Annotated in this window: 99 protein-coding genes and 1 riboswitch (1 of these 100 only partly in view); of the genes, 63 read left to right on the top strand and 36 right to left on the bottom strand. The window is 64.9% G+C overall.

The features are described from left to right. The 3 genes from ACXJKC_RS10495 to ACXJKC_RS10485 all read left to right on the top strand — a co-directional run. Positions 1-534: hypothetical protein (locus ACXJKC_RS10495; RefSeq protein WP_456696644.1), on the top strand; the 534-nt coding region annotated here is incomplete at its 5' end. A gap of 5 nt (positions 535-539) precedes the next feature. Beyond that, positions 540-947 carry a DUF7878 domain-containing protein gene (locus ACXJKC_RS10490; RefSeq protein ID WP_456696643.1) on the top strand — a complete coding sequence of 136 codons (408 nt, stop codon included), beginning with the start codon at positions 540-542 and terminating at the stop codon, positions 945-947. Positions 948-1,346: 399 nt separating this feature from the next. After that, positions 1,347-1,478 (top strand): hypothetical protein, encoded by a 132-nt coding sequence (locus ACXJKC_RS10485; protein ID WP_456696642.1) that lies wholly within the window; start codon positions 1,347-1,349, stop codon positions 1,476-1,478. 97 nt (positions 1,479-1,575) lie between these two features. Here ACXJKC_RS10485 and ACXJKC_RS10480 read toward each other — a convergent pair whose 3' ends face one another. Continuing rightward, the gene (locus ACXJKC_RS10480) at positions 1,576-1,812 is read right to left on the bottom strand and encodes a heavy-metal-associated domain-containing protein (protein WP_456696641.1); all 237 of its coding nucleotides are present in this window, start codon (positions 1,810-1,812) and stop codon (positions 1,576-1,578) included. An 83-nt stretch (positions 1,813-1,895) separates the two neighbouring features. Here ACXJKC_RS10480 and ACXJKC_RS10475 point away from each other — a divergent pair, with 83 nt between their 5' ends. Then, on the top strand, positions 1,896-2,315 hold the full coding sequence (locus ACXJKC_RS10475; RefSeq protein ID WP_456696640.1) for a PaaI family thioesterase: 420 nt from the start codon (positions 1,896-1,898) through the stop codon (positions 2,313-2,315). A 28-nt stretch (positions 2,316-2,343) separates the two neighbouring features. After that, positions 2,344-2,433: riboswitch (ZMP/ZTP riboswitch) on the top strand. A gap of 45 nt (positions 2,434-2,478) precedes the next feature. After that, on the top strand, positions 2,479-3,723 hold the full coding sequence (serA, locus tag ACXJKC_RS10470) for a phosphoglycerate dehydrogenase (protein WP_456696639.1): 1,245 nt from the start codon (positions 2,479-2,481) through the stop codon (positions 3,721-3,723). Between the two features lie 66 nt (positions 3,724-3,789). On the opposite strand, the gene ACXJKC_RS10465 is transcribed toward serA, so the two are convergent. Beyond that, a complete protein-coding gene (locus tag ACXJKC_RS10465; RefSeq protein WP_456696638.1) occupies positions 3,790-4,461 on the bottom strand; it encodes a DUF4389 domain-containing protein in 672 nt (223 codons plus the stop codon). 148 nt (positions 4,462-4,609) lie between these two features. After that, a complete protein-coding gene (locus tag ACXJKC_RS10460) occupies positions 4,610-5,443 on the bottom strand; it encodes an NAD-dependent protein deacetylase (protein WP_456696637.1) in 834 nt (277 codons plus the stop codon). A 154-nt stretch (positions 5,444-5,597) separates the two neighbouring features. Between ACXJKC_RS10460 and ACXJKC_RS10455 the strand changes: the two genes are divergently transcribed. Together ACXJKC_RS10455 and ACXJKC_RS10450 are read left to right on the top strand one after the other, a co-directional pair. Beyond that, entirely contained in the window at positions 5,598-5,852 is a 255-nt protein-coding gene (locus tag ACXJKC_RS10455) for a type II toxin-antitoxin system Phd/YefM family antitoxin (RefSeq protein WP_456696636.1), read from the top strand. Next, positions 5,849-6,274, top strand: coding sequence for a type II toxin-antitoxin system VapC family toxin (locus tag ACXJKC_RS10450; RefSeq protein WP_456696635.1), 426 nt, complete (start codon positions 5,849-5,851; stop codon positions 6,272-6,274). The genes ACXJKC_RS10455 and ACXJKC_RS10450 overlap by 4 nt, the downstream gene beginning before the upstream one ends. A gap of 7 nt (positions 6,275-6,281) precedes the next feature. On the opposite strand, the gene ACXJKC_RS10445 is transcribed toward ACXJKC_RS10450, so the two are convergent. Genes ACXJKC_RS10445 through ACXJKC_RS10435 form a run of 3 tightly spaced genes read right to left on the bottom strand, consistent with a single transcriptional unit; the run spans position 6,282 to position 9,274 of the window. Continuing rightward, positions 6,282-6,806: a DUF1697 domain-containing protein gene (locus ACXJKC_RS10445; RefSeq protein ID WP_456696634.1), complete on the bottom strand. Its 525-nt coding sequence runs from the start codon at positions 6,804-6,806 to the stop codon at positions 6,282-6,284. 33 nt (positions 6,807-6,839) lie between these two features. After that, a complete protein-coding gene (locus tag ACXJKC_RS10440) occupies positions 6,840-8,864 on the bottom strand; it encodes an oxidoreductase (protein ID WP_456696657.1) in 2,025 nt (674 codons plus the stop codon). A gap of 5 nt (positions 8,865-8,869) precedes the next feature. After that, a complete protein-coding gene (locus tag ACXJKC_RS10435; RefSeq protein ID WP_456696633.1) occupies positions 8,870-9,274 on the bottom strand; it encodes a nuclear transport factor 2 family protein in 405 nt (134 codons plus the stop codon). A 26-nt stretch (positions 9,275-9,300) separates the two neighbouring features. On the opposite strand from ACXJKC_RS10435, the gene ACXJKC_RS10430 reads away from it, so the two are divergent. Further along, a complete protein-coding gene (locus tag ACXJKC_RS10430) occupies positions 9,301-9,543 on the top strand; it encodes an SCO4848 family membrane protein (protein WP_456696632.1) in 243 nt (80 codons plus the stop codon). On the opposite strand, the gene ACXJKC_RS10425 is transcribed toward ACXJKC_RS10430, so the two are convergent. Then, positions 9,516-10,058: a PadR family transcriptional regulator gene (locus tag ACXJKC_RS10425; protein WP_456696631.1), complete on the bottom strand. Its 543-nt coding sequence runs from the start codon at positions 10,056-10,058 to the stop codon at positions 9,516-9,518. The two genes, ACXJKC_RS10430 and ACXJKC_RS10425, sit on opposite strands and share 28 nt — an antisense overlap. Before the next feature lie 45 nt (positions 10,059-10,103). After that, the gene (locus ACXJKC_RS10420) at positions 10,104-10,907 is read right to left on the bottom strand and encodes a helix-turn-helix transcriptional regulator (RefSeq protein ID WP_456696630.1); all 804 of its coding nucleotides are present in this window, start codon (positions 10,905-10,907) and stop codon (positions 10,104-10,106) included. A 108-nt stretch (positions 10,908-11,015) separates the two neighbouring features. Between ACXJKC_RS10420 and ACXJKC_RS10415 the strand changes: the two genes are divergently transcribed. Genes ACXJKC_RS10415 through ACXJKC_RS10390 form a run of 6 tightly spaced genes read left to right on the top strand, consistent with a single transcriptional unit; the run spans position 11,016 to position 16,638 of the window. Beyond that, on the top strand, positions 11,016-12,008 hold the full coding sequence (locus ACXJKC_RS10415) for an ABC transporter substrate-binding protein (RefSeq protein WP_456696629.1): 993 nt from the start codon (positions 11,016-11,018) through the stop codon (positions 12,006-12,008). Between the two features lie 10 nt (positions 12,009-12,018). Next, a complete protein-coding gene (locus ACXJKC_RS10410) occupies positions 12,019-12,813 on the top strand; it encodes a siderophore-interacting protein (protein WP_456696628.1) in 795 nt (264 codons plus the stop codon). Further along, a complete protein-coding gene (locus ACXJKC_RS10405) occupies positions 12,803-13,789 on the top strand; it encodes a FecCD family ABC transporter permease (protein ID WP_456696627.1) in 987 nt (328 codons plus the stop codon). The genes ACXJKC_RS10410 and ACXJKC_RS10405 overlap by 11 nt, the downstream gene beginning before the upstream one ends. Beyond that, entirely contained in the window at positions 13,786-14,817 is a 1,032-nt protein-coding gene (locus ACXJKC_RS10400) for a FecCD family ABC transporter permease (RefSeq protein ID WP_456696626.1), read from the top strand. The genes ACXJKC_RS10405 and ACXJKC_RS10400 overlap by 4 nt, the downstream gene beginning before the upstream one ends. Continuing rightward, positions 14,814-15,590, top strand: a complete 777-nt coding sequence (locus ACXJKC_RS10395; RefSeq protein WP_456696625.1) for an ABC transporter ATP-binding protein — start codon at positions 14,814-14,816, stop codon at positions 15,588-15,590. Before ACXJKC_RS10400 ends, ACXJKC_RS10395 begins: the two co-directional genes overlap by 4 nt. 13 nt (positions 15,591-15,603) lie before the next feature. Continuing rightward, positions 15,604-16,638, top strand: coding sequence for an alpha-hydroxy acid oxidase (locus ACXJKC_RS10390; protein ID WP_456696624.1), 1,035 nt, complete (start codon positions 15,604-15,606; stop codon positions 16,636-16,638). Here ACXJKC_RS10390 and ACXJKC_RS10385 read toward each other — a convergent pair. Both ACXJKC_RS10385 and ACXJKC_RS10380 read right to left on the bottom strand, forming a co-directional pair. Further along, positions 16,603-17,697, bottom strand: a complete 1,095-nt coding sequence (locus tag ACXJKC_RS10385; RefSeq protein ID WP_456696623.1) for an NAD(P)-binding domain-containing protein — start codon at positions 17,695-17,697, stop codon at positions 16,603-16,605. The genes ACXJKC_RS10390 and ACXJKC_RS10385 overlap by 36 nt on opposite strands. 30 nt (positions 17,698-17,727) lie before the next feature. Then, positions 17,728-18,510 carry an alpha/beta fold hydrolase gene (locus ACXJKC_RS10380; protein WP_456696622.1) on the bottom strand — a complete coding sequence of 261 codons (783 nt, stop codon included), beginning with the start codon at positions 18,508-18,510 and terminating at the stop codon, positions 17,728-17,730. A gap of 120 nt (positions 18,511-18,630) precedes the next feature. Between ACXJKC_RS10380 and ACXJKC_RS10375 the strand changes: the two genes are divergently transcribed. The 3 genes from ACXJKC_RS10375 (at position 18,631) to ACXJKC_RS10365 (ending at position 21,502) form a co-directional block, all read left to right on the top strand. Continuing rightward, complete coding sequence (locus tag ACXJKC_RS10375; protein ID WP_456696621.1) at positions 18,631-19,794, top strand: CaiB/BaiF CoA transferase family protein; 1,164 nt, start codon at positions 18,631-18,633, stop codon at positions 19,792-19,794. Positions 19,795-19,825: 31 nt separating this feature from the next. Next, entirely contained in the window at positions 19,826-20,968 is a 1,143-nt protein-coding gene (locus ACXJKC_RS10370) for an acyl-CoA dehydrogenase family protein (RefSeq protein WP_456696620.1), read from the top strand. Positions 20,969-21,031: 63 nt separating this feature from the next. Continuing rightward, complete coding sequence (locus tag ACXJKC_RS10365; protein ID WP_456696619.1) at positions 21,032-21,502, top strand: hypothetical protein; 471 nt, start codon at positions 21,032-21,034, stop codon at positions 21,500-21,502. Between the two features lie 16 nt (positions 21,503-21,518). On the opposite strand, the gene ACXJKC_RS10360 is transcribed toward ACXJKC_RS10365, so the two are convergent. Further along, entirely contained in the window at positions 21,519-22,589 is a 1,071-nt protein-coding gene (locus tag ACXJKC_RS10360; protein WP_456696618.1) for a LacI family DNA-binding transcriptional regulator, read from the bottom strand. A 165-nt stretch (positions 22,590-22,754) separates the two neighbouring features. On the opposite strand from ACXJKC_RS10360, the gene ACXJKC_RS10355 reads away from it, so the two are divergent. From ACXJKC_RS10355 to ACXJKC_RS10330, 6 genes are read left to right on the top strand one after another with little or no spacing between them, the layout of a single operon-like run. Beyond that, positions 22,755-23,969, top strand: coding sequence for a CaiB/BaiF CoA transferase family protein (locus tag ACXJKC_RS10355; protein ID WP_456696617.1), 1,215 nt, complete (start codon positions 22,755-22,757; stop codon positions 23,967-23,969). Between the two features lie 44 nt (positions 23,970-24,013). Further along, a complete protein-coding gene (locus ACXJKC_RS10350) occupies positions 24,014-25,384 on the top strand; it encodes an MFS transporter (RefSeq protein ID WP_456696616.1) in 1,371 nt (456 codons plus the stop codon). Beyond that, positions 25,384-25,863 (top strand): MaoC family dehydratase, encoded by a 480-nt coding sequence (locus ACXJKC_RS10345; protein ID WP_456696615.1) that lies wholly within the window; start codon positions 25,384-25,386, stop codon positions 25,861-25,863. Before ACXJKC_RS10350 ends, ACXJKC_RS10345 begins: the two co-directional genes overlap by 1 nt. Beyond that, positions 25,860-27,260: an aldehyde dehydrogenase (NADP(+)) gene (locus tag ACXJKC_RS10340; protein ID WP_456696614.1), complete on the top strand. Its 1,401-nt coding sequence runs from the start codon at positions 25,860-25,862 to the stop codon at positions 27,258-27,260. Before ACXJKC_RS10345 ends, ACXJKC_RS10340 begins: the two co-directional genes overlap by 4 nt. Then, positions 27,257-28,378, top strand: coding sequence for an extracellular solute-binding protein (locus tag ACXJKC_RS10335; RefSeq protein ID WP_456696613.1), 1,122 nt, complete (start codon positions 27,257-27,259; stop codon positions 28,376-28,378). The genes ACXJKC_RS10340 and ACXJKC_RS10335 overlap by 4 nt, the downstream gene beginning before the upstream one ends. Before the next feature lie 25 nt (positions 28,379-28,403). Next, entirely contained in the window at positions 28,404-29,606 is a 1,203-nt protein-coding gene (locus tag ACXJKC_RS10330; protein WP_456696612.1) for a fumarylacetoacetate hydrolase family protein, read from the top strand. 12 nt (positions 29,607-29,618) lie between these two features. Here the strand turns inward: ACXJKC_RS10330 and ACXJKC_RS10325 are convergent, their stop codons facing one another. Further along, positions 29,619-30,335 carry a MerR family transcriptional regulator gene (locus tag ACXJKC_RS10325; protein ID WP_456696611.1) on the bottom strand — a complete coding sequence of 239 codons (717 nt, stop codon included), beginning with the start codon at positions 30,333-30,335 and terminating at the stop codon, positions 29,619-29,621. A gap of 69 nt (positions 30,336-30,404) precedes the next feature. Between ACXJKC_RS10325 and ACXJKC_RS10320 the strand changes: the two genes are divergently transcribed. The 9 genes from ACXJKC_RS10320 (at position 30,405) to ACXJKC_RS10280 (ending at position 41,708) form a co-directional block, all read left to right on the top strand. Continuing rightward, positions 30,405-32,372: an MSCRAMM family protein gene (locus ACXJKC_RS10320; protein ID WP_456696610.1), complete on the top strand. Its 1,968-nt coding sequence runs from the start codon at positions 30,405-30,407 to the stop codon at positions 32,370-32,372. A 121-nt stretch (positions 32,373-32,493) separates the two neighbouring features. Then, the gene (locus ACXJKC_RS10315) at positions 32,494-33,711 is read left to right on the top strand and encodes an acetyl-CoA C-acetyltransferase (protein WP_456696609.1); all 1,218 of its coding nucleotides are present in this window, start codon (positions 32,494-32,496) and stop codon (positions 33,709-33,711) included. A 35-nt stretch (positions 33,712-33,746) separates the two neighbouring features. Further along, on the top strand, positions 33,747-35,933 hold the full coding sequence (locus tag ACXJKC_RS10310) for a 3-hydroxyacyl-CoA dehydrogenase NAD-binding domain-containing protein (RefSeq protein WP_456696608.1): 2,187 nt from the start codon (positions 33,747-33,749) through the stop codon (positions 35,931-35,933). Positions 35,934-36,105: 172 nt separating this feature from the next. Continuing rightward, positions 36,106-37,086 (top strand): ABC transporter substrate-binding protein, encoded by a 981-nt coding sequence (locus tag ACXJKC_RS10305; protein WP_456696656.1) that lies wholly within the window; start codon positions 36,106-36,108, stop codon positions 37,084-37,086. Beyond that, positions 37,083-38,135 (top strand): FecCD family ABC transporter permease, encoded by a 1,053-nt coding sequence (locus ACXJKC_RS10300; RefSeq protein ID WP_456696607.1) that lies wholly within the window; start codon positions 37,083-37,085, stop codon positions 38,133-38,135. Before ACXJKC_RS10305 ends, ACXJKC_RS10300 begins: the two co-directional genes overlap by 4 nt. 5 nt (positions 38,136-38,140) lie before the next feature. Beyond that, positions 38,141-39,178 carry a FecCD family ABC transporter permease gene (locus ACXJKC_RS10295; RefSeq protein ID WP_456696606.1) on the top strand — a complete coding sequence of 346 codons (1,038 nt, stop codon included), beginning with the start codon at positions 38,141-38,143 and terminating at the stop codon, positions 39,176-39,178. Beyond that, on the top strand, positions 39,175-39,984 hold the full coding sequence (locus ACXJKC_RS10290; RefSeq protein WP_456696605.1) for an ABC transporter ATP-binding protein: 810 nt from the start codon (positions 39,175-39,177) through the stop codon (positions 39,982-39,984). The genes ACXJKC_RS10295 and ACXJKC_RS10290 overlap by 4 nt, the downstream gene beginning before the upstream one ends. Positions 39,985-39,988: 4 nt before the next feature. Continuing rightward, positions 39,989-40,609 (top strand): LON peptidase substrate-binding domain-containing protein, encoded by a 621-nt coding sequence (locus ACXJKC_RS10285; RefSeq protein ID WP_456696604.1) that lies wholly within the window; start codon positions 39,989-39,991, stop codon positions 40,607-40,609. Then, the gene (locus ACXJKC_RS10280; protein ID WP_456696603.1) at positions 40,593-41,708 is read left to right on the top strand and encodes a sialidase family protein; all 1,116 of its coding nucleotides are present in this window, start codon (positions 40,593-40,595) and stop codon (positions 41,706-41,708) included. The genes ACXJKC_RS10285 and ACXJKC_RS10280 overlap by 17 nt, the downstream gene beginning before the upstream one ends. A 1-nt stretch (position 41,709) precedes the next feature. On the opposite strand, the gene ACXJKC_RS10275 is transcribed toward ACXJKC_RS10280, so the two are convergent. From ACXJKC_RS10275 to ACXJKC_RS10265, 3 genes are read right to left on the bottom strand one after another with little or no spacing between them, the layout of a single operon-like run. Beyond that, a complete protein-coding gene (locus ACXJKC_RS10275) occupies positions 41,710-42,546 on the bottom strand; it encodes a DUF1206 domain-containing protein (RefSeq protein ID WP_456696602.1) in 837 nt (278 codons plus the stop codon). Then, entirely contained in the window at positions 42,539-44,032 is a 1,494-nt protein-coding gene (locus ACXJKC_RS10270) for an amino acid permease (RefSeq protein ID WP_456696601.1), read from the bottom strand. Before ACXJKC_RS10270 ends, ACXJKC_RS10275 begins: the two co-directional genes overlap by 8 nt. A 50-nt stretch (positions 44,033-44,082) precedes the next feature. Further along, positions 44,083-45,567: an SDR family oxidoreductase gene (locus tag ACXJKC_RS10265; RefSeq protein ID WP_456696600.1), complete on the bottom strand. Its 1,485-nt coding sequence runs from the start codon at positions 45,565-45,567 to the stop codon at positions 44,083-44,085. A gap of 65 nt (positions 45,568-45,632) precedes the next feature. Here ACXJKC_RS10265 and ACXJKC_RS10260 point away from each other — a divergent pair, with 65 nt between their 5' ends. Together ACXJKC_RS10260 and ACXJKC_RS10255 are read left to right on the top strand one after the other, a co-directional pair. Beyond that, on the top strand, positions 45,633-45,932 hold the full coding sequence (locus ACXJKC_RS10260) for a DUF2470 domain-containing protein (protein ID WP_456696599.1): 300 nt from the start codon (positions 45,633-45,635) through the stop codon (positions 45,930-45,932). Between the two features lie 2 nt (positions 45,933-45,934). After that, a complete protein-coding gene (locus tag ACXJKC_RS10255) occupies positions 45,935-46,363 on the top strand; it encodes an OsmC family protein (protein ID WP_456696598.1) in 429 nt (142 codons plus the stop codon). Between the two features lie 7 nt (positions 46,364-46,370). Here ACXJKC_RS10255 and ACXJKC_RS10250 read toward each other — a convergent pair whose 3' ends face one another. The 4 genes from ACXJKC_RS10250 to ACXJKC_RS10235 all read right to left on the bottom strand — a co-directional run bounded on the left by ACXJKC_RS10250 (position 46,371) and on the right by ACXJKC_RS10235 (position 48,908). Continuing rightward, complete coding sequence (locus ACXJKC_RS10250; RefSeq protein WP_456696597.1) at positions 46,371-46,655, bottom strand: hypothetical protein; 285 nt, start codon at positions 46,653-46,655, stop codon at positions 46,371-46,373. 25 nt (positions 46,656-46,680) lie between these two features. Continuing rightward, positions 46,681-47,001 (bottom strand): hypothetical protein, encoded by a 321-nt coding sequence (locus ACXJKC_RS10245; protein WP_456696596.1) that lies wholly within the window; start codon positions 46,999-47,001, stop codon positions 46,681-46,683. Between the two features lie 94 nt (positions 47,002-47,095). Next, a complete protein-coding gene (locus tag ACXJKC_RS10240; RefSeq protein WP_456696595.1) occupies positions 47,096-47,566 on the bottom strand; it encodes a VOC family protein in 471 nt (156 codons plus the stop codon). 79 nt (positions 47,567-47,645) lie between these two features. After that, the gene (locus ACXJKC_RS10235) at positions 47,646-48,908 is read right to left on the bottom strand and encodes a hypothetical protein (protein ID WP_456696594.1); all 1,263 of its coding nucleotides are present in this window, start codon (positions 48,906-48,908) and stop codon (positions 47,646-47,648) included. An 83-nt stretch (positions 48,909-48,991) separates the two neighbouring features. Here ACXJKC_RS10235 and ACXJKC_RS10230 point away from each other — a divergent pair, with 83 nt between their 5' ends. Further along, positions 48,992-49,747, top strand: coding sequence for an enoyl-CoA hydratase (locus ACXJKC_RS10230; RefSeq protein ID WP_456696593.1), 756 nt, complete (start codon positions 48,992-48,994; stop codon positions 49,745-49,747). Between the two features lie 8 nt (positions 49,748-49,755). Continuing rightward, on the top strand, positions 49,756-50,436 hold the full coding sequence (locus ACXJKC_RS10225; RefSeq protein ID WP_456696592.1) for a nitroreductase: 681 nt from the start codon (positions 49,756-49,758) through the stop codon (positions 50,434-50,436). Here ACXJKC_RS10225 and ACXJKC_RS10220 read toward each other — a convergent pair. Beyond that, on the bottom strand, positions 50,433-51,857 hold the full coding sequence (locus tag ACXJKC_RS10220) for a hypothetical protein (protein ID WP_456696591.1): 1,425 nt from the start codon (positions 51,855-51,857) through the stop codon (positions 50,433-50,435). The two genes, ACXJKC_RS10225 and ACXJKC_RS10220, sit on opposite strands and share 4 nt — an antisense overlap. Before the next feature lie 102 nt (positions 51,858-51,959). Between ACXJKC_RS10220 and ACXJKC_RS10215 the strand changes: the two genes are divergently transcribed. The 8 genes from ACXJKC_RS10215 (at position 51,960) to ACXJKC_RS10180 (ending at position 59,134) form a co-directional block, all read left to right on the top strand. After that, positions 51,960-53,519, top strand: a complete 1,560-nt coding sequence (locus ACXJKC_RS10215) for a molybdopterin-dependent oxidoreductase (RefSeq protein ID WP_456696590.1) — start codon at positions 51,960-51,962, stop codon at positions 53,517-53,519. Positions 53,520-53,576: 57 nt separating this feature from the next. Continuing rightward, positions 53,577-54,248, top strand: coding sequence for a fasciclin domain-containing protein (locus tag ACXJKC_RS10210; RefSeq protein WP_456696589.1), 672 nt, complete (start codon positions 53,577-53,579; stop codon positions 54,246-54,248). 132 nt (positions 54,249-54,380) lie between these two features. Continuing rightward, on the top strand, positions 54,381-55,373 hold the full coding sequence (locus ACXJKC_RS10205) for an ATP-binding cassette domain-containing protein (protein ID WP_456696588.1): 993 nt from the start codon (positions 54,381-54,383) through the stop codon (positions 55,371-55,373). Continuing rightward, a complete protein-coding gene (locus ACXJKC_RS10200; RefSeq protein ID WP_456696587.1) occupies positions 55,370-56,197 on the top strand; it encodes an ABC transporter permease in 828 nt (275 codons plus the stop codon). The genes ACXJKC_RS10205 and ACXJKC_RS10200 overlap by 4 nt, the downstream gene beginning before the upstream one ends. Before the next feature lie 59 nt (positions 56,198-56,256). Continuing rightward, on the top strand, positions 56,257-56,898 hold the full coding sequence (locus tag ACXJKC_RS10195) for a histidine phosphatase family protein (protein ID WP_456696586.1): 642 nt from the start codon (positions 56,257-56,259) through the stop codon (positions 56,896-56,898). 25 nt (positions 56,899-56,923) lie between these two features. Beyond that, on the top strand, positions 56,924-57,724 hold the full coding sequence (locus tag ACXJKC_RS10190; RefSeq protein ID WP_456696585.1) for an SDR family NAD(P)-dependent oxidoreductase: 801 nt from the start codon (positions 56,924-56,926) through the stop codon (positions 57,722-57,724). A 1-nt stretch (position 57,725) separates the two neighbouring features. After that, positions 57,726-58,499 carry an SDR family oxidoreductase gene (locus tag ACXJKC_RS10185; RefSeq protein ID WP_456696584.1) on the top strand — a complete coding sequence of 258 codons (774 nt, stop codon included), beginning with the start codon at positions 57,726-57,728 and terminating at the stop codon, positions 58,497-58,499. Positions 58,500-58,555: 56 nt separating this feature from the next. After that, complete coding sequence (locus ACXJKC_RS10180) at positions 58,556-59,134, top strand: hypothetical protein (protein ID WP_456696583.1); 579 nt, start codon at positions 58,556-58,558, stop codon at positions 59,132-59,134. A gap of 4 nt (positions 59,135-59,138) precedes the next feature. Here ACXJKC_RS10180 and ACXJKC_RS10175 read toward each other — a convergent pair whose 3' ends face one another. Next, complete coding sequence (locus ACXJKC_RS10175) at positions 59,139-60,308, bottom strand: DUF4185 domain-containing protein (protein WP_456696582.1); 1,170 nt, start codon at positions 60,306-60,308, stop codon at positions 59,139-59,141. A 34-nt stretch (positions 60,309-60,342) separates the two neighbouring features. Here ACXJKC_RS10175 and ACXJKC_RS10170 point away from each other — a divergent pair, with 34 nt between their 5' ends. Beyond that, a complete protein-coding gene (locus ACXJKC_RS10170) occupies positions 60,343-61,320 on the top strand; it encodes a hypothetical protein (protein WP_456696581.1) in 978 nt (325 codons plus the stop codon). Here the strand turns inward: ACXJKC_RS10170 and ACXJKC_RS10165 are convergent. Further along, positions 61,295-62,548, bottom strand: coding sequence for a GAF domain-containing protein (locus ACXJKC_RS10165; RefSeq protein WP_456696580.1), 1,254 nt, complete (start codon positions 62,546-62,548; stop codon positions 61,295-61,297). The two genes, ACXJKC_RS10170 and ACXJKC_RS10165, sit on opposite strands and share 26 nt — an antisense overlap. 111 nt (positions 62,549-62,659) lie before the next feature. On the opposite strand from ACXJKC_RS10165, the gene ACXJKC_RS10160 reads away from it, so the two are divergent. The 3 genes from ACXJKC_RS10160 (at position 62,660) to ACXJKC_RS10150 (ending at position 66,883) form a co-directional block, all read left to right on the top strand. Beyond that, entirely contained in the window at positions 62,660-64,492 is a 1,833-nt protein-coding gene (locus tag ACXJKC_RS10160; protein WP_456696579.1) for a flavin-containing monooxygenase, read from the top strand. Positions 64,493-64,655: 163 nt separating this feature from the next. Next, positions 64,656-65,831 (top strand): hypothetical protein, encoded by a 1,176-nt coding sequence (locus tag ACXJKC_RS10155; protein ID WP_456696578.1) that lies wholly within the window; start codon positions 64,656-64,658, stop codon positions 65,829-65,831. Further along, positions 65,828-66,883: a 2,3-butanediol dehydrogenase gene (locus ACXJKC_RS10150; protein ID WP_456696577.1), complete on the top strand. Its 1,056-nt coding sequence runs from the start codon at positions 65,828-65,830 to the stop codon at positions 66,881-66,883. Before ACXJKC_RS10155 ends, ACXJKC_RS10150 begins: the two co-directional genes overlap by 4 nt. Before the next feature lie 44 nt (positions 66,884-66,927). Here the strand turns inward: ACXJKC_RS10150 and metX are convergent, their stop codons facing one another. The 4 genes from metX to ACXJKC_RS10130 form a co-directional block, all read right to left on the bottom strand. Continuing rightward, complete coding sequence (gene metX / locus ACXJKC_RS10145) at positions 66,928-68,037, bottom strand: homoserine O-acetyltransferase MetX (protein WP_456696576.1); 1,110 nt, start codon at positions 68,035-68,037, stop codon at positions 66,928-66,930. A 10-nt stretch (positions 68,038-68,047) separates the two neighbouring features. Further along, the gene (locus tag ACXJKC_RS10140) at positions 68,048-69,337 is read right to left on the bottom strand and encodes a bifunctional o-acetylhomoserine/o-acetylserine sulfhydrylase (protein ID WP_456696575.1); all 1,290 of its coding nucleotides are present in this window, start codon (positions 69,335-69,337) and stop codon (positions 68,048-68,050) included. Between the two features lie 105 nt (positions 69,338-69,442). Further along, on the bottom strand, positions 69,443-70,762 hold the full coding sequence (locus ACXJKC_RS10135; protein WP_456696574.1) for an ATP-dependent 6-phosphofructokinase: 1,320 nt from the start codon (positions 70,760-70,762) through the stop codon (positions 69,443-69,445). An 18-nt stretch (positions 70,763-70,780) separates the two neighbouring features. Continuing rightward, a complete protein-coding gene (locus ACXJKC_RS10130; protein WP_456696573.1) occupies positions 70,781-71,560 on the bottom strand; it encodes a TetR/AcrR family transcriptional regulator in 780 nt (259 codons plus the stop codon). Positions 71,561-71,601: 41 nt separating this feature from the next. Between ACXJKC_RS10130 and ACXJKC_RS10125 the strand changes: the two genes are divergently transcribed. Beyond that, on the top strand, positions 71,602-72,609 hold the full coding sequence (locus ACXJKC_RS10125; protein WP_456696572.1) for an ATP-binding cassette domain-containing protein: 1,008 nt from the start codon (positions 71,602-71,604) through the stop codon (positions 72,607-72,609). After that, on the top strand, positions 72,606-73,415 hold the full coding sequence (locus ACXJKC_RS10120) for an ABC transporter permease (protein ID WP_456696571.1): 810 nt from the start codon (positions 72,606-72,608) through the stop codon (positions 73,413-73,415). The genes ACXJKC_RS10125 and ACXJKC_RS10120 overlap by 4 nt, the downstream gene beginning before the upstream one ends. Before the next feature lie 6 nt (positions 73,416-73,421). Here ACXJKC_RS10120 and ACXJKC_RS10115 read toward each other — a convergent pair whose 3' ends face one another. Genes ACXJKC_RS10115 through ACXJKC_RS10105 form a run of 3 tightly spaced genes read right to left on the bottom strand, consistent with a single transcriptional unit; the run spans position 73,422 to position 75,092 of the window. Further along, positions 73,422-73,976, bottom strand: a complete 555-nt coding sequence (locus tag ACXJKC_RS10115) for a Uma2 family endonuclease (RefSeq protein ID WP_456696570.1) — start codon at positions 73,974-73,976, stop codon at positions 73,422-73,424. A 9-nt stretch (positions 73,977-73,985) separates the two neighbouring features. Then, complete coding sequence (locus tag ACXJKC_RS10110) at positions 73,986-74,537, bottom strand: Uma2 family endonuclease (protein WP_456696569.1); 552 nt, start codon at positions 74,535-74,537, stop codon at positions 73,986-73,988. A gap of 57 nt (positions 74,538-74,594) precedes the next feature. Further along, positions 74,595-75,092, bottom strand: coding sequence for a PaaI family thioesterase (locus tag ACXJKC_RS10105; RefSeq protein ID WP_456696568.1), 498 nt, complete (start codon positions 75,090-75,092; stop codon positions 74,595-74,597). A gap of 57 nt (positions 75,093-75,149) precedes the next feature. On the opposite strand from ACXJKC_RS10105, the gene ACXJKC_RS10100 reads away from it, so the two are divergent. Further along, positions 75,150-75,623 (top strand): winged helix-turn-helix transcriptional regulator, encoded by a 474-nt coding sequence (locus ACXJKC_RS10100; RefSeq protein WP_456696567.1) that lies wholly within the window; start codon positions 75,150-75,152, stop codon positions 75,621-75,623. Between the two features lie 9 nt (positions 75,624-75,632). On the opposite strand, the gene ACXJKC_RS10095 is transcribed toward ACXJKC_RS10100, so the two are convergent. Further along, positions 75,633-77,111: a flavin-containing monooxygenase gene (locus tag ACXJKC_RS10095; protein WP_456696566.1), complete on the bottom strand. Its 1,479-nt coding sequence runs from the start codon at positions 77,109-77,111 to the stop codon at positions 75,633-75,635. Positions 77,112-77,224: 113 nt separating this feature from the next. On the opposite strand from ACXJKC_RS10095, the gene ACXJKC_RS10090 reads away from it, so the two are divergent. Both ACXJKC_RS10090 and ACXJKC_RS10085 read left to right on the top strand, forming a co-directional pair. Further along, entirely contained in the window at positions 77,225-77,881 is a 657-nt protein-coding gene (locus ACXJKC_RS10090; protein WP_456696565.1) for an SIMPL domain-containing protein, read from the top strand. 93 nt (positions 77,882-77,974) lie between these two features. Next, positions 77,975-79,078 (top strand): alpha/beta hydrolase, encoded by a 1,104-nt coding sequence (locus ACXJKC_RS10085; RefSeq protein ID WP_456696564.1) that lies wholly within the window; start codon positions 77,975-77,977, stop codon positions 79,076-79,078. A 53-nt stretch (positions 79,079-79,131) separates the two neighbouring features. On the opposite strand, the gene ACXJKC_RS10080 is transcribed toward ACXJKC_RS10085, so the two are convergent. Both ACXJKC_RS10080 and ACXJKC_RS10075 read right to left on the bottom strand, forming a co-directional pair. Next, positions 79,132-80,754, bottom strand: a complete 1,623-nt coding sequence (locus tag ACXJKC_RS10080; protein ID WP_456696563.1) for a DUF3352 domain-containing protein — start codon at positions 80,752-80,754, stop codon at positions 79,132-79,134. 85 nt (positions 80,755-80,839) lie between these two features. Next, positions 80,840-81,388, bottom strand: coding sequence for a PepSY domain-containing protein (locus ACXJKC_RS10075; RefSeq protein ID WP_456696562.1), 549 nt, complete (start codon positions 81,386-81,388; stop codon positions 80,840-80,842). 156 nt (positions 81,389-81,544) lie between these two features. On the opposite strand from ACXJKC_RS10075, the gene ACXJKC_RS10070 reads away from it, so the two are divergent. From ACXJKC_RS10070 to ACXJKC_RS10035, 8 genes are all read left to right on the top strand, one after another. Next, on the top strand, positions 81,545-82,156 hold the full coding sequence (locus tag ACXJKC_RS10070; RefSeq protein ID WP_456696561.1) for a TetR/AcrR family transcriptional regulator: 612 nt from the start codon (positions 81,545-81,547) through the stop codon (positions 82,154-82,156). Further along, positions 82,153-82,956, top strand: coding sequence for a TIGR03084 family metal-binding protein (locus ACXJKC_RS10065; protein WP_456696560.1), 804 nt, complete (start codon positions 82,153-82,155; stop codon positions 82,954-82,956). Before ACXJKC_RS10070 ends, ACXJKC_RS10065 begins: the two co-directional genes overlap by 4 nt. Further along, entirely contained in the window at positions 82,953-84,728 is a 1,776-nt protein-coding gene (locus tag ACXJKC_RS10060; RefSeq protein WP_456696559.1) for an acyclic terpene utilization AtuA family protein, read from the top strand. Before ACXJKC_RS10065 ends, ACXJKC_RS10060 begins: the two co-directional genes overlap by 4 nt. Further along, positions 84,725-85,867 carry an acyl-CoA dehydrogenase family protein gene (locus ACXJKC_RS10055; RefSeq protein ID WP_456696558.1) on the top strand — a complete coding sequence of 381 codons (1,143 nt, stop codon included), beginning with the start codon at positions 84,725-84,727 and terminating at the stop codon, positions 85,865-85,867. The genes ACXJKC_RS10060 and ACXJKC_RS10055 overlap by 4 nt, the downstream gene beginning before the upstream one ends. Then, entirely contained in the window at positions 85,867-87,456 is a 1,590-nt protein-coding gene (locus ACXJKC_RS10050; protein ID WP_456696557.1) for an acyl-CoA carboxylase subunit beta, read from the top strand. Before ACXJKC_RS10055 ends, ACXJKC_RS10050 begins: the two co-directional genes overlap by 1 nt. A 91-nt stretch (positions 87,457-87,547) precedes the next feature. Then, positions 87,548-89,494, top strand: coding sequence for an acetyl/propionyl/methylcrotonyl-CoA carboxylase subunit alpha (locus ACXJKC_RS10045; RefSeq protein WP_456696556.1), 1,947 nt, complete (start codon positions 87,548-87,550; stop codon positions 89,492-89,494). Further along, on the top strand, positions 89,491-90,651 hold the full coding sequence (locus ACXJKC_RS10040) for an acyl-CoA dehydrogenase family protein (RefSeq protein ID WP_456696555.1): 1,161 nt from the start codon (positions 89,491-89,493) through the stop codon (positions 90,649-90,651). Before ACXJKC_RS10045 ends, ACXJKC_RS10040 begins: the two co-directional genes overlap by 4 nt. 9 nt (positions 90,652-90,660) lie before the next feature. Further along, positions 90,661-91,407: an enoyl-CoA hydratase-related protein gene (locus ACXJKC_RS10035; RefSeq protein WP_456696554.1), complete on the top strand. Its 747-nt coding sequence runs from the start codon at positions 90,661-90,663 to the stop codon at positions 91,405-91,407. Between the two features lie 24 nt (positions 91,408-91,431). Here the strand turns inward: ACXJKC_RS10035 and ACXJKC_RS10030 are convergent, their stop codons facing one another. The 4 genes from ACXJKC_RS10030 to ACXJKC_RS10015 all read right to left on the bottom strand — a co-directional run bounded on the left by ACXJKC_RS10030 (position 91,432) and on the right by ACXJKC_RS10015 (position 95,259). After that, positions 91,432-92,205 (bottom strand): hypothetical protein, encoded by a 774-nt coding sequence (locus ACXJKC_RS10030; RefSeq protein ID WP_456696553.1) that lies wholly within the window; start codon positions 92,203-92,205, stop codon positions 91,432-91,434. Positions 92,206-92,277: 72 nt separating this feature from the next. Then, the gene (locus tag ACXJKC_RS10025; RefSeq protein WP_456696552.1) at positions 92,278-93,324 is read right to left on the bottom strand and encodes a carboxypeptidase-like regulatory domain-containing protein; all 1,047 of its coding nucleotides are present in this window, start codon (positions 93,322-93,324) and stop codon (positions 92,278-92,280) included. Positions 93,325-93,400: 76 nt separating this feature from the next. After that, positions 93,401-94,273 carry a hypothetical protein gene (locus ACXJKC_RS10020; RefSeq protein WP_456696551.1) on the bottom strand — a complete coding sequence of 291 codons (873 nt, stop codon included), beginning with the start codon at positions 94,271-94,273 and terminating at the stop codon, positions 93,401-93,403. Between the two features lie 11 nt (positions 94,274-94,284). Next, entirely contained in the window at positions 94,285-95,259 is a 975-nt protein-coding gene (locus ACXJKC_RS10015; RefSeq protein WP_456696550.1) for a hypothetical protein, read from the bottom strand. Positions 95,260-95,453: 194 nt separating this feature from the next. On the opposite strand from ACXJKC_RS10015, the gene ACXJKC_RS10010 reads away from it, so the two are divergent. Then, positions 95,454-97,565: a HelD family protein gene (locus ACXJKC_RS10010; RefSeq protein ID WP_456696549.1), complete on the top strand. Its 2,112-nt coding sequence runs from the start codon at positions 95,454-95,456 to the stop codon at positions 97,563-97,565. Next, positions 97,562-98,832, top strand: partial view of a metallophosphoesterase gene (locus tag ACXJKC_RS10005; RefSeq protein ID WP_456696548.1) — the 5' portion only. 271 nt of this gene lie beyond the right edge of the window; only the first 1,271 of its 1,542 coding nucleotides appear in the window; it begins with the start codon at positions 97,562-97,564; its stop codon lies beyond the right edge, outside the window. The genes ACXJKC_RS10010 and ACXJKC_RS10005 overlap by 4 nt, the downstream gene beginning before the upstream one ends.

Raw genomic sequence — 98,832 nt, 5'->3', positions numbered from 1 at the left:
GTTCAGGGGCGTACGCCGTTCAGTAGTGATTACAACCCCTACTCGACCAATTGGATGATCAAGCAGTTCGACTTGGATCCGCTCTCGTTCCTATGGAGCGTGATGGACGCAGGCATGCTTCTTACGTCACTTGGTACGCTTTCCGCGACCAAGGCCGGAACAGCTGTCGGCGCCGCAAGATCCGGGTCAGCCGGAGCTGCCGCCAAGGGTGGATCGAGGCTCGCCGAGGCGTCGTCTGCGGCCTTCTGCGCAGCCGACGATCCGGCTTCGATGTTCATCAAGAACAAGCACCTAGCGTCTGCTGGTGGCAACGGTGCAAAGTTCGCCACGGACGACATTGGCCAAGTCCAGGGCTGGATCTCACGCGGTCTTAAATCGGACGGCGTGCAGTTCCTGCCCAACGGGCTCGACGACACCTTCCGCGCAATCGTTCCAGCAGGCCGTGCTGTCGGAACGCGCGGTCAGACAAACATCCGTGTCATAGTCACGAATGACGGCCGCGTCATCAACGCCTTCCCGGTCAACGTGAGGTGACTGCCATGGATATGACTTACGACCGACTGAACACGGACGAGCTCCGTGGCCCCACACAGGCCGACTACCTGATCGCTTTCGACGCCGACCTGCGCGTCGTGGTAGGCGACGAGACCGTCTACGCCGAACCAGGCTTTCCCGTCGTCGAGCTCGCTCGGAGCTTGAAATCCTGGCTAGGAAACCCTGTCCAAGGCGACTTTGAGTTCGACTCGATGTCGATCGAGGAGGTCGGATCCGTCGCGTTTCGCCACACAGCGGCGGGATGGACGTTCAGTTCCGTCTTCGACCCAGGGGCTTCGACGCCCCTTGCCGATTGGGCCGAGGTCGAGCAGGGTTGCCGCCGCATGGTCTCCCGGGTCGAAGCTGACCTAGTGGCGCTAGGTCTCGATCCCGACGAGGTGCTCCAGTGGTGAAGCGCCTTCTCATGCTTCTTGTGGCTTCCGCCCCGATGCTCGGGCTGTGTCTACACCGGGTCGGCAAGTTGCACATCGTGATGGTTCGATGACCGTCGCGAGCGAAGTGGTCAAAGCGGGCAGCCGCCATCCTCTCGGGCGATTACTCAGGTCACGCCACGAACAACGTCAATGAGATCGGGTCAGCGTACGTGCGAGTATTCGGCGAAGAGTCCTCAGGGCGTCTACAGGGTGCATCGTGTCTCTTGAGATGGCGACGCTCGAGGTCAGGTGGTTACGATCGATGTTTCACACAGAGACCTCCGCGGTTGCCTGCCCCCACGCGACTCCAGTTGAACGAACTTGTTCATACTCTCTCCGAACAGGCAGTTCACGTTCCGACCGAACTTTGAGAGATGTGTGCGTGACGTTGCAAAGATTGCAGCGAAGGTGTGTTCGTTCGCTGGCTCCACGGTCGCACTCATGGCCGACGGGTTGCGCAAGCCCATCGAGGACACCAAGGTCAATGAGGAGATGATGGCGCCCGAGTGATTGAAGTTGCCATACGACCACTGAGTCAATGCTCGCCAGTTCAGTGAGTTGGCCGACTGTCTACGCACGGCGTCGGGCATTGCGTGGAGAGCAGTAACTACGCCATCGGCAGGTCCCGAGGCCCGGCCACGTCGTAGCCGGCTTCGTCGATTGCGGCTGCGACGGCGTTGTCGTCCAGCGGCGCGCTGCTCTCAACTGTGACGGTCGAGGTGCCGCCGGAGGCCAAGTCGACGGCGACCGAAGTCACTCCGTCGAGGGTTTTGAGTTCCTTGGTCACGCTTCCGACGCAGTGGCCGCAAGTCATGCCGTTGACGAGGTAGGTGTTGGTGGTCATTGAAGCAGCTCTTTCGTCGAAGTGATTTCCTCATACTATACCCCTAGGGGGTATGTGGAACAAGTGGCACCTAGGGTGGAGTCATGACTAATCTCCCTGGGTTGGACGGTTTGCTCGGTGTCGAACACGTTGAACTCGGACCTGACAAGGTCGTTGCACGATTCACGATCACCGATAATCACCTGCAGCCATTCGGCATCCCTCACGGCGGGATCTACTGCTCAGTGCACGAGTCGACCGCGAGCATTGCCGCATTCATCTGGTTCGGCGGCAAGGGCGTCGTCGTCGGCACCAATAATTCAACCGACTTCCTGCGCCAGGCCAAGGTTGGCGACACGATCACCGTCACGGCAACGCCGATCCACCGGGGGCGTACCCAACAGCTGTGGCACCTTGACTCCGTCGACCAGGATGACCGGCTCATCGCGCAGGGGCAGGTGCGACTCGCCAATATCGAGCAGGAGCTTCCCGCCGGAATCATGGATCAATTCACCACGGCCTAGGCCCCGGCTGCGGTCCGCTAGGATTGCGGTAAGCGAGTGCGACTGGCGTTGAGGTGGATACCACCGGGGAGCGCTCGCGAAATCAACGACATCGGGACCGTTCGCCTGGGCCCCACGTCAGCCAATTTCCCGCTGACTGGAGGCATCCGCGATGATGATGACCATGACGAACACTGCCCCGTACCCGACCTCGCTGCTCAGCGACGGTGACATCCGTGTGCTGTTGCTCGAGAACATCCACACCGACGGTGCGGACTTCTTGCGAGGCAAGGGCTTCCAGGTCGAGACCCACGACGGTGCACTCGGCGAGGACGACCTGATCGAGGCGATCCAGGGTGTGCACCTGCTGGGCATCCGCTCGACGACCTACGTGACTGAGAAGGTCCTTGCCGCCGCGCCCGACCTGCTGGCGATCGGTGCGTTCTGCATCGGGACCAACCAGATCGATCTGGCGGCCACGACCCGTCAGGGAATCGCGGTGTTCAATGCGCCGTACTCGAACACCCGCAGCGTCGTGGAGCTGGCGATCGCCGAGATCATCTCGCTCGCGCGTCGTCTGCACGAGAAGTCGACCGACATGCACAACGGTGTGTGGAACAAGTCGGCCGCCGGTAGCCACGAGGTTCGCGGCCGCACCCTCGGCATCATCGGCTACGGCAATATCGGCAGCCAGCTCTCGGTCGTCGCCGAGGCGCTCGGTCTGTCCGTCGTGTTCTTCGACATCGACGACAAGCTCGCGCTCGGTAACGCCAAGCGTTGCTCGACGCTGGAGGAACTGCTTGCGATCTCCGACGTCGTGACGCTGCACGTCGACGGACGTCCGGGCAATGCCGGACTGTTCGGCGATGAGGAGATGGCCGCGATGAAGCCCCGCGCCCTGTTCCTCAACCTCTCGCGCGGTATCGCGGTCGACACCGCTGCACTGCGCAAGCACCTGGAATCGGGCCATATCGCCGGGGCCGCAGTCGATGTGTTCCCCGTCGAGCCCAAGCGCCAGGGCGATCCCTTCGAGTCGGATCTGCGCGGACTCAAGAACGTCATCCTGACCCCGCACGTCGGCGGATCGACCGAAGAGGCGCAGCAGGACATCGGACGTTTCGTCGCTTCCAAACTGCGCTCGTACGCGTCCTACGGTGGCACCTCGCTGAGCGTCAACCTGCCCGAAATCAGCCTCCCGGCAGATGCCTCGAAGCACCGGTTGGCGCTCGTGCACCGCAATGCCCCTGGAGTGCTTGCGACGATCAACGGTCTGCTCGGTGAGCACGGCGTCAACATCGAAGCGCAGTCGCTCTCGACCCGCGGCGAAATGGGCTACGTCCTGACCGACGTTGCAGCCGAGCTCGGCACCGATGTGCTGCAGGAGCTCGCGGGGCTACCCGAGACGGTTCGCCTGCGCCAGCTGAGTTGATCTGAACGACGAAGCCCCCGATCTGCCACAGGGCGGATCGGGGGCTTTGCTTTTGCCTCGGTTCGACTACTCGCTGAAGCCGAACGGCGGGTAGTCGTCGGTCAGCAGGAACAGGTACGCGCTCAGGCGCGTGCTCCAGCGCATCAGGCCGACGATGAAGTTGCGCAGCCCGGTCGGCCAGGAGCCGGTGAACAGGACCGCGAACCAGCCGATGATGTAGACGAAGAAGGCGATGATGCTCACGACGTACAGCACGATCATGTGGGGGATCGCGAGGATGATCCGGAAGAAGATGCTGACCCGACTACGGCCTTCCGTCTCCGCCGCGAAGTCGACCCGGACGGCCGAGTAGTCGCCCGGATCGGCGAATGTCGCGGAGAAACCGAACGGCGGATAGTCCTCGGTCAGGAACGACGAGTAGACACCGACCCTCGTCTGGTAGCGAACCACCATTGCGAAGAAGGTCAGAATTCCCGCCGGAATCTTGCCCGTGAAGACGCCCAGGATCCATGCCACGATCGCCAGGATCTCCGCGACGATGATCAGCGCGTAGACGATGATGAAGTGCGGGATGGCCAAGATCATGTTGCCGATGACCCGCCAGCGGGCGATCTTCTCCGGCAGATTGACCGTCATGGTGGCCGGATATCCGCCGGGGGCGGGTGTCGGCGTCTGGCCTGCGGATTGCGGTGAAGGAATTCCGTCGCCCGGGAGATTAGGCGGAGTGCTTTCGCTCATGTCGATACCTTCTGTGGACTGTTGGTTACCGAAACCGTAGCGACTTCGGAGATTCTGCGCAGCAAGCAACGAACTTCGAGTGAGTCGAAGCGTGGGCAGGGCTCGGAACCCTATTGCGGACCTGATTCACGTGAAACACCGGTGTCGCTCAGATCGAGGCTTTCGCTGTCGTCAGGGTTTCTGCGCACCCTGCATCGATTTTGAGTGTCGCAAGACCGTCACCGCGGGTCTGACCCCGATTGACGATCACGATCGGGAGACCGGCCTTGTGGGCGGCCTTGACGAACCGCAGTCCCGACATGACGTGCAACGACGAACCGAGGACGAGCAGGGCTTGTGCCTCGGCGACAAGTGAGTAGCAACGTGCGACGCGGTCCTTCGGCACGTTCTCGCCGAAGAAGACGACATCGGGCTTCAGATCCCCACCGCAAGCCCGACACGATGCGACGTGGAAGTCGGAGGTTTCGTCGAACACTGCGTCGCCGTCGGGTGCCATCTCGCCGACCCGGGACTCATATCCGGGGTTGAGGCGAGCGAGTCGCTCGTGCAGCTCTGGACGCGAGGTGACGTCGCGGCATTCCAGGCAGATCACCCGATCGATGCGCCCGTGCAGGTCGATGACGTCGCGATGCCCGGCCCGGCCGTGGAGGCCGTCGACGTTCTGGGTGATCAGACCGGTCAGTCGGCCATCCGCCTGCATCTCGACCAGTGCGCGGTGGGTCGGATTGGGGTCGGCATGACGCATCCGGCTCCATCCGACGTGCGCGCGGGCCCAATAGCGTTGCCGATTCTCCGCTGACCGGATGAAGTCCTGGTACGTCATGGGGGAGCGCGATGGCGATTCTGGTCCGCGATAGTCGGGGATCCCGGAGTCGGTGGACACGCCTGCACCGGTCAGGATGAGCCACTGGTGAGCGGCGAGGAGTTCCTCGAACTGTTGAATCTCTTCAAGAGCCGGACGTCGCCAGGTCTGACCGTTCACGTTTTCCAGAGTACGTCCGGGTCGGCTGATCAGCAGGAGAGGAGTTCGGCCATTGAGGGAAGAACCAGGTGTCTCGATCGCTTCACGGGTGACTAGTCGCAACGATGGCTAGAATAGGTGTTTCAATTGTGTACACAAAGTGAAGGGTGTGATGATGAGCATCGGCATACGAGAACTCCGCGACTCGCTCAGCAAGCAGCTCGCTTCCGTGCAAGCAGGCCACACCGTCACGATCACATCGCACGGAAGAGCCATCGCACGCATCGTGCCGGTGGATCAGCCCACCAAGCTCGAGCAATTGCGAGCCGAAGGCCGAATCCGGGCGCCCAGCAGTGCACGGCGGCCATTGCCTGAACTGGTGGAGGCAACCGGGCTGGTCTCGGAATTGATCGATGAGCAGCGACGGTGATCTGTTATCTGGATACGTCGGCCATTATTCCGATGCTGATCAACGAGCCGAGCAGCCCTGTGTGCCGTGAGTTGTGGATGACAGCAGACGATGTCGTGTCGAGTCAGCTCGCGTATGTCGAGTGCGCAGCGGCTTTGGCTGCTGCCCAACGTGCTGGCCGTATCGACAGCGCCGGTCATCAAGCGTCGTTGAGCGGGCTCGACCGGCTCTGGGCTGAACTCGACGCGTATCCAGTCGAGGAAGAGCTTCTCAAGCAAGCTGCTCAAGTCGCGGCAGCTCATGCGCTCAGGGGCCACGACGCGGTTCACTGCGTCAGCGCAATGCAGCTCGCCGATCCAGATCTCGTGGCGGTGTCGGGCGACAAACACCTGCTTCAGGCGTGGACGGATCTTGGTATCGCGTCCCTCGACGTCAACCAGTAGATAAAACTCAATCAGCCAGTTCGATCAGCTTCTTGACGGTGTTGAGGTTCCTCGCGGTGCCCGGAGTGCCGAGCGCTCGCATGACCGAGTCGGTCTTCATCTGTGGTTTGCCGGCACCGTTCGCGTAGCGGATGTGCAGATTGTCGCCGATGACCTGCCAATGATCGTCGTGGACGTCGAAGGTCTCGGCCTTCTTGATCGCCGCGGCGGTGGGCCTGCCGGTCAGGAATGAGACGTAGGAGTACTTCGGCTCGATGACGTCGAAGGGGTGGGCGTCGAGCGCATCCCGCACCTGTTCCGGCGTCCTGGAGATGACGTCGCGGAAGAATCCGAACTGCTTCTCGATGGCCTGTTCCAGGGCCCGGTCAAATGTGGCAGGGGAGCCCTGAACGTCCGCGATGAGATTGCCGGAGGCAATGTACGTCGAGACGTCGGTGGCGCCCAGTTCGGTGGCGATGGAACGCAGCTGCGCCATCGGCACCTGCGCGCCACCGACGTTGACCGCGCGCAACAGAATGATTCGAACGCTCATTCGTCCAGTATCGCGCGGTCAACGCCAACGAGGTCAGATCGCTGCGGCGAGTTCGGTTGCCTGCTTGATGGCGCGCTTGGCGTCGAGCTCGGCGGCGACATCGGCGCCACCGATCACATGGACGGGCTTGCCGAGGGCTTCGAGCGGTTCGATCAGATCGCGGACCGACTCTTGGCCGGTGCACAGGACGATCGTCTCGACGTCGAGCACCCGGGATTCCGATGTCTCCTTGCCGGTCGCGACAGTGATGTGCAGGCCGTCGTCGTCGATCCGGTCATAGGCTGCACCCTTGATCATCACGACGCCGGAGTCCTTGAGGGTCTGGCGGTGAACCCAGCCCGACGTCTTGCCCAGCCCCTTGCCCAGTTCGGAGCTCTTGCGCTGCAGGAGGAAGACCTCGCGGGTCGGCGGCGCCTTGACCTTGGTGGCCAGACCGCCGCGTTCGAGGGCCGGATCGGTCACCCCCCAGCGGGTCATCCAGTGCTCCAGCGACTCATCGGGCTCGTGCAGCAAGAATTCGGAGACGTCGAAACCGATGCCACCGGCACCGACGACCGCGACGGTTCGACCGACGGCGACCTGTCCGCGGATGACCTGCTGGTAGTCGACAACCTTGGGGTGATCGACCCCGGCGATGGCCGGAATGCGGGGCACGACACCGGTCGCGATGACGACTTCGTCAAAGCCGGCGAGCTCTTCAGCGGTGACGCGGGTGTCGAGATGCAGTTTGACGCCGTTGATCTCGAGGCGGCGGGAGAAGTAACGAATCGTCTCCTTGAACTCCTCCTTACCGGGGATCTGCATCGCGAGCCTGAACTGACCGCCTACCTCGGGCAGGGCCTCGAACAGCTCGACGACATGGCCTCGACCGGACAGCTCAGCGGCGGCCGCCAGCCCGGCGGGTCCGGCCCCGACGACCGCGATCGTCTTGGTCGTTCGGGTGGGCGACAGGATCAGCGTCGTCTCGTGGCCCGCGCGCGGGTTGATCATGCACGTCGCCCGCTTGTTGACGAACGTGTGGTCGAGGCACGCCTGATTGCACGCGATGCACGTGTTGATCTCATCGGCGCGATCCTCGGCCGCCTTCTGCACGAAGAACGGGTCCGACAGCAGTGGCCGGGCCATGGAAATGAGATCGGCCTGGCCAGACGCGATGATCTCCTCGGCGACCTCGGGTGTGTTGATCCGGTTGGATGCCACGACCGGCACCGAGACCTCGGCCTTGAGTTTGCCGGTGACCCAGGCGAATGCGCCACGCGGCACCGACGTGACGATCGTGGGGATCCGCGCCTCGTGCCAGCCGATTCCGGTGTTGATGATCGAGACGCCGGCAGATTCGATCTTGCGGGCGAGCTCGACCGTCTCGTCCCAGTCCTGGGCATTGTCGACCAGGTCGAGGAGCGACATCCGGTACATCACGATGAAGTCCTCGCCGACGGCCTGGCGGACCCGGTCGACGATCTCGACGGGAAAGCGCATCCGGTTCTCGGCGCTGCCGCCCCAACGGTCGGTGCGGTTATTGGTGCGGGCGGTCAGCATCTGATTGATCAGGTAGCCCTCCGACCCCATGATCTCGACACCGTCGTAACCGGCCCGACGGGCCAGCACGGCGGACGCTGCGAAGTCGTCGACCGTGCGGTCGACCTCCTTGGTCGACATCGCCTTGGGACGCCCGAAGGGTGTGATCGGCGATTTGATCGTGGAGGCACCGCGCTTGAACGGGTGGTAGCCGTAGCGTCCGGCGTGCAGCAGCTGCATCACGATCTTGCCGTCGTGCTCGTGCACCGCGCCGGTCACGATGCGGTGCTTGTCGGCGAATCGCTTCGACGTCATCTGCGAACCCATCGGCAACAGCCAGCCATGCCAGTTCGGCGCATATCCGCCGGTCACCGACAAGGCCACGCCGCCCTTGGCTCGTTCGGCGAAGTAGGCCGCGAGTTCGGGCAGGTGCTTGGCTCGGTCTTCCAGACCCGTGTGCATCGAGCCCATGATGACGCGGTTGCGCAGCGTCGTATGGCCGAGGTCGAGCGGTTCGAGCAGGTGCGGATACGGATTCATCGCGGTCACTTCCCACTCATTGCGGCAACAGCTTCAGCCTGGATCTGCGGGAACTGCGCACCCATCGCGCCAGCGAGAGCATTCGCCGCCGACAGCGGCCGGACCATGACGGTGAACTCACAGATCTTGCCGTTTTCGTCGGTACGGATCAGGTCGATGCCGTTGAGGCTCGTCCCGTCGACGAACGTCTCGAAGATCAAGGCGGAGCCGTGCCCATCAGAATCGGCAAGTTCGCGAACGTAGCGGAAGTCGGTGAAGACCCGGCCGACGCCCCGAAGGATCGCAGCGACGATCGCCTTGCCCTCATACGGCTTGAAGGCGACGGGACTACGGAACACGACGTCGTCGGCGAGCAGATCTTCCAGTCCAGCGAAGTCACCTGCCTCGACCAGGGCGCGGAACTCTTTCATGGGGACTCCTGTGGTGGGATGGGGTCGTGATTTCGAAGACTGCAGCCAAGTTCCTGGTGCTGGCCGGTGTGTTCAATGTCGTGATCTGGCCGCGATTCGCCAAGGCGGTTGTCGAGGACGATCGCGCGTGGGCCGGCGAGCACTGGCACAGCACCCCGCAGGCCTTCTTCTGGGTGCATGCGGTGCTGATCACGACGGCGATCGTGATCGGGCTGGGCGTGCTGTACGTCGGTGTGAAGGCTCACCGTTCAGCCGCCTCGAGTCGCTGAAGGATCTCGTCGCACCACGCGATGCCGGTCTGCTCGGCCAGGATTCCGCCGCGTAGTGCCAGCCAACCGCCGAGTTCGTCCGTGCCTAGGGCGTCGGGGTCCGGGTAGTACTTCGCAGCGCTGTCGAGGTAGTACGCCAGCTTGGCCTCATGGGCACGGCGCCGGACGTGGACGTCCTCGGTGATGGCCGTGGCATCGCCGAACTGAAGGGCGCGGATCTTGACCGCGAATTCGCTGCGCAGGGGTTCGACCGGAGTCGCCTTGGCGGTCCAGGTCGTGAGCTCCTCGCGGCCGTCGGCGGTGATGGCGTAGACCTTCTTGTCAGGTCGCCCGTCCTGGGGGACGACGTGGGAGGCAACGAGGCCGTCGCCCTCCATCCGTCCCAGCACCTTGTAGATCTGCTGGTGGCTGGCCTTCCAGAAGTGGCCGATCGATGCGTCGAATCGGCGGGCCAGGTCGTAGCCGGATGCGGACTTCTCGGCGAGGGAGACGAGGATCGCGTGTTCGAGGGCCATGCCGAGACGGTACTATGCAACTTGTTGCACTGCAAGGAGGTGTGGTCACGACATCGTGCGGCGCCTGACCTCGCCGGGTGTGTAACCGAACTGTTGGGTGAAGCCCACGATGAACGCCGACGCACTGGAGTAGCCGCTGCGTCGCGCCACGGTGCCCACCGGGTGGGTGTGCAGCAGTACGCGGGCGGCGTCGAGGCGTAGTCGCGTTCGCCACTGCGAGAACGACATGCCGTACTCGCGAACGAAGTCGCGCTGCAACGTCTTGGCGCTGACGTGTTGAAGCGCTGCCCACTCCTCGATCGATCGCCGGTTGCCCGGATCATGCGACAGCTCGCGGGCGATCGTGCGGGCCGTTCCGCGTCCGGCCGCAGGTCGCAGTATCGGCGCAGCGGTATCCAGCGTCGACAAGCCGGCCAAGATGCCCCGTCGCGCGGTGAGGGCACGCCGTTCATTCTGGCCGGGCCGGGCAATCTCTTCCAGAAGGCCTTGGGCCGACTCATCGATGGTGACTGCGCCGACGTGCACACCGACGAGTCCGGGTGGCACTTCGCGCAGACAGACCCGGTACACCAACTGGCCCTCAGTGGCATGCACGTCGTGGGAGATCGTGCGTTCGGCCCAGAATGCCTCACCGGGCCCGATGAACCGGGCAGTTCCGTCGTGCATCGTCGAGAGCATTCCGTCGGGAGACCAATAGAGCTGATGCAGGAAGTCCTGTCGCGTTCCGCCGAACTCCAGCCAGCGGGATGCGCGGTACTTCAGCACCATGATCCCGTCGGGCAGACCCAGGCCGTAGCCGTACTCCTCGCACCACACCGGATCGGGTGACTCGTGTCCTGCAACCGTCACCAGGTGTCCTCTCATCGATATCGCTGCCTACTTCGGTAAGGCTACCCTGACCTAGGCACCGCACAGACGCGGCACCCACTCCTGAAACCCCCTACTGGAGGAACACCCATGTCCCGACGTTTGTCCTGGCGCCTTGCCGGCGCCGCCGCACTATCGCTTGCACTACTGAGCGGTTGTGGATCGGACGGTGGCGACAAGGCCGAGGCACCCGAAACCCGTATGTTCACCGCGGACAACGGCAAGATCGAGATTCCGACCGATCCCGAGCGGGTCATTGCCACGGGCTATGCCGTGCCGGCCCTGATCGAGGCCGATGCTGCACTGGTCGGCATCTCGGAGTGGTCGCGCGGCATCCCGCTGATGACCGCAGATGACGTCAAGTCCTACGAGGGACTCGAGAAGGTGGCCGGCGAGACCGCCGCTTCGACCAACTACGAGGCGATCGCCAACCTCAAGCCCGATCTGATCGTCCTCGGCGTACCTCAGCCGGCTTTGGTCGACATCGACATGGACCGGCTCGAATCCATCGCGCCGGTCGTGACCCTCGGCCCCGCACTGCCTTCGGCCTGGCGCGAGCTGTCGCAGAAGCAGTCGGAGGCGGCCAATCGACTCGAGAACTTCGACACAGCCAAGGCTGCGTACGAGAAGAAGGCCGAAGGGCTCAAGGCCAAGTACGCCGACGTGCTCGGCGATCTCGAATTCGGCCATCTCGGTGCTTACGGCGATGTGACCGCAGGCAACTTCCAGCGGGAGTTCCCCGGTTCGTGGGGCACCAATATCGCCACCGACATCGGTGTGAACTATTACGGCAAGGTCAAGAAGAGTGGACCCGGCAGCGCTGCGGTCAGCGAGTACCCGTCAATCGAGGAACTGCCCGAAAGCCTCGGCGATGCCGATGTCATCACGTACTCGCTGGAGACCGACGGAAAGGTCGGTGAGTCGGTCAAGTACGTCATGGATTCGCCACTGTGGAAGAACCTCCCGGCGGTCAAGGCCGGACGGGTCTACGCGTTCAAGTTCACCGAAGCGGCCACGTTCACCGAGGCGATGGAGACGCTCGACGTCATCGACATGGCACTTCGGCCCTTGCTCGACAAGTGAGTCTCGGCAAGTGAGCGCTGACCGCACCGACTCGCAGACCCGTGTCGCGCACCACCATGAGGTGGGGCGCGGCACGGCCCGCGTCGGCTACCCCATCGGAATCCGACACCTCACGATCGTCCGCCGTACCGAGTTGACGCCGCAGCTGCTCCGCCTGACGTTGGGCGGATCCGATCTCGTCGGCTTCCACACGTACCAGGCCGATGACCACGTCAGGATTGTGCTGGCCGATCCTGACGGCACCCTCAGGGCGCCGACGCCGAACGATCACGATGAACTCGACTGGCCGCGACCGATGCCGCCGAGTCGCAAGTACACCGTGCGGTCCTATCGCCCTGAGGTGCAGGAGCTCGATCTGGATTTCGTCCTCCACGAGGGCGGTCTGGCCTCGACCTGGGCCAAGGAAGCGGCGATCGGCGATTCGGTCGCCGTCGCCGGCCCGCCCGGCGCTGTCGCCTTCCCGCACCACCACGCGTATTACGTTTTCGCGGTCGATGCCACGGCCCTGCCAGCTGCCGCGCGATGGTTGGAGGAGGCCCCCGCGGACGTGCGAGGGCACCTGCTCATCGACAGCACCGAGTACGACTATCCGCTTGCCGAGCGCGATGGCGTCGAGGTCGAGTGGGTCGATCACCGCGGACTGTCCGACGCCGTCCAGGCGTTGGAACTGCCCGACGACACGTTCGTCTTCGTGGCAGGGGAGGCTGATGACATCAAGCCTCTGCGCAGTTGGTGTCGTGGCCGGTTCGATGCGCTCATCACCGGCTACTGGAAGCGTGGCGTGCCCGATCTCGATGAAGACTGATGCACGGCGGACCGTCCTGTTGTCGATCGCGATCGTGCTCCTGTTCGCGGTCGTGCTGGCGAGCCTGGCGATCGGGGCCAGGTCCGTCCCGCCGATCGAAGTGTGGCGGGCGCTGACCGATCCACGTCCGATCGACGACCATTCGGTCGTCCGCGATATCCGGGTGCCGCGCACGATCCTCGGGCTGCTGGTCGGGGCCGCGCTCGGCGCGTCGGGCACCCTGGTGCAGACCCTGACGCGCAACCCTCTGGCCGAGCCGGGACTGCTCGGCGTCACGGCTGGGGCGTCCTTCGCGATCACGGCGGGCGCCGCCGCCGGGCTGGCCGGAGGTCAGCTCGGTCAGCTCGGGCTGTCGCTTCTTGGAGCGGTGGCCGCTGCCGCTGCGGTCTATGCGGTCGGACGCACTTCGCCGCTGCGTCTGATCCTTGCCGGGGTGGCACTGTCCGCCGTGCTGTCCGGTGTGACGCTCGGTCTGCGGTTGATGGACCCGCAGGTCTTCAACCGCTATCGGTTCTGGTCGGTCGGCTCATTGGCCGGACGTGAACAGCTGTCGTTGGCCCTGCCGGTTGCCGTGGTCGGTATCGGATTGATCGGCACACTGCTCGTCACCCGGCCGCTCAACGCGCTGGCGCTGGGTGAGCAGGTCGGGCACACGCTCGGCGTCAACGTTGTCCGCACGCGGATCGCGGTACTCGTGCTGGTGACTCTGCTCGCAGGTGCTGCCACGGCGATAGCCGGCCCGATCGCGTTCGTGGGACTGATGGTTCCGCACTTGTCGCGCCGGCTCGCGGCGGGATCGGTTCCGTGGCTCATGGCCTTCACGATCGTGATCGGGCCGCTGCTGCTGGTCGCAGCCGATGTCGGCGCGCGGATGCTGTTGCCGACCGGCGAGGTCCCGGTCGCGATCGTCACGGCATTCATCGGAGCGCCGGTGCTGATCTGGGCGGTCCGCCGCTACGGAGCGGGGCAGATGTGAGCGCGTACATCATGCGGGTGGGGCCGGTGTCGGCGCGGATCGAGCGTCGCACTGCCGCCGTGAGTGTGATCCTCATCGTCGCGACGCTCGCGGTGGCGTTCGCCGCGCTGTGCCGCGGTGCGCAGTGGGACTCGCCGGGACATGTCGTGTCGGCATTGCTCGGTGGTGACGGCAGCGTCGTCGTCCGCGAATGGCGCCTGCCGCGAGTTATGGCAGCTGTGGTGTTCGGAGCGGCGCTCGGACTGGCGGGCGCGATCTTCCAGAACCTCACTCGCAACGCTCTGGGTAGTCCGGACATCATCGGCCTCGACGCGGGGGCGTACACCGGCGCGCTGATCGTCATCACGGTATTCGGCGCGACCTCTGCACAGTTGGCGCTCGGTTCGATGATCGGCGGATTGGCGGCCGCCGCGGCGATCTACCTTCTGGCGCTCAAGTCGGGATTCAGCGGATTGCGTCTCATCGTGATCGGTATCGCGATGAACGCGATGCTGACTGCGGTCAACTCCTGGATCGTGCTGCGTGCCGAACTGGAGGTCGCGATCGCCGCATCGTTCTGGAGTGCGGGCTCGTTCAACGGTATGGGCTGGGAGGAGCTTCAGCTCCCCCTGGTCGTGTTGACGGTGCTCGTGCTCGTCCTGGTGACGTTGTGGCGGGCGATGGGTCAGGCAGCGCTCGGCGATGAGCTGGCCACGACATCGGGTATCTCCTTGCCGAGGCTGCGCGTGCTGCTGGTCGTGGTGGGTGTCGGACTCTCGGCCACGGTCACCGCGGTGACAGGTCCGATCGTCTTCATCGCGCTTGCAGCGCCGCAGATCGGACGGCGTCTGGCCCGCGCAGCCGGTGTACCGCTGTTGCCCGCCGCGTTGACCGGGGCTCTGCTTCTGCTGGTCGCAGATCTCGTGGCCCAGCTCCTGATCGCGCCTGCCTCGTTGCCCGTCGGCGTCATCACGACAGCCATCGGCGGCGGATATCTGCTTTACCTCCTGGTCAAAGGGAGTCTGGTCAAGGAAGTAGGACGCCCATGAAAACGCGACTGTCCGCTCAGGAGGTGACCCTCGCCTACGGCGACCGGGTCGTCTCGACGCGCTTGAGTGTCGACATCCCCGACGGGGCATTCACCGCGGTCGTCGGCGCCAACGCCTGTGGAAAATCGACCCTTCTCAAGGCTCTCGTCCGATTGCTTTCACCCACGGAAGGGTCGGTCCGGCTCGACGACCGGGATGTCGCGGAACTGAAGTCCAAGGCCTTGGCCCGCGAGGTCGGCTTCCTGCCGCAGGGGCTCGTCGCGCCGGAGAGCATCCGAGTTCGCCAGCTCGTCGCACGCGGTCGCTATCCGCACCAGAGCCTGTTGTCGACCTGGTCGCTGCATGATCAGCAGGCGGTGGAGGCTGCGATGGCGGCGGCCGACGTCGCCGACCTGGCTGATCGGGATGTCGACGCGTTGTCCGGAGGCCAGCGGCAACGGGTCTGGATGGCGATGGTGCTGGCACAGGAGACGCCGTATCTGCTGCTGGACGAACCGACGACGTTCCTCGACATCGCCCACCAGTACCAGTTGTTGCGGATGCTCGCGCGACTGCGCGATGAGGGACGCACGGTCGTGGCCGTGCTCCACGACGTCAACCAAGCCTGCCGCTATGCCGATCACCTGATCGCGATGAAGGACGGTGCGGTCGTGGCCGAGGGCGCTCCGAGCGATGTCGTCGATGCCGATCTGATCCGGCGCGTGTACGACCTGGACAGTCTTGTCCTGCCCGATCCGGTGACCCGAACGCCGATGGTCGTCCCGACGGCGTGAGTATCTTGAGACCGTGGACGACTTTGAGGCACGAGCGGCCGAGATCCTCGGCGACGCTGCCTATGGATACTTCGCCGGAGGCGCCGGTGATGAGATCACCCTGCGCGACAATCTCGCATCCTGGCGCAGATACGCGCTGCAACCGCGCGTGCTCGTCGGAGTCGGCGAGCGCGACACCTCTGTAACGCTGTTGGGCCGAAATCGGCCGCATCCCATCCTGGTCGCACCAATGGCGCAGCAACGCGCGGCCCATGTCGATGCCGAGCTCGGCACCGCCCGAGCCGCTGCGGGGACCGATTCGGTCCTGGTGCTCTCATCGGCGACAACGACCGATCCCGGCGAGGTGGCTGTTGCGATGGGGGAATCGGCCCGTTGGCTCCAGTTGTATGTTTTCAAGGACCGGGCGATCTCTGACGACCTCGTCCGCTCGGCGCGTGAACACGGCTACGAAGCACTCGTCATCACAGTCGACTTCCCCTATGGCGGGCGGCGCGAACGTGATCTCAGATCGGGCTACACCTTCGACCATCTGACACACGCGCAACTGGCGACCGAAGCCGTGACGCCGGCCGCGAGGCACACGATGCACGATCCGAATCTCACCTGGGACGATATCGCCGCCTATGGCGAGGCGAGCGGCCTTCCGGTCGTCCTCAAGGGAATCTTGCGAGCTGACGATGCGGTGCGGGCAGTCGACGCCGGAGTGGCCGGGATCGTGGTCTCGAATCACGGCGGACGCCAGCTCGACACGGTTCGGTCGGGCGCCGATGCTCTCGGTCCGATCGCCGAGGCTGTCGATGGCCGGCTCGACGTCTTGGTCGACGGCGGAATCCGTCGCGGTTGGGACGTCGCGAAGGCGCTGGCGCTCGGCGCCGACGCGGTGCTTGTCGGGCGGCCGGTCCTGTGGGGGCTGACATGTGAGGGGCGCGAGGGCGCACAGCACGTGCTCCAGCAACTGATCGACGAGTTCGACCACACGCTCGGGCTGCTGGGCTGCCCGCGGGCACGGGATCTAGACGGCTCCTACGTCCTGCCGCACGTCGGCTGAGCGGAGCCAGTCCGCCACGCCCCGGGCGGCGGTTCGACCGGCCCGGTTGGCTCCGATCGTGCTGGCAGAAGGGCCGTAGCCGACCAGTTGAACGCGGGGATCGGCCACGGCAGTCGTCCCGTCGAGTTGGATGCCGCCGCGCGGACTGCGCAGATGCAACGGTGCGAGGTGGCCGATCGCAGGACGGAATCCGGTGGCCCACAAGATGACGTCGGCCTGCTCCAGCTGCACTTGTCCTGAGCCTGTCGAAGGGTTGGCCCAACGCACACCGTCGGGTTCGATCGCAGTGAACATCGGACGGCGATCCGCGTAGGCGCCGAGCCGTTCAGCCTCGCGCTCCTGTTCGCGCAGGCGCAGCCCCGTGACGCTGACGACGCTCTGCGGCGGTAACCCTTGCCGCACCCGCTCCTCGACTTTGGCGACGACCTCACGGCCCACCTCGGGGGTGAAGTCGCGATCGATCCACACGGGCTCACGGCGGGTGACCCAGACGGTCTCGGTGATCGGGGCGAGGGCGCCGAGGAATTGCACGGCCGATGCGCCACCGCCCACGATGATGACCCGCTTGTCGCGGAAGAATTCCGGGCCGGGGTAGTCGACAGTGTGCAGCTGCTCGCCGATGAACGTCTCCTGGCCCGGGTAGTGCGGGACGAAGGGCTGGGTCCAGGTGCCGGTTGCGTTGACGATCGTGCGGGCCGTCCACGACTGTGAGCCGGCCTCGACGATCAACAGTCCGTCGCGGTCTCGTACACGCTGGACGATCACGGGTCGCACGACCGGGAGATCGAAACGGGTCTCATAGCTGGCGAAGTATTCCGGTACGAACTCATTGGCCCGTTCGGCACCGGTGTCGGCCGGGATCTCCTGGCCGGGCAGATCGGCGACCCGGTGCACATCGTTCATCGTCAGGGCGTCCCAACGATGCTGCCAAGCACCACCGGGACGGTCATTGGAATCGAGTACGACATGGCTGATGTCGTGCCGACGCAGGTGATAGGACGCCGAAAGACCGGCCTGCCCCGCCCCGATGACGACGGATTCGAGAACGTCCACGCTCATCCCAACACAGAAGGCGGCGCGGCTATGCCCTCACGCCGCGGTGGTCTCCTGGATGACCCGGGTCACGAGCTCGGGATTATCGACCATGGGTACGTGGCCGCAGTGGGGCAGGGCGATGTGTCGGACGCTCGGGAGACGTTCTTGCGCGAGTGCCGACTGGCCGTAGGGCAGGATCAGATCGCGGGTGCCCCAGGCGATCGTCGTCGGGACCGGGACCGGGCCGTCGAACTTGTAAGTGATTCCCGCCTTCAGCGTCTTCCCGAAGCCGGTACAGCGCTTGAGGGCGAGCGCATCGCCGAAGACGTCATCAGATGTGAAGCGTTCCGGATGGACGTAGAGCGTTGCGCCGGCGATCTTGCGGCCGAAGCCATTGCGCGAAACGGCGCGGAGCACCGAAGTCGGCAGCAGCGAGCTGAGCCGCAGCAGCAACAGGAAGAAGAAGGGTTGCAGCCGGTTGACCGGACCGAAGAATCCAGCAGGACTGAGCGCGGTGACTGACCGGGCGAGGCCGCGAGCCCCGAGCTCGAGCGCGATCGCACCGCCGAGCGAGTTGCCGACCACGTGGGGCTTCTCGATGCCCCAGGCAGAGAAGTTCGCGGCGAGATTGGCCGACGCAGTCTCCATGGAGTGCGGTGTTCCGGCCGGATAGTCGGGCGATTCGCCGAAGCCCGACAGGTCGACAGCGATCACGTCATATGACTCTGCAAGGGTCTCGAAGACCGGGTCCCAGGCCTGACGCCGATGGCCGATGCCGTGGATGAGGACGAGTGGCTCGCCGGAGCCCTTACGTGTGTAGACCAGCTCGGAGAGCATCGGGTCGTCCTTTCGGGTGGGTGCCTGATGTATGTGACACCGATCATGACACATACAGATACTGTCGGTATGCGAACTCGTCACTTGCAACCGTGACAGTGTTACTGTCACAATCCCGGGGTGAGTACCTCCCAGCCTTCAGGCCCCCTCCACGGTGTCCGTGTCGTCGAGCTCGTCGGGATCGGCCCCGGTCCCTTCGCCGCGATGATGCTCGCGGACCTGGGCGCCGATGTGATCCGCATCGACCGGCCGGGCGGAAATGCCTTGCAGCTCGGCCCGGCGGACAAGGACATCTTGGGCCGCGGCCGCCCGTCGGTCGCGATCGATCTGAAGAATCCGCGCGGAGTCGAGACGGTCCTCGAGTTGGTCGAGTCCGCCGACATCCTGATCGAGGGGCTGCGACCCGGCGTCACAGAACGTCTTGGGCTCGGGCCGACAGACTGCCATGCGCGTCGACCGCAACTCGTCTACGGCCGGATGACCGGTTGGGGTCAGGACGGGCCGCTGGCCCAGACCGCGGGCCACGACATCAACTACATCTCGATCGCCGGTGCGCTCGGAACCATCGGGCGTGCAGGCGGGCCCCCGCAAGTCCCGCTCAATCTCGTCGGAGACTTCGCGGGCGGCTCTCTGTACCTGGTGACGGGTCTGCTCGCCGCATTGACCCATGCCCGGACGACGGGTGAGGGCCAGGTCGTCGACGCCGCGATCACTGACGGCACAGCCCATCTGATGTCGATGATCGTCTCGATGCAGCAGTCCGGTGGCTGGAACGAACGGCGCGGGACCAATCTGCTCGACACCGGGACCCCGTTCTATGACGTGTTCGAGACCTCGGACGGCGGATGGATGTCGGTGGGCCCACTCGAGCCGCAGTTCTACTCGGCGCTGATCGAGGGGCTCGGCATCACCGATGCGCCAGATCGGTACGACGTGAGTCGTTGGGCCGAACTTCGTGCGCTGTTCGCCCGGACGTTTGCGACACGCACACGGGCGCAATGGGAGGAGGCCTTCGCCGGAACCGATGCGTGTGTCAGTCCGGTTCTGAGCCTTCCGGAGGCCTACGAGCATCCGCACAACGTCGCCCGCGGGACGTATGTCGACAAGGACGGCCTCGTGCAGCCCGCGCCGGCGCCTCGATTCTCGGCTACGCCGGCCACGCTGACGACCCCGCCCGAAGCTGCCGGTGCCAGCACGGCCGCGGCTTTGACCACCTGGGGCATCGCCGACGTCGACCAGCTCATCGCCGACGGCGTCGCTGTCCAGGCCGATCACACCAACTGACCAGACGCACCTGACCCTGAAAGGCAGACCCATGAAGAGGACTATCTTCGAAGCCGACCACGACGCATTCCGCGACACGGTCCGATCCTTCTGCGAGAAGGAGATCGCGCCGCACCACGATGAGTGGGAGAAGGCCGGCATCGTGCCGCGTGAGGTGTGGACCAAGGCCGGCGACCTCGGTCTGCTCGGCTTCATGATGCCCGAGGAGTACGGCGGCGGCGGAGTGACGGACTTCCGTTACAACGCGATCCTGCAGGAGGAGATCACTCGGATCGGTGCCAGCGGCATCGGCTTCGTGATCCAGACCGATCTCGTCTCGACCTACCTGCTGTCGCACGCCACCGAAGAGCAGAAGCAGCGCTGGTTCCCCAAGTTCTGCTCCGGTGAGCTGATCACCGCGATCGCGATGACCGAGCCGGGCACCGGATCGGACCTTCAGGGCATCAAGACGACCGCGATCAAGGACGGCGATCACTACGTCGTCAACGGCTCGAAGACGTTCATCACCAACGGCATCAATGCCGATCTCGTGCTCGTGGTGTGTCAGACCGATCCGTCGGCCGGCGCGCTCGGCTTCTCGATCATCGTGCTCGAACGCGGTATGGAGGGCTTCGAGCGGGGACGCAATCTCGACAAGATCGGCCTGAAGGCCCAGGACACCGCCGAACTGTTCTTCGACAATGTGCGGGTACCGGTCAGCAATCTGCTCGGCGAGGAGGGCAAGGGCTTCATCTACCTGATGGAGAAACTGCCGCAGGAGCGTATGTCGATCTCGGTCGTGGCAGCCGCAGCGAGCAACCGAATGATCGAGATGACGTTGGAGTACGTCAAGGAGCGTAAAGCGTTCGGCAAGCCGATCGGATCGTTCCAGAACTCGCGCTTCACGCTGGCCGAGCTCCATACCGAGGCCAGCATCGGTCAGGTCTTCGTCGACGAATCGATCCTGCGACTCAACGCCGGTGAGCTGACCGTCGAGGACGCCGCGATGGGCAAGTGGTGGACGACCGAGCTGCAGAAGCGGGTCGCCGACCAGTGCCTGCAGTTGCATGGCGGCTACGGCTATATGACCGAATACCCGATTTCGAAGGCGTATCTCGACACCCGTATCCAGACGATCTACGGGGGAACCACCGAGATCATGAAGGAGATCGTGGGTCGCGGCATGGGCATCTGACGTTGTCCACAGGCGTCCCCCGATCTCTTCCGGAGGTCGGGGGACACCTCTATCGTGATACTTATGAGTGACGTTCAGACCTGGACCATGATCGTGGGTCCGTTCAGCTTGATGCTGGCTTTCATGGGGCTGCTCCTGCGCATGTTCGGCAAGAGCCTGGACGTTCGGTTCGACAAAGTGACCGCAGTGATGGACTCTCGTTTGGACAAGCAAGCCGCGGTGATGGACTCTCGTTTGGACAAGCAGGCCGCGGTGACTGATGCCCGCTTCGATCAGCTGACAGCAGTCATGGTTGCCGGTTTCGAAAGCGTCGACCGCCGGTTCGACCAGGTCGACAAGCGGTTCGAAGAGGTTGACCGACGGTTCGAGCAGGTCGACAAGCGGTTCGAGCAGGTCGACAAGCGGTTCGAGCAGGTCGACCGACGGTTCGAACACGTAGAGAACCGACTCGAACGGATTGAGGACCATGTCGCGGTGCTCGACCGCGATGTCACGGCCATCACCCGACGTCTCATGGGTCCCGAGGCTTCTTAGGATGTTGCCGAGCCGTTTAGGCTGACTGCCGAACCACGACTTCGTAGCCCAGATCCACGGCCACCGGATCTGCGGCCGTGCCTGAGATGCGCTCGAGCAGATGCGTCGCTGCCTGCTGGCCCTGCTCCGCCGCCGGTACGGTGACCGTCGTGAGGGCTGGAGTGATGGCGATAGCCAACTCGAAATCACCGAAACCGGTGACACCGACATCGTTCGGAATCGACAACCCCGTCCGTGCCGCGGCCAGCACGGCACCCGATGCCAGGATGTCGGTGCTGAACATCAGCAGGTCCGCCTCCGGGAATGCCTCTCTTGCTCGGTTGAGAAGAATTTCGCCGGAGGCCAAGGTCAATGGAAGGTCGGAGGCGTCGACGTGCCGCGGCGTCGCCGCGGGGAAGAGTTCGGCGTGCTGTTCGCGGAACCCGTCGTAGCGTCGACGACTACGCCGGTCGCCGGCCCGCATCGATCCGACGAAGACGGGTCGTCGGTATCCGCGCTCGACCATGCTCGCGAGCAGATCGGCCATCGCATCCCGATTGGAGAACCCGATCAGTGCGTCGACCGGATCCTCGGTCCACTCCCAGGTCTCGACGACCGGCAGACCGGAGCCGCGCAACATCTGCTGGCAGGCATCGGTGTGGTCGACTCCCACGATGAGCACGCCATCGGGGCGTCGCCCGAGGAGGTTGCGCACGAGATGCTCCTCGCGCTGTAGGTCGTAGTTGTTGACTCCGAGCACGAGCTCATAACCCTGGGAGCTGAGCACCTGGGTCGCCGAGTCAAGCGTTTGAGCAAAGACCGAGGTCGAGATCGAGGGAACGATCATCGCGATGAGTCGGCTCGAGTTCGATGCCAGGCCGCGAGCAGAAAGGTTGGGGACATATCCGGTCTGACCCACCGCATGCTCGACCCGGTCTCGCATAGCCACCGACACCGTCTCGGGATCGCGGAGGGCCCGAGAGACAGTCTGGGTTGAGACTCCGGCGATCCGAGCGACGTCCGCCATCGTCACCGACTTCGTCTCAGACCCGCGGCGCCGTCGGGCCTGGCGGGCCGGGGCACGCTCTTGCGGGGCAGCATCGCTCATGCAGACGCTCCTCGGTGGCGTGGTCGGTAGTGCGGGCTGGGTCGAGCCTAGTGGCTCACTTTTCGATGGGGGGTTGTGTTAGCGCTAACGTTAGCGCTAACCTTTGTGTCGCCGGTCACGTAGGTGCGGTCGGCGACACAACTACGCAGCGCTCATGGAGGACAGATGAAGGTCTTGGACGGCATCCGTGTCGTGGATGTCTCGATCGCGATGGCGGGACCGTTCGCCGCGCAAAAGCTCGCCGACCTGGGAGCAGACGTCATCAAGGTGGAGCCCGTGACCGGCGAGTGGCAGCGTCACGTCTCGGCGGGTGGAGCTCGCGGAAACCGGGTCAACGCCTCGTTCCTGTCCCTCAACCGCAACAAGCGATCCCTGTCGCTGAATCTCAAGGATCCACGCGGCCGCGCGGCAATGATGCGCTTGGTCGAAGGTGCGGACGTCTTCCTGCAGAACTATCGTCCGGGCGTGGCCGATCGGCTGGGCGTCGACTACGAGTCGTTGCGTGCGGTCAAGCCGGACCTGATCTATGTCTCGATGTCGGGCTACGGCGAGAGCGGGCCGTACGCCGATCGGCCGGGTCAGGACATGCTCCTGCAGGCGATGAGCGGTGGACTGTACAGCGGTCGTCGCGAGGGTGAGGCGCCTCGCCCCGCGCCCTTCTTCCTGGCGGATGCCTTCACCGCCTACTCCGCTTTCGAGGGGGCGATGGCGGCCCTCTTCCATCGTGAGCGTACGGGCGAAGGTCAGCGCGTCGACGTCAACATGCTCGATGCGATCATCGCCGCCCAGATGCAGGAACTCAGCGTCTCGACGGTCGGCGGCGTGCTGCAGGAACCCTCCCGGGCGATCCACGCGCACTCGTACATTCGTGCGCCGTACGGGATCTTCGCAACGGCCGACGGCCATGTCGCTTTGTCCTTCGCCGAGACCGACCAGCTGGCGCGGCTCTTCGATGACCCTCGTCTCGACGCCTACGAGTCCGAGCGCGACGGTTTCAGCCACCGCGACGAGATCTCGGAGCTGGTCTCGGAGAACCTCGGCCGTGGGACGAGCGAGCACTGGATCGACCTGCTCGGCTCCGCAGGGGTGTGGATCGGGCCCGTCCATGACTATGTGCAGCTCGTCGAGGACCCGCAGGTGTTGCACAACGAGTCCTTCGTCGAGTACGACCACCCGACCGAGGGACGAGTCAAGACCCCGGGGTTCGCCTTCCGGCTCGCCAACGGGGCCCAGGAGATATACCGCCCGGCACCACTCAACGGCCAGCACACCCATGAAGTGCTGCGCGAGATCGGGCTCACCGACGAGGAGATCGACGACCTCGACTCTGCCGGCGCCGTCTACCGCGACGACACGTTCGCCCCCATCCCTGCACCCTGACCCGCGCCGCCGGCACGGAACCCTGCATCCTCAGAAGGGCCATCATGACCACTACGAACTCACCCACCACCGAGCAGGCGCGCCGCGCCTCCATCGCCGCGGCTGTCGGCAGCCTCGTCGAGTGGTACGACTTCGCGCTCTACGGCGCCGCGGCCTCGCTGGTGTTCAACACGTACTTCTTCGTGTCGGACAGTCCGACCGCGGGACTGATCGCCTCGTTCGCGACCTTCGCGGTCGGCTATTTCGCCCGCCCCTTCGGCGGCATCGTCTTCGGCCATCTCGGCGACAAGATCGGCCGCAAACCGGTCATGATCTTCACGCTGACACTGATGGGGCTCTCCACCGCAATGATCGGGCTGCTGCCCAGCCACAACTCCATCGGCATTGCCGCGCCGATCCTGCTGGTGCTGCTTCGCATCCTTCAAGGTCTGGGCGCCGGCGCCGAGTACGCCGGGGCGATCGTGATGTCCTCGGAGTCGTCCCCTGCCGGACGGCGCGGCTTCTATGCGTCGTGGTCCGGCGCCGGCGTCTGGATCGGCTCAGCCCTCGGCCTCGGCACCTTCCAGGTCTGCCTGTGGCTGACCGGAGACTCGTTCTTGGTGTGGGGTTGGCGCATCCCGTTCCTCATGAGTCTTGTGATGCTCGGGGTCAGCCTCTACATCCGCCGGAAGGTCAAGGAGACCTCGAGCTTCGAGGAGGTCGTCAAGAGTGAGGACCAGATCGAGCAGATGCCGATCGTCTCGCTCCTGATGACGGACAAGGGCCGCCTTGCAGTAGCTCTCGGCTCGAACTTGATGCTGTCGGGCTTCTCGTACATTCCCCAGGTCTGGGTGCTCAGCTATCTCACGAACGATCTCGGCTACGCCGCGACGCTGGCCCTCGGCATCAACGCGATCATCCTCGTCTCGGGTGCTGGATTCATGCCGTTCTTCGGTGCCCTGGGCGACCGGATCGGTCGTCGTCGCCTGTTTCTCTGGGGGTGTGCCTTCGGCGCTGCGTGGGCATTTCCCATGTTCGCGCTGATCGACACGGGCAACACGTTCCTGGCGATCGCCGCGCTCGTCGTGTGCTTCATCGGCGCTGTGGCCACCTGCTACGCCTCGCAAGCCGCTTTCCTCACCGAGCTCTTCCCGCCGGCCAAGCGCTACTCCGGCGTTGCCTTCGCCCGCGAGGTCAGTGGAGCGTTGCTGGCGGGAACGGCTCCGCTGATCGCCACCGCGATGGTGGCAGGTGCCGATCACTGGTGGCCGGTCGCGACCTGGATGGTCGTCATGGCGGCAGTGGCGTTCATCGCGGTCTACCTGTCCAAGCACTACCGGCTCGATGCCGACCAGGGCGACGACGACAGGTTCAATCACGTCTCCCCGACCGTGAGCCCGACCGCGTCAGCGGCCGACCGCATCGGGATCCGCTGATGTCTGCCGAGAGCCAGCTTCGGCCCGCGCTGTTCGACCGATACTTCGATGAGTACGCCATCGGGCAGGTTGAGGCGGGCGGCACCGCGACGATCGGCGCAGTCGACATTGCGCAGTTCGCCGAGCTCACCGGCGACCGTCATCCCGCTCACACCGACGAGACGTTCGCCCGAGAACGCTTCGGCGGCCTGATCGCGCACGGTGTGCTGACGTTCGGTGTCGTTGTCGGACTCACCGTCGAGTACAACCGGCGCGCCGTTGCCTACGGCTACGACCGCATCCGTTTTCCCGCACCGGTCCTCGCCGGTGACGTGGTGAGCGCTGTCGCGGAGGTGGTTGACCTGACCGATCACAAGAACCCGGCAATAGGCCTGGTCACCAAGCAGTACACCGGCACGAACCAGGACGGGGCGACTGTGCTGGTATGCCGCCACATTCTGGCTGTCGATCGCGTCCCTGACTCCAAGGAGAACCCATGACCACCCCGAACAGCCTGCCCACCACGACCGAGCGCGCGCTCGCGGCGGCACACTGCGCCCGCGCCGGTGCCCGTCGTGCCAACTCCACTGACCGCGCCGCCTGGCTTCGGGCGATCGCCGCGGGGCTCGACGCCGCGGCAGATCCATTGGTCGAGCTTGCTCATGCCGAGACTCGTCTGACCGAAGGTCGGCTGCGTGGCGAGCTGGCACGGACGAGCTTCCAGGCCCGTCTGTTCGCCCAGCGTCTCGAGGACGGCGACCTGCTGCCGGGCATCATCGACCCAGCTGATCCCGAGTGGCCGATGGGACCACGCCCCGACATTCGTCGAGGACACGTACCGGTCGGCCCCGTGCTCGTGTTCGCCGCCAGCAACTTCCCGTTCGCGTTCTCCGTCGCCGGTGGTGACAGCGTCAGCGCGCTCGCCGCGGGGTGCCCAGTGGTCGTCAAGATCCATCCGGGTCACGTCGAGCTGTCACGAGAGGTTGCACGGATCGTCACCGCGGCGCTCACCTCGGCTGGCGCTCCCGAAGGCCTCTTCAGCGTGATCGAGGGCCTGGAGGCGGGTGTCGCCGCCGTGCAGGACAGCCGGATCAGAGCCGTGGGCTTCACGGGATCACTCGAGGGAGGTCGGGCCCTGTTCGATCTCGCCGTGAACCGTCCCGATCCGATCCCTTTCTACGGCGAGCTGGGCAGCACGAATCCGGTTGTCGTCACCCCAGAGGGCTGGGCACGCCGTGGCGACGACATCACCGCGGGTTTCGTCGGGTCGTTCACGCTCGGCACCGGCCAGTTCTGCACGCAGCCGGGAGTCGTCCTGGTACCTGACGTCGCAGCGTTGGTGGCCGGTCTCGACCTTCCGGCCGTCGATCCGATGCTGAACGACAGAATCCGTGCCGGCTATGACCGAGACTTCACGCAGCTCGCTTCGCACCCGGCCGTGTCGACTGTGTCAACCGGACCAGCCACGACCGAGGCTCCTGCAGCGGTCGTGCTCCAGGCGACCGCCGGTGACGTGCTCGCCGACCCCACGATCGTCACGAGTGAGGTGTTCGGCCCGGTCTCGATCATCGTCGGATACCGCGACGTTGCCGAGGCGGTGGCCGTCCTCGAGCTGTTCGACGGCGCGTTGACGGCCACAGTTCAGGGTGGGGCGATGCTTGACGACGACGCTATACGGCTTCTCGACGTCTGCTCGAACTTCGCCGGCCGCGTGCTCTGGAACCAGTGGCCCACCGGAGTCACGGTGAGCGACGCCCAGCAGCACGGCGGGCCGTGGCCCGCCACGACGGCGCCCATGACGACCTCGGTCGGCACGGCCGCGGCACTTCGCTTCGCTCGGCCAGTGGCGTACCAGAACGTGCCGCAGGAAGCGCTGCCGATCGAGCTGCGCGGATGACGTCGCGGAGCGGACTCACCTGGGACCACCCTCGCGGGGTCGACGCGCTCCGCGCCGCCGCATGTCACACGGCCGCACCGTGCGACATCGTGTGGAACGTCCAGCCGTTGGAGGGATTCGAGTCGGCGCCGATCGGCGAGAACGCCGCGCGGCACGACCTTGTCGTCCTCGACCATCCCCACGTCGGAGAAGCCCTCGCGCTAGGGGCTCTCCGTCCGCTCGGCGAGGTGTTCACGGAGGTCGAGTTGGCTACGTGGCGCGACACCACGGTCGGTCCCTCGTTCGCCTCGTACGAGTTCGCCGGCGAGCAATGGGCGGTCCCGCTCGACGCGGCCACCCAGGTCTCGGTCCTGGCCGATCCGGGCATTCCCGCACCGGCCACCTGGGCGGAAGCTGCTGCGCTCGCCGCGGAGGTGCGCACCACGCTGCCGACCAGCGGACCGCACCTGTTCCTCACACTGTGCGCGATCGCGGTCTCGAATGGGCACATGCCGGGGTCGGGCGAGGTGTTCCTTGAACCTGCGGCGGTGGCCGAAGGTCTCGAGATCCTCGCAGCGCTCGCTCCAGCCGGCCCCGGAGCAGATGTCCACAACCCGATCACCGTGCTCGAGCAGATGTCGGACCCGGACGGCCCGCAGTACTGCCCTCACGTGTACGGATACGTCAACTACGCCCGTCACGACCAGGCCCGCCCCCTGCGCTTCGTCGACGCTCCGGCCGGGACGTCTGGCCGCATCGGGTCGGTGCTCGGAGGGACCGGTATAGCCGTCAGCGCTGGTTGCGACGTCGACGACGCGCTACGCGACCATCTGCGCTGGTTGATGAGTCCGCAGACGCAGATGGACTTCGTGCCGAGACATGCTGGGCAGCCGGCGGCCGTATCGGCGTGGGAGTCCGAGAAAGTCAACGCCGAGGCGACCGACTTCTACGTGGCGACTCGCTCGACAATCGAGCAGGCGTGGGTGCGGCCACGCTACGACGGAGCGATCGCCTTTCAGCAGCGTGCTGCGGACGAGGTGCGCCGCAGCCTGTTCGACGACCGCGACCCGGACCGCCTCGCACGTGTCCTGGACGCCTTGTACGACCACCGGCCGCTCAGTGCGGCGCAGCCAACCTGACCACAAACCCTCCAAGGAAGCCAAGATGAGCACGTTGACCACCCCCGATCCGACCACCTGGCCGCCGACTGCCGCGAGCCTGTTGCCCGACGACCACGAACAGGCAACCCTGGTGGGCCGGATCTTCGTGCCGGCGGTTGGCGGGCCTTGCGTGGTCACCCTCCGCGGACAGGACCTCGTGGACGTCACGGCGCGGTTCGCGACGATGCGCGATCTCGCCGAGGAGCCAGACCCCGCAGCCGCCGTGAGGTCTGTCGACGGACCCATCGTCGCTCGACTCGAGGACGTCGTCGCTGCCACTCCGTCGGAGCTGCGCCGACCGGACGCACCGTGGCTCCTCAGCCCGATTGACCTCCAGTCCGTCAAGGCCGCCGGCGTGACCTTTGCGGTGTCGATGCTCGAGCGGGTCATCGAGGAGCGCAGTGGCGGGGATGTCGCCCAGGCGGGCCGCCTGCGCGACGACATCTCATCACGCATCGCCGGGGACCTCACGTCTGTCCGTCCGGGATCGCCGGAGGCAGCCCGGCTCAAGGCGATGTTGGTGGCCGAGGGTGCATGGAGCCAGTACCTCGAGGTCGGGCTCGGTCCTGATGCTGAGATCTTCACCAAGACGTCGCCGATGGCCACGGTCGGTGCCGGTGCCGACGTCGGTGTTCGTGCTGATTCGAGCTGGAACAATCCCGAGCCGGAGGTCGTGCTGTTGGTGTCGTCGACGGCGCGGATTGTGGGTGCCATGTTGGGCAATGACGTGAATCTGCGTGACTTCGAGGGACGATCCGCCCTGCTGCTCACGAAGGCCAAGGACAACACAGCCTCCGCAGCGCTCGGGCCGTTCATCCGTCTGTTCGACGAAGGCTTCGGGCTCGACGATGTGCGCGCGGCGACGGTCACGCTCGAGGTCGCGGGCACTGACGGTTTCCGGCTGGAGGGCATGTCCTCGATGAGCCTCATCAGCCGAGACCCGACCGAGCTTGTCGACCAACTCATGGGAGCCACGCACCAGTACCCGGACGGAGCGGTGTTGTTCCTCGGGACGATGTTCGCGCCCGTCGAGGACCGCGACGAGCCCGGCAAGGGCTTCACCCACCGGTTCGACGATGTCGTCTCCATCCGGGAGCCCCGTCTCGGTGCGCTGGTCAACCGGGTGCGCACGAGTGAGGTGTGCGAGCCGTGGACCTTCGGCACGGCGGCGCTGTTCCGCAACCTCGCCCAACGCGGTCTTCTCTGAGCTAGCAGTCTTCTAGGTGCGGCGGCGCACGGTTTCGCGCTTCGACTCGTCGACCGCGGTCTCGTACGCCGTCACCAGGGCCTGGATCGTCAAGGGTTTGAACCGTTCGACCAGGGCAGTGATGTCCTCAGGTGTACGCCCGGACGTCCGAAGCTGGGGCCACCACATGGTCCGGAAGACCTCGGTGATGTCGCGAGCGACGGCCTTGCCCGCATCGTCGAAGATCTTGCGCGATGCGTGCGCGACCTCGATCGGCATGTCGGTCTCGATGAACTGGATGCCGACCGCAAGATGCGCCGGGGCGACCTGGAAGACGTCCTCGGTGGGGGTCGGTTCGACGACGCCCAGAGCGATCAGCATCTCGAGATCGTGATCGCTCAACGCGCGTCCGGCACGCAGCTCCAGCGCGGTTCGATCCACTTCCTCGGGGCGGTCGGCCATCCAGGGCGCGAGCAGGGTGCGGTGCAGGGCGACCTGTTCGGGCGTCGCGTCCGATGGAATGTTCTCCAGGTAGCCCTCGATCGCCGACAACGTGAATCCATGTGCCTGCAGCTCACGGACGAGTTCGAGCCGGGCGAGGTGGTCCGGTCCGTAGAAGCCGTTGCGGCCCTCGCGTCGTGGGGGCGGGATCAGGCCGCGACCCGCATAGAAGCGAACTGTGCGTACCGACATCCCCACGCGTGATGCGAGCTGTTCGACGCTCATCGTCTCGGCTGGCGTGGTGGTCATGTGGTCGACCCTATTCCACGGCGTTCATCCGGGTTATCGTCGACGGGTCGACGATCCGGGGGGATGCACATGCGACGAGTCTTGACAGCTGGCCTGGCGTTGCTCGCGTCATTGATGAGTGTTGTCCCGGGCGCGACAGCAGCCACGACGACCGATTTCGCCGTGTGGGGTGCGATCACGGGCAAGACCAACAACTTCGCGACCTCGATGCAGTTGCCCGCTGTCGGCTTTCCTGAGGCCACCGTCAGATCGGACTCTCGATCGGACATCGCGCTTCCGAGCGGTGCGACGAACTGGTTCGGCGAGAACACGCCGCCGGGACTCGAATACGGCTCGAGTCGTGATCGGGCGTACCTGAATCTTCGGCCGCGTGCCGACAATGCGACCTCCCCGTCCACCACGACCTACACCTTCGACCGGGCGACCCCACAGGGCTGGGCGTTCGTCCTGGGCGATATCGATGCCGATCAGGTCGCGGTCGCAGCCACCCGGGCCGACGGCACGCCGGCCACGACCGCAGAGCTGGGATTTCGAGGCGCGTTCAACCTGTGCGCCACGACACCGCGTCCCAGTGGTGTCTGTGTGAGCAATGGCCGTCCCAAGGACGTGCCGACCTGGAATGCCGCCACCGCAACTCTGCGGGGCAACGATGCGGCGATCGACTCCGACGGTGCAACAGGCTGGTTCGAACCGACGACCCCGCTGCGCACCCTGACTTTGACCTTCACCCGTCGCGGTGGATTCCCCGTGTTCCAGACCTGGTTCGCCGTGACCCGCCAGGATCTCACGGGGAATGTGTCGGTCACATCGGGCACGTGCGGTCTCACGGCAGCCTCGATATCGCTCCTGGACGCCGAAGGCGCCGTCGTCGCGCAACAGCCGGTCGGCCCGACGGGCGGTTATGCCTTCACGGGAGTGGCAGCCAGCGACGGCTACCGCGTCGCCCTCTCAGGTGTTCCCGACTGGTGCATCTCGACCGGCCCCAGTAGTCGAGCTGTCGACTTGACCGCGGGTGATGCGACGGCTGATTTCACGGTGCGCGAGGTCATTCCGGTGCCGATTTCGGGGAGGATCACCGATGGTTCCGATCCGCTCGGGGGAGTGACGGTGACCCTCACTCCGGTAGGCGGTGGACCGGTCAAGACGACACTCACCGATGTCGACGGCCGGTACGTCTTCGATGACAATCCGGACGACACGACCTACACGATTTCGGTCACACCGCCGGACGGCTATCTGCCTGCTGCCGATCGCACTGTCACGATTCCTGACGCAGGGACCACGCCGATCACGAACCAGGATTTTGTGCTGGCCGAACTCCCTGCCGTCAGTGGCACGGTGACGGGCCCCGACGGTCCGCTACCCGGTGTCACGGTCGAACTCACCGGTGGTGGGCAGACCTTCCGGGCGGTCACCGGCGCGGATGGCACGTATGAGCTCGCGCGGATTCCGGCCGGCAGCTACGTGCTCACGGTGCCATCGCCACCGGCCGGGTACGAGCCCGCGACAACTGCCCCGGTCGTCGTGGCGACGTCCGATGTCCCCGGCCAAGACATCGCCCTGACCCGTGTACCGGCGACGGGATCGGTTGCGGGAACCGTGACGCTCGACGGCGTGCCGCTGGCCGGCGTCGACGTGACGATCCGGCCTCCGGGTGGGACGGGGTCGACAGTCAGGACGGGTGCCGACGGGACCTACGGCCTGGGGGACCTTGCGCCGGGAACCTACGAGATCGTGGCCATCGCTCCCGACGGCAGCAGCGGGCCGACGACGCGAACTGTCACGATCACGACGGCAGGTGAGGCGATGGTGGGTCAGGACTTCGCCTTCACGACCGACGACGATGTGCCGGTCGAGCCGCAGGAGCCTGTGGATCAAGGCGAGGGCACCGATCCAGACGACGTCGAGGCTCAACCCGCTGGCGCTGGCGTCCTGCCCGATACCGGCGCTCCCTCGTCCGGATTGCCGGTCATGGCTCTGTTGCTGATGCTCACCGGGTCATTCCTCGTCATCGCGGCACGTCGTCGCAGCTCGTGAGGCACCGCACACCCTCCTGACCCTTGGACTTTGACAGTGTTGGTGTCACAATCGTCAGTGCCACTGTGTTGGCAATCCCCCAATCCGAATTTTGCGAGACTCTTCTGTGAGGAAACAGTCCATGACCGAGGCCTTCGTCTACGACGCCATCCGCACCCCCCGTGGTCGCGGCAAGAAGTCCGGATCACTGCACGAGGTCAAGCCGATCTCGCTGGTGACCGGTCTGATCGATGAGATCCGTAAGCGCAACCCGACTCTCGACACCGATGCGATCGAAGATCTCGTCTTGGGCTGCGTCTCGCCGGTCGGCGATCAGGGTGCTGATATCGCCAAGACCGCCGCTCTTGCCGCCGGTCTGCCCGACACCGTTGCGGGTGTCCAGCTCAACCGTTTCTGTGCCTCGGGCCTCGAAGCCGTCAACCAGGCTGCCGCCCGGGTCCGTTCCGGCTGGGAAGACCTGATCCTCGCCGGCGGTGTCGAATCCATGAGCCGGGTGCCCATGGCATCGGACGGCGGAGCCTGGGCGATGGACCCGAAGACCGCCTTCGACACCGACTTCGTGCCCCAGGGAATCGGCGCTGACCTGATCGCCACGATCGAGGGGTACAGCCGCCTCGACGTCGATACCTTCGCCGCCGAGTCGCAGGCCCGTGCCGCCAAGGCGATCGCCAACGGCTATTTCAACAACTCGGTCATCCCGGTCAAGGACGCCTCGGGATTGACGATCCTCGACCACGACGAGTTCGTCCGTGAAGGCACGACGGCCGAGAGCCTCGGCTCGCTCGCGCCGTCCTTCGCCCAGATCGGCGATCAGGGCGGGTTCGACGCTGTTGCGCTGGAGAAGTACCACTGGGTCGAGAAGATCAACCACGTCCACCACGCCGGCAACTCCTCAGGCATCGTCGATGGAGCTGCCCTCGTGCTGCTGGGCACCGAAGCCGCCGGTGAGCGTCACGGCCTCAAGCCGCGTGCCCGCATCCTGTCGGCTGCTGTTTCGGGCTCAGAGCCCACGATCATGTTGACGGGCCCCGGTCCCGCCAGCCACAAGGCGCTCGAGCGTGCCGGTCTGACGGTCGGCGATATCGACCTCTTGGAGATCAACGAAGCCTTCGCGGCAGTCGCTTTGCGTCTCATGAAGGATCTGGGCGGCTACCCGCACGACCAGACCAACGTCAACGGCGGCTCGATCGCGATGGGTCACCCGCTGGGAGCGACCGGTGCCATGATTCTCGGCACCTTGGTCGACGAGCTGGAGCGCCGCGATCAGCGCTATGGCTTGGCCACGCTGTGCGTCGGAGGCGGTATGGGCATTGCCACCGTCGTCGAACGCCTCAGCTGATCCTCCTCACCCCCATCTTTTCGAAAGAGACACACATGACTGAAGCAGTGCGTTACGAGGTCGAGGACGGAATCGTCAACCTCGTCATGGATGACCCCAACCAGAGTGCCAACACGATGAACGCCGACTACGCCGAATCGATGGGCGCTGCCGTCGATCGACTGGTCAAGGACATCGCCAACGATCCCGCCAGCATCAAGGGCATCATCGTCTCCTCGGCGAAGAAGACCTTCTTCGCCGGCGGCGACCTCAAACTCATGACCCAGGCCACGCCGGCTGACGCCGAGCGGCTGTTCGAGGAGGTCGAAGCGATCAAGGCGACGCTGCGCAAGCTCGAGACCTCGGGCAAGCCGGTCGTCGCCGCCATCAACGGTGCGGCATTGGGTGGCGGACTCGAGATCGCCCTGGCCTGTCACCACCGCATCGCGGTCGACGGTGGCTACCAGGTCGGTCTGCCCGAGGCGACGCTCGGCCTGCTGCCCGGTGGCGGTGGCGTGACACGTACGGTGCGCATGTTCGGCATCTCCGACGCCTTGATGAAGTTCTTGCTCCAGGGCCAGCAGATGCGTCCTTCCAAGGCCCTCGCAGAGGGCCTCCTCGACGAGGTCGTCGCGACCCAGGACGAGTTGATCCCCGCTGCGAAGGCCTGGATCGAGGCCAATGCCGACAATGAGGAAGCTGCTTCTCAGCCGTGGGACCGCAAGGGTTACCGCATGCCGGGCGGACTGCCGTCCGATCCCAAATTGGCGGCGTTCCTGCCGGCGTTCCCGGCCAATCTGCGCAAGCAGACCAAGGGTGCGCCCTACAAGGCACCCCGCAGCATCATGTCGGCCGCAGTCGAAGGAGCACAGGTCGATTTCGACACCGCTTCGCGGATCGAGTCGCGTTACCTGGTCGAACTTCTCATCGGCCAGCAGTTCAAGAACATGACGCAGGCCTTCTTCTTCGATCTCGGTGCCATCAACGCCGGCAAGTCGCGGCCCGAGGGCATCGCGCCGACCAAAGCCGAGAAGGTCGCCGTGCTCGGCGCCGGCATGATGGGCGCGGGAATCGCGTACGTCTCGGCCAAGGCCGGCATGCAGGTCGTGCTGAAGGACATCTCGCTGGAAGCAGCTGAGAAGGGCAAGGCGTACAGCCAGAACATCGTCGACAAGGCGGTCGCCCGGGGCCGTATGACGCAGGACAAGGCCGACGCTCTGCTGGCGCTCATCACCCCGACCGCCGACTACGCCGATCTGGAAGGCTGCGACTTCGTCGTCGAAGCTGTCTTCGAGTCGGTCAAGCTCAAGCACGAAGTCTTCGCCGAGGTCGAGAAGGTCGTCAAGCCCGATGCGCTGCTCGGGTCCAATACGTCGACGCTGCCGATCACGATCCTGGCTGACGGTGTGAAGCGCTCCGAGGACTTCATCGGGATCCACTTCTTCTCTCCGGTCGACAAGATGCCGCTGGTCGAGATCATCGCCGGCAAGGACACCTCCGACGAGGCGATCGCTCGGGTCATCGACTACACCAAGGCGATCAAGAAGACCCCGATCGTCGTCGGCGACAGCCGTGGCTTCTTCACGAGCCGCGTCATCGGCACGTTCGTCAACGAGGGCGTCGGCATGCTGGCCGAGGGCGTGTCGCCCGTCAGCATCGAGCGCGCCACGGTTCAGGCCGGATTCCCCGCGCCCGTCTTGCAGCTCAGCGATGAACTCAACCTCGAACTCATGGTCAAGATCCGCAATGAGTCGAAGGCGGCTGTCGAAGAGTCCGGACAGACGTGGGACGCCCATGCCGCTGAGACCGTCATCGACACGATGATCGAGATCGGTCGCCCCAGTCGTCTCAAGGGCGCGGGCTTCTACGAGTACGCAGATGGCAAGCGCACGGGTCTGTGGTCCGGGCTGGGCGAGCAGTTCCCGGTCGCCCAGCAGCAGCCGGCGTTCGAGGACCTCAAGGAGCGCCTCACGTTCATCATGAGCCTTGAGACGATCAAGTGCCTCGACGAGGGCCTGCTCTCGGTGCCCGACGCCAATATCGGTTCGATCTTCGGCATCGGTTTCCCGGCCCTGCAGGGCGGTGCGATCCAGTACGTCAACGGCTATGAGGCCGCTGACGGCTCGATCGGCGTCGCCGCGTTCGCGACGCGGGCGCAGGAGCTGGCGGCCAAGTACGGCGATCGGTTCAACCCGCCGGCCTCCCTCCTGGAGAAGGCCAAGAACGGCGAAAAGTTCGTCTGAGATCGTCACGATCAGCACTGCCCCCGGATCTGTGGTTCGGGGGCAGTGCTGTGTCACGTGTCGGCGGACAGGCTGCCACGGAACACATCACACGCCAGCTGCCTGGAATGGCTAGCCTTACCTAAATTACGGTGGGGAGGTTGTCCCTCGAAAGGTGCGTTCTGTGAAGCGAATGTTGATCCTGTCCGCCGCTGCGCTGGTTCTGGCCGGCTGCGGTTCGTCATCTGACTCCGCGACCGATGACTCTGATGCGGATGGCTCGTGGTCGTACACCTCGGGCAACGGCGAAAAGGTCGAACTTGATTCGACCCCCAAGCGCATCATCGCCAGCGGCGCCGAGGCGGCCGCCCTGATCTCGTTCGGCATCAAGCCCGTGGGCATCTACGCGACCGGTCCGGTCAAGGACGACAAGAACCTTCAAGACCTCGATCTGTCGGGAATCACGATCCTCAGCGAGACCTGGGGCGATATCGACGTGGAGAAGGCAGCCGCGCTCAAACCCGATCTGATCGTGGCTGACTGGTGGCCGGCCGAGAAGGCCTACAGCGGCATGGAGGAATCAGCCAAAGCTTCCAGCAAGAAGCTTCTCGATCTCGCCCCGGTGGTCGGCATCTCGCAAGGCGACTCGATCGAGGAGCTCGTCCGCGGTTACGAGAAGCTCGCCGAATCGCTCGGTGCTGACACCGACGCCCCCGACGTCGCGGCCAACAAGCAAAAGTTCGAGTCGGCACTCGCCGACTTCAAGAAGGCCGTGTCGGCCAAGTCCGGGCTGTCGGTCCTGGCGGTCTCACCGGCCGAGGACCTGTTGTACGTGGCCAATCCGAAGTACGCGCCCGAGCTGCTCGACTTCCAGCGTTGGGGTCTCGATGTCGTCAACCCCGACAGCCCCGACAAGGGCTTCCCATACTGGGAGAACCTCAGCTGGGAGAACGCCGACAAATATCAGCCAGATCTGCTCCTGATCGACAACCGCACCTACGAGTCGTCGCTCAAGCAGGGTGAAGGACAGCCCACCTGGAAGAACATCAAGGCGGCCAAGGCCAAGGCTTACGCCGAATGGCCGGCCTACTGGATGCACACGTACGGCGAGTACGCCGCGCAGCTGACCCAGCTGACCGACGCGATCACCAAGGCCGACGACGACCTCGCGTGACTGTGACAGATCGCCTGTCCGCTGGGAACGAGACCACGCCGCGGCATCGCTCGCGAGCTGCGCTCTCGGCCGGATTCGTGGTGTTGGTCGGTGCCCTGCTGGTCGTGTGCTTCTTCAGCATCACGCTGGGTGCACGCGGCGTCGGAGTGTCGACGATCTGGAAGGCGTTCAGCGATTACGACCCTTCTCTGGCTTCGGAGACTGTGATCCGCGAGTTGCGGGTTCCGCGCACGCTGATCGGCGTATTCGCCGGTGCGGCTCTGGGACTCAGCGGTGCGATCCTTCAAGGAGTCACCCGTAATCCGCTCGCTGATCCGGGCATCATGGGCATCAATGCCGGGGCCGCGGCAGCTATCGTGTTCGCCATCATGGTGCTCGGCGCCCAGTCGGTGAGTACCTACGTCTGGTTCGCGTTTGTGGGAGCCGGCTTCGCAACTGTCACGGTCTACGGGATTGCCTCGCTCGGGCGCGAAGGTGCGACACCGATCAAGTTGGCGCTCGCTGGAGCGGCCGTCACCGCGGTACTCACGTCAATCACGACGGCCATCGTGATGATGAACGTCGCGGCGCTCAATCAGTTGCGATTCTGGCAGGTGGGTTCGCTCGCCGGTCGCCACTTTCCGGTGTTCTGGCAGACGGTTCCATTTCTGTTGCTCGGAATCGTGCTCGCGCTCGGCGCTGGGCGTGCCTTGAGTGGACTGGCACTGGGAGAGGATCTCGCGCTCGCGCTCGGCCAGCGGGTGCGGCTGACCAGGGTGGTACTTTTCGTGACGGTCGCGATCTTGTGCGGAGCGGCGACTGCGGCGTGCGGACCGATCGTGTTCGTCGGGCTCATGGTCCCGCACCTGGCTCGGATGATGTGCGGCCCCGACTACCGCTGGATCCTGTCCTATTCGCTCGTGCTCACTCCGATTGTGTTGCTGATCGCCGACATCATCGGTCGAGTCGTGATCTCGCCCGGCGAGTTACAGGTCGGCGTGGTCCTCGGTGTGCTCGGTGCCCCGGCTTTCATCCTGCTCGTCCGTTACCGCAATCTCGCGGAGCTCTGATCGCAGTGACAGATGTCATCGATATCCCGCTGGTTCGGGCAGGGCGCCGTCAACGTCGTCGCCGTTCGGTCGTCGTCACGGCTCTGTTGGCCGTCATCGCCTTCTGCCTGTTCGTGCTGACCATGATGGTCGGCAGCTACTACGTCTCGCCGATCGACGTCATGATGTCGGCGTCGAGGCTGCGTGAAGATCCCACGGTCGACTTCATCGTCCGTGACCTGCGGCTCCCAACCGCGTCTGCGGCGTTGGCGGTCGGACTTGCTCTCGGAATCTCGGGCATCGTGTTCCAAAAGCTGTTGGGCAATCCGCTGGCATCACCGGACTTCGTGGGTGTGTCGTCCGGTGCGAGTCTGTTCGCGGTCTCGTCGATCGTGCTGTTCAACGCCACCAGTTCGCAGATCTCGGGTTCGGCTCTGATCGGTGCCTTGCTGACGGCGCTGCTGATCTATGTCCTCGCGTGGCGTGATGGCATCACCGGTTACCGGTTCATCCTGATCGGCATCGGTGTCTCGCAGTTCATGCTGTCGATCATCGGCTACATCACCTCGCGGGCCGAGCTGTCCGAGGCGAGGCAGGCGATGACCTGGCTCGTCGGTTCGGTCGGCCAGGCCGGATCCGGGGAGCTGCGGACGCTCATCGGCGTGCTGGCGGTCCTGATTCCGATCGCTTTGGTGCTTGAACGGCCGCTGCGAACGCTCGAACTGGGGGACGACACGGCCAGGGCGCTCGGCTCCCGGGTCGAAGTCCACCGGCTCGGACTCATCGCCTTGTCGATCATCTTGATCGGTCTGGCCGTGGCCGTCGCCGGGCCGATCATGTTCGTCGCGCTGATCGCCGGTCCGATCGCCCAACGGCTGACCGGCCCGGCAGGCGGGGTGCTGGCTGCCGGACTGGTCGGCGCGATCATCGTGCTCGGCGCCGACCTGGTTGCCCAACAGGTCCTACCCGCCGCGCTGCCGACCGGTGTCCTGACCGGCATCATCGGTGCTCCCTACCTCATCTGGCTCCTCGCCACCGTCAACCGGGAAGGACGCGGCGGATGACCTCACACGATCTGCGTGCTCAGAATCTGACTCTTGGATATTCCGACGCCGACATCGTCAACGATCTCGACGTTCAGATTCCCGACGGGCGCATCACGGTCATCGTCGGAGCGAATGCGTGCGGCAAGTCCACGCTGCTGCGTGGTCTCGCCCGCCTCTTGAGACCTCGAGGCGGTGAGGTGATCCTCGACGGCAAGTCGGTGCAGGACATGAAGAGCATCGACGTGGCCAAAGTACTGGGCCTGCTGCCGCAGACGCCGGTCGCTCCGGATGGCATCTCGGTCGGCGACCTGGTCGGTCGTGGACGTTATCCACACCAGGGCTGGTTCCGTCGCTGGAATGCGGAGGATGACCAGGCAGTGGCTGCCGCGCTGGAGGCCACCGGCACCGCCGATCTCGAGGGCCGCAATATCGCCGAGCTCTCGGGCGGACAACGCCAGCGAGTCTGGATCGCGATGGCTTTGGCGCAGGACACCGACCTGTTGCTGCTCGACGAACCGACCACCTATCTCGACATCAACCATCAGATCGAGCTGCTCGACCTGTTGGTTGATCTGAACCGCGAGTCCGGCAAAACCGTCGTCATCGTCTTGCATGACCTCAATCTGGCTTGTCGGTACGCCGATCACATCATCGCGATGAAGCGCGGCGTGATCGTGGCCGAGGGGGCGCCCAATGACGTCATCGATGCCGCAACCGTGACCGAGGTCTTCGGACTGGCATGCGAGGTCGTGCCGGATCCGGTCAGTAACACCCCGATGATCGTTCCCCGTGGAAGGCACCACGCCGATCACGTGATGAGATGAACAGATGGACAACGTCACCGCGATGCCGATGTTCCCGTTGGGCTCGGTGCTCCTGCCCGCCATGCCGTTGTCGTTGCGGGTTTTCGAGCCGCGTTATCTGCAGATGCTGCAGGACATCCTTCCTGATCAGACGGCCGAGTTCGGTGTTGTTCTGATCGAGCGAGGCCAGGAGGTCGGCGGCGGCGAGAAGCGATTCGATGTGGGCGCCGTGGCTCAGGTCGCCGAGCTCAAGGTCGCCGACGGATATCTCGCGCTGCTCGGTGAGGGAACCCGCCGCATCGAGGTAATCGAATGGTTGGCCGAGGATCCCTATCCGCGCGCTGCCGTGCGTGAGTTACCGGCGGTGGAGTGGAGTTCGGAGTTGACCGAGCGCCGCGACCAGACCGAGGCACTCGTGCGACGCACGCTTGCTCGAGCCAGTGAGTTCCAGGACGTCTCGTGGTCGGCGGCGGTCCAGTTGAGCGAGGATCCGATCGATGCGCTGTGGCAGCTGGCCGCCATCGCGCCTCTCGGCCCACTCGACCAGCTGGGATTGTTACGCAGCGCCTCGGCGCGGGAGTTGCTTGATGCGATCTTCACCGCGACCCAGGACGTCGGGGAGGTCTTCGATGCGCGCGGGCGCTGAGCGGCGACGAACAGCACTTGTCGCCGCAGTACTGACAGCACTGTTGCTTTCCGCCTGCGGGAACGGTTCGGGCGCGGTGTCGCAGGACGACTACTACGACGTCCTCTATGACGATGACGCCACCGCCGCGGAGATCATCGAGGTTGCCGGTGCGCCGTTCGACATCGCCCGGTCGGGAGACGGCTCGCTCCTGTTGTCGTTCTCGATCCGTGACACCGAGGGCGGTGAGATGGAGAAGGGGGCCTGGCGGCTGCTTGATGCCGAGGGTCAGGTCGTCCGGTCCGAGACCATCGCGACCTACGGTGAGCCGCACGGCCTCGACAACGGCTTCGTCCTCGTAGCGGGGGAGTCGGATTCACCGCCGACCAGGATCGCTGCGGACGGTTCGACGTCGTCGGCCGGGAAGACCCGCCCCTTCGTGCCAGTCAAGGCCGGCGACGTGCTGATCTCCGATATCGAGCCCGCGCTGTTCTACCGTCCGTCTGACGGCACAGTGCACGAGATGCCTCGACCGCCGGGGGCACGGAGCAGCGACGACATCTTCCAACAGCTTGCGATCGACGACGACGGCACGGTGTGGGGTGTCACGAATTGGACGGACCAGACCGCACCGCTGGTGCATTCGACCGATGGCGGCGTCACCTGGAAGACCGAACAGGTGCCCATGCCCGGGGGTGACGGGGGACCGCATGGGCTCGTCGCGAGCCACGGTGTCACGCTGCTGACGTTCGCCGAGCTCATGGCTGAACCGCAAGGTGATGACAACATCGTCGCGGCCCGGATAGCGACGGGCGGAGTGAGTCGGGAGTTCGCACCGGGTGGGCTGCCGATGGACCGATTGCACTATCCCGGAATTGTCGTACTGCCCGATGGGCGGCTCGTGATCGGCGAAAACGAAGTCAAGAACGCTGCCGGATGGTGGATCGCCGCATCACCCGACAACGAGGACTTCGTCCGCCTCGAGCTGCCTGCTGAGGTCACGACGATCACCTCCACCGGCGATGTGCTGTATGCCTTCTCGTGGCCGGGCGAGAACGATGTCGTGTGGGAGTCTGTCGACGACGGTGCGACGTGGGACCAGATCGACGTCGGGCGCTAGTTCAACGGACCCTCACGTAGCGAGCCCACGCGAAGCAGAACAGCCCAAAAGCGGCCAGGCCGATCGCCACGAGGGTCAGGAGATACGGCCCGTAGGGCTGGTCACGCACGGTCTGAAGAGCGTCGTCGAGGCCGCCGGCCTTCTCCGGGTCATACGAGATCGCGGCCCAGCCGAACAGGACGCCGACGATCCCGATGGCTACCCCCTTGCCCAGGTAGCCGATCTTGCCGACCCGCACGATCGCAGTTCCCGAGGCTCCGGATGTCGCGGAGGATGTGAGGTCGTGCGTGAACTTCTCCGTAAGGCCGCGGACGATCTGCGATTTCGCAACCGCGAGGATCACCACGCCGATGCTCGCTACCAGGACGCGTCCGGCAGGCCCTGACAACAGCGATGCGGTCAGGCCCTCTTCCTTCGAGTCGCTGCTGCTCGAACCACCCGAGCCGCCCGCGATACGGGCCGCCGAGAACGAAAGGACCGCGTACACCCCGGCGCGTCCAACGGCCGAGAGCCGCTTGCGAAGCCGATCCATATCGTCCTGCTCGGTCTGGAACCCCCAGATCGCAGTCAGCAACTGCCAGACGGTGAGCGCCGCGAGACCGAAGGCGCACACCCAGAGCATCGTGCCGCCGAAGGGTTGCTGGGCGATGGTCTTGAGCGCCCCGGACGTACTGGCGTCCCCGCCGCTCTCGCCCCACGCGATCTGCAGGGCGATGACCCCTATGAGCAGATGCACGACGCCGTAGGCGACCAACCCGATCCGGGCGGCCGCGAGCATCGTGGTGCTGTGACGTGCCTCCCGCCCAGCCTGATTGCCACGGTTCGCGACGTCACCCATGCGGATGCTCCGCGGCATCGGGCTCGGCGGACTTCTGGGCGAGTCCACGTCCAAGACGCGATGACTTGTAGCCGTAGGCGAAGTACACGACGAAGCCGATCGCCAACCAGATGAGGAAACGGATCCAGGTCTCGACCGAGAGGTTGACCATGAGCCACAGGCAGGCCGCTATCGACAGCAGCGGGATGAGCGGCACGCCGGGTACCCGGAACGGCCGGTGCAGATCGCCGCGGGTACGCCGCAAGATGATGACGCCGGCTGATACGACGACAAATGCGAACAGGGTGCCGATGCTGACCAACTTCGACAACTCCGAAAGCGGCACGAATCCGGCCAGAACCGCGACGAAAAGACCGGTCATGATCGTGATGCGATATGGCGTGCCGAATCGCGGGTGCACCTTTGCCAGTCCCACGGGAAGCAGTCCGTCGCGCGACATCGCGAACAACACCCGGGCCTGGCCCAGCATCAGTACCAGGACCACGGTCGTGAGCCCGGCGACGGCGCCTACCGAGATGAGGTCACTGGCCCAGTCGAGGTCATTGGCCTTGAATGCCTCGGCGAGCGGGGCGGCGGTTTTCATCCGCTCATCGCTGTACTTCAGCATTCCGGTGATGACGAATGACACCGCTGCGTACAACACCGTGACGATCGCGAGCGAACCGAGGATTCCGCGTGGCACATCGCGCTGCGGATTCTTGGTCTCTTCGGCGGATGTCGCGACGATGTCGAAGCCGATAAAGGCGAAGAACACGACGGATGCCGCAGCGATGATGCCGTAGACGCCGAACACCGTCGGCTCGATCCCGAAGATCGACTGGAGCAGCGTCGAGTCGAGCCCCGACCCGCCCTTCGACGGCTGTGATTCCGGCACGAAGGGCGAATAGTTCTTCATCTTGATGAAGAACAGGCCCGCCACGATGACGAACGTGATGACCGCCACCTTCACGATCACCAGGACACTGGCAAAACGTCCCGACAACTTGGTGCCGAGCACACCGACCACGGTGAGTCCGAGCACGATCGCGATCGCTCCGAAGTCGGGAACTGCATCGTCACCTGCCAACCAGGTCGGCAGGTCGAACAGGGATTGCAGGTAGGCCGACCAACCACGGGCGACCACCGCGGCACCGAGGGCCAACTCAAGCACGAGGTCCCAGCCGATGATCCAGGCGATCAGTTCGCCCAGCGTCGCATACGAGAAGGTGTACGCGCTGCCGGCCACCGGGACGGTCGAGGCGAACTCCGCGTAACACAGCGCCGCCAGACCGCACGTGATTCCCGCCAGCACGAACGAGATGACGATCGCCGGTCCGGCATTGCTGAAGGCCTGCTCGCCGGTGAGCACGAAGATGCCGGTTCCGATCATGACTCCGACGCCGAAGACTGTCAGGTCCCAGGCCGAGAGTTCCTTCTTGAGCCGATGTTCGGGCTCGTCGGTCTCTGCGATCGACCTCTCGACGGATTTGTTGCGAAACAGGTCCATTCAGCCATCCTGTTGCCGACCGGTGTCCCCCGCAACCGCTGAGGTGTCGATCAGGACTCGACGCCTTGTGCCAGTTCTTCTGCGGCCTTGGCGATATTTCGCTGCATCGAGCCGAACACGATGCCGTGGAACGGCAGGATCGACCACCAGTAGAGCTGGCCCAGCAGCCCTTTGGGATGGAATAACGCGCGGTGGTGGAATGTCGTGGTGCCACCCGCCGTCGAGCCGACCTGCATCTCCAGCCAGGCGAGTCCGGGCAGCTTCATTTCCGCTCGCAAACGCAGGAATGTGCGATCGTCGGTTTCTTCGACCCGCCAGAAGTCGACGGCGTCTCCGATGACCAGATCATGGGGATTGCGACGACCACGGCGCAGGCCGGGGCCGCCGACGAGTCGATCCAGCAATCCGCGAACTCGCCACGCCAGCGCCCAGGAGTACCAGCCGTTGCGGCCGCCGATGCCTTCGATGATGCTCCACAGATCTTCTGGGCTGGCCTCGACCTCGCGCGTTCGCTCATCCTTGTAGAGCGAACCACCCGCCCAGTCGGGATCTGTGGGCAGACCCTCGGCGGGTGCGCCGGCCGTCGATGCGGACGACCACCTGGTCGGCACGTCGAGGTTCTGAATTTTACTCAGGGCCAGTTCGACCGAACGGTCGAATGTGATGAGACCATCCGGGGGATCTGGAACATACTCCGTGATGTCGTGGTTCGCCATGACCACGGTGTTCCGCAGTGACTCGACGAGCGGACGCGCGAGACTGGCCGGCACCGGCGTCACGAGGCCGACCCAATGGCTCGACAGGCCAGGCGACAACACGGGAACTTTCAGGATCCGGCGCCGCGGAAGCCCGGCGATCGCGGCGAAGCGTTGCATCAGATCGAGGTAGGTCAGTACCTCGGGTCCGCCGATGTCGAACCGGCGGTTGACCTCGGCCGGCATATCGGCCGAGCCGACCAGGTAACGCAGCACATCGCGGATCGCGATGGGCTGGATGCGGGTCTTGACCCATGTCGGAGTGACCATGACGGGTAGGCGTTCGGTGAGATAGCGCAACATCTCAAATGACGCGGATCCCGATCCGATGATGACGCCCGCCTGCAGGACCGTGGTCGGTACGCCGGATGCGAGCAGGATGTCACCGACCTGCTTGCGCGATTGCAGATGCTCTGACAGATCTTCCCCGACTGGATCCATGCCGCCGAGGTAGACGATCCGAGCGACACCCGCGCGCATGGCCTCCTCGGCGAAGGTCTGGGCCATGCGCTTCTCGGTCGCCCCGAAGTCGCCGCCGGTTCCGATCGAGTGCAGCAGGTAGTACAACACGTCCACATCGCGCATCGCGGCTCGCACCTGTTCGGTGTCGGTCGCGTCCCCGACCGCGATCTCCACGTCGGCCGACCACTCGTGCGCTTGGGCCTTGCGTTCGTCGCGGACCAGGACCCGCACGGTGTGGTGGGCTGCCAAAAGCTGGGGGACCAGCCTGCCGCCGACGTAGCCGGTCGCGCCAGTGACGAGAACTCGAGTGCGGGGCATCTCTCCAGTGTTAGGGACCTGGGCAGTACTCGCACTTTCTCACTGCCGAGCGATAGCGTCGACCCATGACGACTTTCCCAGCCGATGTGGTCGATGCGATCCTGCACCACATGAACGATGACCATCCCGATGACAGCCTGGTGATCGTGCAGGCCTTCGCCGAGCCGGATGCGAGCAGCGCCGTGATGACCGGGTTCGACAGTGAAACCGCAGCATGGGATGCCACCATCGACGGACAGAGCCGCGCGGTGACGATCCCGTGGCTGGGTCCGGTCGTCGAACGCCCTGACATTCGCCGTGAGGTCGTGAACCTGTACGACCGAGCGGTCGAGAAGCTGGGCCTTCCGCCGCGCGAGAGGCACTGACGATGAGCGCCGACACCGAACGCACGGTCGGCATGACCCGGATCGGGCCATCTCGTTACCGGGTCACGAATGACCGGGGTACTTCGATGGAGATCGGTGACGGCTCGTCGGCCGACTTCACCCCGGTGGAGCTGTTGCTGGCGGCGCTGGCCGGATGCACTGCCATCACGGTCGATCCGCTGATCTCACGACGGGCCGAGCCCGACACCTTCGACGTCCGCACCAGGGCCGACAAGGTCCGTGACGAGCAGGGAAGTCATCTGGTCGACATTCTCCTGGCGTTCGACGTGGCCTTTCCCGACGGGGAGGCCGGCGCGGCGGCCCGCGCGCTTCTGCCTGATGCGATCCGCAAGGCAGAGGAGAGGCTGTGCACAGTGAGTCGCACCGTGGCGATCGGCACTCACGCTCAGACCGAGATCAACGACGTCTGACTCTGATTCAACGGGACGGTGTGAGCCGGCGCGCCTCATGGTCGGCGTGGTAGCGCTGCCAGTCGAGTTGAAGGCGGTCACGATTCACGAGCGATCCGATCAGCCAGAAGGCCGGGAATAAGCCCGCAAGCACCGCGATGATCGCGCTGTGCCAGATCGGATAGCGGCTCAAGCAACGGCCTCTGCGGTAGCTCGCGACGGCGACGGCCAGAAACACAACCGCACAGATAGCTGCTACCAGCCCGCCGACGATCAACTCGCCAGTCGTCACGGACAGAGGGGAATGCTCCATCGGCGCAGTCTAGGGCTCGGGTGGCTCAGGCGTGGTGTCGGAGCTGGGCGTCTTGATAGGCGAAACAGTTCGGGAAGTAGTGCGGCGTCAACGGACGGCCACTCGGCTCGGTCGGTCCAGGCGGCGTCGGGGCCAGGGTGCACGGACGGTCCTGCCAGTCATTGCGCCGCACGAGGCGGTCATCGATCACGGTCCCCAAATAGGAGCCGCTGACGTCGACGGCGTCGTTGTCTTCCCAGGGGAACCAGCCGATCCAGTGACCGTCCAGGTCGAAGAGATGAGGGTCAGTCCATGTGCGTCGAAACGCGATGGGATCCCCGCCCATATCGAACAGGTACACACTCATTCCAGCAGTTCCTTCCCTCTGCAACGACGTTACGAGCAATGAGGGAAGAAATGGGGGATTTTGCTGACGTACTCAGAGAATTGATCCGAACGAACTAGTCCTTCGCGTCGAAGGCGTCCTGCAGGTCCTGGATGTTGAGCCGTTTCATCTTCATCATGGCCGCCTGCGCGCGGCCCGCGGCCTCGCGATCAGGATCGGCGAAGAGCCGGCCGAGCGCCGTCGGTACGACCTGCCAGCTCACACCGAATGCGTCGACGAGCCAGCCGCAGGGACGTTGTTCACCTCCACCGGCCAGCAGTGCGTCGCTGATGGTGTCGACCTCCTCCTGGGTCTCGACGCTGACCGAGAGTGAGAAGGCATCGGTGAGCTTGAACATCGGGCCGCCGTTCATCAAGGTGAGGTGTTGCCCTTGCAGGCTGATCTCAGCGATGAACAACGAGCCGTCGGGATGCCGCTGCTCATTGAGCAGTTCAGCGGTGTCGAACACCTCGAGATAGCGCTCGACCGCGGCCTCGGCGTTGTCGTCGAACCAAAGGAACGGGGTGATCGTGATGTGGCTGGCCATGGGAGCTCCTGTGCGGACGCGCTGCGATTTCAGCGGTCACATCAGGATGCGTGCCGACCGCGCCAGGTGCAAGCGATGATCAGTACACCTTGATTTTCTTGGTGTACTTGCTGCACGAACGGCCCTCGGCATATCCGGTGCGCCGGGCGATGAAGCAGGCCTTGATCCGGTGTCCGACATCGGGCCTCCGTGTCGAGTACCAGTCGTACCCCGGGGCAGGTGTGCGCTTGCCGTCCCGGTACCAGATGATGTCGTAGGTTCGGGCCTTCTTGTTCCACGTGGGAGGCTTCGCGACGACAGTGTTGAGATCGATCCTGACCTTGGGACGCTTGGTCGCTTTCAAGGTCGGATAGTGGATCGTGAATGAACGAGCGTGCGTCGTCCCAGCACCTACAGCAATGGGGTTCGCTGTCGCGAAGCTCTTTTTCTTGGAGAACCATTCGACGTAGCCGACATCATTGGACGAACCGCGAGCGCGATACTGACCGGGATGGAGTCCGGTGAACGTGACGGTGCCACCCGAGGTCAGATACGGGCTGCCGATAGGGCGGGCATCTGTGTCGTAGATGGTCGCAGTGCCACCGGTGGCCTTGCCTCGCGGATTCTTGATCGTCAGACGTAGGGTGCTGCCCGGAGACAGAGTCATGTCCTTTTGGGAAAGCTGTTGTCCTGAGGTGACCGTCAGATAGGTGCTCGTCGTGGCCGTCGCGGCGTTCGGGAACCATTGACGTGCGAGGCGAGGCTCGTGCCCGTTGTCTTCGGCGTGCAGCGCATATCTTCCCGCGGGAAGCTTGGAGACCTTGAACTCTCCACTGGGACCGACGTTGGAGAACCATGAGGAGCTTGTCGAGACCTTCCCGTTGGACCAGACGGGGTAGGCCCTGACGCTGAGGAAGTTCTCGCCGGGAGCAGTGCCACCGGGGGCCTGAAGAGTGCCGGAAATCCTTGCGCCGCGGACCATCTGGAAGTTGACGGACTTGGCCGAACCCACCTTGTAGGCCTTGCCGCTGTTGTACGACTGGGCCACCCAATCGCCGTAGAGATGCGTCTGTTCTGCGGTGAATCGGTAGGTGGCGACCGGCAGGCTCAGCGAGTAGCGGCCGCTGCTGGTGGTGGAGCGGCAGTAGTCGTTGACGTACTTGCCCGACTTGGCGTATCGCTTGGCGCAGACCCTGATCCCGTCCAGGCCGGGATGCCCGGCTTCAGGTGAGGTGACGATTCCGCTGACTGTGACGCGAGATGAGGCCTGGGCAGGTGCCTGGACGAGCGCGAAAGTCGCAGCGAGTCCGGCCGAAGCGGCCAGCAGGCGAGTCATGACAGAGGTGCGGGGCCCGAGATGCATTGAGTCAGTATCTCTCACTTGCGTCGGATCCGGTGGCGTTCGCCGGAGTGTGCAATAGCCTGCTGGAAGCTAGGAGGCTATTCATGACGCAAGCCGTGCTCATCGAGACTGTCGATGATGTCCTGACCATCACCTGGAACGATCCCGACCGGCTCAACGGCCTGACGGGGGAGATGATCGCCGCTGCGAGCCACGCGATCGAACGCGCACCGGCCACCACCCGCGTCATCGTCTTCTTCGGCAAGGGACGGGCGTTCACGACTGGCGCGCGCCTCGACGGAAGGCTGGACGGTACTGAGCCGATGGACATCGCGAACCGGCTGATCCGCGCCATCGTCGCGGCTCCCTTTCCGGTTGTCGCGGCGGTCAATGGCCCGGCAGCAGGTTTCGGTGCTTCGGTCGCGTTGGCAGCTGACGTCACGCTGGCCGCGCAGTCAGCGTATTTCCTGCTGCCCTTCGTCAATATCGGCTTGACGCCGGACGGCGGGACGTCGGCCGTCGTAGCTGCTTCGATCGGGCGCGCTCGCGCCTCTGCGATGGCCTTGCTGGGTGAACGGCTGTCGGCCACCGACGCCGCCAGTGCGGGTTTGATCCACAAAGCTGTGGCCGATGATGAATTCTCAGCCGAGGTCGACCGCATCGTGAAGCAATTGGCCGGCGGACCCGCTGTGGCCTACCGGGCGACGAAGCAGGCCATCAACGCCGCGACGCTCGGCAATCTCGACGAGGCACTCGACCGTGAGCGCGATCTGCAGGTGTTGTTGTTCGGCACCGACGATTTCGCCGAGGGCGCGACGGCATTCATGCACAAGCGTGCTCCGAGATTCACTGGCCGATGAGGGCACACATGACTGACTTCGAGACGATCGAACGCTTGCTGACGACCCGGCGTAGCTGCCGGGGATATCTGCCCGACGATGTTCCACGCGAAACAATCGAGCAGATCCTCGTCGCCGCTCAGCACACGGCGTCATGGTGCAACACCCAGCCGTGGCAGGTGCATATCCTCTCAGGCGAGGCCCGCAACGAGTTCTCGAAGCTGGCGATCGACAACGTCATCGCGATGTTGGGTCAACCTGCGCCGAGCGACTTCCCGTTCCCCTCGGCATACACCGGCGTCTACAGCGAGCGGCGCAAAGACGTGGGCTGGCAGTTGTACGAGGCAGTCGGCGTCCAGCGAGGTGACCGGGACGGAACGGCGGTGCAGATGTTGCGCAACTTCGAGTTCTTCGGGGCGCCGCATGTCGCGATCATCACGACTGAGGCTGATCTGGGGGTGTACGGCGCGATCGACTGCGGGTTGTACGTCAACTCGTTCATGCTTGCTGCCGAAGCACTCGGACTCGGCACGTGCGCGCAGGCCGCGATCGCCCAGGCCACCCCGGCAGTGCGGGAGTACCTGGACCTTCCGGACGCACGTCGAGTGGTCTGCGGCATCTCGTTCGGGTATCCGGATCCGGCCCACCCGTCGGCTCAGTTCATGTCACGACGGGCGCCTGTCAGCGATGCCGTGACATTCCTCGACTAGCTGCGCAGCGCCCCGATGCCGAGAACCGCAGCCAGCCCGAGGGCGCTGCGCGGGTGATACGCCGTGGTCCACAGTCCACCGTGTGCGGCATTGATTGCCTCGTCCTGCCACGGCTCGCCCTGCGGTGCTGCGCCGGAGCGCAGATCGTAGGCGAGCAGGGCAGCCATCAAGGTGTTGCTGGTCGCGGGATCGAAGATCTCCACACCGAACCGGTGAGAACCCGCATAGGCCGCCGCCAGAGCTTTGTTCTTGACGACCGATCGCGTGCGGGTCGCAGGGGCGACGTTGAGCGAGACGGTCGTGCCATTGGCGCGAGCCGTCGTGGCGCGCCAACGCTGTAGGCGTTTGGCGAGTGCGTAGTTGGGTCCTTGCTGCGGTACGAGGGCATCGCACACGCCTGGGTCGGCGTCCGGCGGATAGTTGCGCTGCAGCAGACGACCGCCGCTGATCGCGCGCACGGGGGTGCGAACGAGGCGTGAGAGTCCGCGGCGCGAGTACGCCGCATTGGCCCGCTCGACTTCCTCGGCGGGCGCCGCGAACGTATCTGTCGGCGTCGCCAGGAAAGCCAATGCGGTGTCTGGACGCTGTCGGATGAGGTGGTTCGCGAGGGCGTCGGCGGCCATCGACAACCGCACGTGGGTCGCACCATCGGCGTAGCAGTAGTTGCCGACCACCAGGCGTCCGCTGAGGCCGTCGAGCCAATGCGCGAGGGCCGGCAGTTCGGTCAACAAGTTGGCGCCGGTGTCGGCATCGTCGCCGTCGGTTCGTGTCGGGAGACGCAGTGTGCCGGCGCTCGGCGACGCGGTCTCGAGCACGCGTTCCTGGACGCCGGCGCGGGGCAGGTCGACGGCTACGACGTCCGCGCCCCAGCGCAACATCGCGCGGTAGGGCCCCATCTCTGCTCCGGCGCCCAGGACGACAACGGTGTCACCCTCAAGGCGCAGCCACTCGGGATTGTCCTGCACGGCCTGCACCGCTTCGGAGCATGACCGGGTGATGATCCCGTTCTCGACCCAGCGATCCAGCTGACCGAGCAGTGCCCGCCCGCTCAGGCGTTCGCCGCGGTAGGGGATCGACAGTTCGGTCTCCGGTGCCTCCGTGCCGACGATGGTCCGGGTCGAGAAGGTCTGCTCAGGTGGGGTGGAGTCGATCGCAGCGTCGAGGGCGATGTCGTCGAATCGCATGAGTTCGTGTGCACTTCGCAGACCGTCGGCCGCGATGGTGCGTGCCGCGGCAGGCGCGCCGATCCCGGCTTCCACCGCCCGGCGGAAATGAGTCAGGTAGCCGCGACGCCAGTTGGTCTCGTTCTCCACCGCTCGGGCGCCGACCGGATCGGCTTTCCGCAGAGCATCGGCCATGATCGTCCGCGCTGCCGCTGACGAGCTTTCGGAGGGGAAGCGGACTCCGTGATGCGTACTCATCTACTCAGAGTAGGAGCCTGATTCCTCCGCTCAGCAATGCGGCTTCAAAATCTTTTTCGGTGGTGGACCAATACCTGGTGGTCGGGGTGGCGAACTGGGGGTGTGACCACGACAACCGCAGCACCTCAGACAGCGCCCTGGTGGGCCGGAGCCCTGGCGGGCTTCCTCGCCGCGGCGTCCGGTGTTGCCGTCGGCACAGGTGCAGCCGCGCTGTTGCAGGGCGTTCCGTCACCGATCGAGTCGGTCGGCAACCGGGCGATCGACTATGCGCCGCCATTCCTGAAGGAGTTCGCGGTCAAGCAGTTCGGTACTGCCGACAAGCCGATTCTGATCGGCGGAGTCGTTGCGACCTTGGCCTTGTTCGCGATCGTCGCCGGCATCATCGGCCGCAAGCGGCCCCGCATCGCGATCGTCGCAGTCGGCTTGATCGGTCTGATCGCCGTCGTGTGCGCGGCCATCGACCGCACGACCACAGCGAGTCGCGCACTGACTTTGGTGCCATCGATCCTCACGGTGCTCGTCAGTCTCGGAGCACTCGTCCTACTGCTGGCCAATCTGCGCGGGCGCGAAGTGGCCGCCAACGCACATCCGCTCGGCCTGGGTCGCCGAGGATTCCTCAAGGCATCGCTCGGCGTCACAGCGCTGGTCCTGCTCGGTGGCGCAGTGGCCAATCTGTTCGGCAATGCCGCCGCAGCGGCTTCGCGGGCAGGTATCAAATTGCCGAAGGCCGCACGCCCGTCAGCCGTTGTCCCGGCCGGAGCGCAGGTAGACGTCGGTGGCGTCAGCAAGTTCGTGACGCCCAACCGCGACTTCTATCGCGTCGATACCGCGCTGCGGATCCCCGACGTCCCGGCCGAGGGCTGGAGCCTGCGTATCCACGGCATGGTCGACAAAGAACTCAACCTCACGTTCCGCGATCTGATGAAGATGCCGCTCGAAGAGCATCGTGTCACCTTGACCTGCGTCTCCAACGAGGTCGGCGGCCCGTATGTCGGCAACGCTCTGTGGCTCGGCATCCGCACCGCGACGTTGCTGGAGATGGCCGGAGTCCAAGACGGGGCCGATGCGATCAAGTCGACCAGCGCCGACCGATGGACGGCAGGAAGTCCGCTGGAGACCGTGACGGATGACCGCAATGCGATGGTCGCGATCGGCATGAACGGTGAACCGTTGCCGCTCGCCCACGGATTCCCGGCCCGACTCGTGATCCCGGGACTGTACGGCTTCGTATCGGCCACCAAGTGGCTCGTCGACATCGAAGTCACCCGCTTCTCGGACTTCAAGGGCTATTGGACGACGCGGGACTACACGGCGCTCGCGCCGATCAAGTTCTCCTCGCGCATCGACGTGCCCAAGTCGTTCCAGGCTTTCGCCAAGGACAAGGTCCGTTTCGGTGGTGTGGCCTGGGCGCAGACCGTCGGCATCGAGAAGGTCGAGGTCAGCATCGACAAGGGTGACTGGGTCGAGGCTGAGCTCGGTGCCGAAGACAACGCCGAGACCTGGCGACAGTGGAGCTACCAGTGGGACGACGCCACTGCGGGCACCCACCAGGTCACGATTCGCGCCACGAACCGCGATGGCGAGACACAGACTTCCGAACGGGCCTCGATTCGCCCGAACGGGACGACCGGCTGGCACAGCGTCCAGTTCCGCGTCGAGTAGGACGTACGACCGCACAACCGCACAACCGCACGAAACCCAACCACAAGGAGAAACACCATGCGTACAACCACAAAGACCCTCGCTGTCGCGGCGGTTGCCTCGCTGTCCCTCTTCACTGCTGCTTGCGGTTCGAGCGACAGCGAAGGGGAAGCCGCACCTGCGGACAAGGCCACGACGGACGCGCCCGACGAGGCGATGGCCGATCCGGCTGCCGATCTCGTGGGTGCGGGTTGCGCCGACTACGCCAAGGCGGTCCCGGACGGGGCGGGTTCGGTCAGCGGCATGTCGCAGGATCCGGTCGCCACGGCCGCCAGCAACAATCCCTTGCTCAAGAGCCTCGTCAAGGCCGTCTCGGGCCAGATCAACCCCGACGTCGATCTGGTCGACACCCTCAACGGCGGAGAGTTCACGGTCTTCGCACCGGTCGATACCGCCTTCGACGCGCTGTTCAAGCAGCTGGGTGAGGACGGGGTCAAGACGGTCTCCGAGGAGAAGGGCGGCGGGACACTTTCGGGCATCTTGACCTACCACGTCATCCCGGGCCAGATGGCTCCGGCCGACATCGACGGAACGTTCAAGACCGTCAACGGCGCGGACCTGACGGTCAAGGGGTTGGGCAATGAGATCACTGTCGGCGATAAGAGCGCCAAGGTCATCTGCGGTGGCGTCAAGACTGCCAATGCGACGGTGTACTTGATCGACAGCGTGCTCATGCCGCCCGCTGCCTGATTCACGACACTGCACGACAGCCGGGCCGGTCCGAGTTTTCTCGGGCCGGCCTGCTGGTTCCTCTGACACGGCGCCACTTGACCTCAACAGGGGTCGAGGCTCGATGATGGTGACCGGTAACAGGAGGACACCATGGATCTCGCAATCGAGACGCACCAACTCGTCAGGACGTTCGGTGACAATCGAGCCGTTGACGGAGTGGACCTGCAGATTCCCAGCGGCGGCGTCTACGGGGTCCTGGGCCCCAACGGTGCTGGCAAGACGACCACGATCCGGATGCTGGCCACCTTGCTGAAGCCGACGTCCGGCAGCGCCATCGTGCTGGGTCATGATGTCGTCGCGGAAGCGGGCGTCGTCCGCTCGAAAGTGGCGATGACCGGTCAGTTCGCCTCGCTCGACGAGGATCTCTCGGGCACCGAGAATCTGGTCATGCTGGCCCGGCTCTACGGATTCGGCTGGTCGGCGGCGCGCCGACGTGCGGCCGAGTTGCTCGACGCCTTCGAGCTGACTGACGCAGCCGATCGTCAGGTCAAGAAGTACTCCGGCGGTATGCGCCGGCGCATCGACATCGCGGGCAGCATTGTGGTGCGCCCTGAACTGATGTTCCTCGACGAACCGACAACGGGCCTGGATCCGCGCAGTCGCAATCAGGTGTGGGAGATCATCCGCGCCCTGGTGTCGGCGGGCACGACGGTGCTGCTGACAACCCAGTACCTCGATGAGGCCGACCAACTGGCCGATCGCATTGCGGTGATCGACCGGGGCAAGGTCATTGCCGAAGGAACCAGTGGGGAACTCAAGGCCTCTGTCGGCAGTGGTGCGCTGCATGTGCGTGTCGCCGATGCGTCCAGGCGCGACGACGCGATCGGTCTGCTGGAGGCCGGACTGTCGGCCGAAGCGACTCGTGAGGGCGATCCGGCCGCGCTCAGCATGAGGGTTTCGGATCCCTCCTCGGTGCCGGCGGTTCTGGCGTTGCTGGGCGATCACGGAATCGCCACGACCGAATTCTCACTCGGCCAGCCGAGCCTCGACGAGGTGTTCCTCGCGCTGACAGGTGAGCACGTGCAGGACTCCACCGACAGTGACAGCGGCGATGAGCTCGCCGAGCAAGGAGTCAATGTATGACCACCGACACTGCCCGCATGGACGTTAAGGTCGCTGCGGCTCTGGGCACGGGGGAGCGTCCGCCGGCGGCCTCGGCCGTTTCGTCGTCACTGACGTTCGGCTGGCGCGCACTGCTGAAGATCAAGCATGTGCCCGAGCAGCTGTTCGACGTCACGATGTTCCCGATCATGTTCACGCTGATGTTCACGTTCATCTTCGGTGGCGCGATCGCGGGCTCGCCGCAGGACTATCTGCCGTATCTCGCTCCGGGAATCCTGGTGCAGACGGTGGTGATGATCACGATGTACACCGCGATGACGATCAACAACGACATCGAGAAAGGCGTCTTCGACCGCATCCGCTCGCTGCCGGTGTGGCGCCCGTCCTTGCTCGTCGGATCGTTGCTGGGCGACACGCTCCGCTACACGATGGCCTCGACGATCATCATCGTGATGACGTTGATCCTGGGCTACCGGCCAGAGGGCGGCGTGGTTGGCGTCATCGCGGCGATCGCCTTGTTGCTGATCTTCTGCTTCAGCCTCAGCTGGATCTGGACGCTGTTGGGCTTCAAGCTCCGCACCCCCAATGCCGTCATGGGCGTCAGCATGATGGTGCTGTTCCCGTTGACCTTCTTGTCGAATGTGTTCGTCTCGCCCGACACGATGCCGAAGGCCCTGGAGAACATCGTCAAGGTCAATCCGGTCACGATTCTCGTCGACGCGGCCCGCAGCCTCATGAAGGGCGATCCTGACAGCGGCGCGATCATCACAGTGCTGATCATGTCGGCGGTGCTCGTCGCGGTCTTCGGCCCGCTGACGATGCGGGTCTTCGCCAACAAGTCCTGACGTGTCGGCCGGGCCGGGCCGCACCGGAACCTCGGAGCCGGTCCGGCTACGCTCCGGACATGGGCTCGATTCACCTCATCCGGCACGGCCAGGCGTCATGGGGAGCGGCTGACTACGATCAGCTCTCCGATCTGGGGGTTCGACAGTCGAGTGCGGTGGGGATGTCGTGGGAGGCGTCCGACTGGGCGCCGACCGAGGCGATCGCCGGCAGCCTGAAACGGCACGCGCAGACCGCGATCGCCGCGATAGATGCGTGCGGTCAAGGCGATGGCTACGACGTCGACGGTGGGTGGGACGAGTACGACATCCAGACCCTCGCCAATATGCAGGACGACGCTCTCGTGACCGCGGGTCAGAAGGCGGTCCAGCAGGCCTTGAACGTTGCGCTGACCGAATGGATGGCCGGCGAAGGCGAACACGTCGAGTCCTACCGTGAGTTCGTCGACCGGGTGCTCGCCGCGTTCGAGGTCGCGGCCGCTCGCGCGACCAAGGGGCGCACCGTCGCGGTGTTCACCTCGGGTGGCCCGATCGCGCAGGTCGTGTCGCACGTCTTGTGCGGCGACGACTCGCTGTTCCAGAAGTTCAACGACATCGTGTTCAATGCGAGCGTCACCACGATCATCGTGGGGGAGACCGGCCGCCGGGTGCTGGCATTCAACGAGCACACCCACCTGCCGAAGGACATGCTGACCTTCCGCTAAGTCCAGATACCGCTAGTATCTGAGTATGTCGATCGCCCCGCAGTCGCGTGTCCTCATCACTGGTGCCGGATCCGGGCTCGGTCTCGCGCTGGTGCGCCAGTTCGTCGAACGTGGCGGCCGGGTGCTCGCGACGGATGTCCATGCCGAGATCCCCGAGCCCCTGCGTGGCCTGGCCCAGGTGACGTACCGCAAGCTCGACGTGACCCAGGACGTCGATTGGGCCACCGCACGTGACTGGGTCACCGAGGAGTGGGATGGCCTGGACTATCTGTTCAACAACGCGGGAGTGGCTGCCGGCGGCCGCATCGAACTGTCGGAGATGGATCAGTGGCAGTGGATCGTCGACATCAACCTGCTGGGCGTCGCGCGGGGTTGCCGTATGTTCACCCCGATGCTCAAGGCACAAGGATCTGGTCACATCGTCAACACCGCATCGGCGGCCGGTCTGATCCATCCACCGCGCATGAGCGAGTACAACGCGGTCAAGGCCGGCGTCGTCGCGCTGAGTGAGACCCTGCTGCACGAGCTCAAACCGTTCGGAGTGCAGGTCTCGGTGATCTGCCCGACTTTCTTCAAAACCAATCTGACCGATTCACTGCGCGGTAAGGACGAAGCCGCACGCCAGTCGGCGGCCAAGCTCATCGACCGGTCGAGCGTGACGGCCGACGAGATCGCGGCGGTGGTCATCCGCGGTGTCGAAAAGAACCGGCACATCATCTTGACCGACCGCAACGGCCGGGTCGCCTATGCCGCCAAACGGTTCATGCGTCCCCTCTATTACAGGATGATGGCCAGAGCTTCGACCCAGATGAGCAAGAAGGACTGACATGTCGCGGACGAAGATGCGCAAGAACGTACTGATCACCGGAGCCAGCTCAGGTCTCGGAGCAGGCATGGCTCGCATCCTGGCCGCCAAAGGGCACCACCTCGCGCTCACGGCACGGCGAGTCGACCGGCTCGAGGCCCTGCGCGATGAGCTGCTCGCCGCCCATCCGGACATCGAGGTCGTGGTGCACGCGCTCGACGTCAACGACCACGATGCGGTCTTCTCGGTCTTCAAGCAGGCCGCCGCCGACCTCGGTGGGCTGGATCGGGTCATCGTCAACGCCGGGCTCGGCAAGGGCGGCCGGATCGGTACGGGCAAGTTCCACGCCAACAAGCAGACCGCCGAAACCAACTTCATCGCTGCACTGGCCCAATGTGAGGCCGCGATGGAACACTTCTACGCCCGCAAAGCAGGGCATCTTGTCGTGATCTCGTCGATGTCGGCGATGCGCGGCATGCCATCGTCGATGACGACATACGCCGCCACGAAGGCCGGCGTGGCGATGCTGACCGAAGGCATCCGATCGGATCTGATCGGTCGCAAGGGTCTCGACATCAAGGTCACGACACTGTTTCCCGGCTATATCGCTTCGGAGATGAACGAGGGGGTCCAACAGGAAACCCGGCTGATGGTCGACACCGAGACCGGATGTCGCGCGCTGGTCAAGAAGATCGAGGCCGAAGTAGCCGATGCGGCGGTTCCGGCTTGGCCATGGGCGCCGCTGGGTCAGGTCATGAAGCACGCGCCACTTGGCGTCGTACGCCGAATGGTCTGAATCGGCGAACACGGTAGGTTGGACGCGACGACCGTTCGCCAACGCAGGAGTGCCAGATGACCACGACACCCCCCGAGCCGGATCAACCCTTCGGCGTCAACCAGCCGGCATACCCGGGAGAGTCCGCAGGCCACGGATCGTATCCGGCCTCGCCCGCCCCCGCACCGGTCGACCAGCCGGGGTCGATCGCGACAGCGTGCAAGCTCATGCTGGTCGGCGCAGGACTCAGCGTCCTCACCCTTGTCTTCAGCCTGGCGACGATGGGCGATCTCAAGGATGAGATCCGAGACAAGATGGTCAAGGACGATCCCGATGTGAGCCAGTCGACGATCGACGCCGCCTACGCCATCGGTATCGGCTTTGCTGTGGTCTTCGGTCTGCTGGGCGCGCTCTTGTGGGTCTGGATGGCGTGGAAGAACGGTCAAGGACGCAAGTGGGCGCGCGTCGTGGCATCGGTCCTGGGTGGTCTCAATGTCGTCGGGGCGTTGTTCACGATCTCGGCGGGCAACGCCGGAACCCTCACAGTTGTCTCGACCCTGGTCAGTCTCGTCCTGGCGGTCGTGATCCTCGTGTTGCTCTGGAAGCCGGAGTCGACCCGCTTCTACGATGCGACGACGGCCTCGCGCATGCTGTGAATTCCTACTCGGGCAGCTTGACCCGTAGGAACGTCGGCCGATAGAGGAACGGATTGTCGTCGACCTTGGCGACATCGGTGTTGTTCTGGCTGTACGACACGACCACGGATCCCTTCTCGGGGAGCAGGTCTGGATGGGCCAGCGGCATATAGCGCAGCGTGCCCGACGACTCGTCCGAGGGGATCTGTGCGACGGGCTCGGAGGCCACGAACGGCCCGGTTGGGCTCGGTGCCGACCACACCACGAGGTCGGTGCCGAGGTACTCGTCCCGCTTGCTCACCGCGAACCAGCGCCCACCCTGCTCGAAGACACTGAGCGTCTGCGAGACACCTCTGACCGCGGGGATGAGGGTCGCCGCGCGTTCGGGATCCTTTTGCCATTTCGCGCCGTCCCAATAGCGCAGTTTGGTGGGATCGAGGATGTCGTCGGGCCGGATGCGCGCGACCTGGAGCGAGAAGCCGAACGAGTCGCCGGTGTTCGCTGTGCCGTACAGCAGGACCCAGCCGTCGTGGACGACGGAGGCGGCCCCCCAGGTCGGCCGGGACTTGTCGGAATCGTCGCGGCCGAGGTCTTGGACCTTGAGCAGCTGTGGCGGCTTGCCGCGGGCCGCGATGAACAAGGCGATTGACGGGCCGAGGTTCTCGAAGGCCAGTGCACCGTCGGGCGCCTTCGCGCCGCGAACCCGTTGCGCGGCCACCCCGACGAGGTCGTACCCGGTGCGCTCGACTTTGGCGATCGACATCGGCCAGTAGCCCACGCCGTCCGCGCGGTCGGGGATCAGCGCACCGTGATCGGCGGGCAGGATCACGTCGGCGCACCGGTCGTCGAAGACCAGCATCGAGTTGCGGACGAACCGTTGGCCGTCGAAGTCGGCGGCCCGGAGGGTGTCACCGAAGACCCAGAGCCGACGGCCGTCCTGCAGCGTCACGTCGGCGCCGACATCTGCTCCCTGGAACTCCGAACTGCCGCGCACCTTGGTCACGAACTTGTTGACCTGCGCCACGGAGGTGACCGGCTCGATCGGGATGCAGGACGTCTCAGTCGCGCGATCGACCGCTTCGAGCGTGACATCGCCTCCGCCGGGGGCGCTGGCGATCGCCGCGAACATGATGGCCGCGGCCGGGAGCGTCACTGCTGCGACGCGCACCCGCCACGGAAGCGGCCCCAAGCTCATACATATACCGTCGCACACCGCATAGGCTCACGGCATGGGACGAGGGCATATCGCGGCAGGCCTCGTCCTCGGCGTCGTCCAGATCTTGGTGATCGTCTCGCTCGCGCTCGCCGGTCCCGACGACAGCACCCACGCTGCGCCGATCCGCATCGTCGCACCGCCGGTTGTAGCGACGTCCCTGGTCGAGGCGGCCAATCAAGCTCCTGGCCGGCCTTTCGACGCCGGTGCCTTGGCGACTGCCGAGGAGGCCCGGGACAGCGTGCGTGCTGGGCGCAGCGTCGCGGCAGTCGTCGTCGATCTTGCACAGGAGCACGACGTCCTCTATCTCGCGTCGGCCCATGGCACAGCCCTCAACCGGGTCATCGAGCGCGAGGTCGACGCATTCGAAGGGGCATTCGGGCGTACCGCCGAGGTGCGCGATCTGGTCCCGGCCAAGTCCGGTGACGCCGACCACCGGCGTGTCTACTGGCTAGCCGTCGTCGCGGTGCTGACGGGCATCGCGGTGGCGGTCGCGATCACCTGGCGTCGTGGTCCGCGCGCAGAGACTCTGCTGGCCGGAACCCGCCGTTTCGTGGTGACGGGCTTGGTCTCCGTCGTGGTCGGCGGCGTCCTCGCAGTGCTCTATGCGAACTACTACGACACCGGCTTCGGTCCGTGGTGGCTCCTGACATCGCTCACGATCCTTGCGGCCGCCATGACGACTCTGGCCCTGCAGAGCCTGTTCGGCGTCGTGGGGATCGGTGTCGCTACGACGGTCATGGTGCTGACGGCCGCACCTTTGGTGACGCTCGCGCATCCGTTGATGCTCCCGCAGCCATGGTCGGCGATAACGGCCTGGTTGCCCCACGGGGCGATGCTGGACGGCGGCGCGAACCAGGCCTACTTCGGCGGTGGGCAGCTGCTACGACCGTTCCTGATCCTTGCGGCTTGGACGAGCTTGTCGGTCCTGACTTTGATCGTTTCGCGGCGAGAACGCGATAAGGAGCTCAGCGCCCGGTTCGCCACCGGGTGACGACGGGGGCGCTGGAGCCGTCGAGCGCGGTACTCCGGTCGAGCGGTTCCACAAGGTGCGCGACGACATCGTGCGCGATCCGGTAGGGCCGGTGGGACAGGACGGTGCCGAGTACTTTGCGGAGCCGCGACATCTCCGCCCGTACCGTGACGGTTCTGGTCGGATCGCCGAACAGATCATCCGCGAGCGCTGACGCCGAGCGCCCGTCGCGGTGCAACATCAGACTCAACAAGATCTCGCCGTGCCGTGGCGTCAGGCTATGGACCCACGTGCCGCTCGGCCCGGCGAGAGTCGCGTGCGGCACCCGGGACGACAGGTCGAGGCTGATCGAGGAGATTGCGTCTTCGCTCGACTCGTCTTGCACGGACAGTAGCCAGCCACCCGGTACGGGTTCTGCCGCTACCATCCCGAAGCCGGCCACCCAAGCGTCCCCGCCGGTGAACTGTGCCGGGAGGGCTACGCGTGTGGGTGGGACGAACCCCGTCGCTGCTGCCGTGATGCCGTCGTAGGTCACGACGAGGGCGCGCCCGTTCCGACGAGCGAGCAAGGGCGCGGCTATCGACCGGAGCAGATGGAGTCGATCCTGGGTCGCCGCGCGGATCTCCAGCTCGGCCAGTCGTGCCGCCAATGTCACGATCGACAAGGTTCCCGCGTGGACGGTGTGCGCGGGTCCGCTGAGATCGACGACGCCGAGGACACGGCCGGTCGATGGATCGCGCAGTGGCGCGGCCGCGCACGTCCACGGCGTGTGTGACTCCGCATAGTGTTCTGCGGCGTGGATGTGGACCGGCGCCTCGGTGACCAGGCAGGTTCCGATGGCGTTGGTGCCCACATTGCCCTCGGTCCACGCGGAGCCGCCGACGAAGCCGAGATGATCGGCGTGGCGCAGAACGCCTGTGGGTCCCTCACGCCACAGCACGCGGCCATCGACATCGGCGACGACCATGAGCTGGCCGGTTGCCTCACACGCCGGGATCAGGTGTTCGCGCAGCAACGGCATCAGGGGCTGCAGGCCGCTGGTCTCACGGCGTCGGAGCAGTTCGTCTCCGGGCAGCAGCGCGACAGAGGGTGCTCCGGCGGGGTTCATGCCCTGCGCCGTCATGCGACGCCAGGATGCCCGGATCACCGATCGGAGCGGGCGCCCGGGGCGTCCGTTTCCCAATGTCGCATCGCGGGAAAGGTGGCTGGCGCGGGTGCGATCGGTCGGCGGTGGAGTCGAACGGCTCATGATGCATCGTGCGTATTCGGCAGTTGCACAGCAGTTGCAACCTCTTGCAACTCTTCCGGGCCACAGCGTTCCCGGGGTGTGCTGTGAGTCACACCGACGAAGGGAGTCGATATGACTCAGACCATCGAACCCCCAGCCACGAAGGCGCGGACCGCGACGCCCACACCGCAGGAAAGGGTGGACCGTTGGTTGGCTGCCTTCGAGGCTGCACTCGCAGCGCGAGATGTCGAGGCTGCCGCCGAGATGTTCGCGGTCGACAGCTTTTGGCGCGACCTCGTCGCATTCACCTGGAATCTCGTGACGGTCGAGGGACGCGAGGGTGTCGCCGACATGCTCACCGAGCGTCTGACCGACGTCGACCCGACGGGATTCACGACCTCGGAGCCACCAACCGAGTCCGAGGGAGTGACCGAGGCGTGGATCGAGTTCGAGACCGCGACGGGTCGTGCCAAGGGCCATTTGCGACTCAAAGGCGACGAGGCCTGGACGCTGCTGACGTCGTTGCGGGAACTCAAAGGTTACGAAGAGGGCCTCGGCGAGCGTCGGCCTCAGGGCGTCAGCCATGAACTCTCGAAGGGACGCACGTCGTGGAAGGAGGAACGCGAAGCCGAAGCCGCTGAGCTCGGTTACGGCACGCAGCCCTACGTTGTGATCATCGGCGGGGGCCAAGGCGGAATCGCCGTGGGTGCACGTCTGCGTCAGTTGGGTGTCCCGGCCCTCGTGATCGACCGTTACGACCGCCCTGGCGACCAGTGGCGCTCCCGCTACAAGAGCCTGTGCCTGCACGATCCGGTCTGGTACGACCACATGCCGTATCTACCGTTCCCGAAGAACTGGCCGGTGTTTGCGCCGAAGGACAAGATCGGCGACTGGCTGGAGATGTACACCAAGGTCATGGAGGTGCCGTACTGGTCGCGCTCGACGGTGCTGGGCGCGACCTTCGACGAGGCTGACGGTGTCTGGAGTGTCACGGTAGACCGCGATGGACAGTCCGTCGAACTACGACCGACCCAGCTCGTCTTCGCCACTGGGATGTCGGGCAAGCCCAATATTCCAGAGTTCGCCGGCATGGATGTCTTCAAGGGCGAGCAGCAGCACTCGAGCCAGCATCCCGGTCCTGAGGCGTACGCCGGCAAGAAGGTTGTCGTGATCGGATCGAACAACTCTGCCTTCGACATCTGCGGAGCCCTGTGGGAGAACGACGCCGATGTGACGATGGTGCAGCGGTCGTCGACCCATATCGTGAAGTCGGCCTCGCTGATGGACATCGGTTTGGGAGATCTGTACTCCGAGCGGGCTGTCGAGGCCGGGATCACGACCGACAAGGCCGACATGATCTTCGCGTCATTGCCCTACCGGATCATGCACGAGTTCCAGATCCCGGCGTATCAGCAGATGGCAGAGCGCGACAAGGACTTCTATGACCGACTGGAGGCCGCAGGCTTCGATCACGACTGGGGTGATGACGGCTCAGGGCTGTTCATGAAGTACCTGCGTCGGGGTTCGGGCTACTACATCGATGTCGGTGCGGCCGAACTCGTCGCGGACGGGAAGGTCAAGTTGGCCCACGGCCAGGTCGATCATCTGACCGAGAACTCGGTCGTGCTGGAGAACGGGACCGAGCTCGAGGCAGATCTCGTGGTCTACGCGACGGGCTATGGCTCGATGAACGGGTGGATCGCCGACATCATCGACCAGGAGACCGCCGACCGGGTGGGCAAATGCTGGGGCCTCGGTTCCGACACGACCAAGGACCCCGGGCCGTGGGAGGGCGAGCAGCGCAATATGTGGAAGCCGACCCAGGTCGACCAACTGTGGATGCACGGCGGCAATCTGCACCAATCGCGCCACTATTCTCTGTACCTGGCCTTGCAACTGAAGGCGCGCTATGAGGGTATTTCGACGCCCGTCTACGGGCAGCAAGAAGTGCATCACCTCTCCTGAACTGCTCCGGCACCCTGAGCCGGAGCCCGTGAGCGTCGGTCGGGCCCACTGTGGCCCAGTGGCCCGGCTGACCTCGCCACCAAGTCCCGGGACACCCGGGCCGTGGGGCCACCGCGAACATCCAATTGCCCTCTGCAGGCCCCGCACGAAAGCTTGGTCGACCATGCCCACCCTCCCTTCTCGCGCCGCCCGCCCCACATGGTGGTCGTACGGACTCGCGAACCTAGCGGTCGTCGCCGTCGTCACGTTCGGCGCCTGGTACGCGTTCAGCGATCCCACGACGAGCCCCCTTGACGTGTATCCGCTGCCGTTCAATGCGGCGCTGTTCTGGGCGTTGCTGTTTGTCGTCTGGTCGGGATTCAACCTCGAGTTCAGTGGCTTCAGCAAGCTGCCGCAGCCTCTCATGGGGCTTGCCATCTTGGCCTCGACCGTGATTTTCGCAGTCGTCGTGACCTATGCCTTGTCTGCCGGCCTCGGCCATTTCGATGTCAACTTCTCGCCGGACCGCGAGGGCGGCACGGGCTACTTCACCGGAGCGCTGTTCGTGCTCTTTGGCTTCTCCACCTACGTCCTCGCCTCGGTGAGCTGGGGACATTGGCCGTGGACTGATCTCGGGCTGAAACAGCCGCTCGTGGGCCTGTGCGAGATCGCGTTCATGATCCTGCCGACCCTGGGTCTGTACGTCGTGCTCGGCATCCCTGCAGTGTCCGAGACAGTGCAGAGCGGGACAGCCCTGATGAGCGTCGACACATTGCTTGGCTGGTATTACTCGCTGATCGTGGCAATCGTGTTGACCGGATCGACGATGGAGAACTGGCCGTGGCGTCTCATGGGCACCCGCGCACGGGTTGCGGCCGCGGCAACGGTGGGGAACATCGTGCTCGGAACGGTCCTCTACTTCGCGCTGCTCGCCGTGTGCAGGGCCGTCATCGGGTCCACGACGGTTGACGCCCTGGGCGGCGTGATCCATCAGTTCCCGTCGCAGCTCGGCGTCTGCTGGGTGGCCTGGATGATCATGTGGGCCAATGCGTTCGGCAACAGGCCGACGGCGCTCGGCGAGCTGGCGAACTTCGCTGCCCGGGCCGCCATCACCTTCGGCCTCGCGCTCGGCACGTTCATCCTCTACTACTACGTCCTGGCCGAGCACCTACTCCACGAGCCGGCAGTTGCGGGTCGTCTGCACGGTAATGCTCTCGGGTTCATGGACCTGTTCGCGCTGGTCGCCCTGCTGTACGTCGTCGGATTCGGATCGTTCCCGTTCCGCGCACCTCAGCAGCCTGCCGCGGAGCTCCAGATTCCCTCCACCGCCTCCACCCCACTAGAAGGAGCAGCATCATGAAGGCAGCACGTTTCTACGGTCCCGGCGACATCCGGATCGACGACATCGCGGAGCCCGCGGTTCAACCCGGCACGGTCAAGGTCGAAGTGGAGTGGTGCGGTATCTGCGGCACCGACCTGCACGAGTACCTGGAGGGGCCGATCTTTGCGCCGGCCGCCGGTGCGCCGCACCCATTGACTGGCGAGACGGTACCGATCACGCTGGGGCACGAGTTCGCCGGCATCGTCCATGAGGTGGGCTCAGGTGTCACCGATGTGCACGTGGGGGACCGGGTTGTCGTCGAGCCGTACATCATCTGCGGCCGCTGCGATGCGTGCCAGCAGGGCCGTTACAACGTGTGCGCGACGCTCGGGTTCGTCGGACTGTCCGGCTACGGAGGCGGCTTCTCGCAGTTCGTCGTCGCGGAACGTCGGTGGATTCACCCGCTCGGTGACCTGGGCACCGACGTGGGTGCACTGATCGAGCCACTCGCCGTGGCCTATCACGCCGTACGGTTGTCCGGCGCTCGTCCGGGGCACTCGGCGTTGGTGTTCGGGGCTGGCCCCATCGGACTCGTCACGACGGCGGCGTTGCGAGCCGCAGGGGTCGAAGACATCATCGTGGTGGAGCCAGCCGATGTCCGGAAGGCCAAGGCAGGCCCGGCGGGTGCTGACCACATCATCGACCCCACCACGACCGACGTCCTGGGCGAGGTCATGGAGCTGACCAAGGGGCGCGGTGCCGATGTCTCGTTCGAGTGCGCCGGCATCGACCAGGTGCTCAAGTCGGCGATCCAGTCGACGCGTGTCGGTGGCACCTGCGTCAACGTCGCGATCTGGGGCCATGAGGCGAGCGTCGCGATGAATGACCTGGTGTTCCGCGAGGTCAACGTGCTGGGGAGCCTCGCCTACGCCGGAGACCATCCCGCGACGATCGAGATGGTCGCGAGCGGCAAAGTCGATCCCTATCAGTTCATCACGGGCCGGATCGAACTCGACGACATCGTCAAGGACGGCTTCGACGAGCTGATTAACAACAAGGAGGAGAACGTCAAGATCTTGGTGAAGCCCTGAGCCATCGTCATCACACCCGGCCCCAGATTGGGGCTGGGTGTGGGTCAGGTAAGCAGGGAGGTGGCGAGTTTGCCAACCTGGTCGAACTCGATCAGGAAGCCGTCGTGCCCGAAGGGGGAGTCGACCACCGCGAGCGGATCAGCACCGGGGATCCCATCGGCCAGCTCTTGCTGTTGGTGCAGGGGATAGAGCCGATCGGAGCTGATTCCCGCGACGATCGTACGGGCGGTGATGCGTCCGAGAGCGGCCTTGATGCCACCTCGGTCGCGACCCACATCATGGGTGTCCATCGCCGAGGTCAAAGTGATGTACGAGTTGGCGTCGAATCGCTGCACGAGTTTGGCGCCGTGGTGCTGCAGATACGAGTCGACAGCCCAACGCCCATCGGGCTGGACAGTACGACCGAAGCGTTCTTCGAGTTCGGCTTCGCTGCGGTAGGCGATATGGGCGATACGGCGCGCCAGGTCGAGTCCGGCCAATGGGCCTCGAGGTCCGTCATAGTAGTCCCCGTCGTACCAGGACGGATCATTGTGGATCGCGGCGATCTGCGTGCGGGACAGCGCGATCTGTTCGGCCGATGCGGCCGCGGATGTGGCCAGCAGGAAGAGACGCTCGACCCTCGGCGCGTACTCGATCGCCCATTCGACACCCCGCATGCCACCTGCGGAGCCGCCGATGACCGCGTACCAGCTGGCGATGCCGAGCTGGTCGGTCAGCGCGGCTTCGGAACGGACCTGGTCGCGAACGGTGAGCGCTGGGAACGAGCCGCCCCACGGCAACCCGTCCGGATCGAGGGACGCCGGGCCGGTCGATCCCTGACAACCGCCGAGGATATTGGCGGCGACGACGAAGAACCGGTTGGTGTCGATCGCTTCACCGGGACCCACGAGCGAGTCCCACCAGCCGGCCGAGACGTGCCCGGGACCGGCCGGTCCGTGCACGTGGCTGTCTCCGGTCAGAGCGTGCAGAATCAGGACCGCATTCGAGCCGTTGAACGTTCCCCACGTCTCGTAGGCGATGCGGACGTCCGGCAAAGTGATGCCGGAATCGAGGAGGATATCGCCGATATCGGCGAACTTTCGGGCACCCGGAGGATCCCCCTCTCGCCACGCGCCGGTGACGAGAGAGGGATCAATGCCGGGTGCGAGTGTCACTGCTGCAGCGTCACTTTGCGGCGTTGAGGCCGGTCTCGAGGTCAGCGAGGATGTCCTCGATGCCCTCCAGGCCGATCGCCAGACGTACGAGTCCGGGGGTCACGCCAGCGGCGGCGTGCTCCTCGGGAGTGCCCTGCGAATGGGTTGTGCTGGCCGGGTGGATCGCGAGGCTGCGCACGTCACCGATGTTGGCGACGTGGCTGAACAGCTCGAGCGCGTCGATGAACGCCTTGCCGGCCTCGATACCGCCCGGCAGCTCGAACGTCAGTACCGCGCCTGAACCGCGCGGAACGTACTTGTCGGCCAGAGCCTTGTAGGGGCTACTGTCGAGGCTCGCCCACGTCACCTTGGCGACGTCGGAACGGGCTTCGAGCCATTCGGTGACCTTGCGCGTGTTCTCGATGTGGCGCTCGATGCGCAGGCTCAGCGTCTCGAGGCCCTGCGACAGCAAGAAGGCGTTGAACGGCGAGACCGCAGCACCGATGTTGCGCAGGTACTGCACGCGCAGCTTGGCGATGTACGCGGCCGGTCCGAGGGCGTCGGCGAATACGAGTCCGTGATAGCTCGGGTCGGCCGTCGTGAAACCGGGGAACTTGTCGCCATGGGCGGCGTAGTCGAACGTGCCGGCATCGATCACGACGCCGGCGACGGCAGTGCCGTGTCCGCCGATGTACTTGGTCGCCGAGTGCACCACGGTGTCGGCGCCATGCTTGAACGGGTTGAGCAGGAAGGGCGTTGCGATCGTGTTGTCGACGATGAACGGGACGCCGATCTCCTTGGCGACGGCCGAGATCGTCTCGAGGTCGAGGATGTCGCCCTTGGGGTTGCCGATCGTCTCGCCGAAGAACGCCTTGGTGTTGTCCTGCGCGGCGGCGCGCCAAGCGTCGGCGTTGTTGGTGTCCTCGACGAACGTCACGGTGATACCGAGCTTCGGGAAGGTGTGACGCAGCAGGCTGTCGGTTCCGCCGTAGAGGCTTGCGGACGCGACGATGTGGTCACCGGCCTCGGCGACATTGGTCAGCGCGCCGGTCGTGGCGGCCTGGCCGGATGCGAACAGGAGCGCTCCGACGCCACCCTCGAGGGCGGCGAGGCGCTCTTCGACGGCGCCCTGTGTGGGGTTCATGATGCGGGTGTAGATATTGCCCGGCTCGGCGAGGCTGAACAGATCAGCTGCGTGCTGGGTGTCGCGGAACTGGTACGACGTCGTCTGGTAGATCGGCAGCGCGCGTGCACCCGTCGTCGGGTCGGCCGTCTGGCCGGCGTGGATCTGCTTGGTCTCGAATGACCACTGATCGCTCATGGGGAGTCTCCTGGAATCAAAGAAGGGGGTGCCTTTGAGACTGCCACCGTCTCACCAAATGGCAAGGGCGTCTCAATATGCGGTCCATACGAGGGTATCGAGTCGCTACGACATCGTGAACGGCTGGGCTGTCGACTCCAGCACGGACAGCCAAAGATCCCCGTCAGGAGAGACATTGTGCGATCGGGCGGTCACAAAGGGGATGGGTACGTTGACGAAGCGGTGCCGCCGACGTCCGACGACCATATCGGTGCGCCCGGCCATCGCGGCGTGGACCGCAGTCTGGGCGAGACGGGCGCAATACACCGAGTCGGACGCGTCGGCCGGAACCGAACGGATCGCATAGCCGGGATTGAAATATCTCATCGTCAGTGGACGCTCTTCGGCCGTGAAGTGCTTGCCGATCTGCTCGCGCAGGAATCCGGCGATATCGCCCAGGACGGCGTTTCCGCTGGCGTCGGTGCGGTCGCCGGCCGGGAGCAGGTGCTGACCGGCGCCTTCGGCCAGGACGATGACGGCGCTGCCGCGTTCCTCGACCCGCCGGGACAGCAGGGCAAGCAGTCCGTTGTCACCGTCGAGGGAGAAGCCGACTTCGGGGATCAGCACGAAGTCGGCGTCGTGATTGGCCAATGCGGCGTAGCAGGCGATGAATCCCGCATGGCGTCCCATGACCTTGACGATCCCGACGCCTCCGACGGCGGCTTCGACCTCCACGCGTGCGGCCTTGATCGATTCGGAGGCCTTCGCGAAGGCGGTTGAGAAGCCGAAGCTCTGCCCGATGTGCGGAATGTCGTTGTCGATCGTCTTCGGTACGCCGACCACGGAGATCGACAACCCGCGGGCCGCGATCTCGGCGCCGATGTTGTGGGCACCCCGCATCGACCCGTCACCGCCGATCACCATGAAGATGTCGATGCCGAGTTCGACGAGTCGGTCGACGATCTGCACCGGATCCTGTGCGCCGCGAGAAGAGCCGAGGATCGTGCCCCCGCGCTCGTTGATGCGCGAGACGAACGCGGGTGTCAGCGGTATCACCGGGTGACCGTTGGCCTCGATCAGGCCGGCATAGCCGTGTTGGAATCCGACCACATCGCGGACGCCGTAGTGGGTGTGTAGTTCCAACACGATCGCGCGGATGACGTCGTTGAGACCGGGACACAGGCCGCCGCACGTCACGACGCCGACCTTGGTCGTGGCGGGGTCGAAGAAGATCCTCCGCCGGGGACCTCCGGCTTCGAACGTCGGCAGCTGTTCCAGCTCGACTCCGCGCGAGGCGATCAGTTCGAGTGTGTCGTCGTAGAGGATGCGATCGGTCTCTCCGACGTAGTACTCATTGGTTTCACGCTCTCCCACGTAGAGCGCCAACGGGCTGTCGATGGTGGGCGTGCCCAGCGAGCGGACTTGGAGATCGTCAAGGGTGACCACAAGACGATGCTATCGGCGCTACGGCCTACTGCGTTCGATGAGCAACTCCACGCCGTCAAGTAGGCGTGCCAGGCCGAATTCGACCTCGTCGGTGTACGAGCGGTCGAATGCGCCCGAGTACCAGATCCGGGTCATGTTCGGGAATCGTTCGGGGGAGTAGAACGTGCTCCAGAAGTTCGACCGGGACTCCCAGTACTCGTCGGCACTCACGCCGGTGTTGGCCGAGACGCTGGTGTCGGTGATGCTGCTGCGGGCGACGCCGAACACGTGGGACTCGACGAGTCCGGTGACCCGCACCACCTCGTAGTCGGACAGGCCGGTGAGACTGACAGCTCGGTAGAGGTCTTCCTGGACGTCGAGAACATGAGGACCTAGAGGCATGCGCCACAGGTTCGAACGGATCAACCACGGATGGATCTGATAGGTCGACCAGGCTTCCCGGGCATGGTGTTCGACCTGGGCTCGCCACGGCAGGGACGGGTCGGCCAGCGTGCGATCGCCCCACGCACGGTCGATCATCAGCTCGAACAGTTCGTCGCGTCCGGGCACGTAGGTGTACAGGCTCATCGTGCCGACCCCGAGTTCGGCAGCGACATTGCGCATCGAGAGTTTGTCGAAGCCATCGCGTGCCGCCACGGTGATTCCGGCTGCCACGACTTGGTCGAGGCTCAGGCGCTGCTTCGGCCCACGACCCGGCGGCGGCGGTGGGTCCCACAGCAACTGGATCATGTGCCGCCCCTCGGGCGTGCCCCATTCCTGCTCGGCACCGGCCTCGGGCGCCTCGGGCGATTCGCTCATGACGGGATCCTGTCGCACGGTTTTGTCACACCGTACACCGTATGATGTTATGGTTCGCATTCAGTACGACGTACGGAGAGGCAGTCATGATCCACACCCATGACCTGACCCGGACCTTCGAGTCCGGCAAAGAAACGGTTGAGGCGGTGCGCGGCATCGATCTCGACGTGGCCGAGGGCGAGCTGGTCGCCTTCCTCGGCCCCAATGGCGCAGGCAAGTCCACGACACTGCGCATGCTGACGAGCCTGTTGCCGCCGACGTCTGGAACGGCCCGGGTCGCGGGCATCGACGTCGTCGACGATCCGGCCGGAGTGCGCCAGCGCATCGGCTACATCGGCCAAAAGGATGGAGCCGGGCACAACTACCGGGTCTGGGACGAGCTGCTGATGCAGGGGCGCTTCTACGGTCTGAGCAAGCAACGCTCGGCAGAGCGCGCGGACGAGCTGCTGGCCACGCTCGACCTCGAGGGCATGAAGATGCGCAAGGTCAGCACCCTTTCGGGCGGTCAGAAGCGGCGCCTCGACATCGCCCTCGGTCTGATCCACGAGCCGGCCTTGTTGTTCCTCGATGAGCCGTCCACCGGTATGGACCCGCAGAACCGTGCCAACCTGTGGGATCACATCCTCAAGCTGCGCCGGGAATTCGGTACGACGATCGTCCTCACGACGCACTATCTGGAGGAGGCCGACTCGATGGCCGAGCGGGTCGTCGTGATCGACCACGGGAAGATCATCGCCGACAACACAGCCGATGCGCTCAAGGCCGAGCAAGCCGGCGACCGCATCACGGTCACGGTCGGCGCCGGAGATGCCGCGACGACTCGCGACGTCGTGGGTTCGATCGGGACCGAGCTGGCCCAGCACGTCGTCTCTGACGGCGTGGACGTTTCATTCCGGGTCGACGCGGGGCCGACCGCGCTGCCCGGCGTCCTGCGAGCCCTCCACGACAAGGGTGTCGTCGTCGCGGCCGCGACGCTCAAACAACCGACTCTCGACGACGTCTTCCTCAACCTGACTGGCCGCAGCCTGCGCGAAGGAGCAGAAGCATGAGCACCGTGTCCGCATCAATACCGACAACCGCACCCGTCAGGCGTTCGTTGCTGGGCGACATCCAGTCGGTCTGGCTTCGTGAGACGCTCACGATCCTGCGCGACCCGTTCTCGCTGATCTTCTCTCTCATCCAGCCCCTGGTGTTCTTGGGATTGTTCGGCCCGCTGTTGTCGGGTGTCTCCGGCGAGGGTGGCCTGGGCTTCGGTTCAACACTCCAGTTCTTCCTGCCGGGTGTCGTGGTCATGATCACGATGTTCGGCACGTCCATGACGGGAGCCAATCTGCAGTTCGAGATCATGACCGGCGCATTCGAGCGCATTCTGGCCACGCCGCTGGCCCGCCAGGCGCTGTTGATCGGGCGGGCGCTCAAGGAGCTCACCCCGCTTGTCGTCCAGGCACTCGTCATCACGTTGATCGCGGTGCCGTTCGGCTTCGACCTGTACCCCGCGCATATCGTTGTCGGGCTGTTGATCCTCGGCGTATTCGGTGTCGGTGTGGGTGCGCTGTCGTATGCGTTGGCGATCGCGACGCGCAAGAACGAGTGGGCGTTCTGGGCCGTGCAGCAGTCATTGCTGTTCCCGTTGCTGATCCTGTCGGGCATGATGCTGCCGCTGGAAACCGGACCGGAATGGATGCAGGTGTTGTCGAAGTTCAACCCGTTGACCTACATCGTCGACGCCGAGCGGATCTTGTTCTCGGGCACATTCGACGATACGGCGGTGCTGTACGGAATCGCCGCGGCGATCGTGACAGCGGTCGCCGGGCTCTGGGTCGGCGTGCGAACTGTGACGAAGACGGTGCTGTGATCTGCCTCAGTTGCTGATCAGTGCGGCGGGGATCGCAGTGACGGGGAACGGTTTGGTGACCCGGAACTCTTGATCCCCGTTCGCGCTGGCGACTTCGACGTACGTGCCGTCGTGCAGGGCCCAGGCGGTGATGGCGGGGATCTCGGGGTCGACGACCAAGTAGTGGGCGCAGCCCGCGCGTTGGAGTCGGTCCTTCTTGAGGAGAAGATCGTAGCCGCGGGTGCTGGGCGAGAGCACTTCAATAGCCAGGACGGGGGCCGCAGACAAGTCGCGTTCGGTGAGATCGGAAGAACGAGCGACGAGTACGTCCGGCTGGACGACAGTGTCGTCGCCGAGGGACACGTCCAGTGGTGCGAGGAAGACCTCGAGTCCTAGCGGGCAGGTCGGGTGCAGGGCCAGGGCCACCTTGAAGGCAGCTCGTTGGTGGGTGGGACTTGGTGCCGGGCTCACGATGAGGAGTCCGTCGATGAGTTCGTAGCGGTGCCCGTCATCGGGCATCCGGTCGAGGTCGGCGCGAGTGAGTGGACGTCCGCGAGGCAGTCCGATCACTTCGTTGGTCATGGTCGTCTCTCAACCTGTGAGTTCGGACGGGGTCAAGGTGATCGGGAACGGTTCGGTCACGCTGAGCATCTGATCATCGGTAGCCTGAGCGACTTCGACGTAGGCGCCGTCGTGCAGTGCCCAAGCGGTGATGGCAGGAATGTCCGGATCGACGACCCAGTAGTTGGCGCACCCGGCGCGCAGCAATCGCTCCTTTTTGAGCAGCAGGTCGTAAGAACGGCTTCCGGGTGACAACACCTCGACCACCAAGGCAGGAGTGCCGAGCGGGTCGCGTTCGGTGAGGCTTGAGCGTTGGGCCACGACGAGATCGGGCTGCATCACGGTGTGATTGCCAAGGACCACCTCGGTCGGTCCGGGGAAGACTTCGAGATCGTGCGTACGTGCCGCGTGCAGCGCCACGAAGAGATTGCCGATCGCGTACTGGTGGGCGAAGCCGGGCGCCGGGCTCACGATGAGTAGTCCGTCGATGAGCTCGTACCGGCGCCCGTCATCGGGTACGCGCAGGAGATCTTCGCGGGTCAGTGAACGGCGGCCTGGCAATCGGGAAACAGTGGAGGTCATTCCAGAATGCTACCGATAAGTGGCGTCCCGTGGGCGGCGGTTGCGGATTTGTGGATATCAGGGGGTGAAGACCAGGCAGGTCGACGTCGCGGTGGCGAGCAGTCGACCAGTGGAGTCCTCGATCTTGGCTTCGACGAAGGCGGCGCGCGAACCCGGCTTGGTGACCCGCCCGGTGGCAGTGACACGTCCGGTCTCAGTGGTGATGCCACGCAGGAAGCTCACGTTCAGATCGAGCGAGGTGTATGCGGTCCCGGCAGGCAGGGTCGTCTGCACCGCGCATCCGCACACCGAGTCGAGCAAGGTCGCGAAGAATCCGCCGTGCACCGATCCGATGGGGTTGTAGTGCGACTCGTCGGGAGTGGCGGCCATGACGGCGACGCCAGGGCTCGCCTCGAGCATCTCCAGGTTGATGTGGCTCGCGATCGGCGGCGGGGGGATGGAGCCCGTCATCATCGCCCGCAGATAGTCCAATCCACTCATCGTCAGGGCCTGTGCGGCCTGCGGGCGGGGGTCGACCCATGAGATGGTCTTGGTCTGTTGCGTCAACTCGGTCATGGTGGGACAGTAGCATCTGAGTTGGAAAAGCCAACTCAGGGTGGAAGGGAAGACCGCATGGCATGGATCGACTACGACTCCGGTACCTGCTCGATCGCGCGCACTGCGCAGATCCTCGGCGACCGGTGGACTGTCCTGGTCGTCCGCGACATGTTCAACGGGGTACGCCGGTTCGATGCCTTGCAGCAGCATCTCGGTATCGCGCGCGACATCTTGACCAAGCGACTCCAGTTGCTCATCGACGAAGGCCTGGTCGATAAACGACCGATCAAGGTGGAGGGGGAGCGTGCGCGTCACGAGTATGTACTGACGGCAGCCGGCCGGGATCTGCGCACCGTCCTCGTGGCGATCCTCGACTGGGGCGACCGGCATCGTGCCGGACCGGACGGTCCGCCGGTGTCACTGCGCCACAACGATTGTGGGGCTCCGGTCCACGCACAGCTCACATGTGAGTCAGGCCATCAGATCGACGCGGCGACGCGGACGCACCTGGTGCCGCTTGAGGGATCTCGTCTCCGTCCGGTCGGCTGATCGCCGCATTCAGACGTAGCTGTAGTCGTCCAGTGGGAAGCTCTTGGCCTCGCGGAAGGCGTTGATCGTGGACGTCGGCCTTAGCAGCGTCGCCTCGCCGTGTTGGTTGAAGTAGTAGCTGCGTGAGGTCGCGCAGCTGCCGTTGACGAACACGGAGTCGCCGAGGCTCTCGGTCATCCGGTCGAGGAACTCGGTGTTGGCGCGCTCGGTCACTTCGAACGTCCGGGCGCCGCGGCGTCGCATCTCGCCCAGCAGTCGCGCCATGTGCGCCATCTGAGACTCGATCGTGGTGAAGTACGAGAGTCCGGAGTACGAGTACGGGCTGTTGAGCGAGATCAGATTCGGGAATCCCGGCACAGCGACTCCCTCGTATGCCTGGAATCTGTTCTCGCGCCAGAACTTGCCAAGGTCGAGGCCATCGCGGCCAATGATCTCGAACGCCGGGAAGTTGCTGTCCCAGAGGTTGAAACCCGTGGCCAGGACCAGAGTGTCGATCTGGGTCCGGTTGCCGTCTGCCGTCACGATCGCATCGGCCTCGATGCGCTGGATCGGGGAGGTCTCCAAATGTACGTTCGGCCGGTTGAAGGTCGGGAAGTAGGTATTGGAGAACGTCGGCCGTTTGCAGCCGAAGGAGTAGTCGGGAGTGAGCTTGGCCCGGGTCGCCGGGTCGTCGACCTGTCTGCGGAGATGGCGTAGCGCCAGCTTCTCGACTCCTCGGTTGAGCATCTTGGCCTGGCGATATCGCAGAACGCCGCTGACCATGATGGCTTCGAGGATGCCCGATCCGATCGTGCGCACGATGCGCTGAGTCAGCGGGACCCTGGCGTACAGCCGCTTGATCGCTCCGGGTATCCGGGCGTCCTGCTTGGGTGTCACCCAGATGGGAGTGCGCTGGTACACCGTCAGTTCGGCGAGGCGCGGTGCGATCTCCGGGATCAGCTGCACGGCGGTCGCGCCGGTGCCGATGACTGCGGCGCGACGGCCGCCCAGATCGACCGAGTCATCCCAGGCGGCGGTGTGGAGCACCGTGCCGGTGAACGACTCGATGCCGTCGATCTCGGGCTTCCGGGGTTGTGACAAGAAGCCGGTCGCGGCGAGTAGGAGACGTGCTCGGAGTGGTTCGCCGCCGGCGACGGTCACGGTCCAGTACTGCTCGTCCTCATCCCAGAGTGCGCCCTCGACGACGGTGTCGAAACGCATGTGGCGGCGCACATCGTACTTGTCGGCGACGTGTGTCGCGTACTGCTTGAGCTCGGCACCCGGGGCGTACATCCGTGACCACCACGGATTGGGCTCGAATGAATAGGAGTAGGTCGACGACGGGATGTCGACCGCGAGGCCCGGATAGCGGTTGACATGCCAGGTGCCGCCGAGATCACTCTCACGTTCGAGGATCACCAGGTCCTGGAGGCCTAGGCGACGCAGCTGGATCGCGGCCCCGATGCCGCCGAAACCTGCACCGATGATCACGGCGTCATGGATCGTCACGGCAACTCCCTCGAACTCAGATAATCAGAATATCTGAACAGTAGATCAGATCCGGATCGATGTGACAAGGTCAATGCGATGTCTCTGGGGGTGGCATGGTGCAGGATGTCCGCATGACGCTTGACATCACAGTGCGCGGGACGGCCGAGCAACGCCATCCGGCTGAGCGGGCCATCGTGTCGATGGCCGCGGCCATCGAGGGTGGGGACAAACAGCAGGTCTTTGCCGAAGCCCTGGCAATCCAGGAGCCGCTGACCGCCCAGCTCAAAGGTCTCGTCGAGCTGCAGGCGGTCCAGACCTGGTCGAGCGATCAGGTGCGGGTCTTCAGTCACCGGCCGTGGGAGGCAGACGGCAAACGCGGTGAGGTCGTGCACGTCGCCCGCCTCCAGGTGCGCGCCGAGTTCGTCGACTTCGAACGGCTCAGCGGATTCCTCGACCATTGGTCAGGTGTGGAGGGTATCGACATCAGCGGGATCAGTTGGGACGTCACGGCCAAGAATCGCCGTTCGTACGAGGCCGACGTTCGCAAGGCCGCGGTGGAAGATGCGGTGGCCAAGGCTCAGTCGTACGCGGATGCGGTCCGTCGCGGCCGGGTCGTGGCGGTCCAACTGGCTGATCCGGGAATGCTCGGCGGGCCCGGCGATGCGCCCGCACCGATGATGAAGGCCGCGTCAGCCGACATGATGGGCGGTGGCGGAGCGGAGTTGGTGCTCACGCCGGACGAGATCGTCATCCAGGTGGAGGTCGACGCGCGATTCACCTCGGCCTGAATCCTTGGCGCCGCCCGTCGAAAAGGGCCTCTGGCCTGCGCAGATACCCCGAAGCGTTTTGAATTGTCGCCATACCGAAGGTATGCTCGCAGTATGTCGAGGCGCCCGAGACCTGATCGCAAACGACCGCGCCGCCTCGCGCCTCCGGGTCGTGGCCCCATGCGGATCGTCTACGACAAGGCCGTCGTCCACGAGACATTCAGCTTCAAATCGCGGGTCCTGCAGCGGGCCGCGCGGATATTCTTCAAGCCGATCCTGAACCTGACGCCGCTCAACGATCGATCATTGACCACCCTGCGCGCAATCGACCGGCTCTCGGCCCGCCGACCCCGATCGCGTCATGTGGATTCGGTCGAGCTGGAGTTGGGTGGTGTGCGCGTCGAATCCATGAAGCACCACCATGGGCCCGACAGCGAGATGACGATTCTGTATCTGCACGGCGGGGGATTCATCTCCTGCGGTATCGACACGCATCGGCGGATCTGCGAGCGGCTGGCGCGCAAGACCGGAGCCACGGTCTACTCGGTCGACTACGTGCAATTGCCTGAGGGCTCGGTCGCCGATTCGGTGCAGGACGCGATCTCGGCGTACGCGGCACTGGTCGATGTCGCGCCGGATCCCGACAAGATCGTCGTGGGCGGCGATTCGGCGGGTGGCTACTTGACCTTCAAAGTGGCCGAGCTCGCGAAACGTCGCGGGCTCCCCGCGCCAGCGGCACTGTTGGGCTTCTCGCCGCTGCTCAGTGTCGACCCGGAGCGCGAGGACAAAGCGGTCGTGCGGATCATCCGCGCCCGCGACGCCTACCTGCCGGCTCGCCGGCTCGCCCTGATCCGTGAGCGATGGCTGCCGGACGGTTCGACGATCGAGGGCTATGCCTCGCCGCTGCACGCGACGGCGTACATCGACTCGCCATCGTTCTTCGTGGCCGTCGAGGACGAGATGTTGCGGCCGGAGGTCGAGGCGATGGCGCTGCTGCTCGCCGAACGCGGAGTCGAGGTCGAGACTCATCTATGGCGCAAGCAGGTCCATGCCTTCCCGGTACTCGGCAAGGCGCTGCCCGAAAGTGAGATGGCTCTCCAGCTGGCCTCGGAGTTCGCCCGGCGTGCCGTGGGCGAACTCGACCATGAAGTGACGATCGATCCGGACTCCCACGAAGAGGCGATGGTCGGCGAGATAGAGCCCGATTCCGCGGCCTGAGGGCGCAAAGAGGCCCGGTCGGTGATCCGACCGGGCCTCCTTGTGGACATGTGTCAGTTGAAGCCGACTCGCAGACTCACGAGCGAGCGATCATTGCCCTTGGGGCTGACCGAGATGCCCAATCCCGACACGGCCTTCGCGCTCTCGATCTCGGCACGGATGTCCTCGGGCGGCTCGGCTTCGAGCAGCTTGTCGAGGATCGTGCCGACGTTGACGAACAGCCCGCCGTAGCCTGCGTCGCCGTCGGGAATGACCTGTGTGAAGGCCTTCTCCTCGCCGAGCTTGCCGCTGGGCTTCACGATCGCGTCAGCAGCTTCCTGATTGGTGGCCAGGACGGCGCCGTCGTCGGTGGGCGCGGCGATCAGCTTGATGCCGGCTTCCTCGGCCAGGGCGGCGAGCCGCTGGACGAGGTCCAGGGCCTTGGCCTTGTCCGACGTCAGTGCCAGAGCGAGATTGATCGCATTGAGATCGTCGGGCCCAGACAGGCTCGGAATGGTCTCGAGATTGGCCGAACCCAGCGCCAGGGTCAGGCTGTCGCCGAACAGGGTCTCGAGATCCTCACGCAGATTGAAACCGGTTTCCTTCTCGAACTCCTTGAGGAAGTCTTGGGGTTTGGGCGCCTCGCCCGCGAACTCCTGGTAAGTCTCGTACTCTTCTTTAGTTTCGAAGTCGTCCGGAGAAACTGAAAGTCCCTCTTGGAAGGCGGAGTTGAACTCGGAGACCGCTCTCTCGAAGCTCTTGGCCACCTGCTCGCCGACTCCGGCCACCGAGAGTCCCACGACGGTGTCGGCCGGAAGCTTCGCCAGATCGTCGGACGCCTTGAGCTTGCTGGCCCCGGTCTTGCCGAGAGCCGCGAACTCGAGTGCGCTGCCGTCGACCCGCAGCGTCATGGCCGCGGATCCGGCCTTCTTGATCTCGGCGGTCTCGGTACCCAGCATCTTCGCGGCTTCGGGCGAGTCGGCCAGTGATTCCAGATCGACCCAGGCCGAGGCGATGCCCTGATCGCCCAGCTCGTCGAAGTCCTTGGTGAAGTCCGCGTTGTCACCGAGGCTGGACTTGTTGGTCTCCTTGATCGACTTGTCGACCGTGGCCTGGGATTCGGACAAGATCGCGTAGCCGTCGAGGTAGGCGATGCCGTAGTTCTCGTTGCCGCAGGCGAACAGCTTCTTGATGCCCTCGCGCGACTTCTTCTCGTCGGTGGTCTGGACCGCGACAGTGAACGACTTGTCGATCAGATTGCCGCCGACTCCGACGCGGTCGCCCAGCCACGGCTTGACGTCCTGGTCGTAGTCGAGGTCATCGCACGTTGTCAGGACCTGCTTGAAGACCAGTTCGCGAATATCCTGATCGTCGTTCTTGATGCCGATCTCTTTGGCCAGATCGGGCACCTTGCGGATCAGTTTGAACAGCGCGATCTTCTGGCTGGCCGACGGATCGAGATCGGTGCGGACGTAGATCTGCGTCGAGGCCGGCATGACGTCGTGGGGCTGGGGGCCTCCACCGTCGAGCTTGTCGTAGGCGGCGTATGCGCCGTAGCCGCCGCCGAGGATGACCACCGCGGCAATGCCGCCGAAGACAACCTTCTTGCCGCCGTTGCCCGGTGTCGCGGGAACTTCCGGCTCGACGGGCGGTGCCGGGGGCGGCGGCGGGGGAATGGCTTGGTCGTTCTCGGTCATGGAGGACCCTTCGCAGGAGAATCTTGGGAGTCAACCGCAGCCTAGCGAAACCGCCGTGTAGTCACGAGTTGCGAGTTGTGTGATGTCAGCGGTCGATCTTGGTGACCTTGAATGACTTGTCGAGCTCGACCGTGACATCCTGGCCGTTCGGCAGCAGGACGTCGACCTCATAGACGTGATCGGCGTCGTCGCTCCCGCTCGTCTCGGTGACCTTTCCGCCGCCAGTGGCCTTGAGTGCGGCCGCTTCGGCTTTCGCCAGTGTCGAACCGCTCAAGGCGCGATCGTCGTCGGGGACATTCGAGGAAGGGGCGGTACTCGGCGTGGCTGCCGAGGAAGGCGCCGGCTCGGTGAAGTCGGAGGCCTTGGCAGGGCTGTTGACGACCGAGAACTTCTCATCGAGTTCGACATCGATATCCGTGCCGTTGGGAAGCGTCACCTCGACTTCGTACGTGTAGGGGTCGTCCCCATCGCCGCGCTCCGCGTCGGTGACGGCTCCGCCGCCGACGTACTGCAGCGCCGCAGCCGAGGCCTTTTCGCGATCGCCCGCGCTCAGCGGTTCATCGCCACTTCCGCAGGCACTGAGGGTGAGGGCCGCGGTGAGTGCGAGGGCAATGAGCGGGAGGGGTGAACGCATGGGGAACTCCTGTTGATGTGGTGGCGCTGAAGGTCCTATTGCACCGGTCTCGGGTGAGGTCAGCGTGAGGAGCTGGTGAAGGAGTTCTTATGTTTGTCGTCGACTGAACTAACAATCAGGCTTGACTGTTTGTTGATTCGGCACCATGCTGAGTGCGTGACGACAGATCTGACCCCCGCCCGCACCCCGCAGACCGAGCGCAGTCGCGCCATGCGGCTGCGTCTGATGGAGGCGACGGTCGACTGCCTGGTCGAAGTCGGCTGGGCCGGTACGACGACGACCGTCGTGAGCCAGCGCGCTGGTGTCAGCCGAGGTGCCCAGTTGCACCACTTCCCCAGCAAGCAGGATCTGGTCGTGGCGGCGGTCGAGCACCTGACTGATCTGCGTCGTGAGGAGATGTTGCGCAGCGCCGACAGCCTCCCCGACGAGGGACGGGTGCGAGGTGTGCTGGACCTCTTGGCAGCACAATTCACCTCTCCGGTCTTCTTCGCGGCACTGGAGCTGTGGGTCGCGGCCCGCACCGATCCAGGACTGTTGGAGCTGGTCGGACCGCTGGAACGCCGCATCGGCCGAGAGACCCATGCCTATGCTGTCGAGCTGCTCGGTATCGACGAGGCCAAGGGCGACAATCGCCGGCTCGTCCAGGCCACCCTCGACATGGTGCGCGGACTCGGCCTTGCGGCCTCACTCAGCGACGACGCCAAACGGCGTGCCACGATCCTCGATTCCTGGGCCGCGGTCCTGGAGCACGAACTGGAGCAGTCATGACGATTCTCGATGGAGTTCTGACCGATCTCGCCGCTGAGAGCGCGCAGCTCGATGAATGGGTCGGCGGCCTGACAACCGCCGAATGGGCCACGGTCACGACAGCCGAGGGATGGACCGTCGCCCACCAGATCGCGCATCTGCATTGGACCGACATCGCCTCGATCGCGGCGATTCGGACACCTGACGTGTTCGGGCAGCTGCTGACGGAGGCGACCTCCGATCCGACCGGTTACGTCGATGCCAAGTCCGAAGAGATGGCGTTGCTCCCTGTCGCCGACCTCCTCGCGGCGTGGCGTGAGGGGCGCTCGGAGCTCGACAAGGCGCTGCGCGACGTCCCTGACGGCGAGAAGATCGCCTGGTTCGGGCCGCCCATGAGTCCCACGTCGATGGCGACGGCCCGCATCATGGAGACCTGGGCCCACGGTCACGATGTCGCGGAGGCGCTCGGGTTGGCGGTGCTGCCCTCGTCCCGAGCGCGTCATGTGTGCCATATCGGTGTCCGCGCCCGTGGCTTCGCGTATCTGGTGCACGGCGAGCAGGATCCCGGCGTCGACATCCGGGTCGAGCTGACCGGGCCCGGCGGCGAGCTCTGGACGTGGGGTGCTGAGGATGCATCCGACCGGGTCACCGGATCGGCGCATGACTTCGCGCTCCTCGCGACCCGCCGCCGTCACCTCGACGATGTCGATGTCTCGGCACAGGGTCAGGTGGCGTCGCACTGGTTGACGATCATCCAGGCATTCGCGGGTCTGCCGGGCGCTGATCCCGTGCGACTGGCGGACCGGAGTGCGGGCGAATGAGCATCCGAATCGGCAACTGTTCTGGCTACTACGGTGATCGCATCTCGGCGATGCGCGAGATGTTGGAGGGCGGAGAGCTCGACTATCTGACCGGTGACTATCTCGCCGAGCTGACCATGTTGATTCTGGGCCGCGATCAGATGAAGGACGAATCGCTGGGCTATGCCAGGACGTTCGTCAAACAGATGGCCGAGTCCATGGGGTTGGCCAAGGAGCGCGGAGTCAAGATCGTCGCGAATGCGGGAGGGCTGAACCCAGCGGGATTGGCCGAGAAGCTACGCGAGATCGCCGCGGACCAGGGGCTCGATATCGCGATCGCCCACGTCGAGGGCGACGATCTGCGTAGTCGAGCGGGCGAGTTCTCCGAAGAGTTCGGGCACAGCGGTTCGGTATTGACTGCGAACGCCTATCTGGGTGCCTTCGGTATCGCATCGGCCCTGGTGGGAGGGGCCGATGTGGTGGTGACCGGACGAGTCACGGATGCGTCGGTGGTCGTCGGCCCGGCGATCGCGCATTTCGGCTGGGGCCGCGATGATCTGGACGAGCTGGCCGGGGCGGTCGTGGCCGGGCATGTCATCGAGTGCGGCACACAGGCCACCGGCGGAAACTTCGCCGACTTCACCGCTGTCGACATGTCGGCGCCCTTGGGTTTCCCGATCGCGGAGGTCGCGGCCGATGGCTCGAGCGTCATCACGAAACACGCGGGGACCGGAGGCGCTGTCACGGTCGACACCGTCACGGCGCAGCTCGTCTATGAGGTCGGCCCGCCGATCTACCTCGGCCCAGACGTCGGGACCCGCCTCGACACGATGTCGCTGACCCAGATCGCGCCGGATCGAGTCGCGATCAGCGGCGTCGTGGGTGAACCGCCGCCGGAGACGGTCAAGGTGTGTCTCAACGAGTTCGGCGGCTTCCGCAACAGCGTCGAGTTCTTGTTGACAGGTCTCGACATCGCCGAGAAGGCGGAACTCGTCCGGGCCCAGATGGAGACCGCCTTCGCGGCTGGAACCAGGCCGGAGACGGTCGAATGGCATCTCGACCGCACCGATGTGACAGATCCGGAGACGCAGGCGCAGGCGACATCGTTGTTGCGGTTGCACGTCAAGAGCGCACAAGCCGATCCGGTGGGCCGGGCGTTCAGCGACGCCGCGATCCAGATCGCACTGGCGTCCTATCCGGGTTTCAGCGTCTCTCGCCCGCCCGCCGCGGCAACGCCCTACGGCATCTATAGACCCGCGTACGTCCCCCAAGAGAAGGTCCCCCACAAGGTGGTAGACGCAACCGGGAAGGTGACCGAGATCCCCCCACCCGTAACCGCGAGCGGTGCGGATCGGACGTTTCGAGACGGCGAGTCTGGCCAGAACGCACCGCTCGGGCACGGAAACGCACCACTCGGCGAGGTTGTGCGGGCACCGCTCGGTCGACTCGTCTTGGCCCGGTCGGGCGACAAGGGCGGCGACGCCAATGTGGGGGTTTGGATCCCGGCTGATCACCCACAACGCGACGATGCCTATGCCTGGTTGGCGGGCTTCCTCGACGAGGCCACCGTCCGCGAACTGCTGCCGGAGGCCGCCTCTCTCGACATAGAGATCCATGCGCTGCCGAATCTCGCGGCGGTCAACATCGTGATCCACCGACTACTGGGCGACGGGGTCGCATCATCGACACGGCTCGACCCCCAGGCCAAAGCCGTCGGCGAGTGGCTGCGGGCGCGCGACTGCGCCATCCCAGCACAATTCCTGTCGGAGACCTCCAAGGAGAACGCCCTGTGAGCTCGATCTGGAAGACCTCCGAACGTGAGGCGTTGCGTGCGATGGTGACGTCCTTCACCGAAAAGGAGATCGCGCCGCACCTCGCCGACTGGGAGGACGCCGGACTCCTGCCGCGTGAGCTGCACCAGAGCGCCGCCGAAGTCGGCCTGCTCGGGATCGGATTCGGCGAGAACGTCGGAGGATCGGGCGGCGACATCATCGACGCGACGATCATGACCGAGGCGATTCTGGCCGCCGGCGGATCGGGGGGATTGCTCGCCAGTCTCTTCACCCATGGCATCGCGATCCCGCACATCATCGACAGCGGCAACGCTGAACTGATCGACCGTTACGTCCGGCCGACCCTCGCCGGAGAGAAGATCGGCTCGCTCGGCATCACCGAACCGGGCGGAGGCTCCGACGTTTCAGGCCTCACGACCCGCGCGGTACTCGACGGTGACGAGTACGTCGTCAACGGCGCGAAGACGTTCATCACGTCGGGCGTCCGGTCCGACTTCGTGACAACGGCCGTGCGCACCGGCGGTGACGGCTTCGGCGGGATCAGCCTGCTCGTGATCGACAAGGGGCTGCCCGGCTTCTCGGTGTCGAAACCGCTCAGGAAGATGGGTTGGCACTGCTCCGACACCGCTGAGCTGACCTTCGACGACGTCCGGGTACCGGCGGGCAATATCGTCGGCGAAGTCAACGGCGGCTTCGGGCTGATCGTCAACCAGTTCGTCAACGAACGCCTCAGCCTCGCCACTCAGGCCTACGGCACGGCACAACGCGCGCTCGATCTCGCCGTCGGCTACGCCCGACAGCGCGACACCTTCGGCAAACCGCTCATCACGCGACAGGTCATCCGGCACAAGCTCGTCGAGATGCACAGTCGGACGGCCGCGGCCCGGTCACTGACCCGCGACGCCGTCGAGCAGGCGGCCGCCGGCGAGAGCCCGCTGCTGGAGGCGGTCGTCGCCAAGAACGTCGCGGTCGCGGCCTGTGAATGGGTCGTGTCCGAGGCGGTGCAGATCTTCGGAGGCATGGGATATATGCGCGAATCCGAGGTCGAACGTCACTATCGCGACGCCCGCATCCTCGGCATCGGTGGCGGCGCCACCGAAGTCATGACCGACCTAGCCGCAAAGCTCTTGGAGTACTGATGACAATCGACGCAGGCACACCACCGACCACGGCGAGCACGAATCGGGCCGCGATGCTGGAGCGGATCGCCGACCTGGCAGTCCAACATGGCCTCGCGATCAATGCCGGCGGCGAACGCAATATCGGACGTCATCACGCCCGCGGGAAGTTGACGGCACGTGAACGTATCGAGCTGCTGATCGATGCGGATTCGCCGTTCCTGGAGCTGTCGCCCCTGGCAGCGTGGGGCACCCAGTTCACGGTCGGTGCCTCGATGGTCACCGGGATCGGCGTCGTCGAGGGAGTCGAATGCCTGATCGTGGCCAACGATCCGACGGTCAAGGGCGGTTCGACGAATCCGAGCACCCTGAGGAAGGGCCAACGAGCCGCTCAGATCGCCGACGAGTGCGGCCTTCCGACGGTCAACCTGGTCGAGTCCGGCGGCGCCGACCTGCCGACCCAGAAGGACATCTTCATCCCCGGCGGTGGGTCGTTCCGCAGCATCACCCGCGCGAGCGCTGACCGGCGTCCGACCGTCGCGCTGGTTTTCGGCAATTCGACGGCCGGCGGCGCGTACGTCCCGGGCATGAGCGATTACGTCGTGATGGTCAAAGAGGGTGCCAAGGTCTTCCTCGGTGGCCCGCCATTGGTCAAGATGGCGACCGGCGAGGAGTCCGACGACGAGTCACTCGGTGGTGCCGAGATGCATGCCCGCAAGTCGGGTCTGGCCGACTACCTCGCGGTCGACGAACGCGATGCGATCCGCATCGGTCGCTCGATCGTCAAGAACCTCAACTGGCGCAAGGCCGGACAGGCGCCCCAGGTCGAGTACGCCGAACCCGTGCTCGACGTCGAGGATCTGCTCGACATCGTGCCGACGGATCTGAAGGTGCCCTTCGACCCGCGTGAGGTCATCGCCCGTCTGGTCGACGGAAGTGAGTTCGATGAGTTCAAGCCGCTGTACGGATCATCGCTCGTCACGGGATTCGCCCGACTGCACGGCTATCCGATCGGCATCCTCGCCAATGCTCAGGGCGTCCTGTTCAGCCAGGAGGCCCAGAAGGCCGCGCAGTTCATCCAGCTCGCCAACCAGATCGACACGCCGCTGCTGTTCCTGCACAACACGACGGGTTACATGGTCGGTGCAGAGTACGAGCAGGGCGGCATCATCAAACACGGCGCCCAGATGATCAACGCGGTATCCAACTCGACCGTTCCGCACCTGTCGGTCGTGATGGGTGCGTCTTACGGTGCCGGCCACTACGGCATGAGCGGACGGGCGTACAACCCGCGGTTCATGTTCAGCTGGGTCGGCGCCAAGTCGGCGGTCATGGGTCCCGCGCAGCTCGCCGGCGTCATCTCGATCGTGGCTCGCGGTGCCGCAGCGGCCAAGGGACAGCCGTACGACGAGGACGGCGATGTCGCGATGCGGGCCATGATCGAGGAGCAGATCGAGAAGGAGTCCCTGGCCTACTTCACGTCGGGGATGCTCTACGACGACGGCGTCATCGACCCGAGAGACACAAGAACAGTGCTGGGCATCTGTCTGAGCGCGATCCACACCAGGCCCGTCAAGGGCGCAGAGGGATATGGAGTGTTCCGGCTATGAGCCGCACGATTCCACGCAGAGATGTCGGCGGTTTCATGTGCAACCGGACCCCGAATAGACCTAAAACCGCCGACATCTTGGAGGGAGTTGCATGATCAGCTCGATACTGGTGGCCAATCGGGGGGAGATTGCCCGGCGGGTGTTTCGGACGTGTCGGGATCTTGGCATCTCCACGGTTGCGGTCTTCTCGGACGCTGATGCGTCGGCGCCGTTCGTCGGCGAGGCCGATGTTGCGGTGCGACTGCCGGGCGAGGCGCCGACCGAAACCTATCTACGCGGTGACCTGATCATCGCCGCTGCGCTCAAAGCTGGCGCCGATGCAATCCATCCCGGCTACGGCTTCTTGTCCGAGAATGCGCAGTTCGCCCGCGACGTCAACGCCGCCGGGCTGACCTGGATCGGGCCGACGCCTGAGGCGATCGTGGCGATGGGCGACAAGATCCGGGCCAAGGAGCTCATGTTCGACGCCGGAGTGCCTCAACTCGGCCAACTCGAGCCCGAAGCGCTGACCGGTTCGGAGATGCCCGTCCTGGTCAAGGCCGCTGCGGGCGGGGGAGGACGGGGCATGCGAATCGTCCGGGACCTCGACGATCTGAGTGCCGCGATAGATCTCGCCTCGGCCGAGGCTGCTTCGGCCTTCGGTGACCCGACGGTCTTCGTCGAGTACTACCTGGAGAACGCGCGCCACATCGAGGTGCAGGTCCTGGCCGACACCCATGGAACGGTCTGGATCGTCGGAGACCGCGATTGTTCGATCCAGCGCCGGCACCAGAAGGTCGTCGAAGAGGCGCCTGCTCCCCGCGTCGGTGCCGACGTCCGGACGACTTTGCACGATGCGGCACGGGCGGCGGCCAAGGCGGTCGATTATGTCGGTGCAGGAACCGTCGAGTTCATGGTCGCCGATGCCCACCTCGACACCGGGAAGGTGTTCTTCTTGGAGATGAACACCCGCTTGCAGGTCGAACATCCTGTGACCGAGGAGGTTTTCGGACTCGATCTCGTCGCGCAGCAGATCGCGATCGCCGAGGGACGGGCACTGGACGGGGAGACTGCCGAGCCACGAGGCCATGCGGTCGAGGTCCGGTTGTACGCCGAGGATCCGGCCGATGACTGGCAGCCCCAGACGGGCACGGTCCGGACGTTCGAGGTCGCGGACGGACCGGGTGTGCGCACCGATTCTGGTGTCGAGAGCGGTTCGGTCGTCGGGATCCACTACGACGCCATGATCGCCAAAGTCATCGCGCACGGTCCCGATCGGGCGACCGCGGTCCGCCGACTAGCGGACGTTCTGCGGCGGACCCGGATCCATGGCGTCAGGACGAATGTGGACTTCTTGCGTTCGATCTTGCACGACGAGGAGTTCGCGGCGGAGCGCCTGCACACCGGACTGCTCGAAGAGCGCCTTGCGCAGTGGACCACGCCACAGGTCAACGAATCGGCTCGACGGCGGTACGCCCTGGCAGCGGCGCTGGCCGAGGCCACGACCGCCACGGTGGAGGCCAAAGTGCTCGGTCGTATCCCGACGGCCTATCGCAATGTGCCGAGCCAGCCGAGGACTCGCACGTATGAGCCTGACCTCGAGGTCAATTACTCCGCAGGTTTCGTGCAGCACGACCTCGACGACGTCACGGTGATGAGCGCAACTCCCACCGAGGTCGTCCTGGACGTCGCCGGACTCGTCGAGACGTACACGGTCGCGGTCGGACGCGGCTGGGTCGACGTCGACGGCCCACATGGCTCGATCGATCTGACCCCGGTTCCGGTCTTCGTCGATCCGGCCGATGTCGTCGTCGAAGGATCGCTTCTGGCTCCGATGCCGGGCTCGGTCATCAGTGTTGCCGTGACGGACGGCCAGCAGGTCGGCAAGGGCGATGTCATCGTCGTCCTGGAAGCCATGAAGATGCAGCACACCATCACGGCGCCGACGGACGGTGTCGTCGCCCAACTGTCGGTCACCGCAGGTTCGCAGGTCGAGTCCGGCGCTGTTCTCGCCATCATCGATACGTCGACAAGCTCAGCAACCGAGGAGAAATCATGACTACGTTCACTGAATCCGAAGAGCGCCAAGAGCTGCGCAAGGCAGTGGCCGCACTCGGCAAGAAGTACGGTCACGACTACTTCGAGAAGGCCGCCAAAGAGGGTCGCAAGACCACCGAACTGTGGCAGGAGGCCGGCAAGCTCGGCTACCTCGGCGTTGCCGTACCGGAAGAGTTCGGGGGTGGTGGCGGCGACATCGGCGACCTGGCGGCCGTGTGCGAGGAGCTCGCCGCCGCGGGCAGTCCATTGCTGCTCATGGTCGTGTCGCCGGCGATCGTCGGAACGATCATCGCGCAGTACGGCACGCAGGCCCAGAAGCAGAACTGGCTGCCTGGCCTGGCCGATGGCTCCTCGACGTTCGCTTTCTCAATCACCGAGCCCGACGCCGGATCGAATTCGCACCAGATCACGACGACGGCGTACCGCGACGGCGACGACTGGATCCTCAAAGGCAATAAGACCTACATCTCCGGTGTCGATGAGGCCAGCCACGTGCTGGTCGTGGGTCGTACCGAGGACGCTCGCAGCGGAAAGCTCAAGCCCGCGCTGTTCTTGGTGCCGACTGATTCGGAAGGCTTCACGTACCAGGAGATCGACATGGGGATCGTGTCGCCGGAGAAACAGTTCACGCTGTTCTTCGACGATGTCCGCGTACCGTCCGATGCTCTGATCGGCAGCGAGGATGCCGGCCTCGAGCAGCTGTTCGCCGGTCTGATCCCCGAGCGCATCATGGGCGCCTCGTTCGCGCTCGGCACCGCACGCCTTGCACTGGAGAAGGCAACGGCATACGCCAAGGACCGTCAGGTGTGGAAGACGCCGATCGGCGCTCACCAGGCGATCGCCCATCCGCTCGCGCTGTCGTATATCGAGATCGAGATGGCTCGACTCATGACCCAGAGGGCTGCGGCGCTGCTCGCTGCCGGCGATTTCATGGCTTCGGGCGAGGCTGCCAATATGGCCAAGTACGCCGCTGGTGAGGCAGTCTGCAATGCCGTCGACCGGGCGATCCAGACCCACGGCGGCAATGGACTGGCCAACGAGTACGGTCTGGTGCAGATGCTCTCCGGTTCGCGCCTGTCGCGGATCGCCCCGGTCAGCAAGGAAATGGTGCTCAACTTCGTGGCCCAGTTCTCGCTCGGCCTGCCGAAGTCCTATTAAGAGGTAGACATGTCTGAATTGGTTCACCTGGCGACTGCTGATCAGGTTGCGGTCATCACGCTCGACAGCGACCACAATCGCAATGCGCTGAGCAAACAGCTCGTCACCGAGCTCGCAGCACATCTCGCGGCGGCGGACGCCGACCCCGAGGCGCGGGCGATCCTGATCCGCTCGGCCGGCCGGGTGTTCTGCTCGGGTGCCGATCTGTCCGAAGCGGCAGGCGGCGGAATGGCCGAGGGGGCCGCGGCGCTCGTGGCTCTGCAACGACAGATCGCCACGGCCGGCAAACCAGTCGTGGTCGAACTGGGTGGCCCGGTCCGCGCGGGTGGCCTCGGCATCGTGGGCGCGGCCGATCTGGTCATCGCCGCGGAGTCGGTGACGTTCCAATTGACCGAGGTACGTCTGGGGCTGGCCCCTGCCGTCATCTCGGTGAGTCTGCTGGAGCGGTTCACCGACCGCGCCGCGGCTGATCTGTTCCTGACGGCCCGCAAGTTCGACGCGACGGAGGCAGCGGCGGTCGGACTCGTGACCCGTGCTGTGGCCGACGCCGAACTCACCGCCGAGGTGTCGCAGGTGCTCGTCGACCTGGTCAAGGGCTATCCCCAGGGCCTGCGGGAGACCAAGAAGCTGCTCAATCACGATCTGGTCGCACGGATCGACGCTCTCGGCGACGAACTCGCCGCGCAGTCCGCCGAGCTGTTCGGCAGTGACGAAGCCCGCGAGGCGATGACGGCGTTCCTCAACCGGGGGAAGTAGCTCCCGCCCGAAACCGGTCGTGCATCAGCTGTTGCAGTACACCTGCATCTCCGCGTAGGCGGCCCAGCCGGCGGCATCACTGACACTCGGCAGGAAGCGGAGCTTGGTCTGGGTCAGTTTCGCGTTGATCCAGCGGGCGCTCTGCCCTTTTGCGAGCTGTTGCTCGTAGGTGAGGATCCCGAAGCCCTGGTTCGTGATGAAGGCGTAGCCGGTTGTGCCGTTGGCCGAATCGTCATCGATGCCGATGTAGCCGCGCAGCTTGGTGCACTGTTTGCCGGCCAGATCCCAGTCGATGCGTTCGCTGTCGTGCAGGGAGAACGACTTGGCCGAGAACCCGTGTCCGTTGATGCTGACCTTGCCGCGATAGACATTGGACGGCGTCGAGGCGAAGGGCAGATCGTTGAGCGAGCGCCAGCGGAACACGCTGATGTTGCGGGGCGCGCTGACGCCCGCGGCGCGCTTGTTCCCGGCTGATTTGCGGACCCGGAAGAATGTGGGACCCCCGTTGGTGAGCTTGATCTTCTTGGTGAACTTGCCCGACGAGGTCAGTTTGGTTGTCGTGACCTTCTTCCATGAGCCGGTTGTGCCGTATTTGCGGTCGATCGAGACCTTCTTGCCCTTGAGCTTGGCCTTCGGCGAGACCTTGCCCGTCAGCGTGACCGAGCCGTTGAGCTCCGCCGTGGTGGCGCTCAGATTCAGCGTGACGGAGTACTTGGACGCGGCGTGGGCCGATTGCGCGCCCGTCGCGACCAGAGCGGCAGTGACGAGGCCGATGACGGCAAGACGAAGGGAGCTCATGGTCGGAGCGTAGGCCCGTTCTCGGCCCCTGGGCAGAGCCTCAACCGGCTTTGGGTGAAAACCCCACCGCGGTCAGCGCAGCTTAGTCGACTGCGACGTGGCAGCGGTGTGCTTGTCGCCCTGGTAGGCGATGTCGATCTTCTTGGGGGGCTGTGTCGAACCGTCTGGGGAGCCGAACAGCGTGACATTCGCCCGACCCTCGTGCAGCGCCAGCTCGACACCGAACAGCTTGTTCGAGACGTTGACCCGCCCGGATGCCGCGATCCCGGTGCCGCGGTCGGTGACCCGGAGGTCGAGGTGAGTCGACTTCTTTCCGCGTTCGACCTTGACGGCCAGATCTGCGGCAGCGGTCAGACGAAGATGCGCTTTGCGGCGGGTCGAATTGTCCTTGAGTTTGATTCGCGACGCCTTGGAAAACGATGCGCCGCCGATCCAGCCGGTCACGAAGTCCCCATCGGGGTCGGTCCCGCTGATCCGGTACGTGCCCGCAGCCAAACCCTCGACGATGAAGGCACCGCTGGCTCCGGAGATCGCGGTGGCGGCGACGGACTCGTCGGCGTTGACGACGGTTACCTCGATACCCCGCAGTCCGCGGCCGCGAGTACTCGTGACGGTACCGCTGATCGCGCTGCGGGCGCGGCGGTGCTTGCCGCGTTCCTTCGAGCGCTCGGACGCTTCGGCCGCGGCGGTCTTGACCGGTTCGGGTTCCATCTTGGCGGACTTCTTGCTCTTCTTGGCAGGCGCTTCGTCGGGCGTCGTTGTGTGCAGTTCGATCGGCGGGGTCACGACGAGCTCCAATTCCGGGGCCGACGCCGTGGTGCGCGGCGGATGGTGGAAGCCGACTCCGCGCGAGGGAGGCAGAACCGGAGTGGGTCCGAACTCGTGCGGTGTCTCGGCGTGGGCGGCAACTGCTGGGATGGGCGGCGGAACCGGGGCAGTGCGAACCGGCACGGGGTCAACGAGTCGCAATGGGGCGGGCTGCGAAACCGGGCCGTCGATCTCGGACGACTTCGAGGCCTCTTCCAGGAGCCGACGAACTGAGTCCGCCGCCTTCGAAACCGCTGATGCGGCCGCGGCGGTCGCCAGCATCCGTGCGGTCGTTCGCCAGCTGCTCGCCATCTGCCTGCCCTTCGTGCCGACTGTCAGATGCTCAGTATGGTGTCCGAATGGGTGGCGGGCGCGCAGGCACACCGGATCAGTTGATAGAGGGGAACGTGCAGAACACCTTGGCGTTGCCGATCAGGAAGTCGACATTGTCCTGGCTGCTCGGACGATAGACCTTGAAATGCAGCTGTCTCGTGGGCAGGAGCAGGTCGCGGACCTGGCGGGAATGGTAGGCGTCATAGGCCTGCTGCCCGCGCCTCATGGCGCCCGTCTTGATGACTCGGTCGCCTTTCGATGTCGAGGGTTGGAAGATCTTGTACTGTCCCTGGACGGCATCGGAGCCGTCCTCGACGCCGACCTTGAAGTTGATCTTCTTGCACTTGTAGCCCCGGATGTCGACAACGGCAGTGTTGCCGCCGGCGATGAGGAATGCTGAGTCGTTGAAGCGTTGTCCGCGGACGCGCCACTGTGCGGCCTGACCAGACTTGTGCTGGATTCCAGCGATACCGATGGGTTGGTTGAGGCGACCGGCGCGGTCGTAGAACTCGTGGACGAAGGTCCAGTGGAAGGCGTCCAGATGTGTCGAACGGGTCCCTGTGGCGGTACGACGATTGCCGGTCATCTGGGCGGTCAGGCGCCAGACTCCTCCGACCGGAGGTTCGAAGGTACGAGAGAACCGGCCTTTCGAGGAGAGCTTGAGCGAGTAGGTCTTGTACTTCTTGTTGTTATTGCTCGTGTTGTAGGCAGTGACTCGAATGCGCTTGCCCTTCACGGGGCCACCTTTGACCCGTCCGCTGAAAGTCGTTCTGCGCGCCGAGCGAGAATTCGAGGACACATCGACCAGCTTTTTCTTGAGCTTGATCGAGACTCGGTACTTGGAAGACGCTTCGGCAGCGGTCAGGGGAATCCCGACGAGGGTTCCGGCCGTCAAGGCGGCGGCGATGAGTAGGCAAAGTTTACGCATGGGACAGATACCTAGAGATCCTTGTTGATCGAGGGGAAGGTGCAAAACGCCTTGGCATTGCCGACAATGAATCGGACCTCGGGCGCGGGTTCGCCAGATTCCTCGGTAGGTTCTGGTGCCAGCCCCGAGGTCGGTACGCGCACCGTGACGTCATGAGACGCGCTGATGATATTTCGGAATCGTACAGCTGCGGCGTCGTTGCCCGACGCGTCGAACGGCCGCTGGTTCCACGTCATATCGAGATTGACCAAGACCTTGGAATTTTGCAGGAACTCGATTCGCCCCGAACGCGCACGTGCTGGGGTTTCGTCTGAGATGCCGGTCTTGAGCGTGAGCTTCTTGCACCGGTACGACCTGGTTTTGAAGGTCACTAAGGATCCGCCCTCGATTGCGAACTGGCTTCCCCAGCGGGTGCCTGGGTAGACCCGACCGCTGCTGCTGGTCACGTCGGGACCGACGTATTCGCGCTCGCCGTCGCGTTGCTCGGTGATACCCGGGACGTTGGCGAGGTTGGTCAGCTCGTGCAGGAAGGTCCAGTGGAAGGCATCTAATGTGGTCGTGCGGGATGCACTCTTGTAGCGCCCTGACGACGCGATCGTGACGCGGTACTTCCAGCGCCCGCCGTGCGGTGGACGGATCTTCTTGGAGAACTTGCCGCTCGACCCGAGTTTGATCCTGCCGAGGTACGTGTTCTTTCGGTACTCGGGGTCATTGGTGTTGGTTGCATAGATCTTGACGTACCTGCCCTTGGTAGGCCCACGCTTGACCCGGCCCGCCAGCAACAGGTAATCGCGCTCGTGTCCTCTGGACACGTCCATCACGGTCTTGCTCAGGTACTTGTACCGGCCCGGTTTGATGTATTCATACGTTCGGTTGCTAGCGCTGATCGAGTAGCCCTTGCCAGCGGCCTCGGCGGGGCTCGTCATCAGACTCGCGGCGATCGCGAGCCCCAACGGCAATGCCAGTAGCTTGCGCAAGTACGTCACCTCGAGGCAGTAGGACTAAAGTCCCTCAATCGTACGGGTGATTGTGGTCTTGTGCGGTCACAGTGCGCAGGCGCTTCTGAAAGCAGGCAAATCAGGCTGTCTGTCCACCGCTGTCCGCCCAGCGAGCAGGCGGCTGCGGAATACTCCGGGTACGGAATAGACTTGTGAGTTCCCTGATGGACAAAAGGAGTGAGTTGAACTCACACAATGCCGAGCAACGCGAGATCGCCGCGGAGCAGTCGTACGTCGACACGGTCTATGAGCGACTCGATGCCTCGGCCAAGGTCGCCCAATCGCTCGTCGTCGAAGGGATGGCTCGTGGCCACGTCGGCAATGAAGGTGGCCTCGTCGAACGCGATGCGATGGTCTACCAGGCGTCGAAACGACTGTCCGCACTCAACGCTGCACATGACGGCCTGGTGTTCGGCCGGCTCAATCTGATCAACGGCGAGTCCCGCTATGTCGGCCGGATCGGCGTACGCGATGCCGAACGCGAGATCCTCCTGGTCGATTGGCGGGCGCCCGCAGCCGCGCTGTTCTATCAGGCCACGGCCCAGGAACCGTCGGGTGTCGTCCGGCGCCGTGTGCTGCGGTGCGCCAACGACACCGTCATCGGCATCGAGGACGATCTGCTCGACGGTGACAATGCGCCCGACGACATGGTCGTGATCGGCGAGGGCGCGCTATTGGCGAGCCTGAGCCGGGCCCGTGACAGCACGATGCACTCGGTCGTCGCGACGATTCAAAAGGAGCAGGACGAGGCGATCCGCGCCCCTAGCCGTGGCGCGACCACGATCGGCGGCGGTCCGGGTACGGGCAAGACTGTCGTGGCCCTGCACCGGGCGGCGTACCTGCTTTACACCGATCGACGGCGGTTCGAGTCCGGCGGCGTCCTGGTGGTCGGGCCGTCGACGGTGTTCATGAACTACATCGAACGGGTCCTGCCGAGTCTTGGCGAGACGAGCGTGACACTGCGTTCTTTGGGAGAGGTCGTCGACGGTCTGCGCGCCGCCCGCCACGACGAGCCGGTCGCGGCCGCGGCCAAGGGCTCATCGCGCATGGTCAAGTTCTTGTCGCGCGCCGCGGCCGCGCCGATGCCGGGCTCAGCGACGGAGTTCCGTTACTTCTACAAGGACGACGTTCTGCGGCTGAACGCCGAACAGCTCGATCGAATCAGGCGCCAGCTGCTGTCGGGCGCCAAGCGCAACCGGGCGTACGACAAGGCGCCGGTCGCGTTGATCGATGCGCTGTGGCGTCAGGTGCGCGGGGAGCGTGCGCTCGAGAAGGGCAAAGAAGAGTTCGTCGAGATCGTCACGACCGATGACCGCTTCGTCGACTTCGTCGAACAGTGGTGGCCGCCGATCGAGCCCATCGAGGTGTGGCGCACCCTGCCCGACGTTGTCGAGAAGCTGGCCGGCAACGTATTCAACGCCCGTGAGATCGCCGCCCTGAAGACGTCGTGGACGTCGGATGAGCCGAGTATCCAAGATGTCCCCCTGATCGACGAGCTGCGTTACGTCCTGGGTGAGTTGCCCGACAACTCCAGCGAGGACGATGATTTGCCCAAGCAGCTCATGAGCTTCGAGCGGCGCGAGCGCGACGATCGGGTCGACCGAAACCGCACGACTCAAAGCATCGAGGATGACGGCTTCGCCCATGTCCTGGTCGATGAGGCGCAGGATCTGTCACCGATGCAGTGGCGCATGCTGGGCCGACGTGGCCGGTATGCGAGCTGGACGATCGTGGGCGATGAGGCGCAGTCTTCCTGGCCGCACCCGCAGGAGTCCGCTGCCGCACGTAAGTCGGCGCTCGAGGGCAAGCCCGAACACGCGTTCCGGTTGTCGACGAACTACCGAAACTCTGCCGAGATCTACGAGCTCGCGGCCAAGGTGGCGGCGATCGGCGTCCCCGATCCTGATCTTGCCGAAGCCGTGCGGCGTACAGGCGAGTCGCCGCAGCATCTCGTCGTGCCCAACGCCGAGTTCGTGGCGGCATTGCGTAGCAGCGCCGAGTCGATTCTCGGCCGGGTCGAGGGAACCGTCGCGATCGTTGCGCCGCGCGTCCGGTTGGAAGGGTTGCGCTCTGACCTGGCCGAACTGATGGCCGCCCATCCCGAACGGCTCCGCGTTCTCGATGGTCTCGATACCAAGGGACTCGAGTTCGACGGCGTTGTGGTCGCCGACCCCGACGGCATCACCGATGAGTCGACGGCGGGTTGGCGCACGCTGTACGTCGTCTTGACCCGTGCCACGCAATTGCTCACGACGGTGGGCGTGAGTGACCGTTGGCGCAGCCGGATCGCATGAACCTGTCCCTGCGACGGTTCACCAAGATCCTTCTGCTCGTCGTCCTCGGCATCGCCGTCGCGGTGCCGACTGCGATGACGACGTTCGTCCACAGCGAGCGGGCCATCGTCATCGGTGCCCACGAGGCGACCGTGCAGCCCAACTTCAACGGCTATGCGCGCATCGATTTCGGCACCCTGATCCCGCAGATGCGGCTGCCGGCCGAGGCGCCGTTGGGCATCGGGGTCGATATCCGGCTCGGCGACAGCGAGGTGACCGAGCTCAATCAGCTCATCGCCCGCGATGCCGTGATCGCCAGCCAGCCGCAGGGCGAGATCGCGGCGGTACGGTCCAATGTCATCTCGATGATGACCGATGCCGCGATGCGCGGTGTCGGTTCGGGGATTGTCGCGGTGCTGATCGCCGTGCTGGCCTGGTTGGCGATAGGACAGCGACGGCGCCGTCTGATCTGGGCCGCGGCAAGACATCCGGGCCGTCGCCAGGTCATCGGCGCGGTCGGTACCGCGCTGACACTGATCGCCGCGCTGGCTCTCATCGCCGCCCCAGAGCGCCCGCGCGCGAGTGACGAGACCTGGGAGCCGATTGCTTCGGCTTTCCCGCTGCTGCCCAGCGATCCGGTGCTCGACAAGGTCGAGATCGTCCAGGGCGCCTCGACATCGGGCAGTAAGGCGCTGGTCCAAGGTGCGCTCGACACCTACCGGACGTCGGTGGCGTTCTACGGCAAGCTCGCCGAGACTGCCAAATCGGCGCAGGTCCGTACCCCTCTCGAAGGGGAGACGACGGCTTTGGTCGTGACCGACCGGCACGACAACATCGGCATGGATCCAGTCGCTCGGGTCATCGCCGATCGCGCGCAGGCCTCGATGCTGATTGATCTGGGCGATGACACCTCCAATGGCGCGAGCTGGGAGACGTTCAGCCTCAATTCGCTTGCCAGTGAGTTCAAGGGTTTCGACATCGTCTCGGTCGCGGGCAATCACGACACGGGCGACACGGTCCCCGAGCAGATGAAGGACAAGGGATTCACGGTTCTGTCCGGCAAGCCCGTCGACGTCGGCGGAGTGCGGTTCCTCGGCAGCAGCGATCCGCGCAGTTCGGGTCTTACGGCGGGGTACTTCGGGAGCGCTGCCGACAACTCCGCCGCGTTGGCGGCCCAGGATGCCGAGCTCACGGCGACAGCGTGCGAAGACGGCGGGGTCGGCGTCATCGCGGTGCACAGTCCGACCTCTGCCAAGCAAGCCGCGGCGTCCGGCTGCGCGGACCTCGT

The sequence above is a fragment of the Aeromicrobium sp. P5_D10 genome, assembly GCF_054049535.1.
The sequence above is the reverse complement of the archived record's forward strand: the minus strand, read 5'-3'. Positions and strand labels throughout refer to the sequence as shown.

Coding starts and splice junctions, on each gene's coding strand:
- ACXJKC_RS10490 (WP_456696643.1), top strand. CDS start 540: ATGGATATGACTTACGACCGACTGAACACGGACGAGCTCCGTGGCCCC.
- ACXJKC_RS10480 (WP_456696641.1), bottom strand. CDS start 1,812: ATGACCACCAACACCTACCTCGTCAACGGCATGACTTGCGGCCACTGC.
- ACXJKC_RS10475 (WP_456696640.1), top strand. CDS start 1,896: ATGACTAATCTCCCTGGGTTGGACGGTTTGCTCGGTGTCGAACACGTT.
- serA (WP_456696639.1), top strand. CDS start 2,479: ATGACGAACACTGCCCCGTACCCGACCTCGCTGCTCAGCGACGGTGAC.
- ACXJKC_RS10465 (WP_456696638.1), bottom strand. CDS start 4,461: ATGAGCGAAAGCACTCCGCCTAATCTCCCGGGCGACGGAATTCCTTCA.
- ACXJKC_RS10455 (WP_456696636.1), top strand. CDS start 5,598: ATGAGCATCGGCATACGAGAACTCCGCGACTCGCTCAGCAAGCAGCTC.
- ACXJKC_RS10445 (WP_456696634.1), bottom strand. CDS start 6,806: ATGAGCGTTCGAATCATTCTGTTGCGCGCGGTCAACGTCGGTGGCGCG.
- ACXJKC_RS10440 (WP_456696657.1), bottom strand. CDS start 8,864: ATGAATCCGTATCCGCACCTGCTCGAACCGCTCGACCTCGGCCATACG.
- ACXJKC_RS10435 (WP_456696633.1), bottom strand. CDS start 9,274: ATGAAAGAGTTCCGCGCCCTGGTCGAGGCAGGTGACTTCGCTGGACTG.
- ACXJKC_RS10425 (WP_456696631.1), bottom strand. CDS start 10,058: ATGGCCCTCGAACACGCGATCCTCGTCTCCCTCGCCGAGAAGTCCGCA.
- ACXJKC_RS10415 (WP_456696629.1), top strand. CDS start 11,016: ATGTCCCGACGTTTGTCCTGGCGCCTTGCCGGCGCCGCCGCACTATCG.
- ACXJKC_RS10405 (WP_456696627.1), top strand. CDS start 12,803: ATGAAGACTGATGCACGGCGGACCGTCCTGTTGTCGATCGCGATCGTG.
- ACXJKC_RS10395 (WP_456696625.1), top strand. CDS start 14,814: ATGAAAACGCGACTGTCCGCTCAGGAGGTGACCCTCGCCTACGGCGAC.
- ACXJKC_RS10385 (WP_456696623.1), bottom strand. CDS start 17,697: ATGAGCGTGGACGTTCTCGAATCCGTCGTCATCGGGGCGGGGCAGGCC.
- ACXJKC_RS10380 (WP_456696622.1), bottom strand. CDS start 18,510: ATGCTCTCCGAGCTGGTCTACACACGTAAGGGCTCCGGCGAGCCACTC.
- ACXJKC_RS10370 (WP_456696620.1), top strand. CDS start 19,826: ATGAAGAGGACTATCTTCGAAGCCGACCACGACGCATTCCGCGACACG.
- ACXJKC_RS10365 (WP_456696619.1), top strand. CDS start 21,032: ATGAGTGACGTTCAGACCTGGACCATGATCGTGGGTCCGTTCAGCTTG.
- ACXJKC_RS10360 (WP_456696618.1), bottom strand. CDS start 22,589: ATGAGCGATGCTGCCCCGCAAGAGCGTGCCCCGGCCCGCCAGGCCCGA.
- ACXJKC_RS10355 (WP_456696617.1), top strand. CDS start 22,755: ATGAAGGTCTTGGACGGCATCCGTGTCGTGGATGTCTCGATCGCGATG.
- ACXJKC_RS10350 (WP_456696616.1), top strand. CDS start 24,014: ATGACCACTACGAACTCACCCACCACCGAGCAGGCGCGCCGCGCCTCC.
- ACXJKC_RS10345 (WP_456696615.1), top strand. CDS start 25,384: ATGTCTGCCGAGAGCCAGCTTCGGCCCGCGCTGTTCGACCGATACTTC.
- ACXJKC_RS10340 (WP_456696614.1), top strand. CDS start 25,860: ATGACCACCCCGAACAGCCTGCCCACCACGACCGAGCGCGCGCTCGCG.
- ACXJKC_RS10335 (WP_456696613.1), top strand. CDS start 27,257: ATGACGTCGCGGAGCGGACTCACCTGGGACCACCCTCGCGGGGTCGAC.
- ACXJKC_RS10330 (WP_456696612.1), top strand. CDS start 28,404: ATGAGCACGTTGACCACCCCCGATCCGACCACCTGGCCGCCGACTGCC.
- ACXJKC_RS10325 (WP_456696611.1), bottom strand. CDS start 30,335: ATGACCACCACGCCAGCCGAGACGATGAGCGTCGAACAGCTCGCATCA.
- ACXJKC_RS10320 (WP_456696610.1), top strand. CDS start 30,405: ATGCGACGAGTCTTGACAGCTGGCCTGGCGTTGCTCGCGTCATTGATG.
- ACXJKC_RS10315 (WP_456696609.1), top strand. CDS start 32,494: ATGACCGAGGCCTTCGTCTACGACGCCATCCGCACCCCCCGTGGTCGC.
- ACXJKC_RS10310 (WP_456696608.1), top strand. CDS start 33,747: ATGACTGAAGCAGTGCGTTACGAGGTCGAGGACGGAATCGTCAACCTC.
- ACXJKC_RS10305 (WP_456696656.1), top strand. CDS start 36,106: ATGTTGATCCTGTCCGCCGCTGCGCTGGTTCTGGCCGGCTGCGGTTCG.
- ACXJKC_RS10290 (WP_456696605.1), top strand. CDS start 39,175: ATGACCTCACACGATCTGCGTGCTCAGAATCTGACTCTTGGATATTCC.
- ACXJKC_RS10285 (WP_456696604.1), top strand. CDS start 39,989: ATGGACAACGTCACCGCGATGCCGATGTTCCCGTTGGGCTCGGTGCTC.
- ACXJKC_RS10280 (WP_456696603.1), top strand. CDS start 40,593: ATGCGCGCGGGCGCTGAGCGGCGACGAACAGCACTTGTCGCCGCAGTA.
- ACXJKC_RS10275 (WP_456696602.1), bottom strand. CDS start 42,546: ATGGGTGACGTCGCGAACCGTGGCAATCAGGCTGGGCGGGAGGCACGT.
- ACXJKC_RS10270 (WP_456696601.1), bottom strand. CDS start 44,032: ATGGACCTGTTTCGCAACAAATCCGTCGAGAGGTCGATCGCAGAGACC.
- ACXJKC_RS10265 (WP_456696600.1), bottom strand. CDS start 45,567: ATGCCCCGCACTCGAGTTCTCGTCACTGGCGCGACCGGCTACGTCGGC.
- ACXJKC_RS10260 (WP_456696599.1), top strand. CDS start 45,633: ATGACGACTTTCCCAGCCGATGTGGTCGATGCGATCCTGCACCACATG.
- ACXJKC_RS10255 (WP_456696598.1), top strand. CDS start 45,935: ATGAGCGCCGACACCGAACGCACGGTCGGCATGACCCGGATCGGGCCA.
- ACXJKC_RS10250 (WP_456696597.1), bottom strand. CDS start 46,655: ATGGAGCATTCCCCTCTGTCCGTGACGACTGGCGAGTTGATCGTCGGC.
- ACXJKC_RS10245 (WP_456696596.1), bottom strand. CDS start 47,001: ATGAGTGTGTACCTGTTCGATATGGGCGGGGATCCCATCGCGTTTCGA.
- ACXJKC_RS10240 (WP_456696595.1), bottom strand. CDS start 47,566: ATGGCCAGCCACATCACGATCACCCCGTTCCTTTGGTTCGACGACAAC.
- ACXJKC_RS10235 (WP_456696594.1), bottom strand. CDS start 48,908: ATGCATCTCGGGCCCCGCACCTCTGTCATGACTCGCCTGCTGGCCGCT.
- ACXJKC_RS10230 (WP_456696593.1), top strand. CDS start 48,992: ATGACGCAAGCCGTGCTCATCGAGACTGTCGATGATGTCCTGACCATC.
- ACXJKC_RS10225 (WP_456696592.1), top strand. CDS start 49,756: ATGACTGACTTCGAGACGATCGAACGCTTGCTGACGACCCGGCGTAGC.
- ACXJKC_RS10220 (WP_456696591.1), bottom strand. CDS start 51,857: ATGAGTACGCATCACGGAGTCCGCTTCCCCTCCGAAAGCTCGTCAGCG.
- ACXJKC_RS10210 (WP_456696589.1), top strand. CDS start 53,577: ATGCGTACAACCACAAAGACCCTCGCTGTCGCGGCGGTTGCCTCGCTG.
- ACXJKC_RS10205 (WP_456696588.1), top strand. CDS start 54,381: ATGGATCTCGCAATCGAGACGCACCAACTCGTCAGGACGTTCGGTGAC.
- ACXJKC_RS10200 (WP_456696587.1), top strand. CDS start 55,370: ATGACCACCGACACTGCCCGCATGGACGTTAAGGTCGCTGCGGCTCTG.
- ACXJKC_RS10195 (WP_456696586.1), top strand. CDS start 56,257: ATGGGCTCGATTCACCTCATCCGGCACGGCCAGGCGTCATGGGGAGCG.
- ACXJKC_RS10190 (WP_456696585.1), top strand. CDS start 56,924: ATGTCGATCGCCCCGCAGTCGCGTGTCCTCATCACTGGTGCCGGATCC.
- ACXJKC_RS10185 (WP_456696584.1), top strand. CDS start 57,726: ATGTCGCGGACGAAGATGCGCAAGAACGTACTGATCACCGGAGCCAGC.
- ACXJKC_RS10180 (WP_456696583.1), top strand. CDS start 58,556: ATGACCACGACACCCCCCGAGCCGGATCAACCCTTCGGCGTCAACCAG.
- ACXJKC_RS10175 (WP_456696582.1), bottom strand. CDS start 60,308: ATGAGCTTGGGGCCGCTTCCGTGGCGGGTGCGCGTCGCAGCAGTGACG.
- ACXJKC_RS10170 (WP_456696581.1), top strand. CDS start 60,343: ATGGGACGAGGGCATATCGCGGCAGGCCTCGTCCTCGGCGTCGTCCAG.
- ACXJKC_RS10165 (WP_456696580.1), bottom strand. CDS start 62,548: ATGAGCCGTTCGACTCCACCGCCGACCGATCGCACCCGCGCCAGCCAC.
- ACXJKC_RS10160 (WP_456696579.1), top strand. CDS start 62,660: ATGACTCAGACCATCGAACCCCCAGCCACGAAGGCGCGGACCGCGACG.
- ACXJKC_RS10155 (WP_456696578.1), top strand. CDS start 64,656: ATGCCCACCCTCCCTTCTCGCGCCGCCCGCCCCACATGGTGGTCGTAC.
- ACXJKC_RS10150 (WP_456696577.1), top strand. CDS start 65,828: ATGAAGGCAGCACGTTTCTACGGTCCCGGCGACATCCGGATCGACGAC.
- ACXJKC_RS10140 (WP_456696575.1), bottom strand. CDS start 69,337: ATGAGCGATCAGTGGTCATTCGAGACCAAGCAGATCCACGCCGGCCAG.
- ACXJKC_RS10130 (WP_456696573.1), bottom strand. CDS start 71,560: ATGAGCGAATCGCCCGAGGCGCCCGAGGCCGGTGCCGAGCAGGAATGG.
- ACXJKC_RS10125 (WP_456696572.1), top strand. CDS start 71,602: ATGATGTTATGGTTCGCATTCAGTACGACGTACGGAGAGGCAGTCATG.
- ACXJKC_RS10120 (WP_456696571.1), top strand. CDS start 72,606: ATGAGCACCGTGTCCGCATCAATACCGACAACCGCACCCGTCAGGCGT.
- ACXJKC_RS10115 (WP_456696570.1), bottom strand. CDS start 73,976: ATGACCAACGAAGTGATCGGACTGCCTCGCGGACGTCCACTCACTCGC.
- ACXJKC_RS10110 (WP_456696569.1), bottom strand. CDS start 74,537: ATGACCTCCACTGTTTCCCGATTGCCAGGCCGCCGTTCACTGACCCGC.
- ACXJKC_RS10105 (WP_456696568.1), bottom strand. CDS start 75,092: ATGACCGAGTTGACGCAACAGACCAAGACCATCTCATGGGTCGACCCC.
- ACXJKC_RS10100 (WP_456696567.1), top strand. CDS start 75,150: ATGGCATGGATCGACTACGACTCCGGTACCTGCTCGATCGCGCGCACT.
- ACXJKC_RS10090 (WP_456696565.1), top strand. CDS start 77,225: ATGACGCTTGACATCACAGTGCGCGGGACGGCCGAGCAACGCCATCCG.
- ACXJKC_RS10085 (WP_456696564.1), top strand. CDS start 77,975: ATGTCGAGGCGCCCGAGACCTGATCGCAAACGACCGCGCCGCCTCGCG.
- ACXJKC_RS10080 (WP_456696563.1), bottom strand. CDS start 80,754: ATGACCGAGAACGACCAAGCCATTCCCCCGCCGCCGCCCCCGGCACCG.
- ACXJKC_RS10075 (WP_456696562.1), bottom strand. CDS start 81,388: ATGCGTTCACCCCTCCCGCTCATTGCCCTCGCACTCACCGCGGCCCTC.
- ACXJKC_RS10065 (WP_456696560.1), top strand. CDS start 82,153: ATGACGATTCTCGATGGAGTTCTGACCGATCTCGCCGCTGAGAGCGCG.
- ACXJKC_RS10060 (WP_456696559.1), top strand. CDS start 82,953: ATGAGCATCCGAATCGGCAACTGTTCTGGCTACTACGGTGATCGCATC.
- ACXJKC_RS10050 (WP_456696557.1), top strand. CDS start 85,867: ATGACAATCGACGCAGGCACACCACCGACCACGGCGAGCACGAATCGG.
- ACXJKC_RS10045 (WP_456696556.1), top strand. CDS start 87,548: ATGATCAGCTCGATACTGGTGGCCAATCGGGGGGAGATTGCCCGGCGG.
- ACXJKC_RS10040 (WP_456696555.1), top strand. CDS start 89,491: ATGACTACGTTCACTGAATCCGAAGAGCGCCAAGAGCTGCGCAAGGCA.
- ACXJKC_RS10035 (WP_456696554.1), top strand. CDS start 90,661: ATGTCTGAATTGGTTCACCTGGCGACTGCTGATCAGGTTGCGGTCATC.
- ACXJKC_RS10030 (WP_456696553.1), bottom strand. CDS start 92,205: ATGAGCTCCCTTCGTCTTGCCGTCATCGGCCTCGTCACTGCCGCTCTG.
- ACXJKC_RS10025 (WP_456696552.1), bottom strand. CDS start 93,324: ATGGCGAGCAGCTGGCGAACGACCGCACGGATGCTGGCGACCGCCGCG.
- ACXJKC_RS10020 (WP_456696551.1), bottom strand. CDS start 94,273: ATGCGTAAACTTTGCCTACTCATCGCCGCCGCCTTGACGGCCGGAACC.